Source organism: Citrobacter sp. Cf087 (genome assembly GCF_030334285.1).
GTDB lineage: Bacteria > Pseudomonadota > Gammaproteobacteria > Enterobacterales > Enterobacteriaceae > Citrobacter > Citrobacter freundii.
The window spans coordinates 1-115,343 of record NZ_JAOWED010000030.1 but is presented as its reverse complement, the minus strand read 5'-3'; the positions used below and the strand labels follow the sequence as shown (position 1 = coordinate 115,343).

The following is a 115,343-nucleotide window of genomic DNA, read 5'->3' as shown; positions in this document are numbered from 1 at the left end:
CCTACAATAAATGGGAGCCCATTGGTGGTTATGGCTGGGAAAAAACCTGGCGACCGCTGGCCGATGAAAATTTCCATACAGGTCTCGGTTTTACCGCCGGTTTTACCGCGCGTGATAACTGGAACTACATTCCGGTACCCGTACTGTTACCGCTGGCATCGATAGGGTATGGTCCGGCAACGTTCCAGATGACCTACATTCCGGGAACGTACAACAACGGTAACGTCTACTTTGCGTGGATGCGTTTCCAGTTTTGATGGACTACCTGTATTGTCAGATGGATTATTAAAAAGTCTTTTTAAAACAGTGTGATAACAGCGTTAACTGAAAAATAACGCGACATTTATCACTTTTTGATAAAGTTCGACTGGACAAAGTGCACCACAATTGTTGTACTGATACCCGACACAGCATTTGTGTCTATTTTTCATGTAAAGGTAATTTTGATGTCTAAGATTAAAGGTAACGTTAAGTGGTTTAATGAATCCAAAGGATTCGGTTTCATTACTCCGGAAGATGGCAGCAAAGACGTGTTCGTACACTTCTCTGCAATCCAGACCAATGGTTTTAAAACTCTGGCTGAAGGTCAGCGTGTAGAGTTCGAAATCACTAACGGTGCCAAAGGCCCTTCTGCTGCAAACGTAATCGCTCTGTAAGCATACGACAGCAAGCATTCAAAACCCGCTTAATTGCGGGTTTTTTTTCGCCTCAGTGTGCGGGAGAGGCCGAAACCAGCCAGAATGCCAGGGCGGTCATCGCAAATGATCCCAGCAGATTCGCCAGCACATTCACCATAGCCCAACCAAAGCGTCCTTCCTGTAGCAAAAACACCACCTCAGCCGAGAAAGTGGAAAATGTTGTTAGTCCCCCGCAAAAGCCAGTTGTAATCAGTACCTTCCACATTGGATCAATGTTTGTCATGCGATTAAACCATGCCAGACCCATACCAATGATAAATGCGCCAAGTAAGTTTGCAGCCAGCGTACCGAATGGAATGGCCTGATGTAGCGGGTTAAACCTCATGCTCAACATCCATCTTGCTACACTACCTGTACCACCACCGATAAAAACCGCTAAAAGGAGTTGTAACACTGCGTAATCCTGCTATTTGATTGTATATAGGATGAGTGTAACGCTGAATAATCGTGGTTGGCGAGCCTAACAACGTTTTCTGGAGGGAATATGTTCGTTGCAGCAGGGCAATTTGCCGTGGGACCTTCATGGGAAAAAAATGCAGAAACCTGCGTTTTACTGATGTCTCAGGCTGCGGGAGAGGGGGCATCGTTACTGGTATTACCGGAAGCGCTTCTGGCCCGTGACGATCTGGACCCTGATCTGTCAGTGAAATCAGCTCAATTGCTGGAAGGCGGGTTTTTGACGCGCTTGCTGCGAGAAAGCGCGCAAAACGAGATGACGACAATCCTGACGATTCATGTTCCCTCTGTGCCTGGACGGGCGTTTAACATGCTGGTGGCGCTACGGGCAGGTCAGGTAGTTGCCCATTACGCTAAATTACATCTCTACGACGCCTTTTCGATTCAGGAGTCACGAAATGTGGATGCAGGGGACGCCATAGCGCCGCTGCTGGACGTGGGCGGGTTAAAAGTAGGGTTAATGACCTGTTATGATCTGCGCTTCCCTGAGCTGGCGCTGGCGCACGCATTGCAGGGAGCGGAAATTCTCGTATTACCCGCAGCCTGGGTACGGGGATCGCTTAAAGAGCATCACTGGTCTACGCTTTTGGCTGCAAGAGCGTTAGATGCAACGTGTTACCTGATTGCGGCGGGAGAGTGCGGTAATAAGAATATCGGCCAAAGCCGGGTCATCGACCCTTTTGGTGTGACCATTGCTGCTGCGGCGGAAACGCCTGCACTAATTATGGCCGAGGTTTCTGCAGAGCGGGTAAGGCAGGTCAGAGCACAACTTCCGGTGTTAAGTAACCGACGTTTTGCGCCACCGCAATTATTATGACGTTTTTTTAAACAAGGCTTGATTCACCTTGTTACAGATTGCTATTGTGTGCGCGCGTCGAAAGGCCGTTAATATTCTCAGGTTAATATGGCGCTTTATGCAGCCTGGTTTAAGTGAAGAAGGTATCTATGGGTGAGATTAGTATTACCAAACTGCTGGTGGTTGCCGCACTGGTTGTTCTGCTGTTTGGTACCAAGAAGTTACGTACACTGGGTGGAGACCTGGGAACGGCAATCAAGGGCTTCAAGAAAGCAATGAACGACGATAATGCCGATGCTAAGAAAGATGCTGATGGTAGCGTTCAGGCTGAGAAGCTTTCTCATAAAGAGTAATGTCAGGAGCATGATGCTCATACTGCATACTCTGCATGAAAAAAAACCGGCAATTTGCCGGTTTTTTTATTACTGATATGTAAGTGAGTATTACACGATTACTTCACTTCCAGCCCTTTGGCCTGCATGTCTGCATGGTATGAAGAGCGAACGAATGGACCGCAGGCTGCATGGGTAAAGCCCATGGCCATAGCTTCGGCTTTCATCTCATCGAACTCATCCGGGCTTACATAGCGTTGAACCGGCAGGTGGTGACGGCTTGGCTGTAAATACTGCCCCAGCGTCAGCATGGTCACGCCATGACTGCGCAGGTCACGCATGACCTCAATGATTTCTGCATTGGTTTCGCCCAAACCAACCATCAGACCTGATTTAGTCGGAATCTCCGGGTGCGCTTCCTTGAAACGTTCCAGAAGCTTCAGTGACCAGTTGTAGTCTGCCCCCGGACGTACATTGCGATAAATACGCGGTACGTTTTCGAGGTTGTGGTTAAACACGTCTGGCGGCGTGGCGGTGAGGATATCCAACGCGCGATCCATACGACCACGGAAGTCAGGCACCAGCGTTTCGATTTTAATCGACGGGCTTTTCTCACGAATAGCGGTGATACAGTCAGCAAAGTGCTGAGCGCCGCCGTCACGCAGATCGTCGCGGTCAACGGAGGTAATGACGACATAGCGCAGCGCCATGTCAGCAATCGTCTGAGCAAGTTTTAACGGCTCGTTAGCATCCGGAGCAACCGGACGGCCATGGGCAACGTCACAGAATGGGCAACGGCGGGTACAGATTGCGCCGAGGATCATAAAGGTTGCGGTTCCGTGATTGAAACATTCAGCCAGGTTAGGGCAGGAAGCTTCTTCGCAGACAGAGTGCAGGCCATTTTTGCGCATTGCCGCTTTGATGCCCTGGATGCGAGTGGAGTCCGCTGGCAGTTTTATTTTCATCCATTCCGGTTTACGCAGCAGGGCTTCACGCTCTGTTGCCACATTTTTTACCGGGATAAGAGCCATCTTATCGGCATCGCGGTATTTAACACCGCGTTCCATCACAATGGGTTTACTCATAGCTTGCGTGTTCCAGTTGCGAATTACGAAGGAAAGCGTTTCAATTCAAGGGAATGTTGCATTTATCAACTATTTTTGAATTAGTGATACGCAGTATATCATTGAAACGGGCCAGAAAGCAGCCTGACAGGCTGGCAAAATGTAAAATAGTTGTTGTTTTGTGCCATTTGCCACAACATTTGCCGTGGCAAAGTATGACCGTATTTTCAGTCTGCAACGTACTCGTGCGGTGGGTTACCCAACAGCGCTAATATGTTGGCCAGCAGGCGTGGGCGAACGCTCTCGGTCGTGGCTGCGCTATCCCACTGCGATACTTTCGCCATCTCCATTCCGGCGTAACCACAAGGATTGATACGCAGGAAAGGCGATAAATCCATATCCACGTTGAGCGCTAAGCCGTGAAACGAACATCCTCTACGAATACGTAATCCCAAAGAGCAGATTTTCTTCTCCCCGACGTATACGCCAGGCGCATCGGCTCGCGGGTGGGCATCAATGCCGATTTCCGCAAGTGTATTGACGACGGTTTGTTCCAGCAGCGTAACCAGTTCACGAACGCCAAGTTTGCGACGCTTCAGATTCAACAGCACATACATGACCTGCTGGCCCGGCCCGTGGTAGGTCACCTGGCCGCCACGATCGCTCTGGATCACCGGAATATCGCCCGGCATCAGTACGTGCTCTGCTTTACCTGCCTGACCCTGGGTAAAAACAGGATAATGCTCTACCAGCCAGATTTCGTCATAACTGTTTTCATCGCGGGTATCGGTGAATTCGTGCATGGCCAGAGAAACTGGCTCGTAAGGTTGAAGACCGAGCTGGCGGACCAGAATTTTATCCTGATACAAAACGGCATCTCCGTAGATACTCACATAGAGTAGAGAATATAAAAGAGGGGGAAAAGTATATCACAGGAGGGAGGGGTTACCCGAGCGGGGATGCAGCGGGTAACCAACAGGTTTTTACAGTACCATGCGTACGATATCGATATTACCTAATTCTTCGTACAGCGTTTCAACCTGCTCAATGTGTGTAGCAGTAATAGTGATTGAGACCGAGTGGTAGTTGCCTTTGCTGCTCGGTTTTACCGTCGGAGAGTAATCACCTGGCGCATGGCGCTGTACCACTTCAACCACCTGATCAACCAGCTCAGGCAACGCCTGCCCCATTACTTTGTAAGTAAATGGAGTAGGGAATTCAAGCAGTTCGTTAAGTTTGGTTTTCATGTCAGCTCCGGCGTTACATCAATAAATAATAACTCCCACAGCGTGTGGGAGTTATCTGGATACCTAGTATATGGGGACGTAAATCACACTTTCAAGTGTTCGATTTTTAGCCAAACCAGTGATGGAACATTAATTTAATGTAATCAATGATTTTCCCAAAGAAGTTGCCTTCAGGGATTTCCTGCAGGACTACCAGCGGGCGCTGTTCGATGGTTTTGCCATCCAACTGGAAGTTGATGGTGCCAACAACCTGGTTTTTCTGCAGCGGTGCATGCAGTTCTGTGGTGTTCAGCACATAGCTTGCTTTCAGATCTTTCATGCGGCCGCGCGGAATAGTCAGGTAGACATCTTTATCTACGCCTAACGATGCGCGATCGGTGTTACCAAACCAGGCCGGTTCTGAAGCAAACTCTTTACCGACTTTCAGTGGATTCACGGTTTCAAAGAAACGGAAGCCCCAGGTCAGCAGTTTTTTACTTTCGGTTTCACGACCTTTATAGGTGCGGCCACCCATGACGGCAGAGATCAGACGCATCTGACCTTCGGTTGCGGATGCAACGAGGTTATAGCCAGCTTTGTCGGTATGACCGGTTTTGATACCGTCGACATTCAGGCTGTTATCCCACAGCAAGCCGTTGCGGTTTAACTGACGAATGCCGTTAAAGGTGAACTCTTTTTCTTTATAGATAGAGTATTCGTTAGGTACGTCACGAATCAGCGCCTGGCCAATCATCGCCATGTCGCGAGCCGAGCTGTACTGACCGTCAGCATCGAGACCATGAACGGTCTGGAAGTGGGTATTTTTCAGGCCCAGCGCGTTCACATAGCTGTTCATCAGACCGACGAAAGCATCCTGGCTACCGGCTGCGAAGTCCGCCATTGCCACACACGCGTCATTCCCGGATTGTAGGTTGATACCACGGATTAGCTGGGAAACAGGAACCTGCATTCCAGGTTTCAGGAACATCAACGATGAACCTTTAAACACCGGGTTACCTGTAGCCCAGGCGTCATTGCCGACAGTGACCAGATCGGTTTCTTTGAACTTGCCGGCTTTCATCGCCTGGCCGATGACGTAGCTGGTCATCATTTTGGTCAGACTGGCGGGGTCGCGGCGAGTGTCTGCGTTCTGTTCTGCCAGAACTTTGCCTGAATTGTAATCAATCAGGATATATGACTCCGCATCGATCTGCGGAACACCCGGGATCATGGTTTTAATATTCAGGTCATCGGCATGGGCAGCAGAGAGAGAAGCTGCGCAGAGAGCCGCGGTGAGCGCCATACGCTGCACGAAACGAGCGGAAAAAGTGGTCTTCATGGTCTGAACTACGACGTCCGTGATGAAATTTAAAAAAGTGCCCTACTATAGCAAATGCAAAACGGGCAGGCATCTGACTTTCCGCGTGACTTTGTTAATGTCATTTACAGAAACTGACAGTTCAGATACCTGATTTACGTTATTACACGCCGGTGATGAAGGACTGTAATTGCGCCTCGGATTGAAGACGCTGCTGCAATGTGGAGGCTTCAGCTTTGCTGGCGAACGGCCCCATCTGGATACGCCAGACTGCGCCATTTTGTACCACCCGACCAGGAACGCCAAACTGCTGGCTTAAACGTTTTTGATACTGCTGCGCACGCGACTGCTCGCTGACTGCGCCAACCTGAACCACGTAACGTCCGTTGGCTACTGCCGCTGGAGCAGGTGCCGCGACGGCGGCTGGTGTTGCTGCTGGTGCGGTTGGTGTTGCCGGTGCGGTGATGGTCGGTTGCGGAGCCGGAGTCGGCTCGCTACCTTCCAGCACGCCTGCGGCGAGGGTGGTTGGTGCACCGAGGAATCCACCGCTGTTCACTGGCGCACCGGTTGGATCATCGCTTTTCAGCGTGGAATTGCTGATCGGACGAATATCGCCTTGCGGCTGACCCGCATCCGATGGCGAAGGCATACTTCCCATATTACCGCCACCGCTTAAATCAGGACGCGCGGGCAGGGCATAGGTTTGCTTTGCGACTGTCGTACACGCCATACCCGGACCGGACAATGAACCATCCTGGGCGACGATGATCGGGTCGATACGCACTTTGGTGTTGTTGGAGGTATTCAGACGGTCTGCTGCTGCACGTGAAAGTGAAATCACGCGATCGTTGCCATAAGGGCCGCGATCGTTTATGCGCACGACAATCATCCTGCCGTTTGCCAGGTTAGTTACTCTGGCATAGCTTGGGACTGGCAGCGTGGGATGCGCTGCGGTCAGTTGCATCGGGTCGAACGCTTCACCAGACGCGGTTAAGTTGCTTCCGGGTTCCGCATCATAGATAGCGGCAAGTCCTGCCTGGCTAAAGCGGGAAGGATCCTGGACGATTTTGTAGCTCTTACCATCACGCTGATAGTCCTGATTCGCCGTTGGGTTCAGGGGTTCAAAGCGCGGATCGGCCCCGCTGATTTCAACAATCGGACCATTGCACACCGCAGGCTGCGGCGCGACAGCACCCTGTTGCTGACCATCATCACTCGAACACGCCGCGAGCATTCCTGCTGCGATGCAGATACCAAGCCACTGCTTACGCATTGCGTACCCCTTACACGCTTTTCGACAACATTTTTCTATGGGTGTGGATCGACATAACAATCCCGAACCCGGCCATCAGCACGATAAGTGCCGAGCCTCCGTAACTGACCAGTGGGAGAGGAACGCCAACCACGGGCAGAATACCGCTCACCATACCAATATTTACGAAGACATAAACGAATAATATCAACATTAAACCACCTGCCATGACGCGACCAAAGGTGGTTTGCGCGTGGGCAGCGATCCATAATCCGCGCATAATCAGCAAAATGTACAGCGCAAGCAGAATTAAGATCCCTACCAGACCCAGCTCTTCTGCTAGTACCGCGAAGATAAAGTCCGTGTGACGTTCGGGTAAAAATTCAAGCTGCGACTGCGTACCGTGCAGCCAGCCCTTGCCGCGTAGACCGCCGGAGCCAATAGCAATTTTAGACTGAATAATATGATAACCCGCACCCAGTGGATCGGTTTCCGGATCGAGCAACATCATGACGCGCTGACGCTGGTAATCATGCATCAGGAAGAACCACAGTATCGGGATAAACGCCGCAACCAGAACCACCGCAACACCGATTAAACGCCAGCTTAAACCAGAAAGGAACAGAACAAACAGACCGGAAAGGGCGACCAGTATTGAGGTACCGAGGTCAGGCTGAGCGGCCACCAGCAGGGTGGGCATAAATATCAGCACCAGTGCAATGGCGGTATTTTTTAGCGATGGCGGGCAAACATCACGGTTGATGAAGCGTGCGACCATCAGCGGCACGGCAATCTTGGCAATTTCGGAAGGCTGAAAACGCACAATACCCAAATCCAGCCAGCGCTGTGCCCCTTTGGATATCGCGCCGAAGGCATCTACCGCCACCAACAGGATGATGCAGAAAATATAGAGATAGGGTGCCCAGCCTTCATAAACCCGGGGCGGGATTTGCGCCATCACCACCATGATGACCAGGCCCATTGCGATCTGGCCGACCTTGCGCTCCATCATGCCGATATCCTGGCCGCTGGCACTCCAGATGACCAGCGAGCTGTAAACCAGCAGCGCCAGCAAAATAAGCAACATCGTGGGATCGATGTGGATTTTGTCCCAGAATGTTTTTTTGTTCGGATTATCCGTCACGATTATTGGTCCTCCGCTGCTGCAACCGCGGGGTTTTCTGCAGGCAGATTGGTGTTGTTGTCGCCCAACATAATGTGGTCAAGGATCTGGCGCATAATGGTACCCACAGCCGGGCCCGCGCCACCGTTTTCAAGGATTATGGCGACAGCAACCTGGGGCTTATCATAGGGTGCGAAGGCCGTCATCAGCTTGTGGTCACGTAAGCGCTCGGCGATCTTGTGCGCGTTATAGGTTTCATTGGCTTTCAGGCCAAAGACCTGGGCAGTACCGGATTTCGCCGCAATTTTGTAAGGCGCGCTAGCGAAATACTTGTGCGCAGTACCGTTAGGGCGGTTTGCTACACCGTACATGCCGTCTTTCGCGATTTCCCAGTATCCAGAATGAATATCACCAACGGGCGGTTCGTGCGGCTGTACCCACGGAACCTGCTTGCCATTTTCTGCCGTGCTCATCAACAGATGCGGAACTTTTATCAAACCGTCGTTGATAAGGATCATCAGCGCTTTACTCATCTGGATTGGGGTTGCAGTCCAGTAACCCTGACCGATGCCGACCGGAATGGTATCACCCTGGTACCATGGCTTTTTAAACCGTTTTTGCTTCCACTCGCGGGTAGGCATATTGCCGGAGCGTTCTTCAGCGAGATCGATACCCGTATATTTGCCGTAGCCGAATTTGCTCATCCACTCTGAAAGTCGGTCTATCCCCATATCATAGGCGATTTGATAGAAAAACGTATCCGCCGACTCTTCCAGAGAACGGGTGATGTTCAGATGGCCGTGCCCCCATTTTTTCCAGTCACGGTAACGTTTTTCAGAGCCCGGTAATTGCCACCAACCTGGATCGAACAGACCAGTATTGCGGGTGATGACACCTGCACTTAATGCAGAAACTGCGACGTAAGGTTTAACTGTCGAAGCCGGTGGGTAAACACCCTGCGTGGCGCGGTTAACCAATGGGGTGTTCGGGTCATTGAGCAACCCAGAGTAATCTTTACTGGAGATACCATCGACAAACAGGTTCGGGTCGTAGCTCGGCATGGACACCAGCGCGAGAACGCCGCCGGTACGCGGGTCGGTAACCACCACGGCGGCGCGACTGCCTGCCAGCAGCGTTTCAATGTACTGCTGGAGTTTCAAATCGAGGGTGAGATAGATATCGTGCCCAGCCTGCGGCGCCACTTCTTTCAACTGGCGAATGACGCGGCCGCGGTTGTTCACCTCAACCTCTTCATAACCGGTCTGGCCATGAAGTACATCTTCGTAATAACGTTCAATACCCAGCTTGCCGATGTCGTGCGTCGCCGCGTAGTTAGCCAGTTTGCCGTCTTTGTCCAGGCGGTCTACGTCTTTATCGTTGATTTTTGATACGTAGCCAATGACATGGGTCAGCGCAGAGCCGTAGGGGTAGTAGCGGCGTTTATAACCTTTAACTTCGACGCCAGGAAAGCGATATTGATTAACGGCAAAGCGTGCGACCTGAACTTCACTCAGGTTAGTTTTTACCGGAATGGATGTGAAACGGTGTGAACGGGCGCGCTCTTTTTTAAAAGCGGCAATGTCATCGTCCGTCAGGTCTACGACGTTACGCAGCGCGTCGAGGGTATCCTGAACGTTGTCGACCTTTTCTGGCATCATTTCTATCTGATAAATGGTGCGGTTAAGGGCGAGCGGAATTCCGTTTCGGTCATAAATGATGCCGCGACTGGGGGCGATAGGCACCAGTTTGATGCGGTTTTCGTTCGAGCGAGTCTGATAATCAGTAAAGCGAACGATTTGCAGATTATAAAGGTTGGCGATCAGCACGCCGGTGAGCAGCAAAATCCCCAAAAAAGCGACCAGCGCCCGGCGCACAAATAGCGCGGACTCAGCCGAATAGTCGCGAAAAGAATTCTGTAGTTTCATCCGCTGCTTAATCTACTCAAGAATCAATGATCACTCACGGTGATAAGGATGGTTGGTGGTAATGCTCCACGCCCTGTACAGACTCTCCGCAACCAGAACCCGAACAAGAGGGTGAGGAAGGGTTAACGCTGAGAGTGACCAGCTTTGTTCTGCTGCTGCTTTACAGGCAGGAGAAAGACCTTCCGGCCCACCAATCAACAAACTGACGTCACGACCGTCCAGTTTCCAGCGTTCCAGTTCGGTCGCCAACTGCGGCGTGTCCCAGGGTTTGCCAGGGATATCAAGGGTGACGATGCGGTTTTTGCCTGCAGCAGCCAGCATCTGTTCACCCTCTTTGTCGAGAATGCGTTTAATATCCGCGTTCTTGCCGCGTTTTCCTGCCGGGATTTCGATCAGCTCAAAGGGCATATCTTTCGGAAACCGACGGAGATACTCCGTAAAACCGGTTTGCACCCAGTCAGGCATTTTCGTACCCACAGCGACAAGTTGCAGCTTCACGCATTAACTCCAGAGTTTTTCCAGTTCATACAGGCGACGGCTTTCTTCCTGCATCACGTGGACAATCACATCACCGAGGTCAACGACGATCCAGTCTGCGACGTTCTCGCCTTCTACGCCGAGCGGCAGCAGACCAGCAGTGCGGGACTCCTGAACAACGTGGTCTGCGATAGACATTACATGACGGCTGGACGTGCCAGTACAGATAATCATGCAATCAGTGATGCTGGATTTGCCCTGAACGTCTAAGGCGATGATGTCTTGACCTTTCAGGTCATCAATTTTGTCGATTACAAAATCCTGAAGTGCTTTACCCTGCAAGTGTTCCCCCTGGGTGAAAAGAGTTAAAAACGTCTGTTAGTATACCTGAACCAGAGGCGATATCGGGACAAATGTCTCCGAAAGCGCTTGTGAAGTGCGCTATCATCCCACCCCACGCCGCAGAATGCATCGCCATTTTTGTAAAACAATTTCTGCAAAGCTCTGAAGGGCGGGAAAAGTCAGGTTGCGGAGAATAACAGCCTGTCATGGGGTGTCAATGGGAGAGAAGCCCTTCAGCAGAAAAAACAGTGCTTTCACTCTCCGTCGTGCCATACAGCCCGGCTGTTAAGTACTTTCAGAACCGCAAAATCGTCGCAAAAATCAATCGCGCTCCAGCAACCTTGTTCGACGCGAAAATGCCACATTGCTGCTGCCGGCATGGACAACAAACGGGCGATCAACACGCTCAGTACACCCTGATGGCTCACCACCAGCAGGTTTTGGCACATTTTGTAATCATCGAGTTGAGCAATGAAGCGTTCCACGCGCAGGGAAAATGCCTGAAAACCTTCGCCATTAGTGGGCGTCGCGTTCTGCCAGTCGTTACACCACACGGCGTAGTTTTCGGCGTCTTCGCGCGCCAGATCGCGATGGTGGCGCATTTCCCAGTCGCCAAAAAACATCTCATTGAGCTCAGGCATGTTACGCACAGGAATCTCGCGATCGCCTAAGATCAACTGCGTTGTATGGCGGGCGCGCTCCAGCTCGCTGCACAGAACGTTGTCGACAGGCACATTGCGTAACAGCGTACTCAGCGTTTGCGCCTGAGCTATTCCCCGTTCTGTTAGTGGTGTGGGAGCGTGGCCGCTATATAAACCCGCGACGTTGGCTTCGGTTTCGCCATGACGTACCAACCAGAGTCTCATTTTTTCCTCTTGGGGTTATTCGCACAAAACATGATGTTTGCCCTGATTGCGCAGAGATTTTTCACTAAAATACCTTTTTTTACGTGGAGCGGCACGATGTCTTTATTGAAGAGCGCGCATGGTGGTAATACCCGAGAAGCCGCCGAACTGTTGGGCGTCTCGCCTGAGCAATTGCTGGATTTTAGCGCGAATATTAATCCGCTGGGTATGCCAGCAGGTTTAAAACGCGCAATTATCGATAATATGGACTGCGCGGAGCGTTACCCGGATGTCGATTACGCGCAACTGCATGCAGCGTTGGCGGAGCATCATCAGATTCCGGCCTCGTGGATCCTGGCCGGAAACGGTGAGACCGAGTCTATTTTTACCCTGGTAGATGGCCTGAAGCCACGTCACGCGATGATCGTGACGCCTGGGTTTGCTGAATATCGTCGGGCGCTGCAATGGGGAGGCTGTACGATCCATGAGTTTGCGCTGCGCGAAGACGATGGCTGGCAGCTTACCGATGCGATCCTCGATGCGTTAACCTCAGAGCTGGACTGCCTGTTTCTCTGCACGCCCAACAACCCCACCGGGTTACTACCGGATAACCGCCTGCTACGTGAGATTGCCTCACGTTGTGAGCGGCTTGGGATCAATCTGATCCTTGATGAAGCGTTTATCGATTTTATTGCCGGGGAGCCGGGATTTATTCCGCTACTTCGGGATAACCCGCATATTTGGGTGCTGCGCTCGCTCACTAAGTTCTATGCGATACCGGGGCTGCGTCTGGGGTATCTGGTCAACAGTAACGAGCAGGCCGTTGTACAAATGCGCAGCCGACAAATGCCGTGGTCAATTAATGCGTTTGCTGCTCTGGCTGGCGAGATTATTTTACGCGACAGCGCTTATCAGCAGGCGACGTGGAAATGGCTGGAACAAGAGGGAGCGCGGTTTGAGCAGCAGCTACAAAACCTGCCCGGCCTGACGGTGTATCCCGGCCAGGCAAATTATCGTTTATTACGCTGCGATCGCGCGGATATTGATTTGCAACGGATGTTGCTGGAACAGCATGTCTTGATTCGCAGTTGTGCCAATTACCCTGGGTTGGATGCGCGTTATTACCGAGTTGCTGTTCGCAGTCAGGAAGAAAATGACCGCCTGCTGGTGGCATTAAACAACACGCTTAGCGGTACAACCCCTGCTGATTAATATAGTCAAGCACTGCGCCTGGCATCAGGTCGTCGCACGGCTCGCCTTTTTCCAGTCGCTCGCGAATGAGCGTGGCGGAGATGTTGAACCACGGCGTTTCGGCCAGGTAGATTTTCCCGCAAGGCAGGTTGTGCAGGTCATCCGGCGAATGAGTCAGGTGATCTTCCAGCCATTGCTGGTGCTTTTCCTGCGTCATTTCGAGAGGATAACCTGGACGTCGGCATACGATGAGATGGGTATTATCCAGAATCGTGTGGTAGTCGTGCCAGGAAGGGAAGGTCAGCAGCGAATCCTGACCAATGATAAACGCTAACGGCACATTCGGGCCTTGTTCCTCGCGCCACTCTTTTAGCGTTTGCGCGGTGTAGGAGGCCGTGTCGCGTTTCAGTTCGCGTTCATCCAGGGAAAACAGCGGTTTATCAGCAATGGCCAGTTCAACCATGCGCTTACGTTGCTCACCGGACGCTTCAGGCTGCGCACGATGCGGCGGCACGTTATTGGGCATGATGATGACCCGGGAAAGACCAATCAGATTCGCCAGAATTTCAACCGGTTTAAGATGACCATAATGCACCGGATCAAAGGTGCCGCCGAACAGAGCCTGCAATGATTTCATATCAACCATCAATAAAAACATCGGCCAGTGATTTATGGCAGAGCAAAAGGGACAGTCCCTCAAGTTCCGCCCACACTGACTGACCATAGTCTTGTTTAAGCGTAATTTCCGTACGCGTTAACAGCGTTACCGCCTGACGCAGCTGCGCCGGGTTCAGCCGGTTTAGCGCATCACCCATCATGCCTCGGCGATTTTGCCACACCCGGTGTTTATCAAACAACGTGCGCAAGGGGGTATTCGCCGACTGCCGTTTTAGGTTGACCAGCAACAGCAATTCACGCTGTATCGTACGCAGCAAAATAACCGGCTCACTGCCTTCCAGACGTAGCTGTTGCAGAATGTGCAGCGCGCGTTTGCTTTTGCCCATCAGCAGCGCATCCACCCAGTGGAACGGGGTAAAGTGCGCCGCATCGTTAACGGCTTTTTCTACGCGAGGCAGCGTTAGTTTGCCATCAGGCCAAAGCAATGCTAACCGTTCCAGTGCTTGCGCCAGTGCTAACAGGTTACCTTCATAGCAATAGCACAACAGATGATTGGCTGCGTCATCCAGTTGCAGGTTATTGAGTTTAGCCCTCGCGGCGACCCAACGTGGGAGCTGTGCTTGCTCCGGCGTCTGGCAGCTGACCTGCACCGCATTATTGGCAAGTCCGGTATACCATGCGGCGTTTTCCTGCGCTTTAGTCAGCTTGTTACCACGAACAATCAGCAGCAGGTCGTTATGTAGCAGTGTGACGAGTGAAGCGAGCTGTTCGTTAATGGCGGCATTGGGGGCATTTTCAGGCAGTTGCAGGAGCAGGGTTTGACGGTTGGCAAACAGGCTCATCGCCTGGCAGAGTGAAAAAATCTCTCCCCAGTCGGTGCTGTTGTCCAGAGTGAAGGCGTGGTGTTCTTCGAACCCTTGTGTGGCAGCAGCCTGACGGATGGCATCCTGGCTTTCCTGCAATAAGAGGGGATCGTTACCTAAGAGCAAATACGCCGCGCGCAGCCCTTCATTGAGCTGTGCGCGGAGTTGTTCAGGGTACAACTTGAGCATCAGTTACCCAGCGTGGTGGAGACACGCGCCGGAGATGACGCAGGCTCTGCGGCTTTTGTCGCAGCTGGCTTAGCATCATCATCAGCATTGGATGACAGAGTATCAGCCAGATGTATGCTTGGCAGCTTACGAATTAACTGTTCAGCCGCTTTGTCATACATCTCTTTTACGATCATCTCCTGCTCGTTATCCTTCGCCAGTGCAGCCTGTGGGTTGTCAAAGAACGAACGATAAACTTTTGCGCTGATAGGGTAAATATCATGTCCTGGAATCAGCACGGTAGCGCTTACGGACATCACCATCTGGTATTCAGCCGTTTGACCGTTCTGGAATACCGACGCCGTATCCTGCGAAATGCTGACCGCGCCAAGACGTAAAGACGTCACATCTTTACGCATTGTACCGTCTTCAAGCAGCGTCACACCGTTCAGACGCAGCTGGTTACGGACCGCACGGCTTAACGGGCCGTTCGGATCGCCAGAGTTCAGGATCATGGTTTTCATTGAGGGTGGAACCTGCGTAGTACTACGCAGATGCCAGCCACACCCGGCGGTGACAAGCACCGCCAGAGATAACAACAATGTTGTCAGAAGTCGCACGCTTCCTCCCGCGCTTAGCCAACGACCAGATTGAGGAGTTTACCCGGTACATAAATCACTTTACGTACGGTAACGCCATCAAGATATTTTGCCACCAGATGCTCCTGGCCAGCACGTTCACGAACCTGCTCTTCAGTGGCATTTACCGGAACGGTAATTTTGCCACGGACTTTACCGTTCACCTGAACAACAACCAACGTCGAGTCTTCAACCATTGCGGCTTCGTCAGCTACCGGCCACGGCGCATTGTCGATATCGCCTTCGCCTTTCAGCGCCTGCCACATCGTGAAGCAAACGTGTGGGGTGAACGGGTTGAGCATGCGTACAACGGCCAGCAGCGCTTCCTGCATCAGGGCGCGGTCCTGCTCGTCTTCCTGCGGTGCTTTCGCCAGCTTGTTCATCAGCTCCATAATCGCCGCAATTGCGGTGTTAAAGGTCTGACGACGACCAATATCATCGGTCACTTTAGCAATGGTTTTATGCACGTCGCGACGCAACGCTTTTTGGTCTTCGCTCAACACATCAACGTTCAGTTCAGCTACATCACCTTTGGAGGTATGTTCGTAAACCAGCTTCCAGACACGTTTCAGGAAGCGGTTCGCCCCTTCAACGCCGGATTCTTGCCATTCCAGCGTCATATCAGCCGGAGAAGCGAACATCATGAACAGACGTACGGTGTCGGCGCCGTAACGTTCAACCATAACCTGCGGGTCGATACCGTTATTTTTCGACTTGGACATTTTGCTCATGCCGGTATACACCAGTTGATGGCCTTCTGCGTCCTGAGCTTTGACGATACGACCTTTCTCGTCGCGCTCAACGATGGCATCAACCGGAGAAACCCAGTTACGCTCACCGTTTGCACCAACGTAATAGAACGCATCGGCCAGCACCATACCCTGGCACAGCAGCTGTTTAGCCGGTTCGTCAGAGTTGACCATACCCGCATCGCGCATCAGCTTGTGGAAGAAGCGGAAGTAGAGCAGGTGCATGATGGCGTGTTCAATACCACCAATGTAGATATCAACCGGCAGCCAGTAGTTGGCAGCTTCTGGATCCAGCATCCCTTCGTTGTACTGCGGGCAGGTGTAGCGCGCGTAGTACCAGGAGGATTCCATAAAAGTATCGAAAGTGTCGGTTTCACGCAGTGCAGGCATGCCGTTAACGGTGGTTTTTGCCCACTCCGGATCGGCTTTGATTGGGCTGGTAATACCATCCATAACCACGTCTTCCGGCAGAATAACCGGCAACTGGTCTTCTGGCGTCGGCAGTACGGTACCGTCTTCCAATGTCACCATCGGAATCGGCGCGCCCCAGTAACGCTGACGGGAAACACCCCAGTCACGTAGACGGTAGTTCACTTTACGTTCACCCACGCCAAGAGCCACCAGCTTGTCAGCAATGGCATTGAAGGCTGCTTCGAAGTCGAGGCCGTCAAACTCACCGGAGTTAAACAGCACCCCTTTTTCGGTCAGAGCTTGTTCGGACAGATCCGGCTCTGCGCCTTCAGCGGTCAGAATTACAGGCTTGATGGTCAGGCCATATTTAGTCGCAAACTCGTAATCGCGTTGATCGTGGCCCGGAACGGCCATGACTGCGCCCGTACCGTATTCCATCAGGACGAAGTTTGCTGCCCAAACCGGGATCTCTTCGCCAGTCAGCGGGTGAACGGCTTTAAAGCCCGTGTCGACGCCTTTCTTCTCCATGGTTGCCATTTCGGCTTCAGCAACCTTTGTGTTGCGGCATTCGTCAATGAAGGCGGCCAGTTCCGGGTTATTTGCAGCGGCTTTCTGCGCCAGCGGGTGACCTGCGGCAACGGCCAGATAGGTCGCACCCATAAAGGTGTCCGGACGGGTTGTGTAAACGGTCAGCGTGTTGTCGTAATCGTTCACATCGAAGGTGATTTCTACGCCTTCAGAACGGCCAATCCAGTTGCGCTGCATCGTTTTCACGGTGTCAGGCCAGTGATCCAGGTTATCCAGGTCACGCAGCAGTTCGTCAGCGTAAGCGGTGATTTTGATGAACCACTGCGGGATCTCTTTACGCTCGACTTTGGTATCACAACGCCAGCAGCATCCGTCGATAACCTGTTCGTTCGCCAGTACGGTCTGGTCATTCGGGCACCAGTTGACCGCAGACGTTTTCTTGTACACCAGGCCTTTTTTGTACAGCTCGGTGAAGAATTTCTGTTCCCAACGGTAATATTCCGGGGTGCAGGTCGCCAGCTCACGGCTCCAGTCGTAACCGAAACCCAGCATTTTGAGCTGGTTTTTCATGTATGCGATGTTGTCGTACGTCCACGGTGCCGGCGCGGTGTTGTTTTTAACCGCAGCCCCTTCTGCTGGCAGACCGAACGCATCCCAGCCAATTGGCTGCAGTACGTTTTTGCCCAGCATGCGCTGGTAGCGGGCGATCACGTCACCGATGGTGTAGTTACGTACGTGGCCCATGTGTAGTCGACCAGAAGGATAGGGAAGCATAGACAGGCAGTAATACTTCTCTTTGCTCTCGTCTTCGGTAACTTCAAATGTGCGCTTCTCATCCCAGTGAAGCTGTACTTTGGATTCTATCTCTTCCGGGCGGTATTGCTCTTGCATGGCAGCCAGTGGTCCTGTTTTCAATACAGCTACAAACGTAGCTCTAGATGTGGTGTTTCAGATCCGCATAGCATAGCCCAAACGCCCGCGCCAAAACAGCCTTTCGCGCATTCAGCGTTGAATTCCCGCAAGGATAATTCTTGCACGAATTTACACACTCTGTGGACAGTCTTGCAAAGCGTAGCGTAAATAACGTCTATTATTATAGACAGTTAACGACCCAGGAGGCGAAGCGATGAACAAGGTTGCTCAATATTACCGTGAACTGGTAGCTTCACTGAGCGAACGTCTGCGTAATGGCGAACGCGATATCGATGCGTTGGTGGAGCAGGCGCGTCAACGAGTTATGCAGACCGGGGAGTTAACGCGAACCGAGGTGGAAGAGCTCACTCGGGCCGTCAGACGTGACCTGGAAGAGTTTGCTCTGAGCTATGAAGAAAGTCTCGATGAGGAGACAGACAGCGTCTTTATGCGGGTTATCAAGGAGAGTATCTGGCAGGAACTGGCCGATATTACCGATAAAACGCAGCTCGAATGGCGCGAAGTGTTCCAGGACCTCAGTCATCACGGTGTTTATCACAGCGGCGAGGTGGTCGGATTAGGTAATCTGGTCTGCGAGAAGTGCCACTTCCATTTAGCGGTTTACACCCCGGATGTGCTGCCGTTGTGTCCGAAATGCGGACACGATCAGTTTCAGCGCCGACCGTTTGAACCGTAATTGCTTATTGCCGGATGGCGACGCAAAGCGTCTTATCCGGCCTACAAATTGCACGATTTTGTAGGCCGGCTATGCGTTAGCGGCATCCGGCGTGTGTTAGGCGTAAAACTTCAGCCGTTCTGCCAGCAAATCGACAAATCCCTGGCGATCAACATCCACCATCACGGTGGCGTTTGGCTCATTGCCGCTCAGGAAGTAGTAGTCCACCACGGTCATTCCCTGGGTATATTTACCCTGAGTTTCCACGCCAACCCAGCGTTCAACGGTGGTAAACAGTTCAGGTTTCAGCAGCCAGGCAATGGTGCATGGGTCATGCAGCGGTGCACCGATGAATCCCCATTTTTCATCTTTGTGATATTCAAAGAAGAAATCGAGTAGTTCAGCAACGATCGTCGAAACAGGATTGCCGATAGCGCGGAACCGCTCGGTATCTTCACGATGTATTTGTGCTTTATGCGTGACGTCCAGCCCGGCCATCACCACCGGAATACCCGACTGGAATACGATCTCCGCGGCTTCGGGATCCACAAAGATGTTGAACTCGGCGGCGGGTGTCCAGTTTCCGAGGCCCATTGCACCACCCATAATCACGATACGGTCGATTTTGGCGTGCAGCTCAGGATGGCTATTCAGTAGCAATGCCACGTTAGTTTGCGGCCCGGTGGAGACAATCGTCATCTGTTCCGGGCTTTCACGCAGGGTTTTCGCCATCAGTTCCACAGCGGTACAGTCTTGTGGAGCAAAAGTGGGTTCCGGCAGCGCCGGACCATCCAGCCCACTCTCGCCATGGACGTTATCGGCGATAATCAGATCGCGCATCAGTGGTTTCACAGCGCCACCGGCGACGGGAATATCTGTACGCTTGAGCAACGTTAGCATGCGCAATACGTTACGCAGCGTTTTGTCGGGAGTCTGATTCCCGGCTGACGAGGTTATCGCTTTCACATCCAGTTCAGGTGAGGCGAGGGCGAGTACAATTGCGATAGCGTCGTCATGACCTGGATCGCAATCAAACAGGATCGGAAGTGCCATTGTTGCTCCTTGTAAGTGGGACTTTGTGACAAGGTTAACGCTGGGCTGTATGTGTTTCGAGAGGCGGAGGAATAAAGCGTGAGGTGGCGCGCACATGGAGATGCGCGCCAGCAAGATTAGTGCAGGATTTTCGCGAGGAAGTCTTTGGCGCGGTCCGATTTCGGATTAGCGAAGAACTCTTCTTTCGGTGAGTCTTCAACAATTTTCCCTTCATCCATGAAGATCACCCGGTTCGCCACTTTACGCGCAAAGCCCATTTCGTGGGTTACCACCATCATGGTCATCCCTTCATTGGCCAGTTCAACCATAACGTCCAGTACTTCGTTGATCATTTCAGGATCAAGCGCCGATGTCGGTTCGTCAAACAGCATGGCGATAGGATCCATACATAGTGCCCGGGCGATAGCGACACGCTGTTGCTGGCCCCCGGAGAGTTGGGCCGGGAACTTCTCGGCATGTGCTGACAGACCAACGCGTTCCAGTAACTTTTGCGCTTTGTCGCGGGCCGGCTTTTTATCGCGCTTAAGCACTTTTACCTGCGCCAAAGTAAGGTTCTCAATGATCGACAGATGCGGGAACAGTTCAAAGTGCTGGAACACCATACCAACACGAGAGCGCAGTTTGGCCAGATCGGTTTTTTTATCATTCACCACGGTACCATCAACGGTGATGACGCCCTGTTGCACTGGCTCCAGCCCGTTCACCGTTTTGATAAGCGTTGATTTACCTGAACCTGACGGGCCGCAGACCACCACCACTTCACCTTTTTTCACTTCCGTGGAGCAGTCGGTCAGCACCTGAAAGTGACCATACCATTTAGAAACATTTTTCAGGGTAATCATTAAACTGTCCTTTTCTTCAAATAGCTGACCAACAACGATGCGCTCAGACTGAATACAAAATAAACGGCGCCAGCAAACAGGATCATTTCAACCTGTGTGCCGTCACGCTCGCCAATGGTGGAGGCGGTACGGAAGAAGTCTGCCAGACTCAATACATAGACCAGCGAGGTATCCTGGAACAGTACGATGCCCTGGGTCAGCAGCAGTGGTACCATCGCGCGGAAGGCCTGTGGCAGAATGATCAGCTTCATCGACTGCCAGTGTGTCATCCCCAGCGCCAGCGCGGCGCTGGATTGCCCACGAGAAATACTCTGGATACCGGCACGGATAATCTCGGAATAGTACGCAGCTTCAAACATCGAAAACGCGACCATCGCTGAGATCAGGCGAATATCGGTTTTAGGCGACAGACCCAGTACGTTTTGCAAAAAGCCGGGTACAATCAGGTAGAACCACAGCAGCACCATGACCAGCGGAATAGAACGAAATACGTTGACGTAGCCTTTCGCAAACCAGGCAATCGGCGCGAAGCTGGACAGACGCATTACTGCAAGGATGGTTCCCCAGACAATACCAATGACGACCGCCGTAACGGTGATTTTCAGGGTGATGATCAGCCCGTCCAGCAGATACGGCAGGGAAGGGACGATAGAACTCCAGTCAAATTCGTACATTATTTGCCTCCCAAATTGCCAGGCAGGCGGATTTTGCGTTCGACGAGATTCATCACCAGCATGATGACGGCGTTAATCAGGACGTAGGCCAGCGTGATGGCGGTGAACGATTCCCATGCGTGGGCGGAGTAATCCAGTAGTTTTCCCGCCTGCGCCGCCATATCGACCAGGCCGATGGTAGAGGCGATCGCGGAGTTCTTCACCAGGTTCATCATCTCTGAGGTCATTGGCGGAACAATCACGCGGTATGCGTTTGGCAGCAGCACATAGCGGTAGGCCTGCGGCAAAGTCAGCCCCATCGCCAGCGCGGCGTTTTTTTGCCCGCGAGGCAGGGACTGAATCGCGGCGCGAACCTGCTCACAGACACGCGCGGCGGTAAACAGCCCCAGACAAAGCATGGATGAGAGGAAGAACTGAATGTTGGGATCCAGTTCCGACTTGAACCACATGCCAATGTTTTCCGGCAGCAGTTCAGGAATGACCAGATACCAGGTAAAGAACTGAACGATGAGCGGGACGTTACGAAACAGCTCAACGTATAGCGTGCCGATCCCGGAAAGGAAACGATTTGGGACGGTACGTAAGATGCCGAATAAAGAGCCTATGAGGAAAGCGATAATCCAGGCGGTGATAGATAACGCGACCGTGACCTGGAAACCACTCCAGAGCCAGCCGAGATAGGTGGTGTTGCCGAACGGGGCCTGTTGTAAAAAAATACCCCAGTTCCAGTCTATAGACATAAATCTACTCCAGAAAAAAAAGGGTAGCAGCGCTACCCTCGAAGATTGTTATTCGGCGTTTTGCGGTTTTCAGGCCTGATGGGGAACGACCATCAGGCTTATAGTCTGTCCGTGCCGGGTAACAATCGAGAGGGAGGGGAAGCCTCCCATTTATTTTAGTTAGTTAAGCGCTTTATCATTCGGTTCTTTGAACAGGGCTTTCATCTCGTCTGACAGTTCGAAATTCATGTTCAGGTTCTTCGGTGGAATTGGATTTTTAAACCACTTATCAAACCATTTCTCTGCTTCGCCTGAGGTCTGCGCCTTGGCGATAGTGTCGTCCATCAGCTTTTTGAACTCAGGGTCATCTTTGCGCAGCATACAGCCGTAGGCTTCCTGAGATTGTGGCTTGCCAACGATCTCCCAGTTGTCTGGTTTCTTCGCTTTCGCGCGTTCGCCAGCCAGCAGGGCGTCATCCATCATAAAGGCAACGGCGCGACCGCTTTCCAGAGTACGGAAAGAGTCACCATGGTCTTTCGCGCTGATGATGCGCATATCCATTTTTTGTTCTTCGTTCAGCTTGTGCAGCAGCACTTCTGAGGTGGTACCTGAAGTCACGACCACGGCTTTGCCTTTCAGGTCTGCGAAATCTTTGACGTCGCCGCCTTTTTTCGCCAGCAGACGGGTACCGACAACGAAAATGGTGTCAGAGAAGGCTGCTTGTTTCTGGCGCTCGACGTTGTTGGTGGTGGATCCACATTCAAAGTCGAAGGTGCCGTTTTGCAGCAGCGGGATACGGTTTTGTGATGTAATCGGGATCAGTTTTACCTGCAGATCGGGCTTGTTCAGCTTTTTCTTCACCGCTTCAACGATCGCGTTGGAGTAATCCTGTGAATAACCGACCACTTTTTGCTGATTATCGTAGTAAGAAAACGGTACCGATGATTCACGGTGACCGACCACGATCACGCCATTTTTGGCGATCTTATCCAGCGTGCTGCCTGCCGCGGGTGCTGCGTCTTCTGCGTGCGCCAGACCGGCGGACATTCCCATGACCAGCATGGCAGTGGCGAGCTTACGTAATTGCATATCCAACTCCTTTATCGTCTGCGCCAGGGACGCATTGATACCCATTGTGATGTTGTTATTGTTTGCTACTAAAACGTGCAGTCTTGTATGTGTTTGTTAACATTTAGTTTGGATGAATGTAAAGAATTTGCTGTGTTATTGTTTATTTTTGCGAAGTGCGCCGCACCATTTGGGGGCAAAAATATCTTGTTGCACTTTTCAGGTGCTACCGGCGCTCAACTTTGGTGCGACCAGGTTGCACATTCAGCCAAAACAGCGTTTGCCTTGTAGAACAAAGCAATAGACGTGCCAGAATGGGATGTGGGAAATGTTTGTGGGCCGGATAAGCGTAGCGCCATCAGGCAAGATGCTGCACAACGGCCGGATGGCGGCGTACCGCCTTATCCGGCCTGAATTTGATGGGGCACTGTTTTATTTGCGACGTTGGCGCAGGCTCATTACCACCGCACCAAAGCCAAACAGTGCGGTCAGCAGCCAGAGCGGCCAGTTACCGGTACGGGCATAAGGGGTCAGGCCCGTGGTTGGCGTCACGCTGGTGGTCAGAACCTGACGGGTAAACTGCGGGATCATCGCCTGAATCTCACCCTGAGGACCAATCACCGCCGTAATACCATTGTTGGTGCTACGCAGCAGGGGGCGCGCCAGCTCAAGGGAACGCATCCGCGCCATCTGGAAGTGCTGCCACGGGCCAATGGACTTACCAAACCAGGCATCGTTGGAGATAGTCAGCAGGTAGTCCGTATCCGGACGGAAGTTATCCCGAACCTGTTCGCCAAGAATGATTTCGTAGCAAATGGCAGCCGTCAGCTTAAAGCCGTGCGCATGCAACTGCGGCTGCACATAAGGCCCACGGCTGAACGAAGACATTGGCAGGTCAAAGAACGGCGCTAACGGTCGCAGGATTGATTCCAGAGGGACAAACTCGCCAAACGGTACCAGATGGTTTTTGTTGTAGCGGTTGCTGGAGTCGTAGCTGTATGGACTGTCTTTACCCAGTGTGATGATGGTGTTGTAGGTGTCGTAACGATTCTGCTTGTTCAGACGCGCGTCCACGATACCGGTAATCAGTGTGCTGTTTTTCGATTTCAGCAGGTCATCCATCATGCTCAGAAAACGCTGCTGGTTAATTTCCAGATCCGGAATAGCGGATTCTGGCCAGATGATTAGCTGTGATTTGCCCATCTCGGGTTGGGTGGCGTCGAGATAAATCTTCAGGGTGTTGAGTAACTGACCTTCATCCCATTTAAGCGACTGCGGAATGTCGCCCTGCACCATCGAGACCTGGGTGGTTTTTTCCGGCTCAAGCGTGTACCACTGGATATAGCGCAGTGGAAAAGGCAGAGCAAAGAGCACGAATGCGAAAACCAGCGGCTTCCAGTTACGTGTCACCAGCGCCAGCGCCAACAGGCCGCTAACCATCATCAGCAGGAAGTTAATCGCCTCAACGCCCATTACCGGCGCCAGCCCCTTTAACGGACCGTCGATCTGGCTATAACCGAACTGCAGCCACGGGAAGCCGGTCAGTACCCAACCGCGCAGGAATTCCGTGATTTGCCAGACTACCGGCGCGGCAATTGCCACCCGCAGCCAGGTGGTTTTCGGCCACAAGCGCGCCAACACGCCGGCAAACAGACCGGTGTAGAGGGAAAGGTATGCGGCAAGCAGAACCACGAGGAAAATGTTAACCGGGCCGGGCATACCGCCAAACTGCGCGATACTGACGTAAACCCAGTTGATGCCTGAGCCAAACAGTCCCAGTCCCCAGAAGTAGCCGATAGCGGCAGACTGGAGCGGACGGCGGTTGAAGGTGAGAGCCTGCAGGCCCATCAGCGAAACAATCGCAGCGGGCCAGATGTCATACGGTGAGAAAGCCAGTGTCCCGCAGGCACCGAATAATAACGCCAGCAGCAGGCGAATGCGCTGGCGTTCAATTAATGGGGCAAATGCCATGTAGTCTTAGATCCAGTTTCGGGTTTATTCGTCCAGTTTTGGCTGGGGTGAGTCGTCCGGAATTCTGACATGAACCTGAATAATACGGCGGCTGTCGGCCATTGCCACTTTAAACTGGTAACCATCAATGTCGATAGTTTCCCCACGCGCGGGCAGATGACCAAAGGCCTGCATGACCAGCCCGCCAATGGTATCGACTTCTTCGTCGCTAAAGTGGGTCCCGAAAGCTTCGTTGAAGTCTTCAATCGATGCCAGCGCGCGAATAGTCCAGGTGTGGCGACTGAGCTGACGGAAATCAATATCGTCTTCTTCGTCGTACTCATCTTCAATTTCACCGACAATCAGTTCAAGGATGTCCTCAATGGTCACCAGACCTGAGACACCGCCAAACTCGTCGATGACGATAGCCATATGATAACGCTGGGAGCGGAACTCTTTCAGCATGCGGTCAACCCGCTTGCTTTCAGGTACGACAACCGCCTGGCGTAACACTTTCTCCATGCTGAAGGCTTCGGCATCGCTGCGCATAAACGGCAGCAAATCTTTGGCCATCAGAATCCCTTCAATGTGATCCTTGTCTTCACTAATTACCGGAAAACGCGAGTGAGCAGACTCGATAATGACATCGAGACATTCGTCCAGGGTCTGGTTGCGTTTCAGGGTAATCATCTGGGAGCGAGGGATCATGATGTCGCGCACGCGTTGGTCCGCAATATCCATTACCCCTTCGAGCATATCGCGCGTATCTTCATCGATAAGGTCGTTTTGCCCGGAATCACGGATCAGCTCCAACAGTTCGTCGCGGTTTTTCGGTTCACCGTGGAAAAGTTGGCTCAGTAACAGGGAAAAAAATCCCTTTTTGCTGTTTAAGGTGTCACTACTGTGTGAATTGTCGTCGCTCATGGCGTCGTATGGGTTCTCATGTTAGTTAATACAAAGCGCGTCATGCGTATACTCAGCTGTTGACGGCATGTTTTGCCTGATGCGCAACGCTTATCAGGCCTACGAAAGGCATAAATGTAGGCCGGATAAGGCGCAAGCGGCGCCATCCGGCAAGCTACTATTCTGCAATCTTCTCGGCAATGTACGGATCCTCATAGCCCAGAGCAAGCATAATCTCTGTTTCGAGGGATTCCATTTCTTCCGCTTCATCGTCTTCAATATGGTCGTAGCCGAGTAAATGCAAGCTTCCGTGCACCACCATGTGCGCCCAGTGGGCCTCAAGCGGCTTACCTTGTTCCTGCGCTTCTTTTTCGACGACCTGACGGCAGATGATCAAATCACCCAGCAGCGGCATCTCAATGCCCGGCGGGGCTTCAAACGGGAAAGAGAGCACGTTGGTGGATTTATCTTTCCCGCGATAGGTCAGGTTGAGCTCATGGCTTTCCGCGTCATCGACCAGACGAATGGTTACTTCAGACTCTTCCTGAAACTGCGGGATCACCGCATCCAGCCACCCCTGAAACTGACTTTCTGTGGGTAAACCGGATTCGTCTTCACATGCCAGCTGTAAATCGAGAATAACCTGACTCATTTTTGTTCCTGCTCCTGAGCTTCGCGCTTGCGTTCTGCAGCCTGCTCGGCTTTACGTTTCTGTTCTGCTTCTTCCCAGGCTTCATACGCCGTGACGATACGAGCCACCACCGGATGGCGAACCACGTCTTCGCTATGGAAGAAATTAAAACTAATCTCGTCGACCTCAGCCAGCACTTCAATGGCATGACGCAGACCGGACTTGGTGCTACGCGGCAGGTCAATCTGGGTGATATCGCCGGTGATAACCGCTTTGGAGTTAAAGCCGATACGGGTCAGGAACATTTTCATCTGTTCGATGGTGGTGTTCTGGCTCTCATCAAGAATGATGAACGCATCGTTGAGTGTACGTCCGCGCATATAGGCCAGCGGTGCAACTTCAATGACGTTACGTTCAATCAGCTTTTCAACCTTCTCAAAACCGAGCATTTCGAACAGCGCGTCATACAGCGGTCGTAAATAGGGATCGACTTTCTGGCTGAGATCCCCCGGCAGGAATCCCAGTTTTTCGCCCGCTTCCACTGCCGGACGGGTCAGCAGAATACGACGGATCTCCTGACGCTCAAGCGCATCAACCGCAGCGGCAACAGCGAGATACGTTTTACCCGTACCCGCAGGGCCAACGCCGAAGGTGATGTCGTGATCGAGGATATTCGCAATGTACTGTGCCTGGTTCGGCGTACGCGGCTTAATTACCCCGCGCTTGGTTTTGATGTTCACCGCTTTGCCAAATTCAGGCACGCTGTCTGCGCTTTGCTCAAGCACACGCGCTTCTTTGATCGCCAGATGAATTTGTTCAGGCTCGATGTCCTGCGTCTGACCGCGCATTGGGGCGGTATCGACGTACAGACTACGTAAAATATCTGCCGCAGCGGTGACGCAAATTGGGCGGCCGGTCAGTTTAAAGTGGTTATCACGGCGGTTAATTTCGATGCCGAGGCGACGTTCCAGCTGTTTGATGTTGTCATCAAATGGGCCGCAAAGGCTCAACAGGCGGGCGTTGTCTGCGGGTTCAAGGGTGATTTCGCGAGTGTCTATGTTCAAACTGTTCCTCTTATGCATGTCTCGCCGGACGCTGAACATTTACCGGCATCTAAGGAAATTATTCACGCCATGGGGGAAAGGCGCAAGCATTGCAATAAATATGGGGATGCCAGGGCTGATTACAAGGCCCGCCGGGACAGCGAGCCCAGAAGTGTAGGCCCGATAAGTGTAGCGGTATCGGGCCTTTTTTACGTCTTTCTGCAGGATTAAGGCTGATAAATACCAACACCCAGATCGTTTTCTTTGCGGGTACGCGCAATGACCGATTCAGGGGATTCTGCGATGCGCAGGCCCATTTCGTCTTCGGTACGCACCACTTTGCCGCGCAGGGAGTTCGTCCAGACATCGGTAATTTCAACATCCACAAACTTACCGACCATATCCGGGGTACCTTCAAAGTTCACCACGCGGTTATTTTCGGTACGCCCTGACAGTTCCATAATGCTCTTACGCGATGTGCCTTCAACCAGGATGCGCTGGATCGTACCAACCATACGACGGCTCCAGGCCATAGCTTGCTGGTTGATACGCTCCTGTAGAATGTACAGACGCTGTTTCTTCTCTTCTTCTGGTACGTCATCAACCATATCGGCGGCAGGGGTGCCAGGACGCGCAGAGAAGATAAAGCTGTAGCTCATGTCAAAATTGACGTCAGCGATCAGCTTCATGGTCTGCTCGAAATCCTGCGTGGTTTCACCTGGGAAGCCAACGATGAAGTCGGAGCTAATCTGGATATCCGGACGCGCAGCGCGCAGTTTGCGGATAATCGCTTTGTATTCCAGCGCCGTGTGGGTACGTCCCATCAGGTTCAGTACGCGGTCTGAGCCGCTCTGTACCGGCAGGTGCAGGAAGCTCACCAGCTCTGGCGTATCGCGATAAACTTCAACGATATCATCGGTGAATTCGATCGGATGGCTGGTGGTGAAGCGGATACGATCAATGCCGTCGATCGCTGCTACCAGACGCAGCAGATCGGCAAAGGATCCGATCGTGCCGTCGTAGTTTTCACCACGCCAGGCGTTCACGTTTTGCCCCAGCAGGTTCACTTCACGCACGCCTTGGGCTGCCAGTTGGGCGATTTCAAACAGAATATCATCCGCCGGACGGCTGACTTCCTCACCGCGGGTGTAGGGAACCACGCAGTAAGTACAATATTTATTACAACCTTCCATGATGGACACAAACGCGCTTGGACCTTCAGCACGCGGTTCCGGCAGGCGGTCGAACTTTTCGATCTCCGGGAAACTGATATCAACCACCGGGCTACGGGTCGTGCTTCCACGCACTTTGTTGATCATTTCCGGCAGGCGATGCAGCGTTTGCGGCCCAAAAATAATATCGACGTAATGCGCGCGCTGGCGAATATGATCGCCTTCCTGAGACGCAACACAGCCACCAACCCCAATGATGAGCTTGGGATTTTTCTCTTTTAACAGTTTCCAGCGGCCCAGTTGATGGAACACTTTTTCCTGAGCCTTCTCACGGATTGAGCAGGTATTCAGCAGCAGCACATCCGCTTCTTCCGCCACGTCAGTCAGTTGATACCCATGAGTGGCATCCAGCAGATCGGCCATCTTCGATGAATCGTATTCGTTCATCTGACAGCCCCAGGTTTTAATATGGAGTTTTTTGGTCATCGACTTGCTCTTGCGAAATTGTGGCTGAAATGCAGGGCGCATAGTGTACTGCTTTGGCGCGGTTGTGACCAGTATGACGGATGTCAGCCTCAAGGGGTAAAAAATCCTGTAAACTTACACAATACATGTAACTGGAAAATTGACCATGACAAATCAACCAACGGAAATTGCCATTGTCGGCGGGGGGATGGTCGGCGGCGCGCTGGCGCTGGGACTGGCGCAGCATGGATTTTCGGTAACGGTGATTGAACATGCCGCTCCTGCGCCGTTTGTTGCTGGCGGACAGCCTGATGTCAGAATTTCGGCCATTAGCTCCGCCTCCGTGTCGTTGCTGAAAGGGCTGGGCGTCTGGGATACGGTTCAGGGAATGCGTAGCCATCCTTACCGTCGTCTGGAAACGTGGGAATGGGAAAATGCCCATGTGATGTTTGATGCCGCCGAGCTCAAGCTGCCTCTGTTGGGCTATATGGTGGAGAACACGGTCCTGCAACAGGCGCTCTGGCAGGCGCTGGAAGATCACCCTAAAGTTACGCTGCGCGTGCCGGCGTCGCTTCTCTCTTTGCATCAACATCACGATCGGCATGAACTTGAACTGGCAGACGGTGAAAAAATCAGCGCGAAGCTGGTTATCGGCGCGGATGGTGCAAATTCTCAGGTGCGGAAAATGGCCGGGATTGGCATTCATGCCTGGCAGTATGCGCAGTCCTGTATGTTGATTACCGTGCAATGCGAGCATTCGCCGGGAGACAGCACCTGGCAGCAATTTACCCCTGACGGTCCGCGCGCGTTTTTACCGTTGTTCGATAACTGGGCCTCGCTGGTGTGGTACGACTCACCAGCTCGCATCCGCCAATTGCAAGTGCTAAATATGCCGCAACTGCAGGCGGAGATCGCTAAACATTTCCCTTCACGACTCGGTAACGTTACGCCTGTGGCGGCGGGGGCATTCCCACTTACGCGTCGTCATGCGCTGCAATATGTGCAACCGGGGCTGGCGCTGGTAGGTGATGCCGCGCATACCATTCACCCACTGGCGGGGCAGGGCGTTAATCTGGGTTTTCGTGATGTCGATGCGTTGATTGATGTGCTGGTGAATGCGCGCAGCTACGGTGAATCCTGGGCCAGTCAGCCGGTGCTCAAGCGTTATCAGAATCGCCGTATGACTGACAATTTCATCATGCAAAGCGGTATGGATCTGTTCTACGCCGGATTCAGCAATAACCTGCAGCCGCTGCGCATCATGCGTAATCTCGGGCTCATGGCCGCAGAGCGCGCTGGAGTACTGAAACGTCAGGCACTGAAGTATGCGTTAGGGTTGTAGTGCCGTTAAACCAGGCGCGAAAACAGAGTTTCTCTACCTTCCTTACCTGGAAAGAACCCCTGATACCAAACACTTCCGGTGTTGGTTGTCAGGGTTTCACATTGCCATTGATGAGTGGCAACGCAATACAAAGCTCTGGTGCTAATACCTGCGAAGATGAGCAGGCAAGCCAGCACAAACAGCGCCGCAACCGTATTTCCCCCATTGGCATAATCATGCGCCAGTATGGCAATACAGGCAATTTGCAGGCAGAGCTTGCCGCTAAACCCATAGATAAAAAACTGGCGAAGCCGTGCTTGTGAAAAGAAGCAGGGATTTTTCAGTACAGATCGCTGTTCCTGAGCGGGAAAGCCGTGGATATAGACCATCCACTGAGTATTCTCCGTCAGCGTTAAGGCCGTACCGGCTTCATTAAGTCGGTGAAGATGCATTGACACAATAACCGGGAATACGATGCCAATCAGAACGAAGTAGGTTATCAGTGACGAAATGCCGATAAAGCTGAGACCAACCGCGAGAAGAAAAAACAACAGGGCAGTTATTCGCATGAAAAACAGAGGGAAAATCTGATAATTCATCACAAGCTCCTTTTGTGCAAAAAAGGCATTCTAGCATTAAGCTTTTGGGCGCTTGTGCAGGAGAGGGTGTTTTTAGGATTTTATAAAAGCAAAAAGCTCGCCGAAGCGAGCTTTTTTAATATGGCTGGGGTACGAGGATTCGAACCTCGGAATGCTGGTATCAGAAACCAGAGCCTTACCGCTTGGCGATACCCCAACGGGTGCACCCACAAAGTGGACGACTTTTTGAAATTGGCTGGGGTACGAGGATTCGAACCTCGGAATGCTGGTATCAGAAACCAGAGCCTTACCGCTTGGCGATACCCCAACAATTTTTTGGATTTACCGAACGAGTCGATACGTCCTTAATATGGTGGCTACGACGGGATTCGAACCTGTGACCCCATCATTATGAGTGATGTGCTCTAACCAGCTGAGCTACGTAGCCAGATACTATCATGTTCTTCGATGGCTGGGGTACCTGGATTCGAACCAGGGAATGCCGGTATCAAAAACCGGTGCCTTACCGCTTGGCGATACCCCAATGACCGTTGCGGTGAACCGCTATATCGAAGAAAAAATGGCTGGGGTACCTGGATTCGAACCAGGGAATGCCGGTATCAAAAACCGGTGCCTTACCGCTTGGCGATACCCCATCCGTGCAACGCTTACGGGTGAATGGTGCGGGAGGCGAGACTTGAACTCGCACACCTTGCGGCGCCAGAACCTAAATCTGGTGCGTCTACCAATTTCGCCACTCCCGCAAAAAAAGATGGTGGCTACGACGGGATTCGAACCTGTGACCCCATCATTATGAGTGATGTGCTCTAACCAGCTGAGCTACGTAGCCATCTTTTTTTTCGCGTAACCTTATCGGCGTTGCGGGGCGCATTATGCGTATTGAGCCTTGAAGCGTCAACCCCTTTTTCATTGAAAATAGCTGGAATGTGACTGTTTGGTTAGGTTGCGAACAGCATGACGCAATATTCGGCAATTATTAGTTATTAATTGTTTTTTTGCACAGAAAACAGACATAAAAAAAGAGCCCCGCAGGGCCCTTTTCTAAGGATTAACTTATTTATAAGCGGACTGGTGTACGCCAACCGCACGACCAGACGGATCGTTCATGGTTTTAAACGCTTCATCCCATTCGATCGCTTTAGCGGAAGAACAGGCTACAGATGGCCCGCCAGGCACACATTCCGCAGCGCTCGCAACCGGGAACAACTCTTCGAAAATCTCACGGTACAAATACGCTTCTTTAGATGATGGCGTGTTGTATGGGAAACGGAAGCTGGCGGTTTCCAGTTGTTGGTCAGAAACTTGTTCAGCAGCGACTTCTTTCAGTGTATCAATCCAACTGTAACCGACACCGTCAGAGAACTGCTCTTTCTGACGCCACGCGACGCTTGCTGGCAGGTAGGACTCAAAACATTCGCGCAGAACGTGTTTTTCCATTTTGCCGTTGCCGCACATTTTGTCCTGCGGGTTGATGCGCATCGCCACATCAAGGAATTTCTTATCCAGAAACGGCACGCGTGCCTCCACGCCCCAGGCTGACATCGCTTTGTTGGCACGGGCGCAGTCGAACATATGCAGTGCCTGCAGCTTGCGCACGGTTTCTTCGTGCAGTTCTTTTGCATCTGGCGCTTTGTGGAAATAGAGATAACCGCCAAATACTTCGTCCGAACCTTCGCCCGACAGCACCATTTTAATGCCCATCGCTTTAATTTTACGCGACATTAAGTACATTGGCGTCGAGGCGCGAATCGTCGTGACATCGTAAGTTTCGATGTGATAAATCACGTCGCGGATAGCATCCAGACCTTCCTGCACGGTGAAGTGGATCTCGTGGTGCACGGTACCCAAATGGTTTGCCACCTCTTGCGCAGCTTTCAGATCCGGAGCGCCTTCCAGGCCGACGGCGAAGGAGTGCAGCTGTGGCCACCAGGCTTCGCTACGTTCCTGATCTTCAACACGGCGTGCCGCGTATTTTTTAGTGATCGCGGAAATGACGGATGAATCCAGACCGCCGGACAGCAGTACTCCATAAGGAACATCAGACATCAGGTGGCTTTTAACCGCATCTTCCAGCGCCTGGCGCAGCTCGTTTTTATCGGTAACGTTGTCTTTGACTGCATCGTATTCAAACCAGTCGCGCTGGTAGTACTGACGAATTTCGCCGTCTTTACTCCATAAATAACTACCGGCCGGGAATTCTTTGATTGTGCGGCAGACAGGAACCAGCGCTTTCATTTCAGACGCAACATAGAAGTTACCGTGTTCGTCGTAACCCATATACAGCGGGATGATCCCAATATGATCGCGACCGATCAGATAAGCGTCCTGCTCGCTGTCATACAGGGCAAAAGCAAACATGCCTTGCAGATCATCCAGAAACTCTGGGCCTTTTTCCTGATACAGCGCGAGGATAACTTCGCAGTCGGAACCGGTCTGGAACTGATAGCGATCGCCGTACTCAGCGCGCAGCGCCTGGTGGTTATAAATTTCACCGTTAACCGCCAGGATATGCGTTTTCTTCACGTTGTACAGCGGCTGAGCACCGGCGTTGACGTCGACGATGGACAGACGTTCGTGTGCCAGAATGGCGTTATCACTGGCGTAAATACCCGACCAGTCCGGGCCGCGATGGCGCATCAGACGAGACAATTCCAGGGCTTTTTTACGCAGTTCAACTGCGTCAGTTTTAATATCGAATACGCCAAAAATAGAACACATAACCTTCTCCGTTAACCTGTTGCGTGATGCTTTTTATGTTTGCTTGATAAAGAAAATGCCGCAAAGCGGAAGAGGGCGCAAGCGAATTGCGGGTCAGAAAATAAAAACTGCAATGGTCATTGTGGATTGGTGAAAAAAGATTACAGAATAGACGTGTTTATTGATGAATCGACAGTTTTATGGCGGTTTTATTGAATGGAGGGACTTCGTGGGGCGGATAAGACGATGACGCCGCCATCCGGCAATAACGCAGCAAAATTGCCGAATAAGATGAACTCATGTCTTATCCGGCCTGCGAATCAAATCACATCAATTTCAGCAACAGACGGGTAAATCCAGCTTGGTCTGAACGGCATGTTGTCAATATCATCGAGCTTGGATACGCCAGACAGTACCAGGATAGTTTCCAGACCCGCCTGAAAACCTGCCAAAATATCGGTGCGCAGGTTGTCGCCAACAATGACGGTTTCTTCTGAGTGCGCCTGCATTTTGTTGAGCGCCGCGCGAATAATCCACGGACTGGGTTTGCCGACATAAAATGGTTTACGACCTGAGATCTTCTCAATACCGGCACAGAGTGCTCCACAGGCGGGATAAAAGCCGCGACCGTGGGTATCCGGGTTAGTGGCGATAAAACGAGCGCCGTTGGCGACAAAATACGCCGCTTTATGCATCATGTCCCAGTTATAGGAACGCGTCTCGCCAACAATCACAAAATCGGGGTTCACGTCGGTAATGGTAAATCCAGCTTTATACAGTTCGTGAATTAACGCGCCTTCACCAACCACATAGGCCTTTTTTCCTTCCTGGCGACGAAGAAAATCAGCGGTAGCCATCGCGGAAGTATAAAAGACGCTATCAGGGACATTCACACCTGCGGTGGCGAAGCGGTTTGCCAGATCTTGCCCGGTCTGCGAAGGGTAGTTAGTCAGCAGGACTAACGGCAGACCTTTTTCCAGGATCCCAGTCAGAAATTCTGCCGCACCCGGTACAGCAACATTGTCGTGCATCAGCACGCCGTCGATATCACAAATTACATTCTTAATGGCCATGGACAATCCGACATTAAAAAAAGAAGGCATTACTATACACAAAATACACTACATCATTCGAGTCGCATCAAGGCGGCAAGTCTGCGAACCTCCGGAGCTTACTGAAGTAAGTGACCGGGGTGAGCAGATGCAGCTAACGCAGAGGCAGCTTGAAGGATGACGTGTATTAGCTTTCCAGCAAACGTTGCAGTAAAGTCCCGTTAAGCATTGCGCGTTTCACCAGCGCAAAGGCGCCAATGGCGGAGCGGTGATCCAGCGTGGACCGAACCACCGGTAAATTATGGCGAAACGCCTTCAACGCCTGCGTGTTGATACAGCTTTCTATTGCAGGCAGCAGCACTTTATCAGCCTCGGTAATTTCGCCCGCAATGACGATTTTCTGCGGATTAAACAGGTTGATGGCGATAGCGATGGTTTTACCCAGATGGCGGCCAACATGCTCGATGACTTCTGCTGCCAGATTATCGCCTTTATTCGCTGCCTTACAGATGGCTTTGATACTGCAATCATCCAGCGTGAGCCGGCTTGGATAGCCTTGCTTTAGCAAGTTTTGTACGCGGTGTTCGATAGAGGCGTTGGCCGCAATGGTTTCCAGACAGCCGAAATTACCGCAGTGACAGCGCTCACCCAGCGGCTCAACCTGAATATGACCAATCTCACCGACGTTGCCATTGCGACCGATGAAAATGCGGCCATTGGAAATAATTCCCGCGCCGGTTCCGCGGTGCACTCGCACCAAAATGGAGTCTTCGCAATCCTGGCTTGCCCCGAAATAGTGCTCAGCCAGCGCCAGGCTGCGAATATCGTGACCAACAAAGCAGGTGACTTTGAAGCGTTTTTCGAGCGCTTCGACCAGCCCCCAGTTTTCGACCTGAATGTGTGGCATATAGCGGATGACGCCGCTTTCAGGATCGACAAGGCCTGGCAGGATGACAGAAATTGCGATCAGCTCGCGGATTTTCCGCTGACAGCTCTCAATAAAGATGGCAATGGTGTTGAGCAGCGCATATTCCAGCGTTTCCTGGGTGCGCTCCGGGAGAGGGTAATGCTCTTCGGCGACCACTTTACTGCTCATATCATAGAGAGTGAGCGTCGTATCGTGGCGACCCAGGCGTACGCCAATTGCGTGGAAATTGCGGGTTTCTGTGACGATAGAGATAGCGCGGCGGCCCCCGGTGGAGGCCTGCTGATCGACTTCTTTGATCAGCCCGCGTTCGATCAACTGACGCGTAATTTTGGTTACGCTGGCGGGGGCAAGCTGGCTTTGCTCGGCAATTTGAATTCGCGAGATTGGCCCATGCTGGTCAATCAGGCGATAAACCGCCGCGCTGTTAAGCTGTTTTACGAGATCAACATTACCTATTTGAGCTTGTCCGCCTGGTGTCATTCTTTCTCTTACTCAGTAACGACCTCGTTGCCATTAACGATGGTCTTGATAATTTTAAAGTCGTGCGTGAACGCAGTCAGGTTGGCTACTTTGCCTGGCGCGATACTGCCGAGTTGTTTGTCGACGCCAATGGCGCGAGCAGGGTAGAGCGTTGCCATGCGCAGGACTTCGTCGAGAGCGATATTCGCATGTTCGACCAGATTGCGTACACCCTCAATCATGGTTAATGATGAACCGCTCAACGTACCGTTCTCATCAACACACAGTCCATTGCGGTAGTATATTGTTTTACCAGCGAAAATGAACTGTTCAATGTTTGCACCTGCTGGCGCGGTCGCGTCAGTGACCAGGCACAGCTTGTCGCCTTTCAGGCGCTTAGCATTACGAATGTTAACGTAATCAACGTGCAGGCCATCGGCGATGATACCGCAGTAGATATCGGCTTCATCAAGAATTGCGCCCGCCAGACCTGGCTCACGACCGGTAATGTACGGCATCGCGTTGAACAAATGGGTCGCAAAGCTGATGCCTGCGCGGAAACCGATTTTGGCTTCTTTGACCGTTGCATTGGAGTGACCCGCAGAAACCACGATACCGGCATTAACCAGTTTGGTGATGACCTCTACCGGGACCATTTCTGGTGCCAGTGTGACTTTGGTGATCACATCCGCATTATCGCACAGGAAATCAACCAACGCAGCGTCCGGCTGACGGACAAATCCAGGATTATGGGTACCTTTTTTCACAAGGTTCAGCCACGGGCCTTCAAGATGAAGTCCTAATGCCTGATTCGGGTGTTTCGCCAGGTATTCACGCATCACGCGAACACCCTGTTTCATCAGGTCATCGCTGGTGGTGATAAGCGTTGGTAAATAGTTGGTGCAGCCAGATTTTTCATTGGCTTTCTGCATGATTTCCAGCGTTTCAACGGTCACGGCTTCTGCCGTATCGTTAAACTGTACACCGCCGCAGCCGTTTAGCTGTACATCAATAAAACCGGGGGAAACAATGGCCCCATTCAGTGAGCGCTGTTCAATTCCTGACGGTAACTCAGCCAGTGGGCAAACGCTGTCAATCAGGCCATTGGCGACAACAATCGCATGGTCATCAAGAATTTCGTGACCGGTAAAGATCCGGCCCTGGGTTAAAGCATACATTCCGACCCCCGATTTCAAAAAATGCCGCCCTGCAACTCATCGACAGGGCGGAGACATCAATTACAGACCTTTAATATTTTCCGCTTCTAACTCGTTGAAGTATTTCAGCGTCTTCACTTTCAGTTCCATGGTGGAAGGCTCATCGCAGACCACAACGGCTTTTGGATGCAACTGCAAGCAGCTGATGGTCCACATGTGGTTAACGTTGCCTTCAACGGCGGCTTGCAGCGCCTGTGCTTTCTGGTGGCCCAGAACCAGGATCATCACCTCTTCGGCATCCAGCAGGGTACCCACGCCAACGGTCAGCGCATATTTAGGCACCTGGCTTACGTCGCCGTCAAAGAAGCGTGAGTTAGCAACACGTGTGTCGTGAGTCAACGTTTTGATACGGGTACGGGAAGCCAAAGAGGAAGCCGGTTCGTTGAACGCGATGTGACCATCGTTGCCTACACCGCCCATAAACAGGTGGATTTTACCGTAAGAACGGATTTTTTCTTCATACTGACGGCATTCTGCATCAATATCCGGCGCATTACCATTGAGGAGGTTGATGTTTTCTGCTGGAATATCAACGTGATCAAAGAAATTGCGGTGCATAAAGCTGTGGTAGCTTTCCGGATGCTCTTTCGGCAGGCCAACATATTCGTCCATATTGAAAGTAACAACATGCTTGAAGCTCACCTGGCCCGCTTTGTGCATTTCAACCAATGCTTTATAAGCTGTCAGCGGAGTACCGCCAGTCGGCAGGCCCAGAACGAACGGACGATCTGCCGTTGGTTTGAACGCGTTAATACGGTTAACGATATGGCGAGCAGCCCATTTGCCGACTTGTTCAGCGGTATTCAGGGGGATCAGTCTCATTCTTCACCTCAAAAGTAAATGTAAGCAATTGGCGGATTGAGTCTCTGTGCAGTATTAAGCGTAACCTGGTTTTGCATCGGTAAGGATCAATCCGTTTCGATTTTTTGAATGATAAAATAAGTTTTCGTAGTTAGCCAGTGGAAGGGAGGGTTAATAACGATATTTGGTGACTGAAATCACAAAAAACACGCGTTTAATTTGCGATACGAATTAATTTTTCACACACTCTGAATGTAGATGAATGGTTAATATCGTTGTTCCAGAATCTTGCTGTCAGGAATGGTCACACAATAAAAATATGGCTTCAAAGAAGCCTAATCGGGGTCTCGTAGGGGGAATAAAATGAATATTTTAGGTTTTTTCCAGCGGCTGGGTAGGGCGTTACAGCTCCCCATCGCTGTGCTGCCAGTCGCGGCACTGCTGCTGCGATTCGGCCAACCAGATTTACTTAACGTACCCTTCATCGCGCAAGCGGGTGGGGCCATCTTTGATAACCTCGCGTTAATATTTGCGATCGGTGTTGCTTCCAGCTGGTCAAAAGACAGCGCAGGTGCAGCAGCGCTGGCAGGTGCGGTCGGTTATTTCATATTGACCAAAGCAATGGTTACCATTAACCCTGCAATCAATATGGGCGTGCTGGCTGGTATCATCACCGGTCTGGTCGGCGGTGCCGTGTATAACCGCTGGTCTGGTATCAAACTGCCTGACTTCCTGAGCTTCTTTGGCGGCAAACGCTTCGTGCCGATCGCCACTGGCTTCTTCTGTCTGGTGTTGGCTGCTATCTTCGGTTACGTATGGCCACCGGTACAGAACGCCATCCATGCGGGTGGTGAGTGGATCGTGGGCGCTGGCGCGCTGGGTTCCGGTATCTTTGGTTTCATCAACCGTCTGCTGATCCCAACCGGTCTACATCAGGTGCTGAATACTATCGCCTGGTTCCAGATTGGCGAATTTACTAACGCTGCAGGTACCGTATTCCACGGTGACATCAACCGCTTCTACGCGGGTGACGGCACTGCGGGTATGTTCATGTCTGGCTTCTTCCCGATCATGATGTTTGGTCTGCCGGGTGCGGCGCTGGCGATGTACTTCGCGGCTCCGAAAGCACGTCGTCCGATGGTTGGCGGTATGCTGCTGTCCGTTGCGATCACCGCGTTCCTGACCGGTGTTACCGAGCCGTTGGAATTCCTGTTCATGTTCCTGGCTCCGCTGCTGTACCTCCTGCACGCACTGTTAACGGGTATCAGCCTGTTCGTTGCAACACTGCTGGGGATCCACGCAGGCTTCTCCTTCTCCGCAGGTGCGATCGACTACGTGTTGATGTACAACCTGCCGGCAGCAAGCCAGAACGTCTGGATGCTGGTAGTGATGGGGCTGGTGTTCTTCGTTATCTACTTTGTGTTGTTCAGCGCGGTTATTCGTATGTTTAACCTGAAAACGCCGGGCCGCGAAGATAAAGAAGACGATATCGTTACTGAAGAAGCCAACAGCAACACTGAAGAAGGTTTGGCTCAACTGGCAACCAGCTACATTGCAGCGGTTGGTGGCACTGATAACCTGAAAGCGATTGATGCCTGTATCACTCGTCTGCGTCTGACCGTTGCCGACTCCGGTCGCGTAAACGATGCGATGTGTAAACGTTTAGGAGCATCGGGTGTCGTTAAGCTGAATAAGCAAACAATTCAGGTCATCGTGGGTGCGAAAGCTGAATCCATCGGCGACGAAATGAAGAAAGTTGTCGCGCGTGGCCCGGTGGCAGCAGCGTCTGGTGAAAGTGCGCCAGCAGCAGCGGCTCCGGTAGCAAAACCGCAGGCTGTAGCGAATGCAGTCACCGTTGAAGCGCTGGTTTCTCCGATTACCGGTGACGTAGTTGCGCTGGAGCAGGTTCCTGATGAAGCCTTCGCCAGCAAAGCTGTAGGTGACGGCGTGGCGGTGAAACCAACGGATAAAATCGTGGTTGCTCCGGCTGCGGGCACCATCGTGAAAATCTTCAACACTAACCATGCGTTCTGCCTGGAAACTGTTAAAGGCGCGGAAATCGTGGTCCATATGGGCATCGACACCGTCGCGCTGGAAGGTAAAGGCTTTAAGCGTCTGGTTGAAGAAGGTGTGGAAGTTACTGCAGGCCAACCGATTCTGGAAATGGATCTGGAGTTCCTGAACGCTAACGCACGTTCTATGATAAGCCCGGTTGTGTGCAGCAACAGCGATGATTTCGGCGCTCTGGTCATTAAAGCCGAAGGTCATGTGGTTGCCGGTCAAACACCACTGTATGAGATTAAAGGTAAGTAACTGCTCCTGAGTAAAGTGAGTTAAGTGCCTTAAGCGGCGGGGGATAGTCCTCCGCCGCTTTTTTTTGCAGCAAATGCCCTCATATCTCCTGCTGAACAGCTTTTTTGTGCAACTAATAGTTGTCTCCTGACGTCGCTTATAAGATCATACTCCGTTATACGTTGTTTACGCTTTGAGGAATCCACGATGAGTGAGGCTGAAGCCCGCCCGAGTAACTTTATTCGTCAGATCATCGATGAAGATCTGGCCAGTGGTAAGCACACCACTATCCATACCCGTTTTCCGCCGGAGCCAAATGGCTATCTGCACATTGGCCACGCGAAATCCATTTGTCTGAACTTTGGCATTGCGCAAGATTACCAGGGCCAGTGCAACCTGCGTTTTGATGATACGAACCCGGTTAAAGAAGATATCGAGTACGTTGAGTCGATTAAAAACGACGTTGAATGGTTAGGTTTCCACTGGACTGGCGACATTCGCTACTCTTCGGATTACTTCGATCAGCTTCACGCCTATGCGGTAGAGCTTATTAATAAAGGGCTGGCGTACGTTGACGAACTGTCAGCGGACGAAATCCGCGAATACCGTGGCACGCTGACTCAGCCAGGCAAAAACAGCCCGTACCGCGATCGTAGCGTTGAAGAGAACCTGGCGTTGTTCGAAAAAATGCGTACCGGTGGCTTTGAAGAAGGTAAGGCCTGCCTGCGTGCGAAAATCGATATGGCTTCGCCGTTTATCGTGATGCGCGATCCGGTGCTGTACCGCATTAAGTTCGCCGAACACCACCAGACCGGCAACAAGTGGTGCATCTACCCGATGTACGACTTTACCCACTGCATCAGCGATGCGCTGGAAGGCATTACGCATTCACTGTGTACGCTGGAGTTCCAGGATAACCGTCGTCTGTACGACTGGGTGCTAGACAACATCACCATTCCGGTTCATCCGCGCCAGTACGAATTCTCGCGCCTGAATCTGGAATACACCGTGATGTCTAAGCGCAAGCTGAACCTGCTGGTGACCGACAAGCACGTTGAAGGCTGGGACGATCCGCGTATGCCGACGATCTCTGGCCTGCGTCGTCGCGGTTACACAGCTGCCGCGATCCGTGAGTTCTGCAAACGCATTGGCGTGACCAAACAGGACAACACCATTGAGATCGCTTCTCTGGAATCCTGCATCCGCGAAGATCTGAACGAAAATGCTCCGCGCGCGATGGCGGTTATCGATCCGGTGAAACTGGTTATCGAAAACTACCCGCAGGGCGAAAGCGAGCTGGTCACTATGCCTAACCATCCGAATAAACCGGAAATGGGCAGCCGTGAAGTACCGTTTAGCGGTGAAATTTGGATCGATCGCGCAGACTTCCGCGAAGAAGCGAACAAGCAGTACAAGCGTCTGGTGATGGGTAAAGAAGTACGTCTGCGTAATGCATACGTGATCAAGGCCGAACGTGTTGAGAAAGATGCAGAAGGTAAGATCACCACCATTTTCTGCACCTACGATGCTGACACCCTGAGCAAAGATCCGGCCGATGGTCGTAAAGTTAAAGGCGTTATTCACTGGGTGAGCGCGTCCCATGCGCTACCGATTGAAATCCGTCTGTACGACCGTCTGTTTAGCGTGCCAAACCCAGGTGCGGCGGAAGACTTCCTGTCCGTTATTAACCCGGAATCGCTAGTCATTAAGCAGGGTTACGGTGAGCCGTCGCTGCAGGCTGCGGTTGCAGGTAAAGCGTTCCAGTTTGAGCGTGAAGGTTACTTCTGCCTGGACAGCCGTTATGCAACGGCTGACAAGCTGGTGTTTAACCGTACCGTTGGTCTGCGTGATACGTGGGCTAAAGCGGGCGAATAAGTCGCAACACATCCTCTCTAAACGCCGCTTTATGCGGCGTTTTTTTTCGCAAAAAAACCGTTTGACAGGCTCCGTTTGCGCAGCGAATTAATTACATGTCTGTAATAATAAATCGGCTGAATGTTTTTACGTTTAAATAACTTACCTCAATGTGAAATGGGCTGAAACCGATTTCATCTCTATGGAAAACAAGCGATTTTTTCATTTTTTCAACGCTTTTTTATCTCCCAATGAAAATGTAACAGAAAGCAATGAAATATGTGCGGTTGCTCATACTATTACATACTCGTTACAGAAAGAGATTGATAATTCGCGTCGCGAAAAATAGTCTATTCATTGTAGTCACTGAGGTTTTCTTGGCGCTACTTTTTTAATTTTTGTTTTTTCGCTGTCCGCTTATATCGGCAGCATTTTTATGTCAAAGAGGATTAACATATGCGTACGTTTAGTGGCAAACGTAGTACGCTGGCGCTGGCTATCGCCGGTATCACAGCAATGTCGGGTTTTGTTGTCGCTCCGCAGGTACACGCCGAAGGATTTATTGATGACTCAACCTTAACCGGCGGCATCTATTACTGGCAGCGTGAGCGTGACCGTAAAGATGTGACCGATCATGACAAATACAAAACCAACCTTTCTCACTCCACCTGGAACGCTAACCTCGACTTCCAGTCCGGTTATGCGGCCGATATGTTTGGTATTGATATCGCAGCATTTACCGCTATTGAAATGAACGAAAGTAGCGAAAGCGGCCATCCAAACGAAATCGCATTCTCTTCCAAAAATAAAGGCTATGACGAGGATTACTCCGGCGATAAGAGCGGGATTAGCCTTTATAAAGCAGCAGCTAAATTTAAATACGGCCCAACCTGGGCGCGTGCCGGTTACATTCAACCAACCGGGCAGACTTTGCTGGCACCGCACTGGAGCTTTATGCCAGGTACCTATCAGGGGGCTGAAGCCGGTGCCAACTTCGACTATGGTGATGCTGGCGCACTAAGCTTCTCCTATATGTGGGCTAACGAATATAAAGCGCCGTGGCACACCGAAGTCGATAAATTCTATCAGGCTGATAAAAAGACCAGCGTTGATTACCTGCATTCAATCGGCGCGAAATATGACTTCAAAAATAACCTGTTACTGGAAGCGGCATTTGGTCAGTCTGAAGGCTACGTCGATCAGTACTTCGCCAAAGCCAGCTACAAATTCGATTTAGGCGGTAACCCGTTTACTACCAGCTATCAATTCTACGGCGCACGTGACAAAGTTGACGATCGCACCGTGAACGATATTTATGACGGCACGGCCTGGCTGCAGGCGCTGACCTTCGGTTATAAAGTAGCGGAAGTGGTTGACCTGCGTCTGGAAGGCACATGGGTTAAAGCAGATGGGCAGCAAGGCTACTTCCTGCAGCGTATGACCCCGACCTACGCCTCATCAAACGGTCGCCTGGACGTGTGGTGGGATAACCGTTCTGACTTCAACGCCAACGGCGAAAAGGCAGTCTTCTTCGGCGCAATGTATGACCTGAAGAACTGGAACCTGCCGGGCTGGGCAGTGGGCGCGTCCTACGTTTATGCATGGGATGCCAAACCCGCTACCTGGCAGCTCAACCCGGATGCGTACTACGACAAAAACCGCACTATCGAAGAATCTTCTTACAGCCTGGATGCGGTCTACACCCTGCAGGATGGTCGTGCGAAGGGCACTATGTTTAAACTGCACTTCACCCAGTACGACAACCATTCAGATATTCCGAGCTGGGGTGGTGGTTACGGCAACATCTTCCAGGATGAGCGTGACGTGAAATTCATCGTTATTGCTCCGTTCACTATCTTCTAATGCCAATAGCGGCAGGCCGGGCGCCTGCCGCCTCGTTGAGGAACGTGCTATGAAAAAACTGATACTCATCGCCGTTATGGCATCAGGGCTGGTGGCTTGTACGCAATCCCCTGCACCGAAAGAAGACAGCCGTCTGAAAGAAGCCTACAGTGCGTGTATTAATACCGCTCAAGGATCGCCGGAAAAAATAGAAGCCTGCCAAAGCGTGTTGAATGTACTGAAGAAAGAAAAAAAGCACCAGCAGTTTGCCAATGAAGAAAGCGTACGCGTGCTGGATTATCAGCAGTGTATCCAGGCCACGCGCACGGGTAACGATCAGGCCGTTAATGCTGATTGCGATAAAGTCTGGCAGGAAATTCGCAGCAAGAATGCCGCACAGTAATTCAAAAAATGAAAAAGACAACGGGCGGAGAATTTTCCGCCCGTTTGCATTTCAGAGCTTATTTTCCACTGGTTGATAACCCCGACTTAGCCGGACAAACAGCATTGCCGTGGCGGCGAGTCCGCAAAGTGCCGCGCACATCAGCCACCATCCCGGTGAGCTTTTATCCCCGGTTAGCTGAACCAGTGCCGTGGATATGACCGGCGTTAGGCCGCCAAAAATCGCTGTGGCAAGACTGAATGCCAGTGAAAAGCCCACCGTACGCACATAGACCGGCATCACCTCGGTGAGTGCGGCTACCATTGCCCCGTTATACATACCAAAAAAGAATGAGAACCAAAGCAGAACCAATGTCATGCGAGTGAAATCTGGCGCGGCGGTGAGCCAGTGCATTACCGGCCAGGTGGTGATCAGAGCGAGTACGGTAATCCCCATTAACACCGGACGACGACCAATTCGGTCAGAAATTGCCCCGCCAATGGGCAGCCAGATAAAGTTAGAAATACCGACCAGCATGGTGACCACCAGGCTGTCGCGAGCGCTCAGGTGGAGTACAGCCCTGCCGTAGGTCGGGGTGTAGACGGTGATGAAGTAAAATGTCGTTGTGGTCATCGCCACCAGCAGCGTACCTGCAGCGATAAGACGCCAGTTTTTGACGATAGTGGTGAAAATTTCCCGAGTGTCGGGGCGGTGCGTGCGTTGTAAAAATGCGTCTGTTTCCTGCAGCGAGCGGCGGAGCACGAAGATCAAAGGAATAATCATGCAACCAATAAAGAAGGGAATGCGCCAGCCCCATTCCGAGATCTGATCGTGTCCCAGGGTAGCGTTCAGACAGTAACCAATCAGCGCCGCCACCACAATGGCGACCTGTTGACTGGCCGACTGCCAACTGGTGTAGAAGCCTTTATTGCCAGGCGTGGCGATTTCCGAAAGATAAACCGAGACGCCGCCTAACTCTACGCCTGCAGAAAATCCCTGTAATAATCGTCCAAGTAATACCAGCACGGGAGCCAGCAGGCCAATACTGTGATAGCCAGGTACCAGGGCAATCAGCAGGGTACCGCAGCCCATAATCGCCAGCGTCACCATCAGGCCTTTACGACGACCAATTCTGTCGATGTAAGCACCCAGCACAATGGCGCCAACGGGTCGCATTAAGAAACCCGAGCCAAAAACGGCGAAAGTTAACATTAGCCCGGCAAATTCACTCTCCGCGGGAAAGAAGGTCTTTGCAATATAGGTGGCGTAAAACCCGAACAGAAAAAAGTCGAACTGTTCGAGAAAATTACCGCTGGTTACCCGCAGTATTGCGCCGAAAGTTCCGGCGCGCGATGGTTGTTGTGTCATTGGGTTTGCTCCACTGTCTTATCATAATATTTATAGAGGTAAGAGTGTGCGGGTTATTTGTCTGTGACCCCCGCCTGTTTGCCGCGCCGTTTCTCAATCGCCCACTTGAGTAAGGCTGCGCAGCGGTAAAATCCATGGGCAAATTTTCCGTAAGGAATGGTCAGAAAGAGCGCCATGACCACGCCGAGGTGAATGGCGAGCAAAATAGCCATCCAGGACGAGTCTCTTCCTGCCAGCAGGGCTAAACCGGTCAGACTGGTCAGCAGCAGCAGTAAAATAAAACCGCGATCCATCGGTTTTTGCCGTGCGTCGCCATGTAGCGGTGAGCGCTTGAGATTGAGCCATAGCAAGCCAGCCGGGCCGACAACCAGGCCAATGCCGCCTAATGTGCCCAACATCACCGGCAAGCTGAAGAACGGATAGGGCGCTTCAATACCTGCGAAATAGTGATAGCCCGTCGCCACCACGGTGGCGGCAAAGCAGAGCAGAAAACCGTAGAAAGTGAAGTGATGAAAACGGCGCCGCATCAGAGTGAAGGCATCATCTGCTTCATTACAACCTTTACCGTGCCCGCCATCGAGATACTTTAGCGTCAGCGCATCGTGTGAAGCTTCAGCAATTTCGACGGAACGTGGCATACCGGGAGAGATCTCGCGCCAGAAGCGGATAACGCCCGCCATCAGCAGACCTATCGCCAGAATAAATACCGAACCAAACATCCAGGCCAGCAGGTTATGCGGGAAAATTTGGTAGAAATCTCCGGCCAGCGGTGGATGGAGTAACGAGCCTTTTAACCCCATGGCGAGCAGTAAAAACAGAGTCAGACCGAAAACCAGCGCCAGCGTCACGGTGACGCCTGCGCGACGATAAAGCGCGCCAAAGGCCGCGGGTTGCGCGTAGTGCTGATAGGTTTCAAGCCGGACTTCTGCCATCGCCTTCGGCACGTTGATGGCAAACTCATGAGGCGGGGCATACTGACAGGCGTGCAGGCAGGCACCGCAGTTATGGCACAAGTTTGCCAGATAATTGATATCCGCTTTACCGAATTCCAGGCGCTGCGTCATTGCCGGGAACACGGCGCAAAATCCTTCACAATAGCGACAGGCGTTGCAGACCTGCATCACGCGTTCAACTTCCGCTTCCGGTTCGGTGATAATTTGCGCGTCGATAATCAGTTTCTCAAGCTGCCTCATGACGAGTCTCCTTACGTGCGGCCAGCGCGGCTTCTTTTCCGGCAATACGGCCAAAAGTGGTACCGATTGACATGCCCACGCCTGCGGTGTAGCCCTTGCCCAGCACGTTGCCCGCCATCATCTCTCCGGCGACGAACAGGTTGCGGCTTGGCTGCCCGGCAAAGTGTACGGCAGCGCGTTCATTTACTTTTAACCCGAGATAGGTGAAGGTGATCCCTGGCCGCAGGGCATAGCCGTAGTAAGGCGGCTGGTCCAGTGGTCGCGCCCAGTGTGTCTTCGCGGGGGTTAACGCTTTTGTCGTGCAGTTATCCAGAATGGTATGGTTGAACTGGCCGGGCTGGCAGGCGTTGTTGTACTCCGTCACGGTGTGGGTAAAGTGTTCGCCATTCAGCCCCAACTGATGAGCCAGTTCCGCCAGCGTATTAGCCTGTGCGCCAGGAAAGACCGGAGGCATGAAGTGACCGATGGCTTTACTGTCGATAATGGAGTAGCCAATCTGCCCGGGCTGTTGGGCGACCAGTCGTCCCCAAATGGCGTAGCGTTTGGGCCAGAAATCTTCGCCTTCATCATAAAAACGCTCAGCGTCACGGTTGACGACTATGCCGAGAGAAACACAGTCCACGCGGGTACAAATCCCGCCGTCATATAACGGCGCTCTGGCGTCAATAGCTACGCAATGTGACTGGGAGGGTTCGCCGATGATGTCGGCTCCGGCATCGATCATAAATTTGAGCAGTACGCCCTGGTTAAAGCGCGTGCCGCGAATCAGAAAGTTATCTGCAGGCCATTCGCCGCGCTCGTTCTCTCCCCACGCTTCTCGTAGCCATTCGCGGTTTGACTCAAACCCGCCAGCGGCAAGCACGCAGGATTTAGCTGTGATGCGCTCTTCACCTGCCAGCGCCGCCACGAACTCGCCATTACGCAGTTCAAGCGCCTGAACGGGGGTGTTATAGCGGATCTGCACTCCCAGTTTTTCTGCGCTGCGATAATAGGCATTCACCAGGGCCTTGCCACCGCCCATAAAAAAGGCGTTGGTTCGCGCCACGTGTAAAGCGCCAGAGAGAGGAGGTTGAAAATTGACGCCGTGTCGGCGCATCCAGTCGCGACACTGTGAAGAGGTGCGGATCACCAGACGAGCCAGGGCTTCGTTGGTATTTCCTTCCGTGACGCGCTGCAGATCTTGCCAGAACTCCTCTTCCGGATAGCTTTCCACCAGCACATCCTGCGGTGCATCATGCATACAGCGCAGGTTACGCGTGTGTTGGGAATTTCCCCCACGCCATTCCCGGGGAGCCGCTTCGAGTAGTAAAACGGAAGCGCCTTGCTCCCGGGCGGTAAGGGCAGCGCATAAGGCAGCATTGCCACCGCCAATCACCAGAACATCAACCATCGTATACTCCATTACCATTTAACCAATTGTTAAATTTGTAATTAAAATGTATGCGAACGGCTTGTGCGGGCGCTATGACGTAGTGCTAAAGAGGGCTTTAGTTATTGTAAAGGATGGCGCCTGGCCAGCGTCCTGCTTCCACCAGTTGATGCATCACTTTCGTCAGCACCACGCGGGCTGCGAGGCCCGCCGGGGTGAGCTCATCGTCAGAGAGGCTCACCAGAAAGTTGGGGCGGCTAAGTATCGGATTATGGACGCCGATCACTCTTAGCGTCTCTTTATCGAGATGGGAAATCGCCGCTCCGGGTTGAAGAGTGGCGCCAATGCCACTGCGCACGGCGCGCATCAGCAGCGCCAGACCATCAATTTCTGTAGCAATCTCAATGTTCAGCGCGTGTTCCTGACAAATTGCTTCCAGCCTGCCGCGCAGACCGTGGCCTGGGCTTGGCATTATCAATGGAATACGTGCCAATTCGGCTGGAGAAATATTGTCATCGGTAATATCAGCCAGTAGGGCATGGGTCCCAATCAAAAACAGCCGTTCTTCGAGAATCGGTCTGGCACTCCAGCGCAGGATCTTTTCTTTTTGAAACACCACAGCCAGATCAATCTGTCGGGTATTAATCATCCGTTCCAAATTACCAGAGAGACTTTCCACCACATGCAAGCGAACATCGCTATAGCTTTCCCGCATGGCGTGAATAAAAGGCATACCGAGAACTGAAGCGGTACTGGGAGCCATGCCGACGCTGACGTGCCCGGAAAGCCGGGATTCACGCGCGGCGAGGATTGCATCGTCTGCGTGACGGAGCGCCAGCTGCGCCTGGGAGTAAAAAGCCAGTCCGGCGCTGGTGGGGGTCACGCCTCGCGAAGTGCGCTGCAGCAGGCGAATAGCGAGTTCGTTTTCCAGACGCGACATTTGCTGACTGAGTGCCGAAACCCCGATATTGAGATCGAGCGCCGCGCTACCCATGCTGCCGGTTTCTACAATGCGCACAAAATAGCGTAGCTGGCGAAGTTCCATTTCGACTCTCCGGAAGGGGGCAATTGATTTTTACATTAAAGCAACACAGGAGCGGAGGGAAGGGGAAAAGGGCAGGTAACGCCCATAAAAAAAGCCAACCGGATGGTTGGCTTTTCAGAAAGCATTACATTATTTGCCGTCGTGGGCGTGCTCATCTTCGCGGCAATCGCCTTCGGCACAGTGACCGTAAAGATAGAGGCTATGGTTAGTTAAGCGAATGCCATGTTTAGCCGCAATCTCACGTTGGCGGGCTTCGATGGAATCATCGCTGAACTCGACCACTTTGCCGCAGTCAAGGCAGATGAGGTGATCGTGATGATGCTGTTGAGTCAATTCGAAGACGGATTTACCACCTTCAAAATTATGGCGGGTCACGATACCGGCATCATCAAACTGGTTCAGCACGCGATACACGGTCGCCAGACCAATTTCTTCACCCATATCGATCAGGCGTTTGTATAAGTCTTCCGCACTGACGTGATGGTTATCCGGTTCCTGAAGAACTTCCAGAATTTTTAAACGAGGAAGCGTTACTTTCAGGCCAGCCTTCTTTAATGCGGTATTGTTGTCAGTCATGCGGAATCTGTCCTGTAGCTAAACGATTCACTTCATTAACAGAAGTGACAGAAATTGCACTTGAGATAATGCGATTCATTATAGAACTGCCATGGCTAAATGAAAACTGCAAGTCTCTGGCATATATTGTTAATCAAAACGTGGTATCGCCGACAAACACACTGTGCAACACCCGATTGGCATCCAGCCATTGTACAGGGTCAGACGAAAAAGTTACAAATTTGTAGCAATTATTTTGATTGGTTTTATCTATTGATGCGGCGCAGATGGAAATCTGCGCCACACGAAATCAGGCATTAATGATTTCGTCGAGGTGCAGCTCTTCAGAGATCTGCTTAACCCATTTTTCTACGCGTTCTGCGGTCAGTTCAGGTTGGCGATCTTCATCGATAGCCAGACCGACAAAATGGTCGTCGTCAGCCAGACCTTTGGACGCTTCAAAGTGATAACCTGCCGTTGGCCAGTGACCAACGATGGTTGCGCCGCGCGGTTCGATGATATCGCGAATGGTCCCTAACGCATCGCAGAAATATTCTGCGTAATCTTCCTGGTCGCCACAGCCGAACAATGCAACCAGTTTGCCGTTAAAATCAATGTCTTCGAGGGTAGGGAAGAAGTCGTCCCAGTCGCACTGCGCTTCACCGTAGTACCAGGTTGGGATGCCGAGCAGCAGAATGTCATACCCTTCGAGGTCTTCTTTGCTGCTTTTTGCAATGTCATGAACATCGGCAACGTCTTTACCAAGCTGTTTTTGAATCATTTTTGCGATGTTTTCGGTATTACCGGTGTCGCTGCCGAAAAAGATGCCAGTGATTGCCATGAGTAAAATAACCTCTTGAAACTTATTGAAATGGTGGTGGCGCATTGCCCACGGATAAGGGCAATCATAGCAGAACAGTCTGGCATGCGGAAACAGCAAACACGCAGGACTGCACTCTGTGCTACACGATTTATGATTTAGAGCAGAAATTCAGACTATGCCTGACCGCGCAATGCGCTGAGTTGGTTCATCAGCATCTCTTCGATGAGTTCACTGCGACTCATGTTGCGTGCCTCAGCCAGCTCGTTCAGAGCGTCAACGGCATCAGCGTTCAGTTTCAGTTCGACACGCTTAAGCCCGCGAACTTTGTCACGCTTAAGCTGATTACGTTTATTAATACGTAACTGTTCATCACGCGAGAGCGGATTAGTTTTGGGTCGTCCCGGGCGACGCTCCTGCGCGAACAGATCTAATGTCGTACGGTCCGTTTGTTCTTTGGCCATGATCTTGGTGACTTCGGGGAAACAATCAGCCAGGCGTCTGCCCGGATGGATAGCGCGCCATAATACATCAGCAGGGGAGACACGCCAACGCCCGCGCGCGTAATCGCGCGCAGACGCTGAGTTTTTAATCAGTTAGCCTGCTCGCTCAGATAACGACGGATGGCGCGCAGCACCGCCTCCGGTTTTTCGGCATGCACCCAATGCCCGGCGCCTGCTATAACGTGCGCACGAGCTTGTGGGAATTGCGCCAGCAGTTGTTCGCGATACGCTTCGGTAACATACGGTGAGTTGCCGCCTGGGATAAACAGCGCCGGGTGCTCCCACGCAGGAATGGTTTCCCAACCGACGATATGCGGATATTGATCCCACAATACGGGAACGTTAAAGCGCCACTCGCCGTCAACAAAGGATTTCAGCAGAAACTGGATAACACCTTCCTCTTGCAGGTGCTGGCGCATGACGCTTGCCGCCTGCTGGCGTGAGGACGCTTGTGCATCGGTTACGGCATTGATTGCCGCAAAAATCTCATCGTGGCGGCGAACATGGTAGTCAACGGGAGCAATGTCGATGGCGACCAGCCGTTCGACACGTTCCGGAGCCAGAGCAGTCAGCGCCATGACGGCTTTTCCGCCCATCGAGTGGCCAATAAAGATCGCTTTTTCGATCTGCCGATCGTCCAGCGTATCCAGCAGATCTTGCGCCATGGCCGGATAATTCATCTCAGGTGAACGAGGGGAGAGGCCATGGTTTCGCATATCGACCTGGATGATGTCGTGGTCGGCTACTAGATCGCGTGCCAGGATCCCCAGGTTATCCAGACTGCCAAACAAGCCGTGAACCAGGACGATGGGAGAATTATTGTGCAGGTTTTGCGCAGATTGCGCTCGGATATTCAATTTCATGGCAAAGTTCTTTTTTTCACACTCACGGGTTAGGGTATCATGTTGACCATTCTGCCACATGGCTGCAACAACTACGGTTACTCTGAGTTTTGCTGGCCACCAGGCTTGACGCTATCCGCTGTTGGGATTTGCCTTTACACTACGTGTGTTTACCCCGACAACTTGTATTCAGCTAAACACTGCACTGGATTAAGATGAAAACGATTGAAGTTGATGATGAACTCTATAGCTATATTGCCAGCCACACCAAGCATATTGGCGAGAGCGCATCCGACATTTTACGGCGTATGTTGAAATTTTCCGCCGCATCACAGCCTGTCACTCCGATAGTCAAAGAAGTCCGCGCTGTGCAACCTGTCGTGGAAGCCAAGCCGGTTAACCCCGTAAAAGATAAAGTGCGCGCGATGCGTGAACTGCTGCTGTCCGACGAATACGCGGAACAGAAGAAAGCAGTAAATCGCTTTATGCTGGTGCTGTCTACACTCTATTCACTGGATCAAAACGCGTTCGCCGAAGCAACGGAATCGTTGCATGGTCGTACGCGTGTTTATTTTGCAGCTGATGAACAGACGCTGCTGAAAAATGGTAATCAAACCAAACCGAAGCACGTGCCAGGCACGCCGTACTGGGTGATCACCAATACCAATACCGGCCGTAAATGCAGCATGGTTGAACACATCATGCAGTCAATGCAATTCCCTGCGGAATTGATTGAAAAGGTTTGCGGAACAATTTAATCCTTGCATTAGAAGGACCAGGCAATGGCAATCCACAATCGTGCAGGTCAACCTGCGCAACAGAGTGATTTGATTAACGTCGCCCAACTGACGGCACAGTACTATGTACTGAAACCAACGGCAGGGAACGCTGAGCACGCTGTTAAGTTCGGTACGTCCGGACATCGCGGCAGTGCAGGTCGTCATAGTTTTAACGAGCCGCATATTCTGGCTATCGCCCAGGCGATTGCTGAAGAACGTGCGAAAAACGGGATTACTGGTCCGTGCTATGTGGGCAAGGATACCCACGCGCTGTCTGAACCGGCTTTTATCTCTGTACTGGAAGTGCTGGCGGCGAACGGCGTTGACGTCATCGTGCAGGAAAATAACGGCTTTACGCCAACCCCTGCTGTATCGAACGCTATCCTGGTCCACAACAAAAAAGGCGGCCCGCTGGCTGACGGCATTGTGATCACGCCGTCCCACAACCCGCCGGAAGATGGCGGCATTAAATACAACCCGCCAAACGGTGGTCCGGCAGACACCAATGTCACCAAAGTGGTGGAAGACAGAGCCAACGCGCTGCTGGCGGCCGGTCTGCAAGGCGTGAAGCGTATGTCGCTGGACGCTGCGCTGGCATCTGGTCATGTGAAAGAGCAGGATCTGGTTCAGCCGTTTGTTGAAGGACTGGCTGACATCGTAGACATGGCGGCGATCCAGAAAGTGGGTCTGACGCTGGGTGTCGATCCGCTGGGCGGTTCCGGTATCGAATACTGGAAGCGTATTGCTAAGCACTACAACCTGAACCTGACTATCGTTAACGATCACGTTGATCAGACTTTCCGCTTTATGCATCTCGACAAAGATGGCGCAATCCGCATGGACTGCTCCTCCGAGTGTGCGATGGCGGGGCTGTTGGCGCTGCGCGACAAGTTCGATCTGGCCTTTGCCAATGACCCAGACTACGACCGTCACGGTATCGTCACCCCGGCAGGGCTGATGAATCCGAACCACTATCTGGCGGTGGCGATCAACTACCTGTTCCAGCATCGTCCGCAGTGGGGCAAAGATGTTGCCGTCGGTAAGACGCTGGTGTCATCGGCGATGATTGACCGAGTGGTCAACGATCTGGGCCGCAAGCTGGTGGAAGTGCCGGTGGGCTTTAAATGGTTTGTTGACGGTCTGTTTGACGGCAGTTTTGGCTTTGGTGGGGAAGAGAGCGCGGGGGCATCTTTCCTGCGTTTCGACGGTACACCGTGGTCAACCGACAAAGACGGCATCATCATGTGCCTGCTGGCGGCAGAAATTACCGCAGTGACCGGTAAGAACCCGCAGGAACACTACAACGAACTGGCTGCTCGCTTTGGCGCACCGAGCTACAACCGCCTGCAGGCAAGCGCGACCTCCGCGCAGAAAGCGGCGCTGTCTAAGCTGTCTCCGGAAATGGTGAGCGCCAGTACGCTTGCGGGCGACCCGATCACCGCGCGTCTGACGGCTGCACCGGGCAACGGCGCTTCTATCGGCGGTCTGAAAGTGATGACTGACAACGGCTGGTTTGCCGCGCGTCCTTCTGGTACGGAAGACGCTTACAAGATCTACTGCGAAAGCTTCCTCGGTGAAGAACATCGCAAGCAGATCGAAAAAGAAGCGGTTGAGATCGTCAGCGAAGTGCTGAAGAACGCGTAAACCGTAGGCCGGATAAGACGCCAGCGTCGCTATTCGGCATGAATAATGAAAAAGCCGGACAGCAAATACGCTGGTCCGGCTTTTTATATTCAACTTAACGTCATGGCATGAACCGATAACCAATCCCGGTTTCGGTCAGAAAATGACGCGGACGTGCCGGGTCCAGTTCCAGTTTCTGGCGCAGGTGTCCCATGTAAATTCGCAGATAGTGGCTGTGTTCGACGGCGTTTGGTCCCCAAACCTGATTGAGCAACTGGCGCTGCGTCAGTACCTTTCCGGCATTATTCAGCAGTACCGCTAACAGGCGAAACTCAATCGGCGTCAAATGAATCTCTTCATCACCACGATGTACTAGCCGGGCGGCGATATCTACTTTTACGTTGGAAAAATGCACCACCGGCTCGGGAGACGTGCCGCTGGCGTGGCGACGCAATGCCACGCGCAATCGCGCCTGTAGCTCGCCAATACCAAAGGGTTTACTGAGATAGTCATCGGCACCGGCATCCAGGGCAGCAATTTTATCACTTTCTTCGCTGCGGGCTGAAAGCACAATTACCGGTATCGCGCTCCATTGTCGCAGGTCACGAATAAAATCAATGCCGTCACCGTCCGGCAGACCGAGATCGAGAATGATGAGATCGGGTTTTCGCGTGGCGGCTTCCAGCAGACCACGTTGCAGCGTTTCCGCTTCATATACACGCAGACCATCGGCTTCCAGCGCTGTGCGCAGAAAGCGACGGATAGCCTGTTCATCTTCAACAATCAGTACGTTCGTCACATATCCTCATGAAAATCTTCAAGTTCAGGGGGGATTTCCTGGGGCAGTGTAACACGGAAACATGCTCCTCCCTGTGCGCGATTGTGGACGGAAATTGTACCGCCGTGCACGTCCACAATGGCCTGGCAGATTGCCAGCCCCAGCCCAACGCCCGGTACAGATGACTCTTTGTTTCCCCGGGAGAACTTGTCAAAAACTCGTTGCTCCATTCCCGATGGAATGCCAGGGCCATTATCCCAGACGTCCAGTTGCAGATGTTCGCCATCGACGCTGGCATCAATACCGATTTGCGCCGCTGGACCTGCGTATTTAACAGCGTTTTCCAGCAGGTTAATCAGCACCCGTTCAAATAGCGGGCCATCGACGTGGATCAGCGTCAACGGCGCGGGTAGCGACAAATTAATAGGAGCAGAGAGTCCTGGCTCCAGCATCTGCAGGGCACTACCGACCACCTCTTCCAGCGTTAACCACTCTTTCTTAAGATTAAAGCCGCCAGACTGAATTCGTGCCATATCCAGTAGGTTATTAACCAGTCGGGTCGTATTCAGGACGTGCTGGCGAATTTCGCTGGCCTGGCGCGCGTGCGGCGATCCTTCACTTGCCAGATCCAGCGTTAAGATCTCTGCCTGACCAAACAACACCGTCAGCGGCGTGCGCAAATCGTGGGAAAGGGCGGCGAGCAGGGCATTGCGAATGCTTTCACGCTCGCTGGCAAACCGGGCCTGCTCTTCGCTGGCGGTGAGCGTCAGGCGTTCCAGCGCACTGGCGACCAGTAAAGTGAAAGTTTCCAGCAGGCGCTGCTGTTCGGGGATCATCAGCTGGCGTAAATTTCCTGGTTCCACAACCAGCAACCCATGCGTTTTGTCGGCGCTTTTTAACGGTAAAATTTGATACGGCACACCCGGTAACGTGTCAGTGCCTGCGCCGGCCGGTTGCCCTTTATCAAAGCTCCATTGGGCAATGGCGTCATCCCACGGCGTCATGCCCTGTTGATGAGTGAGAGGGGCCAGCTTACCGTTCTCACCGGGCAGTAAAACCTGGCTGCGGGCCTGGAAAGTTGAGGCAATAAACTGTTCGCTGGTGGCGGCGATATCCTGCTGGCTCCGTCCGACGGCCAGCGCTTTCGACATCTCATATAAATGACGCGTACGCTGTTCACGATAACGCGCTACCCGTGCCTGATAACGCACTCCGGCGGTGAGATTACCGATAACCAGCCCTACCGTTAGCATCACGGCAAAGGTAAGCAGGTACTGGACGTCGGAAACGGCCAGCGTACCGCGTGGGGCAATAAAGAAGAGATCGAAGCTGGCAACGTTAATAAAGGTTGCCAGCACTGACGGCCAGCGTCCGTAAAAGAGGGCGATAACCACCACACCCAATAAATAGATCATCACCAGGTTGGCGGCGTCAAAGGCCATCAACCACTGCATGGCAATCAACGTAATGATGGCGCACAGCGCGACGGCAACCACGCAACCCTGAATTTGAACCCGCCACTTATCCTTAAAGGTGCGGCTATCTGCAGTTTGCAGCACAGGGCGCGAAGGTGGTTCGTCGAGCGCAACAATCATCAGGTCGAGATCCGGTGCGCGATGGGCCAGTTTGTCAGCAAAGGAATCACTGCGCCACCAGCGTCGCGTAGTCGGACGTCCGAGGACAATTTTTCCCAGATTATGCTCACGGGCGTAGCGGATTACTGCTTTGTCTTCAGCGGGATCGGAAAGGGTGGCGGTTTCTGCACCCAGCTCCTGGGCTAATCGCAGGGCGCTTAAAATTGCGCGGCGTTGTTTTTCGGGCAGTCGGTGCAGCGCTGGCGTTTCGACATACACTGCATGCCATACGCTGCCGAGGCGCGCTGCCAGACGCGCGGCGGCACGCACGAGCTTTTCGCTGCCGGTGTTGTGTCCAATACACAGCAATATGGCGTCGCGGGTATGCCAGACTTTCTCCTCTCCCGGACGTCCACGCCAGGCACGCATCTGATCGTCAACCCGATCGGCCGTGCGGCGCAGGGCCAGCTCACGTAGCGCGATCAAGTTACCTTTGCGAAAGAAATGCTCGATGGCTCTTTCCGCCTGACCGGCGATATAGACCTTGCCTTCGTTCAGGCGCTGGCGCAAATCGTCGGGGGGAAGATCGACCAGCACCACATCGTCAGCGGCATCGAAAAAAGGATCGGGGACGGTTTCGCGAACCTGAATGCCGGTGACGCCGCTGACCACATCATTGAGGCTTTCCAGATGCTGCACGTTGACGGTAGTAAAAACGTCAATACCGGCTTCCAGCAGCTCTTCAATATCTTGCCAGCGTTTAGGGTGGCGTGAGCCTGGCGCATTACTGTGCGCCAGTTCATCCATCAAAATGAGTGCCGGGCGGCGGGCCAGCGCCGCGTCGAGATCGAATTCGCTGATATGACGACCATGGCGCGCCTGTCGCTTTAGCGGCAGGATGCTGAGACCGTCCAGCAGCGCGGCGGTCTCTTTGCGTCCGTGGGTTTCCACCACGCCAATCAGCACATCTAATCCCTGCGCCCGCAGCCGCTGGGCCTCTGCCAGCATGGCCCAGGTTTTACCGACGCCGGCACACGCGCCGAAGAAAATTTTTAGTTTTCCCCGGTGCGGAGCGGTGGTCTGCTCCAGCAGGCGATCGGGGTCGGGGCGTAAGGGTTCGTTATGCATGTCCTTTTTCTCAGTGCTTATCCAGCGCTAAATTAAGTTCCACCAGGTTCACCACCGGTTGGCCGATAAAACTGACCAACGGCTTTTGCGTGTATTGTGCAACCAGGCGTGTGACCTCTTCAACGCTGAGGTTGCGAGCCTGCGCCACGCGGGGGATTTGCCAGGCCACCGCAGCTGGCGTCAGGTTGTTATCCAGCCCGCTGGCGGAAGCTGTTACCAGCTCTACCGGAACGGCAGGATTTGCCTGCGGGTTAGCGGCACGCAGCGCGGCAATCCGGCTTTGCAGCTGTTTATCCAGTTCCGGGTTGCTGGCTGCCAGATTACTGCCGCCTGAAGCCATTGGATTATAGGGCATTTCCGCTGTGGCTGAGGGGCGTCCCTGAAAATAACCGGCAGCGGTAAACTGTTGCCCAATGAGCTCGGAGCCGCGAACAATCTGACCTTCGCGGAGAAGCGAACCGTTAGCCTGGTGGGGAAACCACCATTGCCCCAGCGCAGTGGTCAGCAGCGGGTATGCCCCGCCGGTGATAAGCATCAGGAAAATCAATGTTGATAATGCAGGACGTAATCCACTCATCAGAAACCTCACACCAGACCCAGCAGGGTCAGCAGTAAATCAATTGCTTTGATACCGATAAACGGCACAACCAGACCACCCAGGCCATAGATCCACAAATTGCGGCGCAGCATCGCGGAAGCGGATAACGGTTTGTAACTCACGCCTTTCAGCGCCAGTGGGATCAGAAAGACGATAACCAGTGCGTTAAAGATAACCGCGCTGAGGATCGCCGAGTCCGGCGAATGCAGCCCCATCACGTTCAGCGCATTGAGCTGCGGGTAGGTGGCGGCGAACGCGGCCGGAATAATGGCAAAATACTTCGCTACGTCGTTGGCGATACTGAAGGTGGTCAGCGAACCGCGCGTCATCAGCATCTGTTTACCAATGTGCACCACTTCAATCAGTTTGGTGGGGTTGGAGTCGAGGTCCACCATGTTGCCCGCTTCTTTCGCTGCCTGGGTTCCGGAGTTCATCGCAACGGCCACATCGGCCTGAGCAAGGGCTGGTGCGTCGTTAGTTCCGTCGCCGGTCATCGCCACCAGACGACCTTCCGCCTGATACTGACGAATCAACGCCAGCTTGGCTTCCGGTGTGGCTTCGGCTAAGAAGTCATCCACTCCGGCTTCCGCGGCGATTGCGGCGGCGGTCAAACGGTTGTCGCCAGTGATCATCACCGTTTTGATCCCCATTTTACGCAGTTGGGCAAAACGCTCTTTAATCCCGCCTTTTACGATATCTTTCAGGGCAATCACGCCAAGTACGTGGGAGCCTTCAGCAACCACCAGCGGCGTAGCGCCAAGGCGTGCGACGTTTTCGACCTTCTGCTCAACGTCGGCGGGGAAGTGGCCGCCGTTGGCTTCGACGTGACGACGAATAGCATCGACCGACCCTTTGCGGATCATACGGTTGTCGATGTTGATCCCGCTCATCCGACTTTGGGCGGTAAACGGTACAAAGGTGGCGTGCAGCGATTGCACGTCGCGTATACGCAGATTAAAGCGCTGTTTAGCCAGAATCACGATGCTGCGGCCTTCCGGCGTTTCATCGGCCAGGGATGAAAGCTGCGCGGCATCGGCCAGCGTTTTTTCGTCCACGCCGTGGGCGGGCAGAAAATCTGAAGCCTGGCGGTTACCTAGCGTAATGGTGCCGGTTTTATCCAGCAGCAGTACATCCACGTCACCCGCCGCTTCTACTGCACGTCCGCTGGTGGCAATGACGTTCGCACCCAACATGCGGCTCATCCCGGCGACGCCAATCGCGGAGAGCAGCCCGCCTATCGTAGTAGGGATTAAACACACCAGCAGCGCAACCAATACCGTGACGCTGACCGCGCTACCGCCCCAGGCGGAAAACGGCCACAGCGTGGCCGTAGCCAGTAGAAAGACAATGGTCAGGGCTATCAACAGGATCGTCAGGGCAATTTCATTGGGCGTTTTACGCCGCTGTGCACCTTCAACCATGGCGATCATCCGGTCGAGGAACGTTTCACCAGGGTTTACGCTGCATTCGATAACCAACCAGTCGGAGAGGATGCGAGTCCCGCCAGTGACGGAGGCGAAATCACCACCGGATTCACGAATCACCGGCGCGGATTCACCGGTAATGGCGCTTTCATCTACCGACGCGCCGCCTTCGATCACCTCGCCGTCACACGGGATAATATCGCCAGCTTCCACCAGCACGATATCGCCTTTACGTAAATCATCGGCAGGGACGTGATCCATTGCCGCGCCGTATTTCGGTTCGCGAAGCTTGCGGGCAAAGGCGGTTTTTTTGACGCCTTTCAGGCTATTGGCCTGAGCTTTACTGCGTCCTTCCGCCAGCGCTTCAGCAAAGTTGGCGAACAGAACGGTAATCCACAGCCACAGACTTATCGCACCGGTAAACCAAGGATTACCCGGCATATGGCCTGTTGCCATCGCCACGGTTAACAGGGTCGTTAACAGACTGCCCAACCAGACGATAAACATCACCGGATTACGCCATTGGGTATGTGGGCTTAATTTTTTCACGGCGTCCATCAGCGCCTGTGCGACCAGAGAGGGTTCGAACAGCGCCAGTTGCTTGCGACTCATAGTAATGTGCTCCGCATCACTCAGTGTAATGACAGGTATTCTGCGACCGGGCCAAGCGCCAGGGCAGGAACAAAGGTGAGAGCGCCAACCAGTAACACCGTACCGATCAACAACCCGACAAACAGCGCTCCGTGGGTAGGTAGCGTACCGGAGCTGGCTGGCTGGATCTTTTTACTGACCAGCGATCCGGCAATCGCCATCACGGGAATGATCACGCCGAAGCGACCGAAGAACATGCATAAGGCCAGCAGGCAGTTCCAGAACGGGCTGTTGGCGCTTAACCCGGCGAAGGCGCTACCGTTGTTGTTCGAGGCGGACGACACGGCATACAGCACTTCGCTAAACCCGTGTGGACCCGGGTTTAGCATGGCGCTGCGGCCAGCTTCGGTCATCATGGCGATCGCTGTACCGATCAGGACCAGCGCAGGGGTGACCAGAATCGCCAACGCGGTCATTTTCATTTCGCGCACGTCGATTTTCTTACCCAGATACTCTGGTGTGCGGCCAATCATTAACCCGGCGATAAATACCGCCAGCAGCACGAACAGCAGCATGCCGTACAGACCTGAACCCACGCCGCCGAAGACCACTTCACCAATCTGCATTAACCACATCGGCACCATGCCGCCCAGTGCGGTGAAGGAGTCATGCATAGCATCGACAGCGCCGCAAGATGCCGCTGTCGTCACGACGGAAAACAGACTCGTGGCCAGCACGCCAAAGCGGCTCTCTTTGCCTTCCATGTTGATATTGCTGTCTGCACCGAATGCCATCAGGTGCGGGTTGCCCTGAACTTCGGCCCACATCACCACAGCTACGCAGACCACAAATATCAGCGACATGGCCCACAGCAGGGTCCGTCCCTGGCGACGCTCGCCCACCACATCACCAAAGGCAAAACACAGCGCGGTAGGAATTAAGAAAATAGCCAGCATCTGTACCAGATTGGTCAACGCGGTAGGGTTTTCAAACGGATGTGATGAGTTAGCGTTAAAGAAACCGCCCCCGTTAGTGCCAAGCATCTTAATCGCTTCCTGTGAGGCGACGGGCCCCATCGGCAGCAGTTGTTTCACCCCTTCAAGGGTGGTGATGGGCTGATAGGGCAACACGTTTTGCAGCACACCTTGCTGAATGAAGAACAGCGCAATGAGCAATGCAATGGGGAGCAAGATCCACAGCGTAATGCGAATCAGGTCGACCCAGGCGTTGCCCAAGGTGTTCATACTCTGGCGCGTGAAGGCGCGGGTCAGGGCAAAAATCACCGCAATCCCGGTTGCCGCTGACAGGAAGTTTTGTACGGTCAGCCCGACCATCTGGCTGAAGTAGCTTAAGGTGGTTTCACCAGCATAGGATTGCCAGTTGGTATTAGTGACAAAACTCACCGCGGTGTTAAGCGCCAGATCCCACGAAAGCCCTGGCAGTTGCTGGGGATTTAACGGCAGCAGGTTTTGCGCCATCAGCATCGAAAACAGGACCAGCAGGCCCAGTACATTGAGCGCGAGGATCGCCAACAGATACTGCCGCCAGTTCATCTCCTGCTGCGAGATGCCCAGAGAGCGCCACAGCATATGTTCCACGCCAGCCAGGCCCGGCAGGGACGTATTATTGATCAGTCGAGCCAGCCCAAAGCCCAGCGGTCTGGCGATGACAAACAGCACCAGCAAGAAACTGGCAATGAGTAAAAATCCTTGGGCCGCCATCAGAACGCCTCCGCATTAATCAGGGCATACACCAAATAACCTATTAATAAAAAGACCAGCACAATGCCGGTTATCACGCCTGCACTCACGGTGCACCTCCAGTGGCATAAATGTGATAACCAGAGCGTAGATTTTTGCTTGCAAAGATTTCGCAAAAATTAGCGGATGGGGTGTAAAAAAAGTATAAAAATGGCAAAGACCATTATTTAACTAATGATTAGTATTAATTTAACTTTTATGTAACTTAATTACAGTTTTTAGCTAAACGGAGCATCAATAGATAAAAATAAGTGGTCGGATGAGTAGCAAAATTACACACAAGGCGGTATTATTTTCATCAGTTAACCAAGTTTATTTTTCCGGTGCGATTCACCGAACAGATATATGGGAGAGGATTATGGACTTTTATAAAGAATATCCAGCACACATTGTTTTCTTGCGCCGTACCTTTGCCGTTGTGGCGGGCGTGTTGGCGCTGCCGGTCATGTTGTTCTGGAAAGACCGCGCCCGTTTTTACAGCTACCTGCACCGCGTCTGGTCTAAAACCAGTGATAAACCGGTGTGGATGGAGCAGGCTGAAAAAGCCACCTGCGATTTCTACTGATAGCTAATAAATCCCCAAAAGCCGCTGATATCAGCGGCTTTTTTGTTCATGATAGCTACACTTATCTCAGGAATGAGAAAGGAGCGATCATGAGCGAGAAAATCCCTGTTGGTATCAGTGCCTGTCTGTTGGGGGAGGCGGTTCGCTATGATGGTGGGCATAAGCGGCTGGCCTTTGCTGTGGAAGAACTGTCGCCGTGGGTCGCGTTTGAACCCGTATGCCCTGAAATGGGTATCGGGTTACCGGTCCCGAGACCTGCGCTGCATCTGGTCAAAGAGGGCGAGGCTGTCTCCCTGCGTTTTAGTGATAAGCGCGAGGGTGATTTGACAGACGTAATGACGGCTTTTAGTCAGCGACAAAGCGATCGTCTGGAGCATTTGTGCGGCTATATTGTCTGTGCAAAATCACCCAGTTGCGGTATGGAACGGGTGCGGGTCTACGACGCGGAAGGCAAAAACAACCGTAAAGCGGGACGAGGGATCTTTACGTCTGTGCTGATGTCGACGTTACCCTGGCTTCCCGTGGAAGAGGACGGGCGTTTGCACGACCCGCAGATTCGGGAAAATTTTGTTGAGCGCATTTATGCCTTGCACGAGCTCAACGGTATCCGTCAGCAAGGGTTAACGCGCGGCGCACTAATCGATTATCACAGCCGTTACAAGCTATTACTGTTGGCCCATTCCCAGCCGGACTATCGCGAACTCGGGCGTTTTGTCGCGGCGATCGGCGAATGGCAAGATTTGCAGGCTTATTTTGTCGAGTATCGCTTAAGGCTGATGAGTTTGCTGGCGCATCTTCCCTCCCGGCGCAACCATACCAACGTGCTGATGCATGTCCAGGGCTATTTCCGTACGCAATTAAATTCTCGTCAGCGGCAGGAGCTGGCCTCTCTCATTGACGGGTATCGGCGTTCGACTCAACCGTTGCTTGCGCCAATAACATTACTCAAACACTATATGGCGGAATATCCGGATGCTTATCTCTCCGGGCAACGCTATTTCAATCCCTGGCCAGAGGCTCTGCGTTTGCGCTACGGGCGTTAAGTTTTCTCTTCAGGAGTGTTATGACCACCCATTTGGTCTGGTTTCGGCGTGATTTACGCCTGCACGACAACCTCGCGCTGGCGGCGGCTTGTCGGGATCGTTCTGCGATGGTGCTGGCGTTATATATCGCTACCCCCGAGCAGTGGAAGGCCCACGATATGGCCCCGCGCCAGGCGGCATTTACCTGCGCGCAGTTGAATGCGTTACAAACAGCGCTGGCAGAAAAAGGCATCCCTTTACTGTTTTACGAAGTGGCTGATTTTGCGGCCAGCGTGGACACCATCAAAAGTGTCTGCCTGCAGCATGACGTCGGTCGATTATTTTATAACTATCAATATGAAATAAACGAACGCCAGCGTGATGCTGCCGTCGAAAAGTCCTTACCTCAGGTGGTGTGCGAAGGGTTTGACGACAGCGTGATCCTGCCCCCGGGGGCGGTGATGACCGGCAATCATGAGATGTATAAAGTGTTCACGCCGTTTAAAAATGCCTGGCTGAAGCGGATTAAAGACGGTATTCCAGAATGCGTTAGCGCGCCGAAAATGAGGGACAGCGGCGCTCTTGACGCACCGTTAACATCAATCACGCTGAGCTACCCGCAGCAAGATTTTGATGCGCAGTGGTTTTCGGCAGATGAAAAGTTGGCCATCGCGCAATTACGTCAGTTTTGCCAGCAGGCGGCGGGAGAATACGAGCAGCAGCGTGATTTTCCAGCGATTGACGGGACCAGTCGATTATCCGCAAGTCTGGCGACTGGAGGACTATCACCGCGCCAGTGCCTGAATCGACTGCTCGCGGAGCAGCCGCAGGCGCTTGAGGGCGGCAGGGGTAGCGTCTGGCTGAACGAGCTTATCTGGCGTGAATTTTATCGTCATCTGATGACTTACCATCCGGCGCTGTGTCGGTATCAACCCTTTATCCGCTGGACCGATCGCGTGCAATGGCAGAATAATCCGACGCATTTGCAGGCCTGGAAAACGGGTAGTACGGGTTACCCTATTGTGGATGCGGCGATGCGTCAGCTCAACGCCACGGGCTGGATGCATAATCGATTACGCATGATTACCGCCAGTTTTTTGGTGAAGGGCCTGCTGATTGACTGGCGTAAAGGCGAACAATATTTCATGTCGCAACTGATTGATGGTGACCTCGCGGCCAATAACGGCGGCTGGCAGTGGGCAGCCTCAACCGGAACCGACGCCGCACCGTATTTCCGTATCTTTAACCCCACGACGCAGGGCGAAAAATTCGACCGTGACGGTGAGTTTATCCGCCAGTGGGTGCCGGAACTGCGCGACGTACCGGGTAAAGCCATTCATGACCCGTGGTCGTGGGCAGAAAAAGCGCAGGTAACACTAAGTTATCCTCGCCCGATTGTGGATCATAAACAGGCAAGGCTGGCGACGCTGGCGGCATATGAGGCGGCGCGTAAGGGATAGCGCTGCTGGAATTAATGCAAAAACATATCCGTCAGCGGGATTTGATGGGGCTGGTAGAGCAACTGACTACGCTACTACTTACCGGATGCGCTAATGACACGCAACTGCAGGCGATGCTTAATTACATCCTACGATCCGGCGATTAATCTCGCTTTAATGAGTTTATGCAAAAAATGGCACAACGGATCCCCCAACACAGGAGAAGTTGCATTACGTATAGCGCAAACTATGTTGGAGCAGGGAATAGATCGCGACATTGTGCTAATGGTTACAGGTCTTTCTGAAGAGGAACTCGCTGCAAGTTATGCGTAATTACCCGAAAAAACAGGCCCGAATAGTATTACATCATCGGGCCCTTACACTCAGGATTCTACCGCCAGCGGACGGTTTCTGAACTTAAGCGACTGGTACAGCCAAATCAGCAGCACCAACACCATGCAGGCCAGCGCGCCCCAGGTAATTTCGCTAAAGACATCAATATACGCATTGATGGAGTAGTTGATAGCGCCAGCAGCATCAAACGAGCCTTGCGACGTCTGATCGGCGATAACGCCTGCCAGATAGTTGGCGATGGCGCCGGACAGCAGCATATAAATGCCTGTTAATACGCCAGTCACCCCAGGGATCTCAATACGCGTAATTTGCGACATCGCCACCGGGTCGATAAACAGTTCGGCAAAGCCCATGACCGCCAGCCCCAATACCATTAGCGGCATGGAAGAGTGGCCGTAAGCTGCGGACCAGCGGGCGCTTAAGGTCAGAATGCAGAACCCTGCGCTCATTAAACCGAGGCCAAGGGCGAATTTACCCCAAATACGTACGGTACGATTGCCGCCAACGCTTTCTTTGATTACCCAGGCCAGCACGATACCGCACAGCATAACGGCAAAGGCGTTAACCGACTGGAACATCGCGGTCGGGACGGAATACCCCAAAATATCGCGATTTACGAAGCGGTCAATATACAGGCTAATCGAGCTGCCGCCCTGTTGAGCAAAGGCCCAGAACAGCAAGCTGAAGAAGGTCAGCGTGACGATAAGCCCCAATTCTTTGCGCTGCTTTTGGGTTTGCGCCTGACAGTAAATTTTCGCCAGAACCGCCAGACCAATAACCGTGGCAACGATCAGTGCGTAAACGGACCACTCTTTCCAGAACAGGACGATAATCAGTAACGGTGCTGCAACCAGCAGAACTAACAGCCAGGCCCAGTTTGGCAGCATATACTTTTTCGCACACAGCACGGCCTTGTTGACGCCAGTGGTATGAGCGAAATGGCGATTACCGCATAAGAAAATCACCAACCCTGCCAGCATGCCAATCGCAGCCAGCGCAAAGCCCATCGCCCAGCTGTACTCTTCCTGCACGTATCCGCAGGCAATTGGTGCGATGATCGAACCGATGTTACCGGCTGCGTAGAGCAGAGAGAATCCACCGTCGCGACGCGGATCTTCAGGTTGATATAACTCGCCCAGCAGGCAACTAATGTTGGATTTAAACAGACCGTAGCCGCAGACAATGATCGCCAGCGACAAATAAAGGAACGCCGGAGCCATTTCGCTTGCGCCCAATACCAGATGTCCCACCGCCATTAAAAATGCGCCGATCATCACCGCCATTCGATTACCGAGCACTTTATCTGCCAGGTATCCCCCGAGAATGGGGGTGACGTAGACCAGTGAACAGTAGGCGCTGAACAGTTCATATGCGTGATTATCGTCGTACTTGAGCTGGTTAGTGAGATACAGGATCAGCAGCGCACGCATGCCGTAAAAACTGAAATATTCCCAGATTTGTAGCGCGACGACGTAATAAATCGCCCGTGGTTGAGATGCTTGTTTATTCATTATTTTCTCGAAGTAAATGCCTCGCGACAGGCTGAGCGTACTGCGCGAGCGTGTTTCCTTAAAGTTGTAACTTTGATACAGATCTGATTATTTTTGCAATATGCTGTCTGATTGCATAAATATACATGAATTGGATCGCGTAGTGGTAAGCAAATCATGTTCAAAGCGGGTGTGATTGTTTCTTGATGTGTCAGTGAAATGGCTATCGACGAACGCAGGCGAGGACGCTATTTTAACCTAAGCTGTGTTGCTGATTAGGCAGGCAGAATTAATGACTACGAGGACGATGATGAAAAACACCGAACTGGAACAACTGATCAACGACAAACTGAACAGCGCCGCCATTAGCGACTATGCGCCGAATGGTTTGCAGGTTGAGGGCAAAGAGACGGTGCATAAAATCGTGACCGGCGTGACCGCAAGTCAGGCGCTGCTGGATGAGGCGGTGCGCCTGCAGGCCGATGCGGTTATCGTTCATCACGGTTATTTCTGGAAAGGCGAATCTCCGGTAATTCGCGGCATGAAGCGCCATCGTCTGAAAACGCTGTTGGAAAACGATATCAACCTGTATGGCTGGCACCTGCCGCTGGATGCTCACCCGGAACTGGGGAATAACGCGCAGTTGGCCGCGCTGTTGGGGATTACCGTGATGGGTGAGATCGAACCGCTGGTGCCATGGGGAGAACTCTCCATGCCGGTTCCGGGACTGGAGTTGGCATCGTGGATTGAAGCGCGTTTAGGCCGTAAACCGTTATGGTGTGGTGATACCGGTCCGGAAAAAGTTCAGCGCGTCGCCTGGTGTACGGGGGGCGGTCAAAGTTTTATTGATAGCGCAGCCCGGTTTGGCGTCGACGCTTTTATCACTGGTGAAGTTTCAGAGCAAACCATTCACTCAGCCCGCGAGCAGGGGCTGCATTTTTATGCTGCCGGTCACCACGCGACCGAACGCGGCGGCATTCGCGCATTAAGCGATTGGCTTAATGAAAATACCGATCTGGACGTGACTTTTATCGATATTCCTAATCCAGCGTAATAAAGAGGGACGAAAGTGCAGCGAGCGCGTTGTTATCTGTTAGGTGAAACGGCAGTGGTTCTTGAACTGGAGCCACCCATTACGCTGGCGACTCAGAAACGCATCTGGCGTCTGGCCCAGCGTCTGGTTGATGCCCCGAATGTACTGGAAGCTATTCCAGGCATGAACAATATCACGGTGACCTTGCGCGACCCGCAAACGCTGGCGCTGGATGCGATTGAGCGCCTGCAACGCTGGTGGGAAGAGAGTGAAGCACTGGAGCCGGATTCGCGCTTTATTGAAATTCCCGTCACCTATGGCGGTGAGGCCGGCCCCGATCTGGCAGAGGTCGCCCGGCACAGCGGATTAAGTGACAAGCAAGTTGTGGAACTTCATGCGTCGGTTGATTACGTGGTGTGGTTTATCGGTTTTCAGCCGGGATTCCCCTATCTCGGGAGCTTACCTGAACAACTGCATACTCCCAGACGTGCGGAACCGCGTTTGCTTGTTCCGGCAGGTTCTGTCGGTATCGGTGGATCTCAAACGGGGATCTACCCGCTTTCCACGCCTGGCGGGTGGCAATTGATTGGGCGTACCTCCGTTTCGTTATTTGATCCAAAACGGGAGGAGCCGATTCTGTTACGGGCTGGCGATACGGTGCGTTTTGTCCCGCAGAAGGAGGGGATATGTTAAACATCATCCGCGCTGGCATGTACACCTCAGTACAGGACGGGGGACGTCATAGTTTTCGTCAATCCGGAATCAGTCACTGTGGGGCGCTGGATAAACCGGCGCTGAACGTGGCTAACCTGCTGGTGGGTAATGATGCGAATGCCGCAGCGCTGGAAATCACGCTGGGGCAACTGGTGGTGGAGTTTGAAGCCGATGGCTGGTTTGCCCTGACCGGTGCCGGATGCGAAGCGCATCTGGATCGTACGCCCGTGTGGAGCGGATGGCGGTTACCGGTAAAAGCCGGGCAGCGCCTGACGCTAAAACGTCCGCTTCATGGCATGCGCAGTTATCTGGCGGTAGCGGGCGGTATTGATGTTCCTGAAGTGATGGGCTCGCGTAGTACCGATCTGAAAGTGGGCATTGGTGGGTTTGAAGGGCGTCTACTGCGTGATGGCGATCGACTGGCGATTGGCGTATCTACCCGGAAATTCAGCGAGCCGCAAGGTGTTAAGCAACTGATGTGGGGTAATCTCATTCGTGCGCTGCCCGGACCTGAATATCAGGAGTTTGATGAGGTATCGCAGGCTTCGTTCTGGCGCTCACCGTGGCAACTTAGCCCACAAAGTAACCGTATGGGGTATCGTCTTCAGGGGCAGCCGCTGACGCGTACGACCGATCGCGAGCTGCTGTCGCATGGCTTGCTCCCCGGCGTGGTGCAGGTTCCACATAATGGCCAACCCATTGTGCTGATGAACGATGCCCAGACGACGGGCGGCTATCCGCGCATCGCCTGTATCATCGAGGCAGATATGTATCATCTGGCGCAGATCCCGCTCGGTCAACCGATTCATTTTGTGCAGTGTTCGCTGGAGGAAGCGCTGAAGGCGCGGTACGACCAGCAGCGTTACCTGGAACAGTTAGCATGGCGGCTTAACAATGAAAATTGATCTCAATGCAGACCTCGGTGAGGGATGTGCGAACGATGCAGCGTTGCTGCAATTGGTGTCATCGGCCAACATCGCCTGTGGGTTTCACGCAGGCGATGCGCAAACCATGCTCTCAAGCGTGCGCGAAGCGCTAAAAAATGGCGTAGCGATAGGTGCGCATCCCAGCTTTCCGGATCGGGAAAATTTTGGCCGTAGCGCCATGACCCTGCCTGCACAAACGGTGTATGCGCAGACGCTGTATCAAATTGGCGCGCTGGCTGCCATCACGCGGGCGGAGGGCGGTGTGATGCATCATGTCAAACCGCATGGCATGCTCTATAACCAGGCAGCGAAAGATCCTCAACTGGCTGATGCGATTGCGAAAGCGGTTCATGCCTGCGATCCGTCGCTGATTTTAGTGGGACTGGCGGGAAGCGAACTGATTCGTGCTGGAGAACACTATGGCCTGGTAACGCGTCAGGAGGTGTTTGCCGATCGGGGTTATCAGGCCGATGGCAGCCTGGTGCCGCGTAGTCAGCCGGGCGCACTGATTGAGGATGAAGAGCAGGCGTTGGCGCAAACGTTAGAAATGGTGCAATCCGGCAGAGTAAAAAGCCAAAGTGGGACATGGGCGAGCGTGACTGCCCAGACGGTATGCATTCATGGGGATGGCGAGCACGCACTCGCTTTTGCCCGCCGCTTGCGTAGCGCCTTTGAAGCATGCAATATTCAAATTAGCGCATAAATTTATTCATACAAAACAATAATATATTACACAACAACATAAGGGATTTAATTATGGGAGAGGCTATTTCTCTCTGGCCATTGACGGGGATCGCCGTCATCGTGGTCGGATTTCTTTTACGTTTTAACCCGGTATTGGTGGTTATTATTGCCGGGATCGTCACGGGGCTGGCGGCGCATATGCCTATCGCCACTATTCTCGAGAAACTGGGTGAAGGTTTTCTTAACACCCGCAACCTACCGTTTATCCTGCTGATCCCACTGGCGGTAATCGGTCTGCTGGAACGTCACGGTCTGAAAGAGCGTGCGCAGGCGTGGATTGCAAAAATCCGCAGCGCTACCAGCGGCCGCCTGCTGATTGTTTATCTGTTCATTCGCGAAGCGACCGCTGCATTAGGACTCACCAGTCTGGGGGGGCATCCGCAAATGGTGCGTCCGCTGCTGGCGCCGATGGCGGAAGGGGCCGCTGAGAAAAATCACGGCGAGATACCTGGGGCGGTACGCTATCGACTGCGCGCAATGTCAGCGGCGACCGATAACGTCGGGCTGTTTTTCGGTGAAGATATCTTTGTTGCTTTCGGCGCCATCATCTTCATGCATAACTTTATGCTGGAGTCTGGTGGGATCCAGACCGAACCGCTGCATATCGCCCTATGGGGGATCCCAACGGCAATTTGTGCTTTCCTGATCCACGGCACACGTTTGTGGCGTCTGGATAGCTATTTGCAACGTGAGGTGGCGAAAGCGAATGCCGCAGCGAAAGGGGAAGCGCAATGAATTTTCAACAAAGCTATCTCTACTGGCTGGCGGGCGCGGTATTACTGATTGTGGCCGTCATGTCCTGGCAGGATAAAGCGAACCCGCGTCGTTTCACCACTGGCCTGTTTTGGGGCATATACGGCGTACTGTTTCTGCTTGGCGACTGGACATTCTCGCTGTTTGGCGACAAGCGCGCGGTGCATATTGCCGTCGGTATTGCGGTGGTCGTCCTGGCGCTGATCGCCGGTTTCGGCGGCGTAAAGCTGGGAAGCTATCATCAACGGACGCAGCAACAGCGCGAAGAAAGTGCCAGTCGCCTGGGCAACCGCCTGTTTTTCCCGGCGCTGGCGATCCCGGTAGTAACGGTTATTGGCGTGCTGATGTTCAACCATATTCCGGGCTTACAGGATGCGCTGTTTGGGCCGGGTAATCACGCCACGCTGGTGACGCTTTTTTCCATGACCGCAGGTTCGTTGATTGGTCTGGCGATGGCAATAAAAATGACCCATGAGCGGGTGCATCAACCGATCCAGGAGGCGCGCCGTCTGCTGGACTCCATCGGCTGGGCGTTCATCCTGCCACAGATTCTGGCTACGCTCGGGCTGTTGTTTACGGCAGCGGGCGTAGGCAGCGGCATTTCATATCTGACGCAGGAATATCTGGCGGTAGACAGTCGCTTTATCGCAGTGGCGGTGTACACCATCGGCATGGCATTGCTGACGATGGTCATGGGCAATGCGTTTGCTGCTTTCCCGATCGTGACCGCTGGGATTGGTATTCCAATTCTTGTACTGCAACACGGTGGTAATCCGGCGGTAATGGCGGCGATTGGTATGTTCTCCGGTTATTGCGGGACACTGATGACGCCGATGGCGGCGAACTTTAACATTGTCCCTGCTGCGCTGCTGGAACTACCGGACAAAAACGCGGTGATTAAAGCGCAGGTGCCAACCGGCATACTGCTGCTATTGGTCAACGTGTTCCTGATGTATTTCCTGATGTTCTTGTAAGGTGACAGGATGAAAACAGTACTCATCACGGGATTTGAACCCTTTGGCGGCGAATCAGTTAACCCTTCCTGGGAAGTGGTCTCGGGACTCGATAATGCTATCATCGGTGGATGCCGCGTCGTTGCCCGCCAACTGCCGTGCGTCTTTGGCGAGTCTCTTACCGTACTCAATGGCGCGATTGACGCGCTGTCGCCATCGCTGGTCCTGGCGGTGGGGCAGGCAGGTGGCCGCACGGATATCACCGTGGAACGCGTGGCGATTAACGTTGACGATGCGCGTATTGCAGATAATCAGGGGCAACAGCCGGTAGATGTGCCGATTGTAGCCGATGGTCCAGCGGCATGGTTTAGCTCGCTGCCGATCAAAGCGATAGTTGTGGCTATGCGCAACGCGGGAATTCCGGCCTCGGTTTCCCAGACCGCTGGCACTTTCGTGTGTAATCATGTGATGTATGGTCTGCTGCATAAACTACGCGACGCACCGGCGGTGAAGGGCGGCTTTATTCACATCCCTTATTTGCCGCAACAGGCCGCACAGCATCCCGGGGCGCCAAGTATGGCGGCTGAAACAGTACGCCGGGCGCTGGAAGTCGCAATTGCCACCGCCTTGCAGGTGGAAAGCGATATCGCAGTGACGGGCGGCGCAACACATTAACAAAGGACAGTATTATGCCTGAAGGCCCGGAGATCCGCCGCGCGGCGGATAACCTGGAGGCGGCAGTCAAAGGCAAACCCCTGACGGAAGTCTGGTTTGCCTTTGAGCAGTTAAAACCGTATCAATCTCAACTAATTGGGCAGAGTGTTACCCAGCTTGAAACGCGAGGGAAAGCATTACTGACCCATTTTTCCAATGGCCTGACGCTGTACAGTCACAATCAGCTCTATGGCGTGTGGCGAGTCGTGGATACCGGCGAAATCCCGCAAACTTCGCGGGTACTGCGCGTCAGTCTGCAAACACATGACAAGACAATTCTGCTCTATAGCGCGTCTGATATCGAAATGCTGACGCCAGAACAGCTCACCACCCACCCGTTCCTGCAACGAGTTGGGCCGGACGTACTGGATTTACGTTTAACGCCCGATGAGGTTAAAGGGCGTCTGTTATCTCCGCGTTTTTGCAATCGCCAGTTTTCTGGTCTGCTACTGGACCAGGCGTTTCTGGCGGGATTAGGTAACTACCTACGGGTAGAGATCCTCTGGCAGGTAGGGTTGACCGGACAGCATAAAGCGTCGCAGCTTAATGAAGAACAGTTGGACGCGCTGGCACATGCGCTGCTTGATATTCCGCGCCTGTCTTATAATACCCGCGGGCTGGCCGATGAGAATAAGCATCACGGTGCGTTGTTTCGCTTCAAGGTCTTTCATCGGGACGGCGAAGCCTGTGAGCGTTGTGGTGGGACTATCGAGAAAACGATGCTCTCCTCGCGACCTTTTTACTGGTGTCCGGGATGTCAGCACTAAGCGGGCCGTTTTGGAGCGTGCACCGAAATAAACCGCGCGACTGCGGGGCCAGTTAACAAAATGCTGAACAGTCGCAGGGTTTGCATCGCCATGATGAGCGCCATATCAGCGTGGCTTCCTGCGGCGATCACCGCAACAGAATCCACTCCTCCAGGACTGGTTGCCAGATAGGCAGTGAGAAAATCTATCTGCATGTAATGCGCCAGTCCCCAGGCCATAGCGGCGCAGATCGCCATCAGTGAAAAAATGGACAACAGGATCTGCGGCAAAGGGCGCAGCGCCATTAAAAATATCTGCTTGTCAAAGCCCAGGCCGATTTGCCAGCCGATGGCCATATAGGCTATCGCCAGTAGCCATTCCGGCAGTTCAATCACCATCACTCCGCTTGCATTCAGCAAGGCACCCACCAGCATCGGCAATAGCATGACGCCAGAGGGAATACGCAGTAAGCGTCCAGCCGTGCCGGCAACGGCGGCCAACATCAGAGTGCTGAAAAGATTGCCGCTTAGAGGCGGAAACCAGATGATTTGTTCACTGACCGCCTGCGCCTGGTCGCCCATCACCAGACGGGTGACCATCGCCGCCGCGCCGACCACCAACAGTACGCGCAGATACTGCATAAACGCCACCAGTCGGATGTCGGCACCATAATCCTGCGCCATCGCCACCATTGCCGCTGCGCCGCCTGGTGACGAGCCCCATGCGCCGGTGTTACCCGGTAGATTACTGTAGCGAACCAGCAGCCAGCCGATTATCGCGCTGCTGATAAGGGTTGCCAGCAGGATAACAATCACCATCGGCCAGTGGGCTGCAAGGGTTGTGAAGATTGAACCGGTCAGATTTTGGGCAATCATGCAGCCGAGAATCGCCTGCGCGCCAAGAAATGTGCAGCGGGGAGGATGCAGAGAGATGCCGCGCAGACTGAAGATGATGCCGACGATCATCGAACCGAGCAGCAAGGGGCCTGGAAGATGAATAAGCAGAAAGAGCAGGGAAAGCAGGAGCGATAGCACAAACAACAGGCTCCACTGCAAAACAGGCATCCCATGCTCCTGAGTTATATGTTGCGTTTAACGTGTTGATACAGCATAGAGAAAAAGTCCGCTGAAAAAAATATCAAGTATCAATAAAAACGGATTAGCCAGTGACGGAGTCAGGTATATTGGCGGTCTGCCACAGGATCGAACGGCAGACCTTAAGAACATTAGAGGTTGGCATAACGAGTGCAGGATAAAATGAAGATAGATTCACCTTTTTTAAGAATTGGCTAGAGGAATTGAGTATTTTAGCTCCATTTTTGGTGCATCATCTAAATATCTACTGGATCGGGCCACTAAATACCCTGCGATTTCCTCAGTAGTTAACTCAACATGTAACATATCAGGATTCTGGAACCATTCATTCGGCCAAAAAATAAGATCGGATGGATTACCGTCAAAATTTTTCTCGAGTAATGAAAGGGCATGATCTTGTTCGGATTCCTTGCACTTGGGATCGCACACAGTACGAATGGTTTGAATCAGTTCGTCCCATGTAAAATCGGCATACCATTGTGCTCTGGTAAACGCTATACGAGTAAACTCTACGGCGTTAGTCCAGGAGGAAAAGTCTCTGAAATCAGAAAATGTTCGGGGAGAAACGACCTGGCTGTTCCATTCATCAATCATGCTCCTTAGCGCAGAGTCTTCTTCCTTTGCGCCTTTATCAATTCTTGCAAGTATCTGTGTGGCTTTTTGTGACAGTTCCTTGATCTTGCGACTACTGACCTTAACTGGTCTCATTCGTTCAGGCAGAGGCATTGTCAGAATCCTTAAATAGTGGGAGTCCTTGGACTTACGCCATCTTTTGATTTCATCAATGACGCCTTGCGGGCTGTCTTCTCGGTCATCTGGGGGATAAAAAATCAAACCATTACCTTCCGGATGATCCACTATTTTATCGAAATGATCGACTAATGAGTCGATGTAATATTCACGGTCTATTTCTCCCAGGTAGCGTGGGTTTGTGGAGAATTCATATGAATTCAGCTTCGGTGTAGTCTTCGAGTTTTTGCTTAAGATGATTCATATATTCACTGTTTTAATAAATTTCTTTGCAGAGCTTATTTAGAATCTTTAAATAACTCTAAGCCATGAGATGCTCTCCATTTTTTTATTTCCTTGAATATTCCCAAGGGTGAACATTCAATCTCATCTGGTGTATTAAAAATTAGTCCATTACCAAGTGGGTGCTGGGTGACTTTGACTACATGTAGTTGTAGATCATCGATAAATTTACCAAAATCCTTGGCATTTAGCCCATGTTTATTCTCAAAAAAGTTAGATAGCAGAGCAATGAACTCTGACTCAGTGTAATCGCTTATGGTTTTTTCATTATCTATTAGCATTTTTATGTATTCCTATATGTAAGCGAGGAGTAGTAATGTTTATATTATCCATATTAAAAACTTCTCCGCCATGCTGGATTTCTTCTACGTGATGAAGTTCAAAAGTCGTTCTGCCGCCTACCTGCTCTGAAGGAATAGGATATGGTGCCAACCCCATTCTTATCAGGGTTTGGTTAGATGGTTTAAAATCCTTCATAAGCTCAGGGCATTCTGACACCGCAAGCCAGAATTCTTCTCTGAAATGGTCAAAGTTGCGAAATGTTCTTCCTCGCAGCTTATCCGCCACCTGTGCAGGTATCGGCGCTCCCAGCCCAGAACTGGCGGCCTCAAGCCAACGACCATTTCCGGATAAAATTTCACCGTGGCCGGTTGCTGTACCGGGGGCGTCCCGGGCTGCTTTCAGGTATACATATATCGGCTGAATGCCTGAATCGGCCGGAAAAATCAGAATATAATCGTTAAAATCGGCGACATCCGGCACAAGGAACGGTGGCGTGGTGTATTCGTTTTTGCCATCCGGGATGGGTGTTACCAGAATGGTTGGCTGATCCAGCGGTGGAACATCGTTTCCAGTATGTTCAGGTACATCACCCGTCGCAGGATTTTCCGGCGTCCATGTGATTAACGGCCCGTCTGCGTCGTGGGCAGGCGTAAATTCATAGCGATGATGTTCATCGTTCCACAGCATATTCGCGACGCGCACGTTTTCATAAGGAGTACCTTCGCCGGTATGCACGCCGTAGACTTGCGATTTACCGTGAATGTCGGTTCCCCAGAAAAAACGAACCCGGGTGGTGGCAGTGCCACCTACCAGCGCCTTTTTCCGCAGTTCTTCCTCATACCAGAACTCATCACGTCCGGGAACGCGTGCGCTGCCCGTACCCGCGGACGGAATATACAACGCGGAAGCTAGCGCTCCGATATAAGGAACGCCGCGTGCGGCGCTGAGCATGCCACTGAGTGACCACTCGCCCCACACCTGCGTCAGCCCACCTAAGATCGGCAGCGCGGCCGAGGCTTCTGCGGGCTGTGCATATCCGCAACAATCATCGACGGAAGATTGTGCGAAAACCGCCATCTGTCCGAAGTTTTCAGCCGATTCTTCACGGCTCCCCGCGTCTGTACAGCCTTTTTCTTTCAGACAGGATTTAGCATAGACCGGCGTAACTGCTGGAATGTGTGGTGCAGGGGGAGAAGGGCGTTTCACTATGGGTTTTATCGTACTGACCGGCTGAGGGCGGGGTGGTATAAACAAACGGTTGTACTCAGCAGGCAATGCCAGGTAGTCAAACTCAGTGTTGGCAATCAGGTGTTTGCAAAGAATATAGTCATACGATACTGCAATTTCTTCGGTATCCAGCTCGTTTAGGGCCACATAGGTTTGTATGCTTTTTACCGATGCATTTCTTAATTGAATATAATAGAAGCGTTCCCATCTACCAAATCTGTTTATTCTCCATAAATCAATTTCAATAAACAGACGTTCATTATTATTGATGGCGTTAATCAATAATGGTGTGCTTTTATCAATTAGTTTTGTGAAGTTCAGTAGTTGGGTATTAATACCAGAATCAGTATTAGCTAATCCATTCGAAAGTGAAAAAGCAAAAATCTCATCAGGATGGTTTTTCTGCCAGCGATTTCCTACAGATGCGTAAGTGCCACAGCCGGAAGAAATATTTCCTTGTTGTTCACCTGTTATCTTCAGGTAAATAAGATCGCCCATGCCATTTAATCCAGAGGTGTATTTTATAAGGCCGAATTAAATAGCAAATAAATTTAAAAATCAAATTATGCGTTGGCGATTGATGCTATATAAAAGGGGGTGCATGTCTGAAATGTATTATGGGACGAATTGGCTGATGAGAATAATATTAATGAGATGAATGCGGTAATTTGAGCAGGGTCTGAGAAAAGCCACCGGAATTACCCGGTGGCCTGAACAATTAACGCTTAATATCAGATTTAAAATCGCGCTTGTCGTAGCCGGTGTACAGCTGACGCGGACGGGCGATTTTCATGCCGTCGGTGTGCATTTCGTTCCAGTGTGCAATCCAGCCAACGGTACGCGCCATGGCGAAGATAACGGTGAACATGGAGGACGGAATACCCATCGCTTTCAGGATTATGCCGGAGTAGAAGTCTACGTTCGGGTAGAGTTTCTTCTCGATGAAGTATGGGTCGTTGAGCGCAATGTGCTCAAGTTCCATCGCCACTTCCAGCAGATCATCTTTGGTGCCCAGTTCTTTCAGCACTTCATGGCAGGTTTCACGCATGACGGTAGCGCGCGGGTCATAGTTTTTATAAACACGGTGACCAAAGCCCATCAGGCGGAAGGAATCATTCTTGTCTTTCGCGCGGCGAACAAATTCCGGAATGTGTTTAACAGAGCTGATTTCTTCCAGCATTTTCAGTGCAGCTTCGTTTGCGCCGCCGTGTGCCGGTCCCCACAGGGAAGCGATACCAGCCGCGATGCAGGCAAACGGGTTAGCGCCAGAAGAGCCCGCGGTACGTACGGTAGAGGTTGAGGCGTTCTGTTCGTGGTCAGCGTGCAGGATTAAGATACGGTCCATGGCGCGTTCCAGAATCGGATTCACTTCGTATTTTTCGCACGGCGTAGAGAACATCATGTTCAGGAAGTTACCGGCGTAGGAGAGATCGTTACGCGGGTACACGAACGGCTGCCCGATGGAATACTTGTAGCACATCGCTGCCATGGTTGGCATTTTGGACAGTAGGCGGAAGGCGGCGATTTCACGGTGACGCGCGTTGTTTACATCCAGCGAGTCATGATAAAACGCTGCCAGCGCTCCGGTGACACCGCACATAACGGCCATCGGGTGAGAGTCGCGGCGGAAACCGTGGAACAGACGCGTGATCTGCTCGTGGATCATGGTATGGCGAGTGACTGTGGTTTTGAACTCGTCGTACTCTTCCTGCGTCGGTTTTTCGCCGTACAGCAGGATATAACACACTTCCAGATAGTTGGACTCGGTCGCCAACTGGTCAATCGGGAAGCCGCGATGCAGCAAAACACCTTCGTCACCGTCGATGAAAGTAATTTTGGATTCGCAGGATGCGGTAGAGGTAAAACCTGGGTCAAAAGTAAACATCCCTTTTGAGCCAAGACTACGAATATCAATAACGTCCTGACCGAGCGTACCTTTCAGCACATCCAGTTCAATAGCAGCGTCACCATTTAGAGTGAGTTTTGCTTTAGTATCAGCCATTTACGGTCTCCTTAGCGCCTTATTGCTTAAGACTGCCGGAACTCAAATTTGCCTTCGTGCATCAATAAACCGTTACCAGTTTGTTATTTGGCTCGCCGCTCTGCGAAAGAGGGGATGACCTGGGTACAGAGCTATGGGCGCTTGCAGGTAAAACGGTCTTTTTATGGCGAATAAACTGCAAATCAAGAACTTAGCAATCCGAATTATTTAACCTGTCTATCACTAATAACTGTCCTGAAGGTATTGGTCAATACTTCCACACTGTTACATAACTAAATCTCCGGTGAAAGAGTGACCCCATAACTTTTACGCATTATATGCTTTTTCTGGTGTCGTTTGTAACAACTTTGTTTAATGATTGTCAAATCAGATGATTAAAAATTAAAATAATGTTGTTATCGTGACCTATGTCACTGTTCGGGATAAAACCCGACAAACTATATGTAGGTTAATTGTAATGATTTTGTGAACGTCCTATACTGCCGCCAGGTCTCCGGAATACCCTGCAATCCCGAGCCAACCAGCGTTGTAACGTGTCGTTTTAGCATCTGGAAGCAGTGTTTTATATGACGCGTAGTTATAGTAAGGACGCTGTCTGACCCGCACGCAGACCGGAGGAAGGAAATCCCGTCGTCTTTCAGGCTACAGGTGTCTTCATCTTCTGTACCCGAAGTCTAAAGGGAATAATAAGAACAGCATGTGGGCGTTATTCATGATAAGAAATGTGAAAAAACAAAGACCTGTCAATCTGGATCTGCAAACGATCCGGTTCCCAATCACGGCGATAGCGTCCATTCTCCATCGCGTATCCGGAGTGATCACCTTCGTGGCGGTCGGGATTCTGTTGTGGTTATTGGGTACCAGCCTTTCCTCCCCTGAAGGTTTCCTCACCGCGTCATCCATTATGAATAACTTCTTTGTGGAGTTAATTCTGTGGGGGATCCTGATTGCGCTGGCATATCACGCCGTAATGGGCATTCGCCATCTGTTGATGGATTTTGGCTATATCGAAGAAACCCTCGAAGCAGGGACACGCTCCGCCAAAATTTGTTTCGTTATTATTGTCGTGCTTTCACTTCTCGCAGGAGTCCTCGTATGGTAAGCAACGCCTCCGCATTAGGACGCAACGGCGTACATGACTTCATTCTGGTCCGTGCTACCGCTATCGTTCTGACGTTATACATCATCTTTATGGTCGGTTTCTTCGCCACCAGCGGCGAGCTGACGTATGAAGTCTGGACCGGTTTCTTCTCATCGGCATTCACCAAAGTCTTCACCCTGCTGGCACTTTTCTCCATCTTGATTCATGCCTGGATCGGCATGTGGCAGGTGTTGACCGACTACGTTAAACCTCTGGCTGTGCGCCTGATTCTGCAACTGGCTATCGTTGTTGCGCTGGTGGTTTACGTCATTTATGGATTTGTTGTGGTGTGGGGTGTGTAATGAAACTGCCAGTCAGAGAATTTGATGCTGTTGTGATTGGTGCCGGCGGCGCAGGTATGCGCGCGGCGCTGCAAATTTCCCAGAGCGGGCAGACTTGTGCGCTGCTCTCTAAAGTGTTCCCAACCCGTTCCCATACCGTATCCGCGCAGGGTGGCATCACCGTTGCGCTCGGTAATACCCATGAAGATAACTGGGAATGGCACATGTACGACACCGTTAAAGGGTCGGACTACATTGGTGACCAGGACGCTATTGAATATATGTGTAAAACCGGTCCGGAAGCGATTCTGGAACTGGACCACATGGGGCTGCCGTTCTCTCGCCTCGACAATGGCACAATTTATCAACGTCCGTTTGGCGGCCAGTCGAAGAACTTCGGCGGTGAGCAAGCGGCACGTACTGCGGCAGCGGCAGACCGTACCGGTCATGCGCTGTTGCACACGCTGTATCAGCAGAACCTGAAAAACCATACCACCATCTTCTCAGAATGGTATGCGCTGGATCTGGTAAAAAATGCCGATGGCGCGATTGTCGGTTGTACCGCGTTGTGTATTGAAACCGGTGAGGTAGTTTACTTCAAAGCCCGTGCGACCGTGCTGGCGACCGGCGGTGCTGGCCGTATTTATCAGTCCACCACCAATGCCCACATCAATACTGGTGACGGTGTTGGTATGGCTATCCGCGCTGGCGTGCCGGTGCAGGATATGGAAATGTGGCAGTTCCACCCAACCGGTATCGCCGGTGCGGGCGTTCTGGTCACAGAAGGCTGCCGTGGTGAAGGTGGCTACCTGCTGAACAAACACGGTGAGCGCTTCATGGAGCGTTATGCCCCGAATGCAAAAGACCTGGCGGGTCGTGACGTGGTGGCGCGTTCCATCATGATCGAAATCCGTGAAGGTCGCGGCTGCGACGGCCCGTGGGGTCCGCACGCCAAACTGAAACTCGACCACCTGGGTAAAGAAGTACTGGAATCCCGTCTGCCGGGCATTCTCGAACTGTCTCGTACCTTTGCTCACGTTGACCCGGTCAAAGAGCCGATTCCGGTTATCCCAACCTGCCACTATATGATGGGTGGTATTCCGACCAAAGTTACTGGCCAGGCGCTGACTGTGAATGAGCAGGGCGAAGATGTGGTGATCCCGGGACTGTTTGCGGTAGGCGAAATCGCCTGCGTATCGGTTCACGGTGCCAACCGTCTCGGCGGCAACTCGCTGCTGGACCTGGTGGTGTTTGGTCGTGCGGTGGGTCTGCATCTGCAGGAATCTATCGCTGAGCAGGGTGACCTGCTGGATGCGACCGAAGATGAAATCGATGCTTCTCTGGCACGACTGAACCGCTGGAACGGTAACCGTAACGGTGAAGACCCGGTGGCGATTCGCAAAGCGCTGCAAGAATGTATGCAGCATAACTTCTCGGTATTCCGCGAAGGCGATGCGATGGCGAAAGGTCTGGAAGAGCTGAAAGCGATTCGCGAACGCCTGAAAAATGCCCGTCTGGACGATACCTCCAGCGAGTTCAACACCCAGCGCGTTGAGTGTCTGGAGTTGGATAACCTGATGGAGACCGCGTACGCCACTGCAGTATCTGCAAACTTCCGTACCGAAAGCCGTGGCGCGCATAGCCGCTTCGACTTCCCGGAACGTGATGATGAAAACTGGCTGTGCCATTCCCTGTACCTGCCAGAGTCGGAATCCATGACGCGACGTCAAGTCAATATGGAACCGAAGCTGCGCCCGGCATTCCCGCCGAAGATTCGTACTTATTAATGCGGAGACAGGACAATGAAACTCGAGTTTTCAGTTTATCGCTATAACCCGGATGTTGACGACGCTCCGCGTATGCAGGATTACACCCTGGAGGCGGAAGAAGGGCGCGACATGATGCTGCTGGATGCATTGATGCAGCTGAAAGAAAAAGATCCGTCTCTGTCGTTCCGCCGCTCCTGCCGTGAAGGGGTCTGCGGCTCCGACGGTCTGAATATGAACGGCAAAAATGGACTGGCCTGTATCACACCTATTTCTGCGCTGAATCAGCCGGGCAAGAAAATTGTCATTCGCCCGCTGCCGGGTTTACCGGTTGTGCGCGATTTGGTGGTAGACATGGGGCAATTCTACGCACAGTATGAGAAGATTAAGCCTTACTTGTTGAATAATGGGAAAAATCCGCCGGCTCGTGAGCATTTACAAATGCCTGAGCAGCGTGAGAAGCTCGATGGGCTGTATGAATGTATTTTGTGTGCATGCTGCTCAACGTCCTGCCCATCATTCTGGTGGAATCCGGACAAGTTTATTGGCCCGGCAGGCCTGCTGGCCGCGTATCGCTTCTTAATTGATAGCCGCGATACCGAGACCGACAGCCGCCTGGAAGGTTTAAGTGACGCTTTCAGCGTATTCCGCTGCCATAGCATCATGAACTGCGTCAGCGTATGTCCTAAAGGACTGAACCCGACGCGCGCCATCGGCCATATTAAGTCGATGCTGCTCAAACGTAGTGCGTAAGATTTTGTAGTGGTTGCCGGGGAAGTGATTCCCCGGTAGTACAGGAAACCTCTAAAAACTGCCATATGAGTAGTAATAATCGAGATGTTCAGAGCGAGACAAGACCGCAACGCAGCCGTAGCCTGAACAGCGAAGATTATTAGACAGTTTTTAAAGGTTCCTTAGCGGACGCAGATGACACGACAGTCCGCAACAAGTGAACCCCGGCACGCACATCGGTGTGCGTGGTAGTATCCACGGCGAAATACTCGTCATAGTTCACGTTGCATGTGCGTTGGCTGCACTTGCTCACCCTGGTCACTTACTGGATGTAAGCTCCCTGGGATTCGCAAGCTTGCCACCTTCCTGAAACGCGATCTATTTAGAGTATTAAATAAGCAGAAAAGATGCTTAAGGGATCACGATGCAGAACAGCGCTTTGAAAGCCTGGTTGGACTCTTCTTACCTCTCTGGTTCTAACCAGAGCTGGATAGAACAGCTCTATGAAGACTTCTTAACCGACCCTGACTCGGTAGATGCTAACTGGCGTTCGACGTTCCAGCAGTTACCTGGTACCGGAGTCAAACCGGATCAACTCCACTCAAAAACACGTGATTATTTCCGTCGGCAGGCGTTGATTACTCCACGTTACTCTTCTTCTATCTCCGACCCTGATGCCAATGTGAAGCAGGTTAAAGTCCTGCAGCTCATTAACGCCTACCGTTTCCGCGGTCATCAGCATGCGAATCTTGATCCGCTGGGACTGTGGCAGCAAGAAAATGTGGCCGATCTGGACCCGTCTTTCCACGATCTGACCGATGCGGATTTCCAGGAAAGCTTTAACGTAGGTTCTTTTGCCGGCGGCAAAGACACCATGAAGCTGAGCGACCTGGTTGTTGCGCTGAAACAAACCTACTGCGGCCCAATTGGCGCCGAGTATATGCACATCACCAGCACCGAAGAAAAACGCTGGCTTCAACAGCGTATCGAGTCTGGCCGTGCCGCATTCAGTAGCGAAGAGAAGAAACGCTTCCTGAGCGAACTGACCGCAGCAGAAGGTCTGGAACGCTACCTGGGCGCTAAGTTCCCGGGCGCGAAACGCTTCTCGCTGGAAGGCGGTGATGCGTTAATCCCAATGCTCAAAGAGATGATCCGTCACGCTGGTAACAGCGGTACCCGTGAAGTGGTACTGGGCATGGCGCACCGTGGTCGTCTGAACGTTCTGGTTAACGTACTGGGTAAACGCCCGCAGGAACTGTTCGACGAATTCGCAGGCAAACATAAAGAACACCTCGGTACTGGCGACGTGAAGTACCACATGGGCTTCTCGTCTGATATCGAAACCGAAGGCGGTCTGGTACACCTGGCGCTGGCGTTTAACCCGTCGCACCTGGAAATCGTTAGCCCGGTGGTTATCGGCTCCGTACGTGCACGTCTGGATCGTCTGGACGAGCCGAGCAGCAACAAAGTACTGCCAATCACCATCCACGGCGATGCGGCGGTAACCGGGCAGGGCGTGGTTCAGGAAACCCTGAACATGTCGAAAGCGCGTGGTTACGAAGTGGGCGGTACCGTTCGCATCGTCATCAACAACCAGGTGGGCTTTACTACCTCTAACCCGTTGGATGCGCGTTCTACTCCGTACTGCACCGACATCGGTAAGATGGTTCAGGCGCCAATCTTCCACGTTAACGCGGATGACCCGGAAGCGGTCGCTTTCGTGACGCGCCTGGCGCTGGACTTCCGTAATACCTTCAAACGCGATGTGTTCATCGATCTGGTGTGCTACCGCCGTCACGGCCACAACGAAGCCGACGAGCCGAGCGCAACCCAGCCGCTGATGTATCAGAAAATCAAAAAGCATCCGACCCCGCGTAAAATTTACGCTGACAAGCTGGAAGCGGACAAAGTCGCCACGCTGGAAGATGCGACCGAAATGGTCAATCTGTACCGTGATGCGCTGGATGCTGGTGAATGCGTGGTGAAAGAGTGGCGTCCAATGAACATGCACTCCTTCACCTGGTCGCCGTACCTCAACCACGAGTGGGACGAAAGCTACCCGAACAAGGTTGAGATGAAGCGTCTGCAGGAGCTGGCAAAACGCATCAGCACCGTGCCTGAAGCCGTTGAAATGCAGTCGCGTGTTGCCAAAATTTACGGCGACCGTCAGGCCATGGCCGCAGGCGAGAAGCTATTCGACTGGGGTGGGGCAGAGAATCTGGCTTACGCCACGCTGGTGGACGAAGGCATTCCGGTTCGTCTGTCGGGTGAAGACTCCGGTCGCGGAACCTTCTTCCACCGTCACGCGGTCATTCATAATCAGGCGAACGGTTCAACCTACACGCCGCTGCAGCATGTGCATAACGGCCAGGGCACGTTCCGCGTATGGGACTCCGTGCTGTCTGAAGAAGCGGTACTGGCGTTCGAGTATGGTTATGCCACGGCAGAACCGCGCACGCTGACCATCTGGGAAGCGCAGTTCGGCGACTTCGCCAACGGTGCGCAGGTGGTTATCGACCAGTTCATCTCTTCCGGCGAGCAGAAATGGGGCCGTATGTGCGGTCTGGTGATGCTGCTGCCGCACGGCTACGAAGGTCAGGGTCCGGAGCACTCCTCCGCGCGTCTGGAACGTTATCTGCAACTTTGCGCTGAGCAAAACATGCAGGTTTGCGTCCCGTCTACCCCGGCACAGGTCTACCACATGCTGCGTCGTCAGGCGCTGCGCGGTATGCGCCGTCCGCTGGTGGTGATGTCACCGAAGTCGCTGCTGCGTCATCCGTTGGCGGTGTCTACGCTGGACGAACTGGCAAATGGCACCTTCCTGCCAGCCATTGGCGAAGTCGATGAACTTGATCCGAAAGGCGTGAAGCGTGTCGTGATGTGTTCTGGTAAGGTTTATTACGACCTGCTGGAGCAACGCCGCAAGAACGACCAAAAAGATGTTGCCATTGTGCGCCTCGAACAGCTCTATCCGTTCCCGCATAAAGCGGTGCAGGAAGCGCTGAAACCGTTTGCTCATGTACATGATTTTGTCTGGTGCCAGGAAGAGCCGCTCAACCAGGGCGCATGGTACTGCAGCCAGCATCATTTCCGTGAAGTAATTCCATTTGGGTCAGCTCTGCGTTATGCAGGTCGCCCGGCCTCTGCCTCTCCGGCAGTAGGGTATATGTCCGTTCACCAGAAGCAGCAACAAGATCTGGTAAATGACGCGCTGAACGTCGATTAAATAAAGGATAAATAATGAGTAGCGTAGATATTCTTGTTCCCGACCTGCCTGAATCCGTAGCGGATGCAACGGTTGCAACCTGGCACAAAAAACCGGGCGATGCAGTACGTCGTGATGAAGTACTGGTAGAAATCGAAACTGACAAAGTGGTACTGGAAGTACCGGCATCAGCGGACGGTATTCTTGATGCGGTTCTGGAAGATGAAGGGACAACCGTCACTTCTCGCCAGATCCTTGGTCGCCTGCGTGAAGGCAACAGCACTGGTAAAGAAACCAGCGCTAAGTCTGAAGAGAAAGATTCTACTCCGGCACAGCGCCAGCAGGCGTCTCTTGCTGAGCAGAACAACGATGCCCTGAGCCCGGCGATCCGTCGCCTGCTGGGTGAGCATAACCTCGAAGCCAGCGCTATCAACGGCACCGGTGTCGGCGGTCGTATCACGCGTGAAGATGTTGAAAAACATCTGGCGAAAGCCCCGGCTGCGAAAGCCGAAGCAAAAGCGCCGGCAGCAGCACCTGCACCACAGGCTCAACTGGGCGCGCGTGGCGAAAAACGTGTTCCGATGACCCGTCTGCGCAAACGCGTAGCCGAGCGTCTGCTGGAAGCGAAAAATTCCACCGCCATGCTGACCACCTTCAACGAAGTCAACATGAAGCCAATCATGGACCTGCGTAAGCAATACGGTGATGCATTCGAGAAACGCCACGGTATCCGTCTGGGCTTTATGTCTTTCTACGTGAAAGCGGTAGTTGAAGCGCTGAAACGCTATCCGGAAGTGAACGCGTCCATCGACGGCGATGACGTGGTTTATCACAACTACTTTGATGTCAGCATGGCGGTCTCCACGCCGCGTGGCCTGGTCACGCCGGTCCTGCGTGATGTGGATCTGCTGGGTATGGCAGACATCGAGAAGAACATTAAAGAACTGGCAGTTAAAGGTCGCGACGGCAAGTTGACGGTTGAAGATCTGACGGGCGGTAACTTCACCATCACTAACGGTGGTGTATTCGGTTCCCTGATGTCCACGCCGATCATCAACCCACCGCAGAGCGCCATCCTGGGTATGCATGCCATCAAAGATCGTCCGATGGCGGTAGACGGCAAGGTTGAAATCCTGCCGATGATGTATCTGGCGCTGTCTTATGACCACCGTCTGATCGATGGTCGTGAGTCAGTAGGCTTCCTGGTAACCATTAAAGAGTTGCTGGAAGATCCAACGCGTCTGCTGCTGGACGTGTAGTTAATAAGAGTATCACCTGCCCCGTAGGTCTGGATGCTTATCAGACCTACGGGTAAAAGATAACGATTACCTGAAGGATGGACAGAACACATGAACTTACATGAATATCAGGCAAAACAACTTTTTGCCCGCTATGGCTTACCGGCACCGGTGGGTTATGCCTGTACTACTCCGCGTGAAGCAGAAGAAGCCGCTTCAAAAATCGGCGCTGGCCCGTGGGTAGTGAAATGTCAGGTTCACGCTGGTGGCCGCGGTAAAGCGGGCGGTGTGAAGGTTGTGAACAGCAAAGAAGACATTCGCGCTTTTGCTGAACACTGGTTGGGTAAACGTCTGGTCACCTACCAGACAGACGCTCATGGCCAACCGGTAAATCAGATTCTGGTTGAAGCCGCGACCGACATTGGTAAAGAACTTTACCTCGGCGCAGTTGTTGACCGTAGCTCCCGTCGCGTGGTCTTCATGGCCTCTACCGAAGGCGGCGTGGAAATCGAAAAAGTAGCGGAAGAAACCCCGCACCTGATCCACAAAGTGGCGCTCGATCCGCTGGCAGGCCCGATGCCTTACCAGGGTCGCGAGCTGGCGTTCAAACTGGGTCTGGAAGGTAAACAGGTTCAGCAGTTCACCAAGATCTTCATGGGTCTGGCGACTATCTTCCTGGAGCGCGACCTGGCGCTGATCGAAATCAACCCGCTGGTTGTCACCAAGCAGGGTGACCTGATCTGCCTCGACGGCAAACTGGGTGCTGACGGCAACGCGCTGTTCCGCCAGGCTGACCTGCGCGAAATGCGCGACCAGTCTCAGGAAGATCCGCGTGAAGCGCAGGCTGCGCAGTGGGAACTGAACTACGTTGCGCTCGACGGCAACATCGGTTGCATGGTTAACGGTGCGGGCCTGGCAATGGGCACCATGGACATCGTTAAGCTGCACGGCGGCGAACCGGCTAACTTCCTCGACGTTGGTGGCGGTGCGACCAAAGAGCGTGTAACCGAAGCGTTCAAAATTATCCTCTCTGATGACAATGTTAAAGCCGTACTGGTTAACATCTTCGGCGGTATCGTACGTTGCGACCTGATCGCTGACGGTATCATCGGCGCGGTAGCAGAAGTAGGTGTAAACGTTCCGGTCGTGGTACGTCTGGAAGGTAACAACGCTGAACTCGGCGCGAAAAAACTGGCTGATAGCGGCCTGAATATTATTGCAGCGAAAAGTCTGACGGATGCAGCTCAGCAGGTTGTTGCCGCAGTGGAGGGGAAATAATGTCAGTTTTAATTAATAAAGATACCAAGGTTATCTGCCAGGGCTTCACCGGTAGCCAGGGGACATTCCACTCCGAACAAGCGATTGCTTACGGTACGCAGATGGTTGGCGGCGTAACGCCAGGTAAAGGCGGTACCACGCACCTGGGCCTGCCGGTGTTCAACACCGTGCGTGAAGCTGTAGAAGCGACTGGCGCTACCGCCACCGTTATCTACGTTCCGGCACCGTTCTGCAAAGACTCCATTCTGGAAGCAATCGATGCAGGCATCAAGCTTATCATCACCATCACCGAAGGCATTCCGACGCTGGATATGCTGACCGTGAAGGTGAAGCTGGATGAAGCTGGCGTGCGCATGATCGGCCCGAACTGCCCAGGTGTTATCACCCCGGGCGAGTGCAAAATCGGCATCATGCCGGGCCACATTCACAAGCCGGGTAAAGTGGGTATCGTTTCCCGTTCAGGTACCCTGACCTATGAAGCGGTTAAGCAGACTACCGACTACGGTTTCGGCCAGTCCACCTGTGTGGGCATTGGTGGCGACCCGATCCCAGGTTCTAACTTCATCGACATCCTGAAGCTGTTCCAGGAAGATCCGCAGACTGAAGCGATCGTCATGATCGGTGAGATAGGCGGTAGCGCTGAAGAAGAAGCGGCGGCATACATTAAAGATCATGTAACCAAGCCGGTTGTGGGTTACATCGCGGGTGTGACTGCGCCGAAAGGTAAGCGTATGGGTCACGCGGGTGCGATCATCGCAGGTGGGAAAGGTACGGCGGATGAGAAATTCGCTGCGCTGGAAGCTGCAGGCGTGAAAACTGTTCGTAGCCTGGCCGATATCGGCGAAGCGCTGAAAACCGTTATTAAGTAATAAATAAAAAACAGCCCTGACTCTCTGCGTAGTCAAGGGCTGGTCCCGTTTCGACATGGTTGGCCATCTGATGATGGCCTTTTTTTATTTTTAGTTATCTGAATCTTGCAAATTACTCATAATCATCTGCATAAATAAGATTATTTTTTGCGGTGAACATCATTCTTTCTCTTGATTAAATTCTGCATATTACCGGCTTTAATTTGATTAATGCCGGAGGATACCGTGTCGTTGAAAATTCAGGATGATTACCTACAACGTTTTTTCTCAATAGCAAAGGTATTTTCCAGTGCGACTGGATTAGCCACCGTCGTGGTTGATGTTACCGGAAAAATTCTCTCGGATTGTCATAATTTTAATTCGTTCTGCACATTAATGCGGGCGGATGAACGCTATTGTATGAGTTGCCAAAAGTGTGACAAGTATTGTGCTTTTGAAGGATTAAAACACCTTAAACCCAGAATACTCAGCTGTCATGCAGGGCTAAGTCTGTTTTCTATGCCATTAATTCGCGAGGGGCATCTGTACGGTTTTATGCTCTGTGGGCAGGTGCGGGCAAAATATCAGGAATATAAAACTATCATTATTGATAATGAATACTCATGGATGGATGAACCAAAAATAAAAACTGAATGGAGTAAGGTGGCGGTAGTCGATAATAATACGCTGGTGGCATCAGCAAATTTATTGAATTTTATTATTGATAATTTTGAGACAGAACAACAATCTGATGAGATTGTTATCCCAGCGACCAGTTACATGCGTCATTATTTTACAGAACCTTCCCGACACGAGAAAAAGCTACTGGCAGCGTTGCGTTATATCGATGAGAATTTGTATGGTGAATTATCCCTTGAATCCGTAGCAGCTCACGTCTGCTTAAGCGCAAACTATTTCAGCCGTTTTTTTAAGAAACGGCAGGGCGTTAACTTTAAAACCTGGGTGAATCAGAAAAAAATGCAAAAAGCGGGGGAGTTATTGCACGATCCCGTTCATTCCATAGACAGCATTGCCCGGAAACTCCAATACGCACAAACCAGCTACTTTTGCCGCGTTTTCCGGGCGGCGCATCAAACGTCGCCCCAGTCTTTTCGTCATGCCAGACTGTCACAGTAAAGGTTTTCTGGCAGCTTGAAGGCTTCAGGGATAAAAGAGAGCCGATCGCTCAGGGTTACCACATCACCAATCACTATCAGTGCAGGGGGAAGGATGTTAGCTTCCTGCGCCTTGCTCAGTAGTGAACCGAGCGTACAGGTCAGTCGGCGTTGATTATCGCGGGTGGCAGACATAATAAGCGCTGCAGGCGTATCTGCTGATTTTCCACCCATCAATAATTCCTCACAGATAAACGCCAGATTGGCGATACCCATGACGATAACCAGCGTACCATTCAGTTTTGCCAGTTGACGCCAGTCCTGCTGTTGGTTGCCCTCCCGCGTATGGCCGGTCACGACGTGAAATCCCGAGGCGAAATCGCGGTGTGTTACCGGAATCCCGGCATAGGTCAGGCCACCAATGGTTGAGCTGATACCCGGCACCACTTCAAACGGGATGCCCGTCTCGACGAGATCCTCAACTTCTTCAGCCCCGCGTCCAAAAACATACGGATCGCCACCTTTCAGGCGTACAATATTATTGTGAGTTTGGGCATACTGGACAAGCAGCGCATTGATTTCATCCTGGGGTACACAATGGAAGCCTGGGTTTTTGCCGACATTGATAAGCAGGCAATCTGGTAATGCCCATTCCAAAATTTTAGGATTGACCAGCCGATCGTAAATAATGACGTCAGCCTGTTTAATGCACATCATTGCTTTGAGGGTGAGCAATGAAATATCACCGGGACCTGCCCCAACGAGCCAGACCTTTCCGAAAGTTTTCACATTGTGTCCTTTATCACGTCTAACAAAAAAAGGCAGAAACTACATCAAGGAATGATAAAAAGCAGTCGTTTGCCCGTAAGTTATAACGTGAAATTATCCAAAATTATCGCATTGATAATATTGATTAATCTCGCAAAGTTTTTTCTGCAATAAACAAGATGACTTGAAAAATTATTAAGAACTTATTGGCACTATTTGCTTAAGTTTAACCTTATTTAAATTGTGTTTATTGTTTCCCTTAAGTATTATTGGTTAATATTTACCCGTCATCAGTGTGAGTAAATCATGGATTGGATCAATGACATCAATGGATAAAATAAAATATAACTCTCGATGCTTATCTGGGTGTCTTGAATTATTTTTTATAAATTAAACTATTTTTGTACGCTGCAAATGGAAGAGGTTATGAGAGGAAAAATACCCAAGACGGAGTTGCTGGTAACTTTTGAAGTGGTTGCGCGTCACGAAAGTTATACCCGGGCAGCTGAAGAGCTGGCTTTAACACAAAGTGCTGTTTTCCGCCAGGTAAATGCACTGGAGGATTTTCTCAATACCGCGCTATTTAATCACGCCAAAAAACGCATTTTTTTAAATGCGGCGGGCAAACACTATTTAAGCATCGTTAAAGAAACGTTAAATAAGCTTGAACGAGATACGACGACGATAATGACCTGGCAGCCGACGGTACAGGTTATTGAGCTGGCGGTGAATCCGACGTTCAGCACGCACTGGCTGATCCCAAACCTGCGTGAATTTAACAAACTTAATCCTGATATTATCGTGAACATTCATTCCCTGGCGAATATTGGTGATTTTCTCAATCGAGAGTATGACGCGGCAATCATGCGCGAAGACTTTTATTCGCCATGGTCAGGGGTTGAGTACCTGTTTGAAGAGGAGATTCTGCCGGTATGCAGTCGCTGTTTGCTGGCCGAACCGGAACGAAAACTGGCGGTAAACGAATTACTAAACGAATTCCCGCTATTGCACCAAAGCACGCGTATCAAAGGTTGGCAGGAATGGTTTGCGCTGTCAGATGTCAGCAGTCCGCTGGTGAATAAAGGTCCGAGATTTGATTTGTTATCGATGCTGATCGCGGCGGTCCGCTCTAATCTGGGCGTTGCGCTGCTCCCGCGTTTTGCCATTCAGCACGATCTGGACAGTGGCGATATGGTCATTCCTTGCGATGTTCCGATGCGTACCGGAAATCGATTTATTATGACATGGCGTGAAGAAAAATCGGAATCCGAGCATTTACAGATTTTCCGCAACTGGTTGCTCAGTAAGTCCGTAGTATCGGCTGCCTGAGGGTGGCTTATGCCTTATCAGGCCTACAACGATGGGTAGGCCGGATAAGACGCGTTAGCATCGTTATCCGGCAAAAGAACGGCTACCAGTCGATCCCAATCTGTGCCTGAATACCGCGGTCAAACGCGTGTTTGACCGGGCGTATTTCACTGACCGTATCGGCCAGTTCCAGTAACAGCGTATGGCATCCGCGTCCTGTGACGATAACGCTCTGACCGGCAGGACGATTTTCGATGGCGTTGATAACCTCTTGCGTATCCAGATAGTGGTAAGCCAGCATGTAGGTGAGTTCATCCAGCACCACTAGATCGTAATGCGCATCAGCCAGCATGCGCTTACTTTCCTGCCAGACAACCGTTGCCGCTTCGATATCTGCTTGCCGATTTTGGGTTTCCCAGGTAAATCCGGTACCCATAATATGGAATTCGACGCCGAGCGGTTGCAGTGTGTTGTACTCACCATTATCCCACTGACCTTTAATAAACTGCGCGATGCCAACGGTTTTTCCGTGACCCACTGCGCGCGTTGCCGTGCCAAAGGCTGCGGTGGATTTTCCTTTTCCGTTGCCGGTGAAGACAATCAGGATCCCTTTCTTCTCCGTTGCAGCCGCTACGCGGGTATCAACCTGCTCTTTTAGCTTCTGCTGACGCTGACGGTGTCTGTCGTTATTGGCGCGCGCTTCCATGGAAACTCCTTAATGCCCTGCCGGGCAAGTTGCGCAGCGATGCTGCTGCTCGAACTGGCTGAAGAAGTTATTACCTTTGTCATCCACTAATACGAAGGCGGGCATATTTTTAACTTCCATCATCCACACCGCTTCCATTCCCAGTTCTGGATATTCAAGACACTGCAGACTCTTCACGTACTGTTGTGCCAGTAGGGCGGCGGCACCGCCAATGCTGCCGAGGCTAAATCCACCGTGTTTGTGACAGGCATCAGTGACCTGCTGGCTGCGGTTACCCTTGGTGAGCATAATGAGGCTGCCGCCTTGTGCCTGGAAAGCATCGACATACCCATCCATGCGCCCGCCGGTGGTGGGTCCCATTGAGCCACAGGCCTGATTTTCCGGGGTTTTGGCTGGACCAGCATAGTAAACGATATGCTTTTTCATGTATTCCGGCATCGGTTCACCGTTATCCAGTCGCGCTTTGATGTTCGCGTGAGCGATATCGCGAGCCACAACAATCGGGCCGCTTAACGACAGACGTGTACCAATGGGCAAGGCGGAGAGATCATGCAGGATCTCGTGCAGCGGACGGTTCAGATCCAGTTGTACGGTCTGGGCGCCGTTTTCTACCCGGTGAGAATCGGGGATAAATTTGCCCGGATTATGCTCGAGTTTTTCCAGCCAGATACCGTGTTTATTAATTTTGGCTTTAATGTTGCGGTCGGCAGAGCAGGAGAGGGCCATCGCGATTGGGCAGGAGCCGCCGTGGCGCGGTAAGCGAATTACGCGAATATCGTGGGCAAAGTATTTGCCGCCAAACTGCGCCCCGATGCCAAACTCACGGCTGGCATTGAGCAACTCGGCTTCCAGCGCCGTATCACGGAACGCCTGGCCCAGCTCATTCCCGCTGGTGGGCAGATTATCGTAATATTTGGTTGAAGCCAGTTTGGCGACTTTCAGCGTCTGGTCGGCGGATAAGCCCCCAACCACAAAAGCGATGTGATACGGCGGACAAGCGGCTGTACCCAGTGATTTCATTTTTTCGATCAGGAACGCGGTGAGCTTTTCCGGCTGCAGAATGGATTTGGTTTCCTGGAATAACGCCGCCTTATTGGCAGAACCGCCGCCTTTGTTGACGAACAGGAATTTATATTCATTGCCCGGCGTGGCGCTGATGTCGATTTGTGCCGGCAGGTTTGTCTGAGTATTGACCTCGGTATACATGTCCAGCGGGGCATTTTGCGAGTAACGCAGATTGTTTTCGGTGAAGGTGGTATACACGCCTTTGCTTAAGGCTTCGGCGTCATCGCCGCCTGTCCAGACATGTTGTCCTTTGCAGGCCACAATGGTTGCCGTCCCGGTGTCCTGGCAGTTAGGCAGTACACCTTTAGCTGAAACCTCTGCATTGCGCAGCAGCTGTAATGCGACGTACTTATCGTTACCGCTGGCCTGTGGGTCGTGCAAAATGCTGGCAATCTGTTTTAAATGTCCGGCGCGCAGGAAAAATGAAGCCTCATAAAACGCCTGCTGTGCTAACAAGGTTAACGCTTCCGGTGCAACCTTGATAACTTCCTCTCCGTCTAACTCCGTTACCGTAACGTGCTGGTTACTGAGTAATTCATATTCGGTACTATCTTTACTCTGAACAAAGAGTTCCTGCCAGACAAATGGTTTAGACATGTTTACTTCTCACCTCTTCGTATTGTTTGCCGGATAAGCAATGTGCCATCCGGCGTAAAGTTATTTGGCTAAAAAGACGTTGGCTTTTGTCGCTTCGGCGACATATTCGATAGTTTTCTGGGCACGAACGCTGTTTCCGGCTTCATCAAGCGGCGGAGAATAGACCGCAATCGCATATTCGCCTGGGACGACGGCAACCATGCCGCCGCCGACGCCGCTTTTCGCCGGAATGCCAACGGTGTACAGCCATTTACCGCTGCCGTCGTACAGTCCGGCAATTGCCATTTCTGCCAGTACCTGTGGAACATATTTCTCATTCAGCAACTGTTTGCCGTTGAACGGAGATTTGCCTTTGTTCGCCAGTACGGCACCCATTTTGGCCAGTTGCTCAACGGTGATATCCACCGAGCACTGGCGGGTATAAATTTCAACGGCTTCGTCAGTGTTGCCATAGAAGCTGTTATAGGATTCCATCAGTTTGGCCAGCGCCTGATTGTGCTGGTTGGTTTCCATTTCAGATTTGAAAACCGGTTCGTTTACGGTGAGAGTGGCATCGGCCCAGACGTTCAGGTTGTCGAGGATTTTGTTCCAACGATCGGTTTTGTCTTTGGCTTCAATCAGGCTAACGGTGCTCATGGCCCCGGCGTTTACCAGTGGGTTTTCAGGCGCGCCTTTGGTCAGTTCAACGGCCAAACCTGAGTTGAACGGCATGCCGGTGGCATTGGCGCCAAGTTTATCCAGCACTACCTGAGGACCGTGCTGCTCCATGGCGAGCGCCATGGTGAACACTTTACTCAGGGATTCCATTGGGAAAGGTTTGTTAACATCGCCAACCTGGTAGATCTTGCCGTCCACCGTCGCAATGGTGATGGCAAAATTTTTCGGGCTATAGGTCGCCAGAGCAGGGATGTAGTCGGCGACTTTTCCATCGTTATTACTTTTGTACTTCTGATGAGCCTGTTCTATCAGCTTGGCGTAGTCGGGCGTGGTTTGCGCGAATGTGGTTGCGCTAAACAAGACGCTGAAAGAAAAGAGACTCACGCCGATAATTGTTTTATTCATTGTGCGTTCCTGTTGGTGTGCTCATCTTGATGCCGGATGGCGGCGTACCGCCTAATCCGGCCTACGGATAGTTAAACGTTATGTAGGCCGGATAAGCGCAAGCGCCATCCGGCAATAACGTAGTATCAGGACAAAGCGACTTCCGTTTCGGTAACCGGGCGTTCCTGTTCCGGTGACTTCACTGGCGCAGTTCCACGGCAACCCTGGCCGAAGTGTTCGCCTTCCCAACGGCCCACAATGGCAGCGCCCATGGCGTTACTCATGACGTTGGTAGCGGAACGACCCATATCGAGGAACGGATCGACGCCCATCAGAAGGATCAAACCCGCTTCCGGAATGTTGAACTGGTTCAGGGTAGCGGCGATAACGACCATCGAGGCACGCGGTACACCCGCCATCCCTTTAGAAGTCAGCATCAGAATTAACAGCATGGTAATTTGCTCGCCCATGCTCAGTTCGATGTTGCACGCCTGAGCAATAAAGACAGTGGCAAAGGAGCAATAAGCCATGGAGCCGACCAGGTTAAAGGAGTAACCGATAGGCAGAACGAAGCTGGCGATTTTTGAAGAAACACCGAATTTTTCCAGCTTGTCCAGCGTACCCGGGAAGGCGGCTTCAGAGCTTGAAGTGGTAAAGGCCAGCAGAGCGGGTTCGAGGATTGATTTAGTTAACCGTGCGATGCAAGGCCCGACGATCATAGTAGACAGGCCAATCAGGATCGCCCACAGCATACCCAGCGTCAGGTAGAACTCACCCATGAAGATCCCGGCGCTAACCATCACACCCAGACCACGTTCGGCAATCAGACCTGAAATAGCGGCAAAAACGGTCAGTGGCGCAAACAGCATGACGTAACCCGTCAGCTTCAGCATCACGTGCACCAGTGAATCCAGCACTTTCACAATAGGGTCGGCTTTTTCACCAATCGCAGCGAGGCTGCAACCAAGGAAGATTGAGAACACGACGATCTGAAGAATTTCGTTACGCGCCATCGCATCGACAATACTGGTCGGTACCGCGTGTGAGATGAACACTTTCAGCGTGAATGGCTCTGACTTAACGGCGGCAACAGCGCCGACATCATGTGGCACAAAGTTGATACCTGCGCCTGGCTGGAAGATATTTACGATAACCAGACCCAGCGCGATTGACAGCAATGACGCGCAAATAAACAGGAAGAAGGTTTTCGAAAATATACGTCCGAGCGTTTTGGCATCACCCATTTTGGCAATACCCACAACCAGAGTTGAAATAACCAATGGTGCGATAATCATTTTCACCATACGTAAGAATATAGTGGTAAAAATGGATATATCTGCTGCATAAGATTTTGCTGTTTCAGCCGCGGCCATATTATTTATGGCCACCCCGGCAATCATGCCGAGTATCAGGCCTAATATGATCATCTTCGTTAAACTTATTTTCTTCATGTGTACTCCATCGGATAAAGGTTGGTAATTGGAATTGTGTAGGGTGGCGTGCGCCTGAGCCTGGACAGCAGCTCAGACGCACGCCTGTTGTGACCAACCGCATGAATAATTCGAAGCACTGTGATACAGCTGAATTCTGTGCCCCAATGGTTGTTATTGTGTTTTTTGTTACAAGTCGAACTCAATACTTAATAATGGTGCGTGTTGCTGTGCACCATAAACATCATTGTCACCGACGTTGCCGGAAATAATATCGCGCGGCATGACGATTTTTACGGCATTCGCCGGATCGAACCATACAATATTGTGAATAAAGTCAGGCTTAACGTTATATAAACCGGCAATAAGCTGCGGTGTTAATTGCTCTGAGCGTTTTACGCGCTGATAATCTTCCCGGGTTTTAAATAAAATATCTAAAACCAGTTCGTACGGTCCGGCGTTTTTCGAGCGAATAACTTGTGCCAGTGAACAAATTGAGTGTTTCATGCCTGAACTCCTTCTGGCGTCACCTGTTCAATGTGGAAATCAAAACGCAGCGCATCGCTCGCTTCAATCAGGTGATAGATCGAGAACTCATACACCGGTCCACTCTGAATATCAGATGGCGAGAACGGGAAGGCGAGGTTGCCCGCAGTCGCAATGCGATTTTCATAGCCGTAGTGCAGCAGGGTAGAGCGCACCAGCGAGCAAACGCTGTTGGCGATGTCCTGCGTCGGCGCAACGACATCCAGTAAAATTCCCAGTTCATGGCCCGCAGTTTTCATCGGTTCATGGTTGCCCATCACACCGTTCTTACCGTACAAGTGGAACGTCATGCGGATACTGTCGTCGTTCAGGGAGAGGTTACGTGCAACGCTTGCCTGTACCTCTTCAAGAATCGTGTCAATCCCGGCAATCATAATCGGGTCGCGTGTTCCGGCGATGGTCAGGCAACGGAAGCCAACCTGGCGTGCACCTTCCAGTTTCAACGCATACGGTGTTTCTTCATGGCGTGAACCGCTGACATACACTTCACCCTCGTTAACCTGGGTAAAGGTGCACGCTTTCAGGTTCAGCACACCGCCTGGCCCTGGCAGGAAGTAAGGATCTGACTTCTCGTACAGGGTGTGCGCCGCAGCAGAAGTTTCAGTGAACTTACGCTTGGGATTGAACGCCTTCAGCGTAAAGCCGTTGTCGTCGATAATCCCCATCGCACAATCGGAGCCGGAGCCAGGGGTGGCGGCAATGGCAGCACACTCAAGGATCTTACCGCAATGAAGCGCCAGACCTTCATCAAAGCCCTGCATAATCGGCAGCGCGGCGAAGCAGGCCGGATCGTAGGCTCGTCCGCCCAGGACCACCTGTGCACCGGCTTTCAGCGCACGCTGGAAAGGCTCGACGCCCATCTGCGCGACAATGTAGGTGCTCTCTTCAATGGCCTCGTGAGTCAGTTCAGGCACAAAATCGAGCGCGGTGATTTTGCCGTTATCCAGTGCCTGATGAACGATTTCTTTGTCGACATCAGACGGAATTAGCGCCATTGAGAAAGACAGTTTTTCTTCCTGTGCGATCTCATGGATTATTTGGCGACACCACTCCAGATGCGGAGCTGCGCCAGAACCACCGGCTGTGCCGATCACTACCGGGATGTTGTTCTTAACGCCTGCCACAATCATATAGCGCAGATCGCGTTTCACACCGGCCCTGTCAGTAAAGGGTTTACCTGCCCCCAGGTAGTGGGGGCCAGGATCGGAGGAACCTGCGTCAACAGCAATAAGATCCGGTGACTCTTCCATGGCTTTACGAAAACTTTCTTCCGGGAAGCCATAACCCAGGATAGCCGTAGGCGATAAGATCTTAAATGTGCGTGCCATCTCTTAATCCTTAGTTTGCAACAGCGCGATGGTGCGGTTCATTTCGTTAAACACGATGTTGAGACCTTCATCGAAACCCATACCCGGTTTGATCAGCATGCGCATTGGACGCGCGGCCAGCGCGACGTGTACGCAGGTACGAGCACTGATTTCCGTTTCGTTACAGGTACCGCCCTGATAGGCTTCCATTCCGTGTTTGTTGCAATACAGCACTGCATCAACGATGTTGTGAATACCGCCCAGATCCGGGGTTTTAATCTGCACCATGTGGCAGCTGCCCGCGTCGGTGAAGTCCACGATGTCCTGATAGGTGTTACACCATTCATCCGCAACGATTTTCACGCCGGAACCCAGACGAGTCAGCTCCTGAGTGATCTCGGTTAACATGCGGATCTGATCCGGCTTGTTACCGGCATCAACCGGGCCTTCAATGTACAGCGGGAGACCTTGAGCTTCGGCTTCCAGGCTGGCGATGTATTCGGCGCAACGCACTGGATCCATATCGAAGATCAGACCAATGGTGCCGTAGACATCAATATGCAGTGTCGGGTGATAGCTTTCGTTGGTGCGCAGGCTCAGGATGCGGTTAGACAACCAGCGGACGTACTCACGCAGTTTTTCACCTTTAAAGCCCAGCTTCTCTTCAACGTTATTGATCAGGGCATGCGGCAGGACATCCACACCTTTGAGGATCATCTTGTCGACGGCGATATAACGGTCGTCGCCGCTCTGACCAAATAACGGAATGGCTTCCGGAACGCATGGCAGTTGCCATTCATCACAAACCACTTCGGCTTTCAGACGACCGGTAGCCAGTGCCGCCGCGTCGAGCAGTGCCTGAGACAGACCATAACGTACGGCGGTATGCAGCAGATGGCCGTCAATACGCAATTCATCAAAGAAACGGGCGTTGGTCAGGAACGAATCAACGTCACGACCTTCCAGCAACGGCTTGATGTGGTCGTTGAGGAACGGAATGAAGTTTTCAGCCAGGAACAGCGGGTCACGACCGCCTGCACCTGAATATTGCACCGCTGCGCAATCGCCCACAGCTACCGCGCCGTTTTCCAGAATCAGTTGTACGGAAACACATTCACCCGCCTGACGAACAGAGGTAAATCCAGGCGTGACCGGATCGCCGGTGTAGATAAACCCGTCATGACCGGCGCCATTTTTGATGGCCTGCTGATCGTCAAAATAAAATGAGGAGTAGCCAGCGGTGAAAAGGGCCTTTTTGATTTTCATTATGGTCTTCCTATTAATTTACTGTGGGATACGGCGTTGATGTCATCAATGACCATCTGGAAAGAAGGCTTGCGGCCTTCAAAATGTGCGCGCTCTGCGACATAGTCGTGGTGCAGGGCGAGAATATCTTTCGGCAGCGGCACGGCACCGGCTTCAAGAATACGGATTGCGCCTGTGTTATCGCGAACAGGCAGGATCTTACCGGCGTTACAGGCGGCAGGAGCGAAAGGTACATCCAGCACGCCAGCTTCAAAGGCCAGCACCGTACCGCGCGCAATGTCGCCATTGCCCAGTTCGAAGACTTTCTTCAACACCGCGCGGACTTCGCTCTTAATCAGGTCAACTTCCTGCTCCACGGCAGCGCACTGCGGGAATTTCTGGTCGCTGACCATGTTGAGCATCTGGCGTGACGCTTTCAGACCCTGGGCGTTAGCTGCCGCGGTTGGGATACCGAACGCTTCGTGCGGGCTTTTGGTGATCACTTTTGTGGCACCCGACATACCAGCAACCGCTGCACCCCAGGCGATAACGGAGAAGGCTTTCGCTTCATCTTCCGGGAATCCGCCCATCCACTGGTGGAAAACGGTGCTCAGTTCGTAATCGTCGAAGCCATGGTTATGGAAGTATTCGTGGGACAGTTCACGCAGCGCCTGAATAGCGGCGATATCCTGCGTCAGGCTACCGACCTGGCCGTAGCCGACGGTAATGGATTTCACGCCTTGTTCCAGCGCCAGCAGACCTTCAATAATCGCCACCGAGTGGGACATAAACGGCGGGATCAGGGTACCGGTCAGCGGGCCAAACGGCTCACGGTTGATGCGAATGCCGTTCTCTTCGTACAGACCCATCAGACGGTCGCAGTACTGCCAGTCGCGAATGGATTTTTCCAGGGTGACGCGTTTGGCGTAAGGGATGTTGTAGGAGATACCGCCGCCTTCGTAGCTGGTGAAGCCACTGGCCATGGCGATTTCTGCCAGCAGGCGCGCATCCGGCGTACCGTGGCGAACCTGGATCGGTTTTTCCAGCGATTCAGTCATCCGGCGGCAGGCAGCAACCCCGTGATTGACGACTGGTAAACCATTCAGCTTGGAAGTACCTGCTTCGATGGATTTCTGGATCCCGACAGCGGCTTCTTCATAGCGGTTCAGACGGGTATAGGCATCGATAGTACTCGGCAGGAGGTCGCACTCTTCCTGCAATGTTTTGAGCAGCGCAATATGCTCATCCATTAATGCTACGCCTGCACGTGGCTGGCTCAGGGTTTTACCTTCCTGATCGGCTTTCAGCAGGGCAAGGGAGAAGCGTTTTTTATCTGGAATTGATTGCTGGTACTTCACGCCATCTTCGAAGTTCTCAACGTCTTTGCCGGTTTCCCAGGTTTGTAATACCTGATGCCTTTCGGTCATGAATTCGTCATGGGTCAATTTTTTATTTCGAAGTTCCATTCGTAGCTGCCTTAAGTTTTATAGGGTTAAACACTGAATGCTGGTGCGAGCAGCGGCTTGCGGGTACAGCCTGGCGACGTTTGCCAGAAGCGGGAGCAGGCCATTTGAATCGCGGTAATACTCAAACTGATTCGGTAACAGAATTCTTTTCCCCTGGTCGTCCAGCTCCCGGTATTTGAGCCAGTTATGGATATCGAACTGGCTGGCGCGAGAGAGCCATCCCCCTGAACCGACGACTTTGCGAACGGTGGTGAGATCGCGACCCATCTGTAAATCCACGTTACCCACGCAGGTGCAAACCTGCTTTTTAGTGCCCGCGTGGCGCTCAGCGGCATAGCCCACGCATAAACCTGCCAGCAGGGTGTCGTAATATTTCTCTTCCTCACTGAGTGGCAGGTAATCCGGTTGCCCTACCAGATGGCGCAGGTAGCGATAAAACGCTTCCTCACGCTGCGGCTGTTGGGCGAAGATGACTTTCACCATATCCTGCGTGCTTTCTCCCACCACGACGGCGGAAACGCGCATGCCCAGGTCGCCTTCTACGGTACGTTTGACGAACGGTTCAGGAACACCATGCAGGACGGTATCGGGGGAGAGGGTATTCGCGCTGGCCGAATAGACATCCGTGGTGGCTCCGCCCATATCAATCAGCATGAATTCCTTCCATGCGCTGTCGTAATCGCTAATGGCTTTCACTAACTCATATACCGTCCATGGCGTCGGCATTGGCTCTTCGCCTGTTTCGCCAACAATGACGTCCAGACCTTTGCCTTTGACAATGCGTGACAAGAACACATCACAAATCGCCTGGCGTGCGGCAAACGGATTCGGGTGATCGAGGTCAGGCAGAATGTTGTCTACCGTGGTCAAATCCTTATGTCCCAGAATCGTTTGTATTTCGTCCTGAATGTCCCGGTTTCCGGCGTAGATAATGGCGCAATCAAGCTTTGAGCCTGCCAACGCATGCGCATTCGCCAGGCCGTAACTTTCTTCGCCACCATCTGTACCGCCGGTAAACAGCAGAATATCTGGAGGGGATGACTCCAGCTCCTGGATGTCATGACGGTTCAGCTTGTACGAATAATATTGCGCGATTTTCGCTCCTGCCGAATGGGCGGTAACTTTTGCCGATTCCAGCGTAATGGAAGGCACCAGCCCCATTGCTGCAACGGCAAGCCCACCTTTCGCTGAGGAGGAGTATTTCAACTGCACTTCACCACTTTTCAGTAACGGGCGAGCATCGGCAACATTCAGCACCTGATTCAGGCTGGCAAAAAAACCGTCTGCCAGATGATGTGTGGTGGTTGGGGTCAGGACATGGTTTATCAGGGTTAAATCCTCGCCTTCATGGGCGAAGAGGGCTGCCTTGGTCCATGTCGAGCCGATATCGACAGAAACTGTTTGCATCAGATGGCCTCTTCCAGGCAACGCTGTTCGAGGCCATTGTGTTGGTGAATATCATTAGTGATAAGCGCGCAAACATCTTCCAGATCGTGACTGGGGGCGAAGACCCGGTTAAAGCCCATCTCTTTAAACTTCACTTCCACATCGGCGAAGTCATGTTTACCGACGACCAGGTTGCCGCCGACGTACAGCAGAATGTCGCCAAGGCCGCGTTCGATGCAGCGCTCACGTAATCCGAGGCAATCAATGTCGCCATGACCGTAGATAGAGGACACCACGATAGCATCGGCGCCTGTTTCAATCGCAGCATCAATATATTCATCCTGGCTCACCATCACCCCGAGGTTGATTACGTGAAAATCATGAGCGGTAAAAACGCGATCCAGAACTTTATTACCTACTGCATGGCAGTCAGCACCGATGACGCCAATAACAAGTGTAGATTTCTTCATGGGTAATCCTCTGTAGGGCTGATGGTCAATAAGTGAAATTATTTTCTAATATTTAGAACATGGATTGTGACAACCTCTTAATAGGGTTGGAGTTTCTGTGGAAGCGAAAAAGGAAGCAATTGATCTATTTTCAAAATATCCTGAGAAAAATGATTGTTATATTTGGTTGTTATAAAATCCCTTTGTAATCAGTAGGATGTATCATATTTTCTTGGCCGGTTTTAATTTATTAGAAAAATGGGTAATAAATTACTTGCCATGTTTGTGATCGAAATCTTATTTTGTTATGCGCGCCATTTATGTCGTGTTTTTAATAATTTCAAAAACCACAATTACTAATTAACTTGTGAACGACGTAACGGTTTTTTATTTTTTAATCTTATATGTCACAATTCATTTTTGTTAATTTTAGGATAAAAATGATAATGAAATGTTTGTGGCATATTTAATCTTTGCCACATAAGTGCAGAGTGAGCGTTAAAGATAACTTTCAGTGATGATTTAAGCGAAACGCCAGCGTTTTCTCGCAGAACACCAAACGCAATGCATCGGTCAATGTGGAACGTTTTCTCTTCCAGCTGAGATAGTTACATCTCGGTGTTAATTATAAGTAAAATTTAAATGAATAATTTGTATGAAATAACAAGTCCATGACTTGCTAAACAAAAAACTGTGAGCTACCTAGCATTAGTGATTCTTTATCTGCTATCAATTTTGTCAGCCGGGCTGGTTAAAAGATCGTGTACATTTAAATAAATATCCTATCATTTGTAGTAACGGCAATTACTCATTGAAAAACATGTTGTTAACATCGCATTCACTAGTCATGTGAGTGTTAAACACTATTAACATTAAATTTGAAAATTGATTTAAATCAATGTTTAAAACTTGGAAAACAGCATCAAAAGAGGTTAAATTGCTGCAGATCAAATTGGTCTGAAAGTGGTAAATTAGCTATAAATTGATCACTATCGAAAAATGCAAATTTGTCTCGATAAAAACCTGTTTATTGTAAGGATTTTACGGCGTAATATAATTGCGGGATCAATTTGAGTGTTTTATTAACATGTTTGTAACCTTTCTCCATTGTCCTTTCTTCACAAGAGAAGAAAGAGTAGCGGCGTAAGGAAGCAGATAAATTTGTATTGGGGCATGCGTGTGACCCTTTCTAACGGGGTTCACTCTCGGAGTCTTCATGCGATGAGCAAGGAGTCATGATGTTAGATATAGTCGAACTGTCGCGCTTACAGTTTGCCTTGACCGCGATGTACCACTTCCTGTTTGTGCCACTGACGCTCGGTATGGCGTTCTTGCTGGCCATTATGGAAACGGTCTACGTCCTTTCCGGCAAACAGATTTATAAAGATATGACCAAGTTCTGGGGCAAGTTGTTTGGTATCAACTTCGCTCTGGGTGTGGCTACCGGTCTGACCATGGAGTTCCAGTTCGGGACTAACTGGTCTTACTACTCCCACTATGTAGGGGATATTTTCGGTGCGCCGCTGGCGATCGAAGGTTTGATGGCCTTCTTCCTCGAATCCACCTTTGTAGGTCTGTTCTTCTTCGGCTGGGACCGTTTGGGTAAAGCCCAGCATATGTGTGTCACCTGGCTGGTGGCCCTGGGTTCTAACCTGTCCGCGCTGTGGATTCTGGTTGCGAACGGCTGGATGCAGAACCCAATCGCAGCGGATTTCAACTTCGAAACCATGCGTATGGAGATGCTGAGCTTCTCTGAACTGGTGCTCAACCCGGTAGCACAGGTGAAATTTGTTCACACTGTTGCATCTGGTTATGTATGCGGCGCGATGTTCGTTCTGGGTATCAGCTCCTACTATATGCTGCGCGGTCGTGACTTCGCGTTTGCTAAACGTTCTTTTGCCATCGCTGCCAGCTTTGGTATGGCTGCCATTCTGTCTGTTATCGTTCTGGGTGATGAATCTGGTTACGAAATGGGCGACGTGCAGAAAACCAAACTCGCAGCGATTGAAGCAGAATGGGAAACTCAGCCTGCACCGGCTTCCTTTACGCTGTTCGGTATTCCGGACCAGGATGCGCAGGAAAACCATTTTGCGATTCAAATTCCTTATGCGCTGGGCATCATCGCCACCCGCTCTGTTGATACACCGGTCATTGGTCTGAAAGACCTGATGGTGCAGCACGAAGAGCGTATCCGTAACGGGATGAAAGCGTATCAGTTGCTGGAAGAACTGCGTGCTGGTACTACCGACCAGGCCGTTCGCGACCAGTTCAACAGCATGAAGAAAGACCTGGGTTATGGTCTGCTGCTGAAACGCTATACGGATAACGTCACCGACGCGACCGAAGCGCAAATTCAGCAGGCAACGAAAGATTCTATCCCTCGCGTTGCGCCGCTGTACTTCGCTTTCCGTATCATGGTGGCATGCGGCATTCTGATGCTGGCAATTATCGCGGTGTCCTTCTGGACTGTGCTTCGTAACCGTATCGGTGAGAAAAAATGGCTGCTGCGCACTGCGCTGTACGCGATTCCTCTGCCGTGGATTGCTATTGAATCCGGTTGGTTTGTCGCAGAGTACGGTCGTCAACCGTGGGCGATTGGTGAAGTGTTACCAACAGCCGTAGCGAACTCTTCGCTGACTGCTGGCGACCTCATCTTCTCGATGCTGTTGATTTGCGGCCTGTATACCCTGTTCCTGGTGGCTGAACTGTATCTGATGTTCAAGTTCGCACGCCTTGGGCCGAGTAGCCTGAAAACCGGTCGTTATCACTACGAGCAGTCCACTGTGACTTCTCAGCCGGCACGCTAAGACAGGAGTCGTCAAATGATCGATTATGAAGTATTGCGTTTTATCTGGTGGCTGCTGGTTGGCATTCTGCTGATTGGTTTCGCGGTCACTGATGGCTTCGACATGGGGGTGGGCATGCTCACCCGTTTCCTCGGTCGTAATGATACCGAGCGTCGGATTATGATTAACTCAATCGCCCCGCACTGGGACGGTAACCAGGTTTGGCTTATCACCGCGGGTGGCGCACTGTTCGCTGCCTGGCCGATGGTGTATGCCGCTGCGTTCTCCGGTTTCTATGTGGCGATGATCCTGGTACTGGCGTCTTTGTTCTTCCGTCCGGTCGGTTTTGATTACCGCTCCAAGATTGAAGACATGCGCTGGCGCAACATGTGGGACTGGGGCATCTTCATTGGTAGCTTCGTGCCACCGCTGGTGATTGGCGTGGCGTTCGGCAACCTGCTGCAAGGGGTTCCGTTCCACGTAGATGACTACATGCGTTTGTACTACACCGGTAACTTCTTCCAGTTGCTGAATCCGTTTGGTCTGCTGGCTGGTGTCGTGAGCGTTGGGATGATCATCACCCAGGGTGCGACCTATCTGCAGATGCGTACGGTAGGTGAACTGCATCTGCGTGCTCGTGCAACTTCACAGGTTGCGGCACTGGTGACTCTGGTCTGCTTCGCGCTGGCCGGTGTATGGGTGATTTACGGTATTGACGGTTATGTTGTGACCTCAGCCCTGGATCATCATGCCGCCTCCAACCCGCTGACCAAAGAAGTGGCTCGCGTGGCTGGCGCATGGATGGTGAACTTTAACAATGCACCTATCCTGTGGCTGGTTCCTGCACTGGGCGTGGTTCTGCCGCTGTTGACCATTCTGACTTCTCGTATGGAGAAAGGGGCCTGGGCATTCGTCTTCTCTTCACTGACGTTAGCCTGCATCATCTTGACTGCCGGTATCGCAATGTTCCCGTTTGTGATGCCATCCAGCACCATGATGAACGCAAGTTTGACCATGTGGGATGCAACGTCCAGCCAGCTGACGCTGAATCTGATGACGTATGTAGCTTGTGTGTTCGTACCGATCATTCTGCTGTACACCGGCTGGTGTTACTGGAAGATGTTTGGTCGCATCACTAAAGAAGATATTGAAAGCAACACCCACTCTCTGTACTAAGTAAGGAGCTTAAAATGTGGTATTTCGCATGGATTTTGGGAACGCTTCTTGCCTGTGCATTTGGGATAATCACAGCGCTGGCGCTTGAGCATGTTGAATCAGGCAAAGCCGGACAAGAAGATAGCTAATGACCAACATTATCGCGATGTTATACAACGCGATGGACAAGCGCCCCTTGCGGGCGCTTTCATTTGTGCTGGCAATCGTATTGGCCGGCTGCATATTCTGGGATCCGTCACGTTTCGCGGCCAAAACCAGTGAGCTTGAAATCTGGCATGGTTTTCTGCTGATGTGGGCGGTCTGCGCAGGCATCATTCACGGCGTTGGCTTTCGTCCTCGTGCCGTACACTGGCAGGGTATCTTCTGCCCGCTGATCGCGGATATCGTCCTCGTTGTTGGTCTGTTTTTCTTCTTCTTTTGAATAAGAAACATCCTTAAATATTTATGGGCTTGCATAAGCCCATAATTTTTTACTCTCCGTTTACTTTCCCCCATTCCAAAGCACCATTCCCGCGCGTATAGTAGCGAAGTTTGAAAGCACTAACCTTTTGTTGCATTACCGGGATGTAAAGTGAATACAACGCTGTTTCGATGGCCGGTTCGTGTCTACTATGAAGATACCGATGCCGGTGGGGTGGTTTACCACGCCAGCTACGTCGCTTTTTATGAAAGAGCGCGCACAGAGATGCTGCGTCATCATCACTTCAGTCAGCAGGTCCTGTTGGCTGAACGTGTAGCCTTTGTGGTGCGCAAGATGACCCTCGAGTATTTTGCGCCTGCCCGGCTCGACGATATGCTCGAAGTTCAAACCGAAATTACGTCAATGCGTGGCACCTCTTTGGTTTTCACGCAACGCATTGTCAACGCAGAGAACACCGTGCTGAATGAAGCCGAAGTTCTGATTGTTTGCGTTGATCCACTCAAAATGAAGCCTCGTGCGCTTCCCAAGTCTATTGTCGCGGAGTTTAAGCAGTGACTGACATGAATATCCTTGATTTGTTCCTGAAGGCAAGCCTTCTGGTTAAACTTATCATGTTGATTTTGATTGGTTTCTCAATCGCATCCTGGGCCATTATTATCCAGCGGACCCGTATTCTTAATGCTGCTTCACGTGAAGCCGAAGCATTTGAAGACAAGTTCTGGTCCGGGATTGAATTGTCGCGCCTGTACCAGGAAAGCCAGGGGCGTCGTGATAATTTGGCTGGCTCAGAACAAATTTTCTACAGCGGGTTCAAAGAATTTGCCCGTTTGCATCGGGCAAATAGCCACGCGCCGGAAGCGGTCGTTGAGGGGGCTTCCCGTGCGATGCGTATCTCGATGAACCGTGAGCTGGAAACGCTGGAAACGCATATTCCATTCCTCGGAACCGTTGGCTCCATCAGCCCGTATATCGGTCTGTTCGGTACCGTTTGGGGGATCATGCACGCATTTATCGCGCTGGGCGCGGTAAAACAGGCGACGCTGCAAATGGTTGCACCGGGTATCGCGGAAGCGTTGATTGCAACGGCTATCGGTCTGTTTGCGGCAATCCCGGCGGTTATGGCCTACAACCGTCTGAACCAGCGCGTGAACAAACTGGAACTGAATTACGACAACTTTATGGAAGAGTTCACCGCGATTCTGCACCGCCAGGCGTTTACCGTTAGCGAGAGCAACAAGGGGTAAGCCATGGCCAGAACGCGTGGACGAGGTCGTCGCGAACTCAAGTCCGAAATCAATATTGTACCGCTGCTCGACGTACTGCTGGTGCTGTTGCTGATCTTTATGGCAACCGCACCGATCATTACGCAGAGTGTGGAAGTCGACCTGCCGGATGCGACCGAATCGCAAGCCGTCAGCAGTAACGACGAACCTCCGGTCATTATTGAAGTTTCCGGTGTTGGGCAATACAGCGTGGTGGTTGAGAAAGATCGTATGGATCAACTGCCGCCGGAGCAGGTTATCGCGGAAGCGAAAAGCCGCCTGCAGACCAATCCGAAAACGGTCTTTTTAATCGGTGGTGCGAAAGACGTGCCTTATGATGAAATAATTAAAGCGCTGAACTTGTTACACAGTGCAGGCGTAAAATCGGTTGGCTTGATGACGCAGCCAATCTGATGACGGCGTTTTGCTGGCTTGAAAGATAGCACGTAACAGGCGAACAGTTTTTTGGGAACCGAGAGTGTCAAAGGCAACTGAACAAAACGACAAGCTCAAAAGGGCGATAATTATTTCAGCGGTGCTGCATGTCATTTTATTTGCAGCGCTGATCTGGAGTTCGTTCGATGAGCACATTGATGCTTCAGCCGGCGGCGGTGGCGGTTCGTCCATCGACGCCGTTATGGTCGATCCTGGAGCCGTTGTGCAACAGTACGACAGGCAGCAGCAACAGCAGGCAAGCGCGAAACGTGCTGAAGAGCAGCGTGAAAAGCAGGCGCAGCAGCAAGCTGAAGAACTTCGCGAGAAACAGGCAGCTGAGCAAGAGCGACTGAAGCAGCTGGAAAAAGAACGCTTAGCCGCGCAGGAAAAAGTGCGCGAACAGGCGGAACAGCAGAAGCAAGCTGAAGCCGCCGCCGCGAAAGCGCAAGAGCAACAGAAACAGGCTGAAGAAGCTGCGGCGAAGGCTGCTGCAGACGCGAAGGCTAAAGCTGATGCACAGGCGAAACAAGCGGCAGATGCCGCGAAGAAAGCCGCTGCGGACGCACAGAAAAAAGCTGAGGCGGAAGCTGCTAAAGCCGCTGCTGATGCGAAGAAAGTTGCCGAAGCACAAGCTGCTAAAGCTGCCGCGGACGCTGCGAAGAAAGCACAGGCTGAAGCCGCTAAGCAAGCAGCAGCCGAGAAAGCTGCCGCTGAGAAAGCAGAAAAAGCCGCCGCCGCGAAAGCGGCCGCTGCTGAAAAAGCGGCGGCTGATAAGAAAGCCGCAGCGGAAAAAGCAGCAGCAGACAAAAAAGCTGCAGCCGAGAAAGCCGCTGCCGATAAGAAAGCTGCGGCAGATAAAGCAGCTGCTGCTAAAAAGGCTGCGGCCGAAAAAGCCGCTGCAGCCTCTGGCGTTGACGACTTGTTGGGTGACCTGAGCTCCGGTAAGAATGCACCGAAATCGGGCGGTGGAGCGAAAGGAAACGGCCAACCGGCGAAAGATAGTGGTACAAGTGGTGCCAATGGCGGTGCATCTGGTGCTGATATCAGTGCTTACGCATCTCAAATTCGTAATGCGATCCAGAGCCGTCTGTATGGTGCAGATTTGTATGCAGGTAAATCTTGCGTATTACATATCAAGTTAGCACCCGATGGTCTGTTACTGGATGTGACCGAAGAGGGTGGGGATCCAGCATTGTGTCAGGCTGCGCTGACGGCTGCGAAAACTGCCAGAATTCCTAAACCGCCTAGCCAGGCAGTTTATGAAAAAGTAAAAGATGCCAAACTGGACTTCAAACTGTAATAACGACCCCTGAGAAATCAGGGGAAACGGTCTAAGGTTGATACTGAGTTGTGGTAGTTTTGTGTATTTGAGTTTGTTAACATTCTGCTAAATTATCGTGGGCTTTCCGTCCAGATAAGGGAGATATGATGAAGCAGGCATTACGAGTAGCATTTGGTTTTCTGATGCTGTGGGCAGCGGTGCTGCACGCAGAAGTACGTATCGAGATCACCCAGGGGGTGGACTCGGCGCGCCCGATTGGTGTTGTCCCCTTCCAGTGGGCAGGACCGGGTGCTGCACCTGAAGATATCGGTGGTATCGTAGGTGCTGACCTGCGTAACAGCGGTAAATTTAACCCGTTAGACCGTTCTCGTCTGCCTCAGCAGCCTGGTACCGCGCAGGAAGTTCAACCTGCAGCTTGGTCTGCGCTGGGCATTGATGCCGTAGTCGTCGGCCAGGTTACGCCGAACCCGGATGGTTCTTACAGCGTTGCCTATCAGCTGGTTGACACCGGTGGCGCACCGGGTACCGTACTGGCACAGAACACTTATAAAGTGAACAAGCAGTGGCTGCGTTACGCGGGGCATACTGCAAGTGACGAAGTGTTTGAAAAACTGACTGGCATTAAAGGTGCATTCCGTACCCGTATCGCTTATGTTGTTCAGACCAACGGTGGTCAGTTCCCGTACGAATTACGTGTGTCCGACTACGATGGTTACAACCAGTTCGTGGTACACCGTTCTCCGCAGCCGCTGATGTCTCCGGCGTGGTCTCCGGACGGTTCAAAACTGGCGTACGTAACCTTCGAGAGTGGTCGTTCTGCACTGGTTATTCAGACGTTGTCTAATGGCGCGGTTCGTCAGGTAGCGTCGTTCCCACGTCACAACGGTGCGCCTGCGTTTTCTCCGGATGGCAGCAAACTGGCGTTTGCCCTGTCTAAAACCGGTAGCCTGAACCTGTATGTCATGGACATTGGTTCCGGTCAGATCCGTCAGGTGACGGATGGTCGTAGCAACAACACGGAACCGACCTGGTTCCCGGACAGCCAAAACCTGGCCTTTACATCTGACCAGGCCGGTCGTCCGCAGGTATATAAAGTTAACGTCAACGGCGGTGCTCCGCAGCGCATTACCTGGGAAGGTTCGCAAAACCAGGATGCGGATGTGAGCAGCGACGGTAAATTTATGGTAATGGTAAGTTCGGCCAACGGTCAGCAGCACATTGCCAAACAAGATCTGGTAGCGGGTGGCGTACAAGTTCTGTCGTCAACGTTCCTGGACGAAACGCCAAGTCTGGCACCTAACGGCACTATGGTAATCTACAGCTCTTCTCAGGGGATGGGATCCGTGCTGAATTTGGTTTCTACAGATGGGCGTTTCAAAGCGCGTCTTCCGGCAACTGATGGACAGGTTAAATTCCCTGCCTGGTCGCCGTATCTGTGATAATAAATAATTGATTAATAAAGGAATCATTGAAATGCAACTGAACAAAGTGCTGAAAGGGCTGATGATTGCTCTGCCTGTTATGGCTATTGCAGCGTGTTCTTCTAACAAGAATGCCAGCAATGACGGCAGCGAAGGCATGCTGGGTGCCGGCACTGGTATGGATGCAAACGGCAGCGGCAACATGTCTTCTGAAGAGCAAGCGCGTCTTCAGATGCAACAGCTGCAGCAGAACAACATCGTTTACTTCGATCTGGACAAGTACGATATCCGTTCTGATTTCGCTGCAATGCTGGATGCTCACGCTAACTTCCTGCGTAGCAACCCGTCTTACAAAGTCACCGTAGAAGGTCATGCGGACGAACGTGGTACTCCTGAGTACAACATCTCCCTGGGTGAGCGTCGTGCGAACGCCGTTAAGATGTACCTGCAGGGTAAAGGCGTTTCTGCTGACCAGATCTCCATCGTTTCTTACGGTAAAGAAAAACCTGCAGTACTGGGTCATGACGAAGCGGCTTACGCCAAAAACCGTCGCGCCGTACTGGTTTACTAAGAGAATTGCATGAGCAGTAACTTCAGACATCATCTGTTGAGTCTGTCGTTACTGGTTGGCATAGCGGCCCCTTGGGCCGCTTTTGCTCAGGCGCCAATCAGTAGTGTCGGCTCAGGCTCGGTCGAAGACCGTGTCACTCAACTCGAGCGTATTTCTAACGCTCACAGTCAGCTTTTAACCCAACTCCAGCAACAACTCTCCGATAATCAGTCCGATATTGATTCCCTGCGTGGTCAAATTCAGGAAAATCAGTATCAGTTGAACCAGGTTGTTGAACGCCAGAAGCAAATATTGTTGCAGATTAATAATCTTGGCAGCGGTAGTGCGCCTGCGGCGCAGTCTGCAGGTAGCGATCAGAGTGGGGCAGCAGCAACCCCTACGCCTGATGCGGGCGCAGCGGCAGCGTCAGGAGCCCCGGCGCAGACTGGCGATGCGAACACTGATTACAATGCGGCCATTGCTCTGGTGCAGGATAAATCCCGCCAGGATGATGCGATTGAAGCATTTCAGAACTTCATCAAAAAGTACCCAGACTCGACTTACCTGCCAAATGCGAATTACTGGCTGGGTCAGTTGAATTACAACAAGGGGAAAAAAGATGATGCAGCGTTCTATTTTGCTTCAGTAGTTAAAAACTTCCCGAAATCACCAAAGGCTGCAGACGCGATGTATAAAGTCGGCGTCATCATGCAGGACAAAGGTGACACAGCAAAAGCTAAAGCCGTTTATCAGCAGGTTATCACTAAATACCCTGGCACTGATGGCGCGAAACAAGCGCAAAAACGCCTTGGCGCGATGTAATGAACACCATGCGACCAGAAATCGTGTTAATTCTGGTCGCGTCGTGTGATTCCTAAGCAGTTGAGCTATTTACATCGAAATTTTTGTTGCGCTAAAATCTGAAATCAGTAATATATGCCGCCGTTGCCAAGGGATATCAAACAGCCCGAAAGCGGCAAAAAAAGTGGGTCGTTAGCTCAGTTGGTAGAGCAGTTGACTTTTAATCAATTGGTCGCAGGTTCGAATCCTGCACGACCCACCAATCGCTAAGGTGGAACGCGATTGTAAAACGTGAAGGATAACGTTGCGTAAGCAACGGCCCGTAGGGCGAGACGAAGTCGAGTCATCCTGCACGACCCACCACTAACTCAGTTAGTAAGTAGTATCCAGCGTAGTATCGGGTGATTAGCTCAGCTGGGAGAGCACCTCCCTTACAAGGAGGGGGTCGGCGGTTCGATCCCGTCATCACCCACCACTCGGGGCGTTAGCTCAGTTGGTAGAGCAGTTGACTTTTAATCAATTGGTCGCAGGTTCGAATCCTGCACGCCCCACCAATTTATTGGTGGTACCGAGTAAAAATTTTCAGGTTATACCCGAGCGGGTCGTTAGCTCAGTTGGTAGAGCAGTTGACTTTTAATCAATTGGTCGCAGGTTCGAATCCTGCACGACCCACCAATCG

The 115,343-nt window shown here is 52.1% G+C and carries 108 protein-coding genes, 11 tRNA genes and 2 pseudogenes (1 of these 121 running past the window's edge); 50 read left to right on the top strand and 71 right to left on the bottom strand.

The genetic code is table 11. The features are described 5' to 3' along the window. Positions 1-257, top strand: partial view of a lipid IV(A) palmitoyltransferase PagP gene (gene pagP, locus OGV57_RS14470; protein ID WP_003835590.1) — the final stretch only. 307 nt of this gene lie to the left of the window's left edge; only the last 257 of its 564 coding nucleotides appear in the window; the start codon falls outside the window, past its left edge; it ends in the stop codon at positions 255-257. A 189-nt stretch (positions 258-446) separates the two neighbouring features. Further along, the gene (gene cspE / locus OGV57_RS14465) at positions 447-656 is read left to right on the top strand and encodes a transcription antiterminator/RNA stability regulator CspE (protein WP_000034825.1); all 210 of its coding nucleotides are present in this window, start codon (positions 447-449) and stop codon (positions 654-656) included. A gap of 52 nt (positions 657-708) precedes the next feature. Here the strand turns inward: cspE and crcB are convergent, their stop codons facing one another. Next, on the bottom strand, positions 709-1,092 hold the full coding sequence (crcB, locus tag OGV57_RS14460) for a fluoride efflux transporter CrcB (RefSeq protein WP_016149775.1): 384 nt from the start codon (positions 1,090-1,092) through the stop codon (positions 709-711). 90 nt (positions 1,093-1,182) lie between these two features. On the opposite strand from crcB, the gene OGV57_RS14455 reads away from it, so the two are divergent. Both OGV57_RS14455 and tatE read left to right on the top strand, forming a co-directional pair. Then, on the top strand, positions 1,183-1,971 hold the full coding sequence (locus OGV57_RS14455; protein ID WP_016149776.1) for a deaminated glutathione amidase: 789 nt from the start codon (positions 1,183-1,185) through the stop codon (positions 1,969-1,971). A gap of 128 nt (positions 1,972-2,099) precedes the next feature. Continuing rightward, positions 2,100-2,303, top strand: coding sequence for a twin-arginine translocase subunit TatE (gene tatE, locus OGV57_RS14450; protein ID WP_003022699.1), 204 nt, complete (start codon positions 2,100-2,102; stop codon positions 2,301-2,303). A gap of 98 nt (positions 2,304-2,401) precedes the next feature. On the opposite strand, the gene lipA is transcribed toward tatE, so the two are convergent. The 10 genes from lipA to OGV57_RS14400 all read right to left on the bottom strand — a co-directional run bounded on the left by lipA (position 2,402) and on the right by OGV57_RS14400 (position 11,875). Then, on the bottom strand, positions 2,402-3,367 hold the full coding sequence (gene lipA, locus OGV57_RS14445) for a lipoyl synthase (protein ID WP_003022702.1): 966 nt from the start codon (positions 3,365-3,367) through the stop codon (positions 2,402-2,404). A gap of 206 nt (positions 3,368-3,573) precedes the next feature. Further along, complete coding sequence (gene lipB, locus OGV57_RS14440) at positions 3,574-4,215, bottom strand: lipoyl(octanoyl) transferase LipB (RefSeq protein WP_003022703.1); 642 nt, start codon at positions 4,213-4,215, stop codon at positions 3,574-3,576. Between the two features lie 114 nt (positions 4,216-4,329). Beyond that, positions 4,330-4,593: a DUF493 family protein YbeD gene (gene ybeD / locus OGV57_RS14435; RefSeq protein ID WP_003022706.1), complete on the bottom strand. Its 264-nt coding sequence runs from the start codon at positions 4,591-4,593 to the stop codon at positions 4,330-4,332. Between the two features lie 106 nt (positions 4,594-4,699). Beyond that, a complete protein-coding gene (gene dacA / locus OGV57_RS14430; RefSeq protein ID WP_003022711.1) occupies positions 4,700-5,911 on the bottom strand; it encodes a D-alanyl-D-alanine carboxypeptidase DacA in 1,212 nt (403 codons plus the stop codon). A gap of 142 nt (positions 5,912-6,053) precedes the next feature. Further along, complete coding sequence (gene rlpA, locus OGV57_RS14425) at positions 6,054-7,163, bottom strand: endolytic peptidoglycan transglycosylase RlpA (RefSeq protein WP_003022715.1); 1,110 nt, start codon at positions 7,161-7,163, stop codon at positions 6,054-6,056. Positions 7,164-7,173: 10 nt separating this feature from the next. Further along, on the bottom strand, positions 7,174-8,286 hold the full coding sequence (gene mrdB / locus OGV57_RS14420) for a peptidoglycan glycosyltransferase MrdB (RefSeq protein WP_003022718.1): 1,113 nt from the start codon (positions 8,284-8,286) through the stop codon (positions 7,174-7,176). A gap of 2 nt (positions 8,287-8,288) precedes the next feature. Next, positions 8,289-10,190, bottom strand: coding sequence for a peptidoglycan DD-transpeptidase MrdA (mrdA, locus tag OGV57_RS14415; RefSeq protein ID WP_003022722.1), 1,902 nt, complete (start codon positions 10,188-10,190; stop codon positions 8,289-8,291). Positions 10,191-10,220: 30 nt separating this feature from the next. Beyond that, positions 10,221-10,688, bottom strand: coding sequence for a 23S rRNA (pseudouridine(1915)-N(3))-methyltransferase RlmH (rlmH, locus tag OGV57_RS14410; protein ID WP_003022725.1), 468 nt, complete (start codon positions 10,686-10,688; stop codon positions 10,221-10,223). A gap of 3 nt (positions 10,689-10,691) precedes the next feature. Next, the gene (gene rsfS, locus OGV57_RS14405; RefSeq protein ID WP_003022728.1) at positions 10,692-11,009 is read right to left on the bottom strand and encodes a ribosome silencing factor; all 318 of its coding nucleotides are present in this window, start codon (positions 11,007-11,009) and stop codon (positions 10,692-10,694) included. Between the two features lie 254 nt (positions 11,010-11,263). Next, on the bottom strand, positions 11,264-11,875 hold the full coding sequence (locus tag OGV57_RS14400; protein ID WP_032948805.1) for an adenosylcobalamin/alpha-ribazole phosphatase: 612 nt from the start codon (positions 11,873-11,875) through the stop codon (positions 11,264-11,266). Between the two features lie 96 nt (positions 11,876-11,971). On the opposite strand from OGV57_RS14400, the gene cobD reads away from it, so the two are divergent. Then, on the top strand, positions 11,972-13,066 hold the full coding sequence (gene cobD, locus OGV57_RS14395; protein WP_054528185.1) for a threonine-phosphate decarboxylase CobD: 1,095 nt from the start codon (positions 11,972-11,974) through the stop codon (positions 13,064-13,066). On the opposite strand, the gene nadD is transcribed toward cobD, so the two are convergent. The 4 genes from nadD to leuS are packed head-to-tail and all read right to left on the bottom strand — an operon-like array spanning position 13,041 to position 17,911. Then, on the bottom strand, positions 13,041-13,682 hold the full coding sequence (nadD, locus tag OGV57_RS14390; protein ID WP_003022738.1) for a nicotinate-nucleotide adenylyltransferase: 642 nt from the start codon (positions 13,680-13,682) through the stop codon (positions 13,041-13,043). The two genes, cobD and nadD, sit on opposite strands and share 26 nt — an antisense overlap. A gap of 1 nt (position 13,683) precedes the next feature. Then, positions 13,684-14,715, bottom strand: a complete 1,032-nt coding sequence (holA, locus tag OGV57_RS14385; protein ID WP_054528186.1) for a DNA polymerase III subunit delta — start codon at positions 14,713-14,715, stop codon at positions 13,684-13,686. Beyond that, positions 14,715-15,314, bottom strand: a complete 600-nt coding sequence (gene lptE / locus OGV57_RS14380) for an LPS assembly lipoprotein LptE (RefSeq protein ID WP_016149780.1) — start codon at positions 15,312-15,314, stop codon at positions 14,715-14,717. Before lptE ends, holA begins: the two co-directional genes overlap by 1 nt. Positions 15,315-15,328: 14 nt before the next feature. Then, positions 15,329-17,911, bottom strand: a complete 2,583-nt coding sequence (gene leuS / locus OGV57_RS14375; RefSeq protein ID WP_114070818.1) for a leucine--tRNA ligase — start codon at positions 17,909-17,911, stop codon at positions 15,329-15,331. A 235-nt stretch (positions 17,912-18,146) separates the two neighbouring features. Between leuS and OGV57_RS14370 the strand changes: the two genes are divergently transcribed. After that, a complete protein-coding gene (locus OGV57_RS14370) occupies positions 18,147-18,629 on the top strand; it encodes a zinc ribbon-containing protein (protein WP_003022748.1) in 483 nt (160 codons plus the stop codon). Positions 18,630-18,725: 96 nt separating this feature from the next. Here the strand turns inward: OGV57_RS14370 and rihA are convergent, their stop codons facing one another. The 10 genes from rihA to miaB form a co-directional block, all read right to left on the bottom strand. Continuing rightward, on the bottom strand, positions 18,726-19,661 hold the full coding sequence (rihA, locus tag OGV57_RS14365; protein ID WP_071684517.1) for a pyrimidine-specific ribonucleoside hydrolase RihA: 936 nt from the start codon (positions 19,659-19,661) through the stop codon (positions 18,726-18,728). A gap of 116 nt (positions 19,662-19,777) precedes the next feature. Then, the gene (gene gltL, locus OGV57_RS14360) at positions 19,778-20,503 is read right to left on the bottom strand and encodes a glutamate/aspartate ABC transporter ATP-binding protein GltL (protein ID WP_003022754.1); all 726 of its coding nucleotides are present in this window, start codon (positions 20,501-20,503) and stop codon (positions 19,778-19,780) included. Then, positions 20,503-21,177, bottom strand: a complete 675-nt coding sequence (gene gltK / locus OGV57_RS14355) for a glutamate/aspartate ABC transporter permease GltK (protein WP_003022757.1) — start codon at positions 21,175-21,177, stop codon at positions 20,503-20,505. Before gltK ends, gltL begins: the two co-directional genes overlap by 1 nt. Continuing rightward, positions 21,177-21,917 carry a glutamate/aspartate ABC transporter permease GltJ gene (gene gltJ / locus OGV57_RS14350; RefSeq protein WP_003022759.1) on the bottom strand — a complete coding sequence of 247 codons (741 nt, stop codon included), beginning with the start codon at positions 21,915-21,917 and terminating at the stop codon, positions 21,177-21,179. Before gltJ ends, gltK begins: the two co-directional genes overlap by 1 nt. A gap of 159 nt (positions 21,918-22,076) precedes the next feature. After that, positions 22,077-22,985 (bottom strand): glutamate/aspartate ABC transporter substrate-binding protein GltI, encoded by a 909-nt coding sequence (gene gltI / locus OGV57_RS14345; RefSeq protein WP_003022762.1) that lies wholly within the window; start codon positions 22,983-22,985, stop codon positions 22,077-22,079. 411 nt (positions 22,986-23,396) lie between these two features. Further along, positions 23,397-24,935, bottom strand: coding sequence for an apolipoprotein N-acyltransferase (lnt, locus tag OGV57_RS14340; RefSeq protein WP_048241389.1), 1,539 nt, complete (start codon positions 24,933-24,935; stop codon positions 23,397-23,399). Positions 24,936-24,959: 24 nt separating this feature from the next. Next, positions 24,960-25,838: a CNNM family magnesium/cobalt transport protein CorC gene (gene corC, locus OGV57_RS14335; protein ID WP_003847383.1), complete on the bottom strand. Its 879-nt coding sequence runs from the start codon at positions 25,836-25,838 to the stop codon at positions 24,960-24,962. Positions 25,839-25,995: 157 nt separating this feature from the next. Next, entirely contained in the window at positions 25,996-26,469 is a 474-nt protein-coding gene (gene ybeY / locus OGV57_RS14330) for an rRNA maturation RNase YbeY (RefSeq protein ID WP_003022773.1), read from the bottom strand. Next, positions 26,466-27,512, bottom strand: a complete 1,047-nt coding sequence (locus OGV57_RS14325; RefSeq protein WP_003022776.1) for a PhoH family protein — start codon at positions 27,510-27,512, stop codon at positions 26,466-26,468. Before OGV57_RS14325 ends, ybeY begins: the two co-directional genes overlap by 4 nt. Positions 27,513-27,718: 206 nt before the next feature. After that, positions 27,719-29,149 carry a tRNA (N6-isopentenyl adenosine(37)-C2)-methylthiotransferase MiaB gene (miaB, locus tag OGV57_RS14320; RefSeq protein ID WP_048219325.1) on the bottom strand — a complete coding sequence of 477 codons (1,431 nt, stop codon included), beginning with the start codon at positions 29,147-29,149 and terminating at the stop codon, positions 27,719-27,721. Positions 29,150-29,294: 145 nt separating this feature from the next. On the opposite strand from miaB, the gene ubiF reads away from it, so the two are divergent. Continuing rightward, entirely contained in the window at positions 29,295-30,470 is a 1,176-nt protein-coding gene (gene ubiF / locus OGV57_RS14315) for a 3-demethoxyubiquinol 3-hydroxylase (RefSeq protein ID WP_054528188.1), read from the top strand. 5 nt (positions 30,471-30,475) lie between these two features. Here ubiF and OGV57_RS14310 read toward each other — a convergent pair whose 3' ends face one another. The 13 genes from OGV57_RS14310 to nagB all read right to left on the bottom strand — a co-directional run bounded on the left by OGV57_RS14310 (position 30,476) and on the right by nagB (position 38,223). Continuing rightward, positions 30,476-31,048, bottom strand: a complete 573-nt coding sequence (locus OGV57_RS14310) for a hypothetical protein (protein ID WP_003835554.1) — start codon at positions 31,046-31,048, stop codon at positions 30,476-30,478. 121 nt (positions 31,049-31,169) lie between these two features. Next, positions 31,170-31,244 (bottom strand) — tRNA-Gln (locus tag OGV57_RS14305). A gap of 36 nt (positions 31,245-31,280) precedes the next feature. Then, positions 31,281-31,355 (bottom strand) — tRNA-Gln (locus OGV57_RS14300). 43 nt (positions 31,356-31,398) lie between these two features. Next, positions 31,399-31,475: transfer RNA gene (locus OGV57_RS14295), tRNA-Met, on the bottom strand. Positions 31,476-31,496: 21 nt separating this feature from the next. Then, positions 31,497-31,571: transfer RNA gene (locus tag OGV57_RS14290), tRNA-Gln, on the bottom strand. Positions 31,572-31,608: 37 nt separating this feature from the next. Next, positions 31,609-31,683, bottom strand: a tRNA-Gln gene (locus tag OGV57_RS14285). Between the two features lie 23 nt (positions 31,684-31,706). Further along, positions 31,707-31,791, bottom strand: a tRNA-Leu gene (locus tag OGV57_RS14280). 9 nt (positions 31,792-31,800) lie between these two features. Beyond that, positions 31,801-31,877: transfer RNA gene (locus OGV57_RS14275), tRNA-Met, on the bottom strand. 224 nt (positions 31,878-32,101) lie between these two features. After that, positions 32,102-33,766: an asparagine synthase B gene (asnB, locus tag OGV57_RS14270; RefSeq protein ID WP_003835552.1), complete on the bottom strand. Its 1,665-nt coding sequence runs from the start codon at positions 33,764-33,766 to the stop codon at positions 32,102-32,104. A 299-nt stretch (positions 33,767-34,065) separates the two neighbouring features. After that, positions 34,066-34,818 carry a ribonucleotide monophosphatase NagD gene (nagD, locus tag OGV57_RS14265; protein ID WP_003022792.1) on the bottom strand — a complete coding sequence of 251 codons (753 nt, stop codon included), beginning with the start codon at positions 34,816-34,818 and terminating at the stop codon, positions 34,066-34,068. A 166-nt stretch (positions 34,819-34,984) separates the two neighbouring features. Continuing rightward, a complete protein-coding gene (nagC, locus tag OGV57_RS14260; protein ID WP_003022796.1) occupies positions 34,985-36,205 on the bottom strand; it encodes a DNA-binding transcriptional regulator NagC in 1,221 nt (406 codons plus the stop codon). 8 nt (positions 36,206-36,213) lie between these two features. Further along, on the bottom strand, positions 36,214-37,362 hold the full coding sequence (gene nagA, locus OGV57_RS14255) for an N-acetylglucosamine-6-phosphate deacetylase (RefSeq protein ID WP_003022800.1): 1,149 nt from the start codon (positions 37,360-37,362) through the stop codon (positions 36,214-36,216). Between the two features lie 60 nt (positions 37,363-37,422). Next, positions 37,423-38,223 (bottom strand): glucosamine-6-phosphate deaminase, encoded by an 801-nt coding sequence (gene nagB, locus OGV57_RS14250; protein WP_003022803.1) that lies wholly within the window; start codon positions 38,221-38,223, stop codon positions 37,423-37,425. A 342-nt stretch (positions 38,224-38,565) separates the two neighbouring features. On the opposite strand from nagB, the gene nagE reads away from it, so the two are divergent. From nagE to OGV57_RS14230, 4 genes are all read left to right on the top strand, one after another. Then, positions 38,566-40,515 (top strand): PTS N-acetyl glucosamine transporter subunit IIABC, encoded by a 1,950-nt coding sequence (nagE, locus tag OGV57_RS14245; RefSeq protein ID WP_049014689.1) that lies wholly within the window; start codon positions 38,566-38,568, stop codon positions 40,513-40,515. Between the two features lie 186 nt (positions 40,516-40,701). Further along, complete coding sequence (gene glnS / locus OGV57_RS14240; RefSeq protein WP_003022809.1) at positions 40,702-42,369, top strand: glutamine--tRNA ligase; 1,668 nt, start codon at positions 40,702-40,704, stop codon at positions 42,367-42,369. A 435-nt stretch (positions 42,370-42,804) separates the two neighbouring features. Continuing rightward, positions 42,805-44,211, top strand: a complete 1,407-nt coding sequence (gene chiP / locus OGV57_RS14235; RefSeq protein WP_003835544.1) for a chitoporin ChiP — start codon at positions 42,805-42,807, stop codon at positions 44,209-44,211. 49 nt (positions 44,212-44,260) lie between these two features. Beyond that, positions 44,261-44,593 carry a ChiQ/YbfN family lipoprotein gene (locus OGV57_RS14230; protein WP_032938534.1) on the top strand — a complete coding sequence of 111 codons (333 nt, stop codon included), beginning with the start codon at positions 44,261-44,263 and terminating at the stop codon, positions 44,591-44,593. 51 nt (positions 44,594-44,644) lie between these two features. Here the strand turns inward: OGV57_RS14230 and OGV57_RS14225 are convergent, their stop codons facing one another. The 9 genes from OGV57_RS14225 to ybfF form a co-directional block, all read right to left on the bottom strand. Further along, entirely contained in the window at positions 44,645-45,940 is a 1,296-nt protein-coding gene (locus OGV57_RS14225) for an MFS transporter (protein ID WP_003847370.1), read from the bottom strand. A gap of 53 nt (positions 45,941-45,993) precedes the next feature. After that, positions 45,994-47,133: a tricarballylate utilization 4Fe-4S protein TcuB gene (gene tcuB, locus OGV57_RS14220; protein WP_054528189.1), complete on the bottom strand. Its 1,140-nt coding sequence runs from the start codon at positions 47,131-47,133 to the stop codon at positions 45,994-45,996. Next, on the bottom strand, positions 47,120-48,523 hold the full coding sequence (gene tcuA, locus OGV57_RS14215; protein WP_016149788.1) for an FAD-dependent tricarballylate dehydrogenase TcuA: 1,404 nt from the start codon (positions 48,521-48,523) through the stop codon (positions 47,120-47,122). The genes tcuB and tcuA overlap by 14 nt, the downstream gene beginning before the upstream one ends. Positions 48,524-48,620: 97 nt before the next feature. Further along, positions 48,621-49,547: a tricarballylate utilization LysR family transcriptional regulator TcuR gene (gene tcuR / locus OGV57_RS14210; protein WP_044701004.1), complete on the bottom strand. Its 927-nt coding sequence runs from the start codon at positions 49,545-49,547 to the stop codon at positions 48,621-48,623. Between the two features lie 129 nt (positions 49,548-49,676). Beyond that, positions 49,677-50,123: a ferric iron uptake transcriptional regulator gene (fur, locus tag OGV57_RS14205; RefSeq protein ID WP_003022836.1), complete on the bottom strand. Its 447-nt coding sequence runs from the start codon at positions 50,121-50,123 to the stop codon at positions 49,677-49,679. Continuing rightward, on the bottom strand, positions 50,116-50,202 hold the full coding sequence (locus tag OGV57_RS14200) for a ryhB-regulated fur leader peptide (RefSeq protein WP_049259739.1): 87 nt from the start codon (positions 50,200-50,202) through the stop codon (positions 50,116-50,118). The genes fur and OGV57_RS14200 overlap by 8 nt, the downstream gene beginning before the upstream one ends. A gap of 210 nt (positions 50,203-50,412) precedes the next feature. After that, positions 50,413-50,943, bottom strand: a complete 531-nt coding sequence (gene fldA, locus OGV57_RS14195; RefSeq protein ID WP_003022839.1) for a flavodoxin FldA — start codon at positions 50,941-50,943, stop codon at positions 50,413-50,415. Positions 50,944-51,098: 155 nt separating this feature from the next. Next, a complete protein-coding gene (gene ybfE, locus OGV57_RS14190) occupies positions 51,099-51,386 on the bottom strand; it encodes a LexA regulated protein (RefSeq protein ID WP_003022842.1) in 288 nt (95 codons plus the stop codon). Between the two features lie 128 nt (positions 51,387-51,514). Continuing rightward, positions 51,515-52,288 (bottom strand): esterase, encoded by a 774-nt coding sequence (gene ybfF / locus OGV57_RS14185; protein WP_003022844.1) that lies wholly within the window; start codon positions 52,286-52,288, stop codon positions 51,515-51,517. A 194-nt stretch (positions 52,289-52,482) separates the two neighbouring features. Here ybfF and seqA point away from each other — a divergent pair, with 194 nt between their 5' ends. Both seqA and pgm read left to right on the top strand, forming a co-directional pair. Next, positions 52,483-53,025 (top strand): replication initiation negative regulator SeqA, encoded by a 543-nt coding sequence (gene seqA / locus OGV57_RS14180; protein ID WP_003022848.1) that lies wholly within the window; start codon positions 52,483-52,485, stop codon positions 53,023-53,025. Positions 53,026-53,049: 24 nt separating this feature from the next. Continuing rightward, positions 53,050-54,690 carry a phosphoglucomutase (alpha-D-glucose-1,6-bisphosphate-dependent) gene (gene pgm / locus OGV57_RS14175; protein ID WP_054528190.1) on the top strand — a complete coding sequence of 547 codons (1,641 nt, stop codon included), beginning with the start codon at positions 53,050-53,052 and terminating at the stop codon, positions 54,688-54,690. A gap of 100 nt (positions 54,691-54,790) precedes the next feature. Here pgm and kdpE read toward each other — a convergent pair whose 3' ends face one another. Genes kdpE through kdpF form a run of 6 tightly spaced genes read right to left on the bottom strand, consistent with a single transcriptional unit; the run spans position 54,791 to position 62,572 of the window. Beyond that, on the bottom strand, positions 54,791-55,468 hold the full coding sequence (gene kdpE, locus OGV57_RS14170) for a two-component system response regulator KdpE (RefSeq protein ID WP_003022856.1): 678 nt from the start codon (positions 55,466-55,468) through the stop codon (positions 54,791-54,793). Then, positions 55,465-58,149: a two-component system sensor histidine kinase KdpD gene (gene kdpD, locus OGV57_RS14165; protein ID WP_046669868.1), complete on the bottom strand. Its 2,685-nt coding sequence runs from the start codon at positions 58,147-58,149 to the stop codon at positions 55,465-55,467. The genes kdpE and kdpD overlap by 4 nt, the downstream gene beginning before the upstream one ends. 10 nt (positions 58,150-58,159) lie before the next feature. Beyond that, on the bottom strand, positions 58,160-58,726 hold the full coding sequence (gene kdpC, locus OGV57_RS14160; RefSeq protein ID WP_003835531.1) for a potassium-transporting ATPase subunit KdpC: 567 nt from the start codon (positions 58,724-58,726) through the stop codon (positions 58,160-58,162). An 8-nt stretch (positions 58,727-58,734) separates the two neighbouring features. Further along, positions 58,735-60,783: a potassium-transporting ATPase subunit KdpB gene (gene kdpB / locus OGV57_RS14155; RefSeq protein WP_003022864.1), complete on the bottom strand. Its 2,049-nt coding sequence runs from the start codon at positions 60,781-60,783 to the stop codon at positions 58,735-58,737. A 20-nt stretch (positions 60,784-60,803) separates the two neighbouring features. After that, the gene (gene kdpA / locus OGV57_RS14150) at positions 60,804-62,483 is read right to left on the bottom strand and encodes a potassium-transporting ATPase subunit KdpA (protein ID WP_054528191.1); all 1,680 of its coding nucleotides are present in this window, start codon (positions 62,481-62,483) and stop codon (positions 60,804-60,806) included. Next, positions 62,483-62,572 carry a K(+)-transporting ATPase subunit F gene (gene kdpF / locus OGV57_RS14145; RefSeq protein WP_054528192.1) on the bottom strand — a complete coding sequence of 30 codons (90 nt, stop codon included), beginning with the start codon at positions 62,570-62,572 and terminating at the stop codon, positions 62,483-62,485. The genes kdpA and kdpF overlap by 1 nt, the downstream gene beginning before the upstream one ends. 308 nt (positions 62,573-62,880) lie before the next feature. On the opposite strand from kdpF, the gene OGV57_RS14140 reads away from it, so the two are divergent. The 4 genes and pseudogenes from OGV57_RS14140 to OGV57_RS14125 all read left to right on the top strand — a co-directional run. Then, positions 62,881-63,087 (top strand): YbfA family protein, encoded by a 207-nt coding sequence (locus OGV57_RS14140; RefSeq protein WP_003022870.1) that lies wholly within the window; start codon positions 62,881-62,883, stop codon positions 63,085-63,087. 89 nt (positions 63,088-63,176) lie between these two features. After that, positions 63,177-64,130 (top strand): YbgA family protein, encoded by a 954-nt coding sequence (locus tag OGV57_RS14135; protein WP_003847351.1) that lies wholly within the window; start codon positions 63,177-63,179, stop codon positions 64,128-64,130. Positions 64,131-64,150: 20 nt separating this feature from the next. Continuing rightward, positions 64,151-65,569 (top strand): deoxyribodipyrimidine photo-lyase, encoded by a 1,419-nt coding sequence (gene phrB / locus OGV57_RS14130; protein WP_054528193.1) that lies wholly within the window; start codon positions 64,151-64,153, stop codon positions 65,567-65,569. Then, positions 65,566-65,881: pseudogene (locus tag OGV57_RS14125) on the top strand (Rpn/YhgA-type helix-turn-helix domain-containing protein); the annotation flags it as partial. The gene phrB and the pseudogene OGV57_RS14125, both read left to right, overlap by 4 nt. A gap of 50 nt (positions 65,882-65,931) precedes the next feature. Here the strand turns inward: OGV57_RS14125 and dtpD are convergent. Continuing rightward, the gene (gene dtpD / locus OGV57_RS14120) at positions 65,932-67,413 is read right to left on the bottom strand and encodes a dipeptide permease DtpD (RefSeq protein WP_054528194.1); all 1,482 of its coding nucleotides are present in this window, start codon (positions 67,411-67,413) and stop codon (positions 65,932-65,934) included. Positions 67,414-67,702: 289 nt separating this feature from the next. Here dtpD and ybgI point away from each other — a divergent pair, with 289 nt between their 5' ends. The 8 genes from ybgI to nei are packed head-to-tail and all read left to right on the top strand — an operon-like array spanning position 67,703 to position 73,996. After that, complete coding sequence (gene ybgI / locus OGV57_RS14115; RefSeq protein ID WP_003022887.1) at positions 67,703-68,446, top strand: radiation resistance protein YbgI; 744 nt, start codon at positions 67,703-67,705, stop codon at positions 68,444-68,446. Between the two features lie 15 nt (positions 68,447-68,461). Continuing rightward, positions 68,462-69,118: a 5-oxoprolinase subunit PxpB gene (gene pxpB, locus OGV57_RS14110; RefSeq protein ID WP_003835457.1), complete on the top strand. Its 657-nt coding sequence runs from the start codon at positions 68,462-68,464 to the stop codon at positions 69,116-69,118. Further along, positions 69,112-70,044, top strand: coding sequence for a 5-oxoprolinase subunit PxpC (gene pxpC, locus OGV57_RS14105; protein ID WP_032938517.1), 933 nt, complete (start codon positions 69,112-69,114; stop codon positions 70,042-70,044). Before pxpB ends, pxpC begins: the two co-directional genes overlap by 7 nt. Next, positions 70,034-70,768 carry a 5-oxoprolinase subunit PxpA gene (pxpA, locus tag OGV57_RS14100; protein ID WP_003835451.1) on the top strand — a complete coding sequence of 245 codons (735 nt, stop codon included), beginning with the start codon at positions 70,034-70,036 and terminating at the stop codon, positions 70,766-70,768. The genes pxpC and pxpA overlap by 11 nt, the downstream gene beginning before the upstream one ends. 53 nt (positions 70,769-70,821) lie before the next feature. Further along, positions 70,822-71,544, top strand: coding sequence for a DUF969 domain-containing protein (locus tag OGV57_RS14095; protein ID WP_003835449.1), 723 nt, complete (start codon positions 70,822-70,824; stop codon positions 71,542-71,544). After that, positions 71,541-72,536: a DUF979 domain-containing protein gene (locus tag OGV57_RS14090; RefSeq protein WP_003847337.1), complete on the top strand. Its 996-nt coding sequence runs from the start codon at positions 71,541-71,543 to the stop codon at positions 72,534-72,536. Before OGV57_RS14095 ends, OGV57_RS14090 begins: the two co-directional genes overlap by 4 nt. Before the next feature lie 9 nt (positions 72,537-72,545). Continuing rightward, entirely contained in the window at positions 72,546-73,190 is a 645-nt protein-coding gene (gene pcp, locus OGV57_RS14085; protein ID WP_054528195.1) for a pyroglutamyl-peptidase I, read from the top strand. Between the two features lie 14 nt (positions 73,191-73,204). After that, a complete protein-coding gene (gene nei, locus OGV57_RS14080; protein WP_054528196.1) occupies positions 73,205-73,996 on the top strand; it encodes an endonuclease VIII in 792 nt (263 codons plus the stop codon). Here nei and OGV57_RS14075 read toward each other — a convergent pair. The 6 genes and pseudogenes from OGV57_RS14075 to OGV57_RS14050 all read right to left on the bottom strand — a co-directional run bounded on the left by OGV57_RS14075 (position 73,993) and on the right by OGV57_RS14050 (position 79,926). Beyond that, complete coding sequence (locus OGV57_RS14075; protein WP_048216696.1) at positions 73,993-75,039, bottom strand: AbrB family transcriptional regulator; 1,047 nt, start codon at positions 75,037-75,039, stop codon at positions 73,993-73,995. The genes nei and OGV57_RS14075 overlap by 4 nt on opposite strands. Positions 75,040-75,252: 213 nt before the next feature. Then, positions 75,253-75,927, bottom strand: a complete 675-nt coding sequence (locus OGV57_RS14070) for a bacteriocin immunity protein (RefSeq protein WP_230131654.1) — start codon at positions 75,925-75,927, stop codon at positions 75,253-75,255. A gap of 170 nt (positions 75,928-76,097) precedes the next feature. After that, entirely contained in the window at positions 76,098-76,382 is a 285-nt protein-coding gene (locus OGV57_RS14065) for a bacteriocin immunity protein (protein ID WP_016149801.1), read from the bottom strand. Continuing rightward, the gene (gene tssD, locus OGV57_RS14060) at positions 76,369-78,108 is read right to left on the bottom strand and encodes a type VI secretion system tube protein TssD (protein WP_054528197.1); all 1,740 of its coding nucleotides are present in this window, start codon (positions 78,106-78,108) and stop codon (positions 76,369-76,371) included. Before tssD ends, OGV57_RS14065 begins: the two co-directional genes overlap by 14 nt. A 220-nt stretch (positions 78,109-78,328) precedes the next feature. Then, the gene (locus OGV57_RS14055) at positions 78,329-79,612 is read right to left on the bottom strand and encodes a citrate synthase (RefSeq protein ID WP_003831404.1); all 1,284 of its coding nucleotides are present in this window, start codon (positions 79,610-79,612) and stop codon (positions 78,329-78,331) included. A 203-nt stretch (positions 79,613-79,815) separates the two neighbouring features. After that, positions 79,816-79,926 (bottom strand): annotated as a pseudogene (locus OGV57_RS14050) (hypothetical protein). 383 nt (positions 79,927-80,309) lie between these two features. Here OGV57_RS14050 and sdhC point away from each other — a divergent pair. The 9 genes from sdhC (at position 80,310) to OGV57_RS14005 (ending at position 91,238) form a co-directional block, all read left to right on the top strand. After that, a complete protein-coding gene (gene sdhC, locus OGV57_RS14045) occupies positions 80,310-80,714 on the top strand; it encodes a succinate dehydrogenase cytochrome b556 subunit (protein ID WP_003831406.1) in 405 nt (134 codons plus the stop codon). Beyond that, positions 80,708-81,055 carry a succinate dehydrogenase membrane anchor subunit gene (gene sdhD / locus OGV57_RS14040; protein ID WP_003022916.1) on the top strand — a complete coding sequence of 116 codons (348 nt, stop codon included), beginning with the start codon at positions 80,708-80,710 and terminating at the stop codon, positions 81,053-81,055. Before sdhC ends, sdhD begins: the two co-directional genes overlap by 7 nt. Next, on the top strand, positions 81,055-82,821 hold the full coding sequence (gene sdhA / locus OGV57_RS14035) for a succinate dehydrogenase flavoprotein subunit (protein ID WP_003022919.1): 1,767 nt from the start codon (positions 81,055-81,057) through the stop codon (positions 82,819-82,821). The genes sdhD and sdhA overlap by 1 nt, the downstream gene beginning before the upstream one ends. Before the next feature lie 15 nt (positions 82,822-82,836). Then, complete coding sequence (gene sdhB / locus OGV57_RS14030) at positions 82,837-83,553, top strand: succinate dehydrogenase iron-sulfur subunit SdhB (RefSeq protein WP_003022921.1); 717 nt, start codon at positions 82,837-82,839, stop codon at positions 83,551-83,553. Positions 83,554-83,956: 403 nt separating this feature from the next. Beyond that, complete coding sequence (gene sucA, locus OGV57_RS14025; RefSeq protein WP_054528198.1) at positions 83,957-86,758, top strand: 2-oxoglutarate dehydrogenase E1 component; 2,802 nt, start codon at positions 83,957-83,959, stop codon at positions 86,756-86,758. A gap of 14 nt (positions 86,759-86,772) precedes the next feature. Beyond that, the gene (gene odhB, locus OGV57_RS14020) at positions 86,773-87,996 is read left to right on the top strand and encodes a 2-oxoglutarate dehydrogenase complex dihydrolipoyllysine-residue succinyltransferase (RefSeq protein ID WP_003022925.1); all 1,224 of its coding nucleotides are present in this window, start codon (positions 86,773-86,775) and stop codon (positions 87,994-87,996) included. Positions 87,997-88,086: 90 nt separating this feature from the next. Then, positions 88,087-89,253 carry an ADP-forming succinate--CoA ligase subunit beta gene (sucC, locus tag OGV57_RS14015; protein ID WP_003022927.1) on the top strand — a complete coding sequence of 389 codons (1,167 nt, stop codon included), beginning with the start codon at positions 88,087-88,089 and terminating at the stop codon, positions 89,251-89,253. Then, positions 89,253-90,122, top strand: coding sequence for a succinate--CoA ligase subunit alpha (gene sucD, locus OGV57_RS14010; protein WP_003022929.1), 870 nt, complete (start codon positions 89,253-89,255; stop codon positions 90,120-90,122). Before sucC ends, sucD begins: the two co-directional genes overlap by 1 nt. 225 nt (positions 90,123-90,347) lie before the next feature. Further along, positions 90,348-91,238 (top strand): PocR ligand-binding domain-containing protein, encoded by an 891-nt coding sequence (locus OGV57_RS14005; protein ID WP_054528199.1) that lies wholly within the window; start codon positions 90,348-90,350, stop codon positions 91,236-91,238. Here the strand turns inward: OGV57_RS14005 and cobA are convergent. Next, entirely contained in the window at positions 91,217-92,005 is a 789-nt protein-coding gene (cobA, locus tag OGV57_RS14000) for a uroporphyrinogen-III C-methyltransferase (RefSeq protein WP_003835432.1), read from the bottom strand. The two genes, OGV57_RS14005 and cobA, sit on opposite strands and share 22 nt — an antisense overlap. 405 nt (positions 92,006-92,410) lie before the next feature. Here cobA and OGV57_RS13995 point away from each other — a divergent pair, with 405 nt between their 5' ends. Beyond that, the gene (locus OGV57_RS13995) at positions 92,411-93,313 is read left to right on the top strand and encodes a LysR substrate-binding domain-containing protein (RefSeq protein ID WP_003022936.1); all 903 of its coding nucleotides are present in this window, start codon (positions 92,411-92,413) and stop codon (positions 93,311-93,313) included. Between the two features lie 82 nt (positions 93,314-93,395). On the opposite strand, the gene cobO is transcribed toward OGV57_RS13995, so the two are convergent. The 10 genes from cobO to glmS form a co-directional block, all read right to left on the bottom strand. Continuing rightward, on the bottom strand, positions 93,396-93,998 hold the full coding sequence (cobO, locus tag OGV57_RS13990; protein ID WP_003847316.1) for a cob(I)yrinic acid a,c-diamide adenosyltransferase: 603 nt from the start codon (positions 93,996-93,998) through the stop codon (positions 93,396-93,398). Positions 93,999-94,007: 9 nt separating this feature from the next. Then, positions 94,008-95,660 (bottom strand): class I fumarate hydratase, encoded by a 1,653-nt coding sequence (locus OGV57_RS13985; RefSeq protein WP_054528200.1) that lies wholly within the window; start codon positions 95,658-95,660, stop codon positions 94,008-94,010. 60 nt (positions 95,661-95,720) lie between these two features. Continuing rightward, positions 95,721-96,722 carry a glutaminase A gene (glsA, locus tag OGV57_RS13980; protein WP_003022944.1) on the bottom strand — a complete coding sequence of 334 codons (1,002 nt, stop codon included), beginning with the start codon at positions 96,720-96,722 and terminating at the stop codon, positions 95,721-95,723. A gap of 125 nt (positions 96,723-96,847) precedes the next feature. Then, complete coding sequence (locus OGV57_RS13975) at positions 96,848-98,152, bottom strand: dicarboxylate/amino acid:cation symporter (RefSeq protein ID WP_003022946.1); 1,305 nt, start codon at positions 98,150-98,152, stop codon at positions 96,848-96,850. Between the two features lie 168 nt (positions 98,153-98,320). Next, positions 98,321-98,638 (bottom strand): DUF4387 domain-containing protein, encoded by a 318-nt coding sequence (locus OGV57_RS13970; protein ID WP_008320068.1) that lies wholly within the window; start codon positions 98,636-98,638, stop codon positions 98,321-98,323. Beyond that, positions 98,635-100,005 (bottom strand): acyclic terpene utilization AtuA family protein, encoded by a 1,371-nt coding sequence (locus OGV57_RS13965; RefSeq protein WP_003022951.1) that lies wholly within the window; start codon positions 100,003-100,005, stop codon positions 98,635-98,637. Before OGV57_RS13965 ends, OGV57_RS13970 begins: the two co-directional genes overlap by 4 nt. 3 nt (positions 100,006-100,008) lie before the next feature. Then, positions 100,009-101,250, bottom strand: a complete 1,242-nt coding sequence (locus OGV57_RS13960; protein WP_003022953.1) for a methylaspartate ammonia-lyase — start codon at positions 101,248-101,250, stop codon at positions 100,009-100,011. Beyond that, complete coding sequence (locus OGV57_RS13955; RefSeq protein ID WP_003022957.1) at positions 101,250-102,695, bottom strand: methylaspartate mutase subunit E; 1,446 nt, start codon at positions 102,693-102,695, stop codon at positions 101,250-101,252. The genes OGV57_RS13960 and OGV57_RS13955 overlap by 1 nt, the downstream gene beginning before the upstream one ends. A gap of 18 nt (positions 102,696-102,713) precedes the next feature. After that, a complete protein-coding gene (gene glmL, locus OGV57_RS13950) occupies positions 102,714-104,102 on the bottom strand; it encodes a methylaspartate mutase accessory protein GlmL (RefSeq protein ID WP_003835417.1) in 1,389 nt (462 codons plus the stop codon). Continuing rightward, positions 104,102-104,551, bottom strand: coding sequence for a methylaspartate mutase subunit S (glmS, locus tag OGV57_RS13945; protein ID WP_003022963.1), 450 nt, complete (start codon positions 104,549-104,551; stop codon positions 104,102-104,104). Before glmS ends, glmL begins: the two co-directional genes overlap by 1 nt. Before the next feature lie 1,217 nt (positions 104,552-105,768). Here glmS and cydA point away from each other — a divergent pair. The 15 genes from cydA (at position 105,769) to OGV57_RS13870 (ending at position 115,339) form a co-directional block, all read left to right on the top strand. Further along, positions 105,769-107,337, top strand: a complete 1,569-nt coding sequence (gene cydA / locus OGV57_RS13940) for a cytochrome ubiquinol oxidase subunit I (RefSeq protein ID WP_286531292.1) — start codon at positions 105,769-105,771, stop codon at positions 107,335-107,337. Between the two features lie 15 nt (positions 107,338-107,352). Continuing rightward, entirely contained in the window at positions 107,353-108,492 is a 1,140-nt protein-coding gene (gene cydB / locus OGV57_RS13935) for a cytochrome d ubiquinol oxidase subunit II (RefSeq protein ID WP_003022968.1), read from the top strand. Between the two features lie 14 nt (positions 108,493-108,506). Next, positions 108,507-108,620, top strand: a complete 114-nt coding sequence (gene cydX, locus OGV57_RS13930) for a cytochrome bd-I oxidase subunit CydX (protein WP_003022970.1) — start codon at positions 108,507-108,509, stop codon at positions 108,618-108,620. Then, positions 108,620-108,913, top strand: a complete 294-nt coding sequence (gene ybgE / locus OGV57_RS13925) for a cyd operon protein YbgE (protein WP_003022971.1) — start codon at positions 108,620-108,622, stop codon at positions 108,911-108,913. The genes cydX and ybgE overlap by 1 nt, the downstream gene beginning before the upstream one ends. Positions 108,914-109,063: 150 nt before the next feature. Continuing rightward, positions 109,064-109,468 carry a tol-pal system-associated acyl-CoA thioesterase gene (ybgC, locus tag OGV57_RS13920; RefSeq protein WP_003835413.1) on the top strand — a complete coding sequence of 135 codons (405 nt, stop codon included), beginning with the start codon at positions 109,064-109,066 and terminating at the stop codon, positions 109,466-109,468. After that, positions 109,465-110,157, top strand: a complete 693-nt coding sequence (gene tolQ, locus OGV57_RS13915) for a Tol-Pal system protein TolQ (protein WP_003022976.1) — start codon at positions 109,465-109,467, stop codon at positions 110,155-110,157. Before ybgC ends, tolQ begins: the two co-directional genes overlap by 4 nt. 3 nt (positions 110,158-110,160) lie before the next feature. Beyond that, on the top strand, positions 110,161-110,589 hold the full coding sequence (tolR, locus tag OGV57_RS13910; RefSeq protein ID WP_005125437.1) for a colicin uptake protein TolR: 429 nt from the start codon (positions 110,161-110,163) through the stop codon (positions 110,587-110,589). A 64-nt stretch (positions 110,590-110,653) separates the two neighbouring features. Continuing rightward, entirely contained in the window at positions 110,654-111,910 is a 1,257-nt protein-coding gene (gene tolA, locus OGV57_RS13905; RefSeq protein ID WP_003022980.1) for a cell envelope integrity protein TolA, read from the top strand. 128 nt (positions 111,911-112,038) lie between these two features. Continuing rightward, positions 112,039-113,331 (top strand): Tol-Pal system beta propeller repeat protein TolB, encoded by a 1,293-nt coding sequence (gene tolB / locus OGV57_RS13900; RefSeq protein ID WP_003022981.1) that lies wholly within the window; start codon positions 112,039-112,041, stop codon positions 113,329-113,331. A gap of 34 nt (positions 113,332-113,365) precedes the next feature. Continuing rightward, a complete protein-coding gene (pal, locus tag OGV57_RS13895; protein WP_003022983.1) occupies positions 113,366-113,884 on the top strand; it encodes a peptidoglycan-associated lipoprotein Pal in 519 nt (172 codons plus the stop codon). A gap of 9 nt (positions 113,885-113,893) precedes the next feature. After that, entirely contained in the window at positions 113,894-114,685 is a 792-nt protein-coding gene (gene cpoB / locus OGV57_RS13890; protein ID WP_003847309.1) for a cell division protein CpoB, read from the top strand. Positions 114,686-114,850: 165 nt separating this feature from the next. Then, a tRNA-Lys gene (locus OGV57_RS13885) sits at positions 114,851-114,926 on the top strand. Between the two features lie 137 nt (positions 114,927-115,063). After that, positions 115,064-115,139 (top strand) — tRNA-Val (locus OGV57_RS13880). A 3-nt stretch (positions 115,140-115,142) separates the two neighbouring features. Continuing rightward, a tRNA-Lys gene (locus OGV57_RS13875) sits at positions 115,143-115,218 on the top strand. 45 nt (positions 115,219-115,263) lie between these two features. After that, positions 115,264-115,339, top strand: a tRNA-Lys gene (locus OGV57_RS13870). The last annotated feature ends 4 nt before the right edge of the window (positions 115,340-115,343 follow it).

Bases quoted from the DNA above. Each gene is read 5' to 3' on its own strand.
- cspE (WP_000034825.1), top strand. From the start codon at position 447: ATGTCTAAGATTAAAGGTAACGTTAAGTGGTTTAATGAATCCAAAGGA.
- OGV57_RS14455 (WP_016149776.1), top strand. From the start codon at position 1,183: ATGTTCGTTGCAGCAGGGCAATTTGCCGTGGGACCTTCATGGGAAAAA.
- tatE (WP_003022699.1), top strand. From the start codon at position 2,100: ATGGGTGAGATTAGTATTACCAAACTGCTGGTGGTTGCCGCACTGGTT.
- lipA (WP_003022702.1), bottom strand. From the start codon at position 3,367: ATGAGTAAACCCATTGTGATGGAACGCGGTGTTAAATACCGCGATGCC.
- ybeD (WP_003022706.1), bottom strand. From the start codon at position 4,593: ATGAAAACCAAACTTAACGAACTGCTTGAATTCCCTACTCCATTTACT.
- dacA (WP_003022711.1), bottom strand. From the start codon at position 5,911: ATGAAGACCACTTTTTCCGCTCGTTTCGTGCAGCGTATGGCGCTCACC.
- rlpA (WP_003022715.1), bottom strand. From the start codon at position 7,163: ATGCGTAAGCAGTGGCTTGGTATCTGCATCGCAGCAGGAATGCTCGCG.
- mrdA (WP_003022722.1), bottom strand. From the start codon at position 10,190: ATGAAACTACAGAATTCTTTTCGCGACTATTCGGCTGAGTCCGCGCTA.
- OGV57_RS14400 (WP_032948805.1), bottom strand. From the start codon at position 11,875: ATGAGACTCTGGTTGGTACGTCATGGCGAAACCGAAGCCAACGTCGCG.
- cobD (WP_054528185.1), top strand. From the start codon at position 11,972: ATGTCTTTATTGAAGAGCGCGCATGGTGGTAATACCCGAGAAGCCGCC.
- nadD (WP_003022738.1), bottom strand. From the start codon at position 13,682: ATGAAATCATTGCAGGCTCTGTTCGGCGGCACCTTTGATCCGGTGCAT.
- holA (WP_054528186.1), bottom strand. From the start codon at position 14,715: ATGCTCAAGTTGTACCCTGAACAACTCCGCGCACAGCTCAATGAAGGG.
- leuS (WP_114070818.1), bottom strand. From the start codon at position 17,911: ATGCAAGAGCAATACCGCCCGGAAGAGATAGAATCCAAAGTACAGCTT.
- OGV57_RS14370 (WP_003022748.1), top strand. From the start codon at position 18,147: ATGAACAAGGTTGCTCAATATTACCGTGAACTGGTAGCTTCACTGAGC.
- rihA (WP_071684517.1), bottom strand. From the start codon at position 19,661: ATGGCACTTCCGATCCTGTTTGATTGCGATCCAGGTCATGACGACGCT.
- gltL (WP_003022754.1), bottom strand. From the start codon at position 20,503: ATGATTACCCTGAAAAATGTTTCTAAATGGTATGGTCACTTTCAGGTG.
- gltK (WP_003022757.1), bottom strand. From the start codon at position 21,177: ATGTACGAATTTGACTGGAGTTCTATCGTCCCTTCCCTGCCGTATCTG.
- gltJ (WP_003022759.1), bottom strand. From the start codon at position 21,917: ATGTCTATAGACTGGAACTGGGGTATTTTTTTACAACAGGCCCCGTTC.
- gltI (WP_003022762.1), bottom strand. From the start codon at position 22,985: ATGCAATTACGTAAGCTCGCCACTGCCATGCTGGTCATGGGAATGTCC.
- lnt (WP_048241389.1), bottom strand. From the start codon at position 24,935: ATGGCATTTGCCCCATTAATTGAACGCCAGCGCATTCGCCTGCTGCTG.
- corC (WP_003847383.1), bottom strand. From the start codon at position 25,838: ATGAGCGACGACAATTCACACAGTAGTGACACCTTAAACAGCAAAAAG.
- ybeY (WP_003022773.1), bottom strand. From the start codon at position 26,469: ATGAGTCAGGTTATTCTCGATTTACAGCTGGCATGTGAAGACGAATCC.
- miaB (WP_048219325.1), bottom strand. From the start codon at position 29,149: ATGACCAAAAAACTCCATATTAAAACCTGGGGCTGTCAGATGAACGAA.
- ubiF (WP_054528188.1), top strand. From the start codon at position 29,295: ATGACAAATCAACCAACGGAAATTGCCATTGTCGGCGGGGGGATGGTC.
- OGV57_RS14310 (WP_003835554.1), bottom strand. From the start codon at position 31,048: ATGAATTATCAGATTTTCCCTCTGTTTTTCATGCGAATAACTGCCCTG.
- asnB (WP_003835552.1), bottom strand. From the start codon at position 33,766: ATGTGTTCTATTTTTGGCGTATTCGATATTAAAACTGACGCAGTTGAA.
- nagD (WP_003022792.1), bottom strand. From the start codon at position 34,818: ATGGCCATTAAGAATGTAATTTGTGATATCGACGGCGTGCTGATGCAC.
- nagC (WP_003022796.1), bottom strand. From the start codon at position 36,205: ATGACACCAGGCGGACAAGCTCAAATAGGTAATGTTGATCTCGTAAAA.
- nagA (WP_003022800.1), bottom strand. From the start codon at position 37,362: ATGTATGCTTTAACCCAGGGCCGGATCTTTACCGGTCACGAAATTCTT.
- nagB (WP_003022803.1), bottom strand. From the start codon at position 38,223: ATGAGACTGATCCCCCTGAATACCGCTGAACAAGTCGGCAAATGGGCT.
- nagE (WP_049014689.1), top strand. From the start codon at position 38,566: ATGAATATTTTAGGTTTTTTCCAGCGGCTGGGTAGGGCGTTACAGCTC.
- glnS (WP_003022809.1), top strand. From the start codon at position 40,702: ATGAGTGAGGCTGAAGCCCGCCCGAGTAACTTTATTCGTCAGATCATC.
- chiP (WP_003835544.1), top strand. From the start codon at position 42,805: ATGCGTACGTTTAGTGGCAAACGTAGTACGCTGGCGCTGGCTATCGCC.
- OGV57_RS14230 (WP_032938534.1), top strand. From the start codon at position 44,261: ATGAAAAAACTGATACTCATCGCCGTTATGGCATCAGGGCTGGTGGCT.
- OGV57_RS14225 (WP_003847370.1), bottom strand. From the start codon at position 45,940: ATGACACAACAACCATCGCGCGCCGGAACTTTCGGCGCAATACTGCGG.
- tcuB (WP_054528189.1), bottom strand. From the start codon at position 47,133: ATGAGGCAGCTTGAGAAACTGATTATCGACGCGCAAATTATCACCGAA.
- tcuA (WP_016149788.1), bottom strand. From the start codon at position 48,523: ATGGTTGATGTTCTGGTGATTGGCGGTGGCAATGCTGCCTTATGCGCT.
- tcuR (WP_044701004.1), bottom strand. From the start codon at position 49,547: ATGGAACTTCGCCAGCTACGCTATTTTGTGCGCATTGTAGAAACCGGC.
- fur (WP_003022836.1), bottom strand. From the start codon at position 50,123: ATGACTGACAACAATACCGCATTAAAGAAGGCTGGCCTGAAAGTAACG.
- OGV57_RS14200 (WP_049259739.1), bottom strand. From the start codon at position 50,202: ATGAATCGCATTATCTCAAGTGCAATTTCTGTCACTTCTGTTAATGAA.
- fldA (WP_003022839.1), bottom strand. From the start codon at position 50,943: ATGGCAATCACTGGCATCTTTTTCGGCAGCGACACCGGTAATACCGAA.
- ybfE (WP_003022842.1), bottom strand. From the start codon at position 51,386: ATGGCCAAAGAACAAACGGACCGTACGACATTAGATCTGTTCGCGCAG.
- ybfF (WP_003022844.1), bottom strand. From the start codon at position 52,288: ATGAAATTGAATATCCGAGCGCAATCTGCGCAAAACCTGCACAATAAT.
- seqA (WP_003022848.1), top strand. From the start codon at position 52,483: ATGAAAACGATTGAAGTTGATGATGAACTCTATAGCTATATTGCCAGC.
- pgm (WP_054528190.1), top strand. From the start codon at position 53,050: ATGGCAATCCACAATCGTGCAGGTCAACCTGCGCAACAGAGTGATTTG.
- kdpD (WP_046669868.1), bottom strand. From the start codon at position 58,149: ATGCATAACGAACCCTTACGCCCCGACCCCGATCGCCTGCTGGAGCAG.
- kdpC (WP_003835531.1), bottom strand. From the start codon at position 58,726: ATGAGTGGATTACGTCCTGCATTATCAACATTGATTTTCCTGATGCTT.
- kdpB (WP_003022864.1), bottom strand. From the start codon at position 60,783: ATGAGTCGCAAGCAACTGGCGCTGTTCGAACCCTCTCTGGTCGCACAG.
- kdpA (WP_054528191.1), bottom strand. From the start codon at position 62,483: ATGGCGGCCCAAGGATTTTTACTCATTGCCAGTTTCTTGCTGGTGCTG.
- OGV57_RS14140 (WP_003022870.1), top strand. From the start codon at position 62,881: ATGGACTTTTATAAAGAATATCCAGCACACATTGTTTTCTTGCGCCGT.
- OGV57_RS14135 (WP_003847351.1), top strand. From the start codon at position 63,177: ATGAGCGAGAAAATCCCTGTTGGTATCAGTGCCTGTCTGTTGGGGGAG.
- phrB (WP_054528193.1), top strand. From the start codon at position 64,151: ATGACCACCCATTTGGTCTGGTTTCGGCGTGATTTACGCCTGCACGAC.
- dtpD (WP_054528194.1), bottom strand. From the start codon at position 67,413: ATGAATAAACAAGCATCTCAACCACGGGCGATTTATTACGTCGTCGCG.
- ybgI (WP_003022887.1), top strand. From the start codon at position 67,703: ATGAAAAACACCGAACTGGAACAACTGATCAACGACAAACTGAACAGC.
- pxpC (WP_032938517.1), top strand. From the start codon at position 69,112: ATGTTAAACATCATCCGCGCTGGCATGTACACCTCAGTACAGGACGGG.
- pxpA (WP_003835451.1), top strand. From the start codon at position 70,034: ATGAAAATTGATCTCAATGCAGACCTCGGTGAGGGATGTGCGAACGAT.
- OGV57_RS14095 (WP_003835449.1), top strand. From the start codon at position 70,822: ATGGGAGAGGCTATTTCTCTCTGGCCATTGACGGGGATCGCCGTCATC.
- OGV57_RS14090 (WP_003847337.1), top strand. From the start codon at position 71,541: ATGAATTTTCAACAAAGCTATCTCTACTGGCTGGCGGGCGCGGTATTA.
- pcp (WP_054528195.1), top strand. From the start codon at position 72,546: ATGAAAACAGTACTCATCACGGGATTTGAACCCTTTGGCGGCGAATCA.
- nei (WP_054528196.1), top strand. From the start codon at position 73,205: ATGCCTGAAGGCCCGGAGATCCGCCGCGCGGCGGATAACCTGGAGGCG.
- OGV57_RS14075 (WP_048216696.1), bottom strand. From the start codon at position 75,039: ATGCCTGTTTTGCAGTGGAGCCTGTTGTTTGTGCTATCGCTCCTGCTT.
- OGV57_RS14065 (WP_016149801.1), bottom strand. From the start codon at position 76,382: ATGCTAATAGATAATGAAAAAACCATAAGCGATTACACTGAGTCAGAG.
- tssD (WP_054528197.1), bottom strand. From the start codon at position 78,108: ATGGGCGATCTTATTTACCTGAAGATAACAGGTGAACAACAAGGAAAT.
- OGV57_RS14055 (WP_003831404.1), bottom strand. From the start codon at position 79,612: ATGGCTGATACTAAAGCAAAACTCACTCTAAATGGTGACGCTGCTATT.
- sdhC (WP_003831406.1), top strand. From the start codon at position 80,310: ATGTGGGCGTTATTCATGATAAGAAATGTGAAAAAACAAAGACCTGTC.
- sdhD (WP_003022916.1), top strand. From the start codon at position 80,708: ATGGTAAGCAACGCCTCCGCATTAGGACGCAACGGCGTACATGACTTC.
- sdhA (WP_003022919.1), top strand. From the start codon at position 81,055: ATGAAACTGCCAGTCAGAGAATTTGATGCTGTTGTGATTGGTGCCGGC.
- sdhB (WP_003022921.1), top strand. From the start codon at position 82,837: ATGAAACTCGAGTTTTCAGTTTATCGCTATAACCCGGATGTTGACGAC.
- sucA (WP_054528198.1), top strand. From the start codon at position 83,957: ATGCAGAACAGCGCTTTGAAAGCCTGGTTGGACTCTTCTTACCTCTCT.
- odhB (WP_003022925.1), top strand. From the start codon at position 86,773: ATGAGTAGCGTAGATATTCTTGTTCCCGACCTGCCTGAATCCGTAGCG.
- sucC (WP_003022927.1), top strand. From the start codon at position 88,087: ATGAACTTACATGAATATCAGGCAAAACAACTTTTTGCCCGCTATGGC.
- sucD (WP_003022929.1), top strand. From the start codon at position 89,253: ATGTCAGTTTTAATTAATAAAGATACCAAGGTTATCTGCCAGGGCTTC.
- OGV57_RS13995 (WP_003022936.1), top strand. From the start codon at position 92,411: ATGAGAGGAAAAATACCCAAGACGGAGTTGCTGGTAACTTTTGAAGTG.
- cobO (WP_003847316.1), bottom strand. From the start codon at position 93,998: ATGGAAGCGCGCGCCAATAACGACAGACACCGTCAGCGTCAGCAGAAG.
- OGV57_RS13985 (WP_054528200.1), bottom strand. From the start codon at position 95,660: ATGTCTAAACCATTTGTCTGGCAGGAACTCTTTGTTCAGAGTAAAGAT.
- glsA (WP_003022944.1), bottom strand. From the start codon at position 96,722: ATGAATAAAACAATTATCGGCGTGAGTCTCTTTTCTTTCAGCGTCTTG.
- OGV57_RS13975 (WP_003022946.1), bottom strand. From the start codon at position 98,152: ATGAAGAAAATAAGTTTAACGAAGATGATCATATTAGGCCTGATACTC.
- OGV57_RS13970 (WP_008320068.1), bottom strand. From the start codon at position 98,638: ATGAAACACTCAATTTGTTCACTGGCACAAGTTATTCGCTCGAAAAAC.
- OGV57_RS13965 (WP_003022951.1), bottom strand. From the start codon at position 100,005: ATGGCACGCACATTTAAGATCTTATCGCCTACGGCTATCCTGGGTTAT.
- OGV57_RS13960 (WP_003022953.1), bottom strand. From the start codon at position 101,250: ATGAAAATCAAAAAGGCCCTTTTCACCGCTGGCTACTCCTCATTTTAT.
- OGV57_RS13955 (WP_003022957.1), bottom strand. From the start codon at position 102,695: ATGGAACTTCGAAATAAAAAATTGACCCATGACGAATTCATGACCGAA.
- glmL (WP_003835417.1), bottom strand. From the start codon at position 104,102: ATGCAAACAGTTTCTGTCGATATCGGCTCGACATGGACCAAGGCAGCC.
- glmS (WP_003022963.1), bottom strand. From the start codon at position 104,551: ATGAAGAAATCTACACTTGTTATTGGCGTCATCGGTGCTGACTGCCAT.
- cydA (WP_286531292.1), top strand. From the start codon at position 105,769: ATGTTAGATATAGTCGAACTGTCGCGCTTACAGTTTGCCTTGACCGCG.
- cydB (WP_003022968.1), top strand. From the start codon at position 107,353: ATGATCGATTATGAAGTATTGCGTTTTATCTGGTGGCTGCTGGTTGGC.
- cydX (WP_003022970.1), top strand. From the start codon at position 108,507: ATGTGGTATTTCGCATGGATTTTGGGAACGCTTCTTGCCTGTGCATTT.
- ybgE (WP_003022971.1), top strand. From the start codon at position 108,620: ATGACCAACATTATCGCGATGTTATACAACGCGATGGACAAGCGCCCC.
- tolR (WP_005125437.1), top strand. From the start codon at position 110,161: ATGGCCAGAACGCGTGGACGAGGTCGTCGCGAACTCAAGTCCGAAATC.
- tolB (WP_003022981.1), top strand. From the start codon at position 112,039: ATGAAGCAGGCATTACGAGTAGCATTTGGTTTTCTGATGCTGTGGGCA.
- pal (WP_003022983.1), top strand. From the start codon at position 113,366: ATGCAACTGAACAAAGTGCTGAAAGGGCTGATGATTGCTCTGCCTGTT.
- cpoB (WP_003847309.1), top strand. From the start codon at position 113,894: ATGAGCAGTAACTTCAGACATCATCTGTTGAGTCTGTCGTTACTGGTT.